The following is a 107,920-nucleotide window of genomic DNA, read 5'->3' as shown; positions in this document are numbered from 1 at the left end:
CATCATGAAGTCATCGGCTCGCCGATAACGTCGTGCCAATGTTCGACGGGGACCTGGCTGGTGACGATGGTGGAGGCGCGACCGTGGCGATCGTCGAGGATCTCCAGAAGGTCGCGCCGTTCGGGCGGATTTAGAACTGACAGGCTCCAATCATCGAGGATCAGGAGTTGAACGCGGCCGATGGTTTTAAGCAGTCGGCCATATCGGCCGTCGCCGCGAGCCAGGGCAAGTGCCTCGAACAGACGCGGGACGCGATGATACTGGACCGAACGATTGTCCCGGCAGGCCTTGTGGCCGAGGGCGCAGGCAATCCAGCTCTTGCCGAGCCCGGTTGCCCCTGTGACGAGCAGGTTCTCGTTTGCGGTCGATCCAGTCGCCGCCGACGAGCCTGGCGAAGACGGCGCGATCGATACCGCGTGGCGTGCGCAAATCGACGTCTTCCACGCATGCGCTCTGGCGCAACGCGGCGAACTTGAGACGGGTCGTGAGACGTTTGGTGTCGCGCTCGGCGGCTTCGCGATCGACCAGCAATCCGACGCGCTCCTCGAACGACAGGGCATCGAGATCCGGTGATCGTCGCTGCTCCTGGAGGGCCTTGGCCATTCCGGTCAAGCCGAGCGCAATCAGCCGTTCATGGGTCGGATGTGTCAGCATTGGGGGGTCTCCCTATCAGTGGAAATAGCCCTGACCGCGGATGTTGCCATGGCGCAGGGGCTGGTGGTCGGACGTCTCGTCGAGAAAAGCGCGATCAAGGCCGCTCTTGAGGATCGAACGGATCGAGGCGACGGAGCGAGCCTTGATCAGGATGCCGCGTCGGCAGGCCGCATCGACACGCGCGTTGTCGTAGCTCCTGGCCAGCGACAGGATACCGAGGCAGGTGCGAAAGCCTTGCTCGGGATGCGGCCGGGCCGCGATGACGGCCTGGAAAAACGCCGCGGCAGAGGGACCGATCTTCTCGCCGGCAGCGATCAATCCTCCCGGCGTCCATTTGCCGTAGCGGCGGTGGGCGCTCGGCATATGATCGGCGATGGTGGTATGGCCACGCCGGTTGGGCGCGCGGGCGTGGCTGGCGATCCTCTGTCCCTTGTGGAAGACCTCGATGGTCTTGTCGGCGATGCGGACATCGACGAGTTCACGGATCAGCCGATAAGGGGTGGAATACCAATGGCCGTCGATCTCGACATGATAGTCGGGCGCGACGCGGCAATGCTTCCAGCGCGCAAAGACGTAGGGCTGGTCCGGCAGTTCTCCCAGCTTGGGACGATCGATCTCGGCGAACAGCTCGGTCCGGCTGGAGCCAAAACCGCTCATCTGGCGGGCGTTGAGTTCGACGACGAGGCCGCGGATGGCCGCATTGAGCTCCGCCAGGGAAAAGAAGCGCTGGTTGCGCAGGCGGGCCAGGATCCAGCGCTGGGCGATCCGGACGGCGACCTCAACCTTGGCCTTGTCCTTTGGCCGCCTCGGCCTCGCCGCCAGGATCGCGGTGCCGTAATAACCGGCCATCTCGGCATAGGTTCGGTTGATCCCGGGATCGTAGCGATCGGGGTTGGTCACGGCGGCCTTGAGATTATCACAGACCACGAACTTCGGCACGCCGCCGAGATACCTGAACAGGTTGGCATGCACGCCGATCCAGTCGGACAGGCTCTCGCTTGGGCAGGCCTCGGCGTAGGTGTAGTTCGAGGCCCCCATCGCCGCGACGAACAGCTTCATGGCGCGCTCTTCGCCGGTGATGGGATCGAAGATGTCGATGGTGTCGCCAGCGAAATCGACGAACACCTTCTCCCCACCGAGGTGGGTCTGACGCATGCTCGGCTGCGCCCGCTGCTTCCAGGCCTCGAAAGTCGTGCAAAACCAGGTATAGCCAAAGCCGTCTGGATTGGCGGCGCGATACTCTTCCCACAACAGCAGGCGTGTCACGCTGCGCCGGCGTAGCTCCTTCTCCACATAAACCCAGTCGGGGGACGGTCGTCGGTCGCTTTGCGAGGCAGCCTTTGGCGCCGGGAACAGCAGCAGCTCCAGGCCCTCGTCATCCATGCCCTCCGGCAGCGGCCAGCTCAGCCCGGCAAGGCGGGCGCGACGCACGTAGCCATGCACGACACCATTGCTCACTCCCAACGTCCGCGCGATGACGCGCTCGGTCAGGCCCTGATGCCTCAAACGTAGAACTTCTCGGATCCGGCGCATCGACAATCTCTGGGTAGGCATCAGGCTTCCTCATTGGTTGAATGAGAAATCCGTAGCCCGGCTAAGTTGTCGGCCGAAGCGTCCGGCACCGCCAAACGGTGCTCACGATCGCCTGAAATCGCTCTCACGATCCTCTGAAATCGTTGCTCACGATGCGGTGAAATCCCTGCTCACGATCCCGCGAAACACGCACCAGGCTCATGGATCTGGCGGAAGATGACCTCCTGCTCCTCGCCGTGGATCGCCCGCCAGGCACGGATACGACGTTCCAGGGTACGATGGATACCGGTGCCGAGATCAGGATGACGTCGGAGCATCTCCTCGAAGACCGCGACCGGGCGTATGCCAGGTGCCGACTTCAGGATCGGGACGATCTCGGTCTCGAACACCTCGCTCAACGGGTCCGGTCGTCGCCGGCCGCGGGGAGCCTTCTTTTGCGACGGAAGTCGGGGATCTCTCTCGATCCGATAAGCGGTCGCCGCACTGAATGATGCCTTGGCCGCCGCCACTGGCGGGTTGTCGGTCTGACGGTTCTTCATGTAGAGCCTCATTTGGTGATCTGTGATGTGTCGGCCGGGCAAGCGAGTGATTCCTCTTGGCGGAAGAACCACTTGCATAACCTGCCGGCCGCGATCACCAGTCGGCGCGGTCCCTAGCGGATCGCGCCGACGCCGGGCTCGTAACTCCGGTCGGGCTACGCCCTCCCTTCGTCACGAGCCCGGCGAAACTCTCTCACCTTGATTGACGCGCTCGTCCATCCTGATCGCCGCGCGACAGACCACCTTCAAAAGTGAGGGTCGCAAGCGTAGTGCGCTGCTTCTTGCCGCCTCGCCTCGGGCTTCGTGTCTTTCCGGTCCAAGCCCTTGAAGACCTCGCCTGCGGCGATGGTGGCGGCCTTGCGACATCTCCTCGTCCGGTCTTTGTTTTCGCTGGCCGCCACGCGCCGCGGCTGTCAAGGGTGGCCGAAGGCCCATCGGGGCGGCTCGGGCGATATCACCACGCGCTTTGGCCGGTGGCCATCGGCCAAAGGCCGCTAAGCTGCTTCAATCGCACAAATGATAGCCGTGCAGATACGAGGGGTACTCAGCGCAAGACCCTCGGCGCGTGGCCCAAATATAATGAGAACGCCGCGCACAGCCCGGCCGAACAAGGAGATGGCACAACGAAAAGCCTTGACGCATCGCCCCGTACAAGTCCTTTGACGCCTTGCAGACGCGCGGTGCCTATTCTGCGATCTGTCTTCAAGCTGCCGGTTGCGGAGCTCCTCCGACACGAAACGCTCCGCCCGCTACCCTGCCTCGTCATTGTCGCCGCGGAATGCTGAACACGACGCGCTGGGATGTTGTATCGATGGCAGCAGTCTGCACCAGCGTGATCATCTTATGAAGCCGCCGATCGGGATCTGCGCGCCAGCCTATGACGCCGCGCGCAGCCGACCGCGCACCGCCGGTCCCTCGCTCGGACAATCTGGTGCGGCACGAGCTCAGAACGGCAGTCTGCCGTGACATCGTCCCCCAGCCCGGTCATGAAAGCCCGCAATCGCTTTTCATGAACGGCCAGATACGTGGCGATCGTGGTGAGTGATCGACCAAATAATGGCGGATCACAGCTACGGCCGGCGACTCTCGTGAGCGGAGCGTGTGGACGAGGCAGTGATCGCTAGCGGAAATCTGCGCCTGTCAGGACAAAGAGCCAATCACGACTGAATGCGTTGGGCGGATCTCTCGGCGCTATCGCCGCGATTTCATTGATGTCAGCTTTGTTCGGATCGAGCGCACCGAACGGCCTCTTCGGGAAGTGCCTCCCGGCAATAATCGGTCAAGACGCGACGCTTGCACTACTCTATGCGACAAAGAGAGGACGGCGAGCGCTCTGGGTCCGTGATCCAGTCATCCTCGCTCGATGTGACGTTATCAGCCGTCGGCAAACCTTCCGCGGGTCGGGGCGCGGTCACTCTCCCCGCTCTGCATCGACAATTCCGACGACAGCGTGGCCGCTCAGACAATGGCAGCGGCTGGGCAGCGATCATCTTGCCGAAACAGGCAATTTCCTTTGGCCTGCGCCACCTGCGGATTCTGTCGGAATACAAGCGCGCTTAATGTCTGAAACCCGCCTTCGACTATGTTCGAAAGCCACATTGCGCAAGGAAAGACGCGAGCGTGCCCCTTCTATCGTGCTGGCCCAAATCCTGCACCGGCTCTCCGGGCCAGGAAGTTTGGCGGCGGCAACAGGATGGGAGTCGTGTTTGGGCATCGATCTGTCAATCGAGAACGCGGTAGCCGCACCGGAGGTCGCGTGTCTGCACCCCGCTGGGAGAACGGAAGACGCTGCCGCTTGCAACCGGCGCGCGCAGCGTCGGTCATGTCATCGAAAACCTGTTTTCAGAAGAGGGCCGGCGCATCCTAACTTGCACGGGGCAACCCTTCGGTGGTGGGCGATGTCCGTGGGATTCGGAGACAAACAACCATGTCCACGTCGATCTAAGCATTCGTCGGACAGTGCCGCACGTCACTGCCGAGGTCGCGGAACGGCCTGCTGGCGCACCGCTACACGCATTGATCCACAATGCCGACATTTCGCCATAGACACGGACCGTACCCGACAGACGTCGTTGACGGCGTCAGTCGAAGCCTGGCTGAGGCTGTTTCGCCTCAATTTGCTCGGCCTGATCCTGCTCCCGCAAGACCTCTTTCCCAATCTCAAGGCGACCTCGGTATCGATCTCGACATGACTTGATCGGCGCGCTGCCGCGCGCACCCGGTTTCCAGCACCGCCAATGCCTCTCGCGTCAAGGCTGACGGTTGCTTTCTCAACTCTGAAGCAAGGCGTCAATAAATGATCGATGAACTGGATTTGCGAACCTTCAAGCCGCATCCGCAACGCAACGCCGTGCTCGGCGAAGTGCACGCGCGCCCTTTCACGCGCCTTGTCTCGCCATTCAGCGTGATCCACTTCGCTGTTCTTGCGCAGGGCGAGGCGGCCGCAATCGATCGCTGCCGTTTTATCGATTTCTGCCTGGAGCGCAATCTGCGGCCGCCTGCGCAATCGGCGAAACACCATCAGATTGTCATCGGGCCCGCTATGCTACGCTGGGAGCAGCATTCGGAATTTACAACATTCACCTGGATCTGGACTAACACAAATGGTCCTGCCGCTCACCAATTCAGGAACATTGATGATACCGTCCGATCGCTGATCCGAGCGTTGCGGCAGACGGGTCAATTGCTGGTCGCCATCAGGTTAGAAGTGGAGCAAGGCGCCGCGCCGACCAAGCGCGCCGAACAGATTTTTGACAAGAATAGCCTGGCCATGGTTGCCACAAAGAGCGGTGCAGGCGTTGTCGCCTCAGACTTCCGCGTGGACGAAAACGGCTTTACGAAAATCCTCGTCTGCGACCTCGGAATGACGTCGCACGATCTTGGAGCGCTGGTGCAACGGCTCTTGGAAATCGAGACCTACCGTCCGTTGGCGCTACTTGGCCTGTCGGCGGCCCTTGAGCTTGCACCCTCTGTTGATCGCATCGACCGCCGTCTTGTTCAAGCGCTCGAAGAAATGCAAAGCGGTGAGGGGCTGCAATTCAACAACCATCTGCTTGCCGAGCTGACGGCGTTGGCCGCCTCCTTCGAAAGAGGTGCGACCGGTGGCCTGTTTCGCTTCGGCGCCAGCAGGGCCTATGACGAGCTGGTCCAATCGCGACTATCCATCATTGAAGGCAATGACATCGCGGGCTATCCGAGCTGGTCGTCGTTTCTGGCGCGCCGCATGGCGCCGGCGATGCGGACCTGCGCGACCGTGGAGGAGCGTCAGACGGCCCTGTCGGTCAAGCTCGCGCGTGCCGCCGATCTGTTGCGAACCCGTGTCGACATCGAAATCGAACAACAGAATCATGACCTGTTGCAGGCTATAAATGAGCGCACGAGGCAGCAACTTCGGCTGCAGTGGACGGTCGAAGGATTGTCGGTCGCGGCGATTGGATATTACGTGGTCAGTCTGTTTAAATATCTTGCCGAGGGCGCGCACGATATCGGATTACAAGTAGATCCCTCGTTCCTAACCGCAGTCTTCGTCCCGATCGCCGTGGGCGTGATCTGGCTGGTGAGTTACAAGATCCGAAAGCGACACTTCAAGCACGACGACGCGCCCTCGGTAGCTCGTAACTAATGCCCCTTGGGGAATCAGCGCGTCCGTCCTACGAAGCTCGCATAGTCGAGGTGCGACGCTGCCGCCAGAGCCTCGGCGGGTTAGCCGGTATATGCGCTTTAATTGATCGGGAGGGGGACGTCTCGCGACGCCACCCTTCCCTCACCACCTGGCATACACGGGTCCGTACCGCGGCGGTTCGACCGAGTGAAGCTGGCCGAGGAACCATATTCGGAGAGACCGCGAGCGTCAAAGAAGTGATTGCGCAGGGCGTGCTGCACCGCTGGTGCCCGGACATTCGCCAAAGCCCCGGCGGCACTCGATGCCGCGAACTTCCCGATGCCGAGGCGGCGAAGCTCGATGCATCCCTTGTGCCGATTCTGCCATTGTCGCCAGAGATACATTCGCTGACTTCAGTGAATCCGGGCTTCCAAGTTTGTGAGCACGCCAGATTCAGGCCCCTGGAATTGTCGCCCTTGGCGCATCTGCCCGCCGGTTGATGCCGGCGTCGCCCGCACGTGGCGGCGGGCGCCTAGCAGGCTGCTGAAATATGTACGCCAAAGATAGACTGCCAATTCCACCTTGGCGAAACGGTTCGATGCGCGGGAGCGACGTGTTCATGGAGCAGCTGTTCACGATGAAGCGGTTGGAGGATTTCGTTCCAAAGCCGCGCCAGTCGCGGTCGCCTTGATGGCGACGCTCGAATGCTACGAGCCTTCGCTCGTCGCTTGGAGCATCCTTTCGCGCACAGCGAATGTTTTGATGACTGTCGACGACGAGGACGCAATCAGCGTGATGAAACGTCTGGCATTTCCGAGGGTTAGCTATCGCTGTAGTTGCAGGCGAAAGTGGTGGTGTTGGCCTCGCAGCCGTACTGCAGGCTGCTTCTGACCCGACCTTGGTGGCAAGATTGGTCTTGGACCCAATTGACGGGTCCTTCTGATCAACACCGAGGGCGCGACATATCCTCTCTTGTACGAACAGCTCGTCATCGCGACGCCAGCGCAAGTGACCGCAAGAATATCAAATGGGCCAAGAACATCGTCGGCCCAATTTCCCGAGCGCGTGCGGCGCGCGGCGCCAAGCTCTCCAGTAACAACGATGCGACAATCGGCGGCGTGACGTATCGGAACGGCCGGCCAGAGTCTTCGACCGGATAACGACGCTGTGGCCCTGTCCGCACTCTTCGAAAAAACCACAAGCCCTCAACGCAACGCCGGTGAACTTACCCAGACAACTAGTCTCCACCAGGCCGTGACCTAACCGCCGGTTCTACACGACCAGTGTTGAATGTCGCTCGCAACCGCGACTAACCTGGAATCTGAACCGGCAGTGCGGAATAACCGTGCACAAAATTAGATTCAACTCGCTCCGGTTCGCCGACCACCTTTACCTCCAGAGATCGTTTCAGCATCTCCTCCCACAGGATTTTCAGCTGCAGCTCTGCGAGATGCCTACCCACGCAACGATGAATCCCAAATCCAAATGAGAGATGCTGTCGTACATTTTCTCGATCAATGATGAAGCTGTTGGGGTTCGCAATGACTTCGTCGTCTCGGTTTCCAGAGATATACCACATCACAACTTTATCGCCTCGCCTGATTTTCTTGTGGCCTATCGTCAAATCGTCCACAGCCGTCCGGCGCATGTGCGCGATAGGGGTCTGGTATCGTATAATCTCGGATACCGCCCCGGGCAGTAGCGAAGCGTCATCTCGGAGTTTTCGCAGTTCGGACGGATTTTGGCTCATGAACAAGACGCCACCGCTGATTGAGTTGCGCGTTGTATCGTTGCCTCCAACAATCAGCAGAATGAGGTTGCCCAGGAACTCGCGCGGCTCCATGTTTCGCGTCGCCGGCGAATGCGCCATCATCGAGATCAGGTCAGCGCGCGGTTCGCAATTGACCCGTTCGCTCCAAAGCCGTGTGAAATAGTCCAGGCACTCCGACAGCACCACCTTTCGCTTTTCCCAGCTGTCGATCTGGTCGCCCATTTGTGGCGTCAAGGCAGCTACGTCCGACCAGTAGGTCAGCAACCGTCGATCCTCAAATGGAAAATCGAACAGCGTGGCCAGCATTTGGGTCGTCAACTCGATCGAGACCCTGTCGACCCAGTTGAAGGTATCATTGCGCGGCAAACCGTCCAAGATCTTCTGAACCCGCGAGCGAATCAAGCCTTCAAGATTTTCCAGATTCTCCGATGCCGCTATCGGACTGATAGTCTCACGCTGCTGAGCATGGACAGGAGGACTCATTTTGATGAAACTGGGGGTCCAATATTCCTCCGGCGGGTCGACAATTGTGACGCTTCGCTCTGATGAGAATATTGTGTGATTTGAGTCCACGGCTATGATGTCGCGGTATTTTGTTATCGACCAATATGGTCCGTATGGGCTGTCTTCGCAATAATGGACAGGATCTTCCCTTCGCAGGCGCTCGAAACAAGGCCAAACGGTATCATCCTTAAAGCGCTTGGGCGCGCTTACATCAAGGCGGCTCAGCGGGATATCAGCACTCTCGCAAGCGTTCTCTGCCGATAGTGCTATCATGGTTGCCTCGCGGACATTGGCCTGCAATTTTGCTTGCTCAGCTGAGTGCGCTCTAGAGTTCGCTGGAAAGCTCGGTCGAAACACAACGAGCTTGGGCGGTGCACTAACAATGTGTGACGCATGTCCATGGCTCGGGTTCGCGAGAGCTCTGAAATCTGAAATCATGTTACGGCGAAGTTGGGTCGACCTTGGCTCGGCCCCTGTCGATTAAGAATAATGGCAAAGCGAGCGAAGCTCTCCTATCAGGCTTGGGAGGTGTAACGAACGTGTGTTTTTGTGGTAGTCAGTTCAGGATGCAAGCACTCGCAGCGCAAGCACTCTCAGCTATGGCACGCAGCCGCTTATCCTCATTCTCTCGGGGAGGCACGCCCTTTGCAGCGAACGTGGCGCCGAGAGCTGGGCGACCCTGGAGTCGATCGTGAACACAGCAAAGCTCCATGAGCTCGACCCGCAGGTCTGCCTGACTGACGTGCTGGAGCGCGTCGCCTCCGAGGGAACCAAGAACCATCAGCTGCACGAGCTGCTCGCGTGGAACTGGAAGGCGGCCCGCCAGCGCGCTGCGCAGCAGGCCGCTGCGTGAGCCCACGTCGCCATAAAGCATCGTCGATGACCGCCGCCGCGATGCCGATTGCGTTGCTCGAACGACGGCTCCGGGCTCGCGTCGATCAGCATCCTGCCGCCACAGGTCTTCCCATGCTCGACGGTCACGTCGCTGCGCTCGTGGCCGGACCGGTGTCATGAGCCCGCTCGACTGGATCTGGCCGCTGCTCCATTGATGCCGATGCTTTCAACCACGGCGGCACCCCGGAGTTTGCCGCGATCTCCGCCGTTGCGCTGCGCCATAACCAGATCAGCCAAATCCTTTCGACCACGCATCGCCTGTTCGAGCCGATGCACCGCCGCAAAGGCAATCGCGACGTCGATTTGCGACCTTGGTGTCAGGAGGTTTATGCCGCGATGCGATTCAGACTATCGGCGTGGGCGCCACTGCTGGACGCCAGCAACGTAAATCACGGCCTGCTCCTGCCTATTCTGCTGCACCGTGCCGACGATCAGGGACAGTTGCTGCTCGGAGCACCACAAAGCGGCCGCGAGACGCGGCGCGCCTACGCCGATATTCCGCCGCCCGTCGAGGCCATCCGCCAGTACTAGTGGTTCTGCACAGTGAGTTTGACCGGTTGCGACCGGCGGTCAGATTAGCTCGGGCAGGAGTTTCGGATCAACGAGAACCTCGATGCTGCGAGGAATCCTTGGCTGCCTTGTGATGAGGCCGGCTCCTTCCAGCGTCAGCAGCATCTGGTGAACTGAGGGTGGGCTGACGCGGAAATATTCCTGCATGTCGGTTTCGGCCCGGGGGTCTGCGGTGCAGCCGCGTATAGCGGTTGATAAGGCGAGGTACTGCCCCTGCTTGGGCGTGAAGGGTTCTGCCGAAGGACTCACGCCGGCCATCCGATTCAGTTGTTTGTGCGTGCCTCGAACACGGAGGCACGCCATGAATGTACGCTATCGGGTCGACCTCGGCCAAATCGAGCGCACGGAACTCAGGGCACTGCTCAACGGCGGCAAGCATGTCTCGCGCATGCTCAAGCGAGCGCAGAGTTTGCTAGCCGCCGATGCCGGCGCCAGCGACGAGGAGATCGCAAGGAGCGTCGGGGTGGGCGGCTCGACCGTGTACCGGACCAACGACGCTTCGTGGAAGGTAATCTGGAGCGCGCGCTGAGCGAAGAGCCGCATCCCGGAGCGGAGCGCAATCTTACGAGCAAGGAAGAAGCCTTGCTGGTGGCGACAGCCTGTACCAGCCCACCCCAGGGCCGCGCCCGCTGGACGCTTGAGCTGCTGGCAGGCGCGATGGTCAAGCTCACCGAGCACAGGAGCCTGACGCACGAGACGTTCGGCGGCGCCTGGCCGAAAATGACCTCAAGCCCTGGCGCAAGGACATGTGGTGCATTCCGAAGGTCGATGGCGAATACATCGCCCGCATGGAAGACGTGCTCGAGCTCTATGCCGAAGCGCCCGATGCCAAGCGGCCATTCGTGTGCTTCGACGAAAGCCCGGTGCAACTCATCGGCGAGGCGCGTCAGTCAGGTGTGCATCTCGCGAGTGATCGACCTGATCTGCGAGCGGCACATTGAGCAGGCGCGCAGCTGCACGCATCTACTAGGCCTCACCTCCTTAGGCGATTCACGCGATCGCGAGCGGCAACCAAGTCATGAGGCTCATCTAGGGTCAGTGGTTGTATTGCTAGCGCCGCGAAGCCGTTGGCTTGTTCGCGCGGAGACTGAAGGCGTTGCCGAGGGAACTAAGAAGGTTCGACATATTCGTCGGACAGAATCTTCAGTCAGCCTGGCCAACGCGTTCTCGAGGATGTGGGCGAATGTTAACCAGACAGACCGCGTCCACGGTGCCCATCTACGGGGCATGCAAGCCAATGTGCCGCGGGTTCGAATTCAATATTCTCCGCCCCGCTCTGGCGAGATTGAGTTGGTTTCCCTATGTTCAAGCAATGCTCGCACCAGTTTTCGTGCTTGCGATTCCGATCTCGAGATCGGTCCGCGGTCATCTGGACCGCGCCGACAGGCAGCTTTGCTGGTTCGGTACGGAAAGATAGTGCCGTATCCGATGCTGACCGCTGTTGTCCACGACCGGACCCTTGGAATTTGTCGGTCAGCGGGCACCATCCGTATTCTCACGCGCCTCCTACTGGTGCAGCGCGGCTCGCTGATGCACATCGCAAGACGATCTTCTGGCGGCACGAAGGTCGCGATGCGTGCCCGAAATCCGACGCCGACGCGGCTTGTCGGGTTACATACATGGGACCTTACTGGGCGTGTGGATGTTTTCAAAGCGTTGTCATGTGCTTAGTGCGCACGGACAGCCTGGCACGGTGATTGCTAAAGGTGAACGGACAAGGTCGCGCAACGAGTAACTTTGAAGAGAATTACATGCAGCAGCTATGCTTGGCGTCCCCCGCTCCTTCGCTCAAAGTCGAGAACTGGCTGCGTGGCGCGCCCCTCACGAACTTCCAGCCAGGGAAAGTGTACATCGTCGAATTTTGGTCAACTTCGTGCGGCCCATGTGTGCGGGCGATCCCTCATCTGATAGAGCTGCAATCAGAATACAAAGACGAAGGGCTTGAGGTCGTCGGAATCGCAGCTAGTGAAGAAGCACCAACGCCGGATCAGGCTCGCACCAAGTTGGACGCCTGGTTGACTGAAAAATTCTCAAATCTGAACTATCGAATCGGGTTCGACAGTACGGGCGAAATGAACAAGCTTTGGATGGATGCCAGCTCTTCTCTCGGGGTTCCGACATTGTTCATCGTCGACCGCGACGGCCACATTGCCTTTATCGGTCATCCGATCGACATCGACGCCGTCTTGCCGAAAATTTTCAACGACACTTGGCGCGGCAGCGATGAGGCTAAAGCCACTGATGCGGAACGGATCGCGGCAGACCAACGCCTAGCGCGCGCACTCCCGATCCTCGAGACGATTCAACCGGCAATGGAAGCAAAGGATTGGCCGGCAGCGCTCTCAGCGGTCGAGAAGGGCATTGCCGCCATGCCGGACACTTTCATCTTCCGGCAGATTCATGCGGATCTGTTGCTTCACAAAATGCGCGACACGGCGACCGGTTTTCAGGTTTTACACCAAATGGTTCGAGACGCGATAAAGAAACAGTCAGAGGCTGAGCGTGGGCTGATTTTCGTCATGGAACAACTGTTTGATCGGGAGAACGATAAGGCCCACCTTCCGCGTGCGGAACGCTTTGCGATCGGCAAGGATGTGTCGGAACATATCCTCAATCCTGGGCAAGCCAGCGGTGGCGTCAACTTCTATTCTCATGGGGCGCTCGCTCAGTATTCCTACGAGAAGGGTGACAAGCAACGCGCGATCGAGCTGATAGAGCGGGAAATGACACGACTAGCCGATCCGAAAGTGCCGGACGCTATGAAGAAGTATTATATGCCGCAGTTGCTCCAAACCTTGGCCACCTACAGGGGCGAGTAGGTTTGTTGCAGCGGGTCTTGTTCGATTTCGCAGGAAGAGTCGGCTGGAGCTCCCAAAGTGCAGCCGCAGGAGCAGACATGAAGGGGGATGTTAAGAAGATGCACGATCGGGGCTATGTAAGCGCCTTCGAAGCGCTCGCGACCAGCAGAATCATTCAGGGCGATTGCGACACGCGGGTCACAAGGAAGACCTAGCCCACAACTAGCGATGCGACGCCCTGCGGCCCGTCTTTGCTGGGTGTCTGGTTACTGCTTGGTCGTCCGTGAGCAAGCTTCTAAGCGACTGAGCGGGAGTCGTTTTTTCGGATGCGGAGGCATTGAGATTGCAGGGATTGGGAGGCTGAGGCCACCAAACCCTGCAATTTTGTTGGTAGATTGAACAAAGCCCCTAGCGCGGCAATTGAGGAAGGATCGCACTAATGCCGCGGCACAGAGGTTTTGACTCTTTGGAAGTGGCGGGATAGGCGCTACCCATTTGGCGCGGGTTGTCTGTTGTGAACATCCATTTGATGCTTGAGCGGGCGGCATTTCGCCCTCGCTCCCAGGCTGTGATTTCGCGGCGCAGTCGTTTGGGATTGTCGATCCTGCGATCCAGGCACTGACCGCGCAGGACGCCGATCTCGATCTCGACCATGTTGAGCCAGCTTGCGTGCTTGGGTGTAGTGGAACTCGAGCCGTAGTCTGATACAGGGCGCCGGCCTAGTGGGTCGATAAATTATCCTGCAGTTGGCGACTCTGGATGACGACGGCTTTGCCACTTGCCACGTGAAGTCCAATAAACAGCGCGGCCACACAATCGGCACTGGGAGCGCCCAAGCTGCGAAGGGTCACAAGGAAACGTAATTCACCGCGGCAAGCTCACGCCTGCGTTCAGTAAGTCCTTATTGAACGCCCTTTCTAGCGGCCAACCAGCCTATCCGCTTGCCGAGGCGGAGCACGGCCCGACGCATGTCATTCGACGTGGGACGTAGTTGCGGGGTACCTCGGGTTTACCAGCCCAGCAAGAGAGGTCGCCGGTAGCTCTGCCGAGATTCAGGAAGTGGTCTCGCGATTTACGTGGAAGACTGATCGCCCCAATGCACGGGTCTTTTTGATCAACACCGAGGGCGCGACATATACTCGTGTACGAACAGCTCGTCAGTGCGACGCCAGCGCAAGTGAGCGCGAAGAATACTAAATCGGCCAAGAACAAGTCAACGGATGGGGCGAGCTCGTGAGCCTTTCGTAAGCCGTCCGATCCGTACGCCCTGGGAGACTGGCCAGGTACAGATGTTTCATCGCCGCGCAGAGGCTGGCCCTGCGCGGCGCAGCGTTCATGTCCCTTCGAGCTGGGCGCGCGGATCAGCTCACTCAGAATAAGGGGTTTGAGATGCGCCGGTGCTCTCCGATTTGGCGGACGGACTCAAATCCGGCATCACCAAATCCATCGCGAGCCAACAGGGTGCCGGCACATCGACGCTCACGCAAATGTCGAAGACGAATCCGGGATACAGCGGCTTGGCGCGCGTTGCCGCCGAGGAGCTAACCGCGATCTCCCCGCTGCACTACGTTTCGCACGATGACTAGCTAAGCCGCGTAATGGCAACTTGAGGCGTGGGCCGATTTCTGCAAAGCCGGCCTTCAAGTACAATGCTGAGCAGGGACTACGGCTCCATATGGGCTGCCTCGGCGCCCCCACCTCAAGCTGGCCCCAGCCCTTTAGCGTACCCAGGTCCACCGCAGCCTCAATGAGACGCATCGCGACCCCAATCGAGCGCTGCTCCGGCACCACGTAGAGTTCGGTGATAATGCCGTAGGTTCCGCCCGCAAAAAGGGCGGCGCTTTCCGACAACATAATGAGGCCGACCGGGCGTCCCTCCATGAATGCCAGAAACCCATAGATGCGCTCTTTCATGGCCAGTAGGTCGACAACAAGCTGGGTATCTAGTCCGCCCTGCTTTTGTCCGCCCTCAAGTTCGGCAAGCAGAGCAGCAACCATGTGGGTCACCGTTGTGGCGTCATCGACAGAGACTTCACGCGTGGTCACCATGTCATAACCTCTTCCAAGTTGAACCAACATACGACCTCGTCCGGCGGCGCATCGGCGCAGGGGCTGCCGTAGCACCCGATTCGAACAGATATGCCGCACGGTTGACGGTCAGATGACGTCTCAGGTCACACTGAGGTGATAGCGTCTTCGTGTCGCTCCCAGCCACAAATATCTCAGAAAATCGAAAGATAACTTGTCGAACATTGTAATAGTCGCACGGAGCGCTCTCGAACTTTGGACCTGCGTATCGCCCCATATCGTGTTCAAACTCGTACATTGCAGCAGTGCGGCTGACCGCTTGCGAACACGGATTTGGACCTACTTTCCCCATTTTACAGCAGCTCGAGCGGCAGGCCGACCAGCGATGTTTCCGGTCCAATTCCGAGCAATGACGTTCAGCGGCCCCATTGCGATGGCTGCGCGCGAGCGTCATGAGCGTCGCTGACCAGCAGCATTGCCCGAAATCAATGCTCTCAGAAACCTGTCCAACGCGCGAGTCCAAGACAAACTGTTTTTCTTATGTTCAGACAATCAGTTTTCTCTAATTTCTCGTCTGACGCGCCATTTGTTGCCGCGACGTAGAACATCTCGGACATCCGATGACGGGTGCAATTTGGTCGTTCAGCTCGCGATTGAGGCCAGCTTCTCTCGTGTTCTTCGAATCGAATATGCCCCCTGACAAAGCCGGGTTCTCGGCGAGCCATCGCATTTCGGTTCAATGCTTTCCGAGAGTATCGTCAGGCCGTATCGTGCGAGATCGTCTCTATCATTCCCTTCGAATCTGCTGTTGGAAGACTGTTCTAATGCTTGCGGACACGGGTTACAGCGTAAGACGGTCTCGGCATTTCAGCAGAAGAAAGCTTAGGTTACCGATGACGCGGCGGGCTACTGCCATTCCAGAACAAGTACTGCTGCACGATGGAGGTGCCGGGCTATGCGCGCCTAGCACTCCTGCCAGCGCGCAAACGGCAAAGAATGAGGCAGACGTCCGAAAATAACCTACTACGTCGGTTTGCGGTTCGTAGCCTTCCACTGACAGAGCGGGCCCGAAACGGCTGAGGCGCGATTCGCCTCCATCACTGCGCCGGCTAGGATGAACGAAGGCTTAGTTCATTCGGGATTACTCCATTCTGCGGCCGCCGTGACATTTCCGTATCAATGCGTATCGGCATTCCTCTGCAGCTGCGCAGTCGGAACGATGTGAACGAAGTGATGGCCTTTGTCGTGCGGCTACCGTAGGAAGGCGGGCATCATCGCGGCGGTATGCCTTTGCGTCGTGAAACAGAATGATGCCCCTCCCCTCAGCGTTGAATCGGCTGATGATGAGCTTCAACTCCCGGCCCGGGGTCATTGCCTCCCAGTCGCTGGCCCACAGGTCCGCTCCAAACACGACAATGCCCCGATCCAGGAAGCAGATCGAGCGTCTTAGGCGTCGAGTCGAAATTGCGGAAGCGGAGGAACGGCGTCGATGGCGCAATTGTCGATATGCCATGGAGCGCCATTTCGTCAGCCGCAATCCTGCGGTCGATGTCCTCTTTAGCCTTCTCGAAGCTGATCTTCGACGCCATCGAATGCGACCATCCGTTGTGCGCGAGGGTGTGGCCTTGCGCGGCCAGCCGCCGCGCGAGTTCGGGAATTGGGCCGACGACTTGCCGACCAGGAAGAATGTGGCCCGGACGCACTCCTGCGCGCGGCGCTGTCAGACTTTTTCCGTGTGCGGCGGCCGGGGCCCATCGTCGAAGGTCAGTACAATTTCGCGCTCCGCCAAGGGGGCGGTCTGAGGAAAAACTCTTTGGTCCGACCCGCGAACGTCTCCCCCTCCGCGGCCAACTCAACCGGACGTGGCCGGATTTGCGCCGCTTGATGCCTGAATCATCTTCACCAGGCCGAGATGAGCTTGCATCTCACTTCAGCAAGGAGGTCGCCTCCCGCCTCTGCGGCGCGTTAGCTCCTACCATCTAATTGTGCGTGGCGTCGTGCTCGATTTAACGGCTCTTCGCAAACATTAACTCGTGCGAACCTGCGATAGGACCGGTCATTATGTGAATTTGCCGCACACTGCTAGGCAACCTTCGTGGAAGGGTGCTTCGTCGTCTTGACGCGCGTTACACTGCATCGACCATCGACGCTGACGGGCGCGTCACCATCGATTGTGGCACGATGGACGACACGATGCTGGTCACCGTAATCGTTGACCGCATAATGCTGCGTTGCGCGGTTATCCCAAATCGCGACATCGCCTTCTTTCCAGCTCCAGCGTACGGTATTCTCGGGCGCCGTGATATGGGACTGGAATAGATCAAACAGCTTCTGGCCGTCGCGTTTTGGGATATCGATAAACCTTTGCACCAGATCGCCGAGTACCAGCGCGCGCTCGCCGGTCTCGGGATGTACACGGACCACCGGATGCTCGGTCTCATAGATCGTTTTGGTAAAGACCTCATCAAAATGTTTCTGGTCGATTTCGCGAACACGGCAGGTACCGGCGTAGTCGAAGGCGTTGCTGTGAACGGTCCAGAGTTCGTCGGCAAGCCGTTGGAGCGGCCTCGGCAGATCCAGATAGGCGGCCACAGCGTTCGACCAAACCGTATCGCCACCGGACGCTGGAATCACAACGGCTCGCAGAACCGCAAGTTTGGGATAGGCCGCGAGAAACGTTCCATCGGCGTGCCATACATCGGCCCGACTACCTCCGCCCGCGGAATCAAGCTCGATGATCGAGGTCGTTCCATTGATGGTACCGAGCGTCGGATGCGGCACCAGCCTTCCCAAACAAGCGGCAAAGCGCTCCTGCTCCGCGTCATCAAGATGCCCCTGATCGCGGAAAAAGATCACCTTGTGTTCGAGCAGCAAGCTGTTGATCGCAGCGACGGTTTGGCTCGGTAAATCTCCCGAGAGCTTGACATTTCCGATTTCAACACCGATGCGCGCTGCGCGCTTGACGACGTCGGTCGGTGGAATGACACTATCAGTCGAAGCCGTTTCTCTCATTGCGAACTTCTCCAAGCGTTGCGGATTCTTCAAACGGACGAGGGCGCATGTCACTCGGTTTCGAAGGCGACCCACATCGCGCTACGGTACTCTCGAGCAAGCACCATGCCAGTCGGAAAACGAAGCTGTGAAGGTCCGTCAGCTAGCTGATCGGATGATAATTCGAAATGCTGCCCCGTCCTCTTTCCAACCCGACCCCGTGAAAAACCGGACGTAAGCATTTGAGGCGAGCCCTGGGTCGGCGGGGAAAAGCATAGGGCGCATAATCGACAGGAATTGTACCGCTCGGCACTCGAAGAGAAGGCCGTACGGTCCTCGTGCAACGTCGGGCAGCCAGCCGTGCGTGCCGTTGTCGTCCAGTATGCGCCTTCCACTCAACTGTTTGCGGCAATCGGCCAAGTCTCGAGCCGCGTCTGCGAACGAGCCATCACCGGCTCCCAAGGTGTCCGGGGCCTGCCCCGGCCGTGATCACAGCCGGAACATCATCCGCTCGAAATGGAAGAGGAATAGATGGTTTTGGAAGAGCTCCAAACGACCGAATTACGGTTTCATCTAGGCGAAAGCCATTGATCCGCGGCACTGGGGTCGCGATGTTCTCGATGCAGCGACGTCCGAGCGCGGTAAGGCAGATGTCCTGCGCGGTCCCGCTGGATTTGTCAAAGAAGCCAAAGATATGTCCACTACCAGCCTTTACGGGTGTTTCAATGTTGTCAAAGTAATTACCCTCGATCAGTGCCTGCACAGATGATCCAGCATCCACCGCATGGAAGAATCCGCCGCTCTGTTGCGCATTCGTGTTGTGGAAGTAGTTGTTAACGAGATGAACAATGGCCTGGGCCCCGTCGATGTGCGGCGCCCGCCCCGAGATCTCATGGAAATAGTTATTTGCGATGGTGATCGTCTGCGGGACACCAAGAAACAGGAGATTCCAATAGTGCTCCCCGTTGCAATAGGAGGAATAGGTATCGCTACCATCGAAGTCGTTCCAGGAAATCGCGATATTCGTCGTAGGGCCAAAGCCGCCGGCAATCATCTGTCGCCCGATATTATGAAATCGGTTGTGATCGATCCAAACCAGGTCGGCTCGTGCAATTGCAATAGCATCGCCCGCAAATATCACGCCTTGATTGACATCACTGATGGTCAGGTTGCGAATGACGACGTTGCTGACCCCATTCAGGCGCAGTCCCTTCCCTTTGATTGTAGCGCTCGGGCCAACGCCGATCACTGTTTTGTTTGAGCCAATTTCCAGCGGGCGCTTGCCGGCCCTGTCGAAGCCGACCAACGTCTTCTCCTTGCCATCGCAATGCGCGTCGTTGCCATCCATAAGGAGAAGGGACTCACGCTTGTAAGGCGCCGAACAAGTGCGGCCGTATTGGCATCCCTGCCCCTCGCCTCGCCCTTCCGTACCGGTAAAGTCTATGGTTCCGATTACCTGGATCTCGCGCGGACTATTGTCATTGCACTGCCCGAAGCTGTACGAACGACATAACTCATGATTCAGAGCTTCGGTTGATCTGACCTGAACTATCTCGCCTCCAAGGCCGCCCGTCGCTGCAGAGCCAAAGCCCTTGAGGGCTTCCGATCGCGCATTGTCCGATCCGAGCACGGAAGAGATGCCGAGGGCGACAGCAAATCCGCCGAGCACGCGCAACGAACGCTTGATGTGCTCCATCGTGTCTTTCATAGACATATGCTCTCTCTGCTACCCGGAAATCCATGCGAGAAACTGAACTATCGAACTGAAATGCTGAAGTGGAGTGGGCCATCAGCATGGGGCGTTAACGCCATCACATCGGCCTCAATAAGGCAGCAACGGAATATTGGAACCGTGCTAAACAACAGCCGAAGTGTGCAGCCGCAGGCTCCGTACCAGCTGCGACGGATCTGGGTAGCCATTGAACCACTCACGGCCGATGAAAGCAGCGGTCGATGCTTCGAGAGCTTGGTCAGAATGAAAGCAAGATGCTATCCCACGGCTGGCCGTAACGGGCACGGCTCGAAGACGACGGCTGGAACAGCTTGCAAGCGCTCTCGTCGATCCCCCTTTGACACATCATCAGTTAGCTGCCCTCAGCGCGAGCGCGCGCGGAGGAATGAAACGACCCAGATTGGCTCTTTCTGTGATCCAGCATGAGGCGCACCCCAGTTCAAATCAGGGGTCGTCCGGCTGTCGGCCGGGCTGCCGGGGAGCTTCGCCCATGTACACGCCGCCTGCCTTCCGAGCTCGACATCGCCGACCTTCATCGGAAAGGGCGCGAGGCGCGGTTCGCCACGGGGTCACCGCCACTCACGAAGGGCGTGTTGGAGCGATGCTGCCCGTAGTACTCGACGAGCAAAGGCTCCATGGGCACCATTTGTGCGCGCCTGGCGCGTTCGAATCTGCAGTGGAAGCTGACGCCGACTGGCGAGGCCATGGCGACTTTCGCTGGGTTCTTCGATGGCACGCGGAAGATGAGCCAGAATTGCAATACGGCGGATCGCGCCGGCGTCATCGAGGACTTATCCAACAGCGACCCTGACGAAGGCGTCGTGCGGCTCACCTCATTCCGAAGGATGACGAACCCGAACGGCTTGTTGTAAACGAACCCGGCGCCACGTGGATTTTCTCGACTTCCTCGACTGCCCTCCGTCTGCACAACGACGTGCTGCGCCGGGGGGTTTCTGCTTGCGTCAAGTGCCTTACGCAGCACAGAAGAGTGCATGATGCCATCGAACGCGCGCCGTCTATCGCGAGCGGCAGCCGTGGCGCCCAGGCTACGAGGCCAACTCCGGAGAAGAAAAACGATGTACCAGTGGCAGCCCATGGGATGGTTTCGCATGCGCATCTCGAACACTGCGTCTGCAGGATTCGTTCTGATTGCGCTTGATGGCTTGCAATTCTCTAGAGGTTTGCAAAGAGCCAGCGAAGCGTCTGGAATCTGACATTGTGGTCGGATTGCAGAGTTTCTGACAGTTCGCGATAATCTGCGGTCGCGCCAACACTCCCGACGGGCAGCATGAAACGCAATGTCTCTGTTATCAACGTCGCGCAGCTTACTTCTGTCAAGATGATCGGAGCTCCCGGAGCCCCCTGCTCGACGACGCACTCGACCTAAGACGCTCCAGTGACTTGTTCCGCCCGATCCACGCCCTCCGGCGCAACGGGCATGCTGAACTGAAAGACGGCTCCGCGAGGATCATTGGCGCCGGCCCACATTCGGCCCCCGTGCGCCTCAATAATAGAATGGCAAATGGCCAGACCCATGCCCATGCTTTCGGATTTCGTGGTGTAAAACGCCTCGAACACGCGGTCCACGCTACTTGGATCGAGTCCTGGACCCGTATCCCGAAAAGAGACCAATACATTATTCGAGCCATCAGTCCGCGTAGCGATCAGTAACTCGCGCTCGCCTTCGTTGATCTCGCTCATTGCCTCGATGGCGTTCGTGATCAGATTGAGAATCACCTGCCGTACCTGAACGCGATCTGCTCGAACGAGCGGCAACGCCTCAGGCCGTCGGGTTCGCACCCACACATCATGTTTTGCGAGTTCCGCGCCAACTAAGGACAGCACCTCTAAGATCACTTCGTCAATTGCAAGAAGCTCCGTTTGTATCGGAGCCTTGTTCATAAGAGCGCGGATCCGGCGGATCACGTCTCCAGCGCGCATGCTGTCACGGACAATTAAACCGAAGGTCTGCCGAATTTCTTCCAGATTTGGCGGTTGAGCAGCGAGCCAATTTAGCCCTGCCCCCGCATTGCTGCTGATCGCCGCAATCGGCTGGTTGACCTCATGGGCGATCGAGGCGGCCAGCTGTCCCATTGTCGTGGTCCGATTGGCGTGTGCGAGGCCCATCAGAGTTTCGCGATAACGTCGTTCGCTTTCACGGGCCTCCGCTTCCACTCTCTTTCGCTCTGTCAGATCGAGGACGAAGCCAACACCGTGGTCCTGTCGCTCATCGAATACGGCGAGGCCAATTAGCACCGGCACGCGGCTGCCATCCTTCCGAATATACTCTTTCTCGAACTGCTGAACAGCTCCGGTCCGTTTTGCTTCTGTCCGAGCATCCATTGTGCGCTCGTGCCATTCTGGAGGCGTCAGGTCGAGACCGTTCACTCGCCCTGCGAGAAGATCCCCTTGGTCGTATCCAACCATCGCGAGGAAGGCTTGATTTGCCTCGATGATCTCGCCCCCTTTGCCGATGATAAAGATTCCGATGACGTTAGCGTCGAGTAAGCGCCGGATTTTCGCCTCCCGTTGCTGCACTTCGCTGTACAACCGGCTGTTTTCCAGCGCTGTTGCAGCTTGGGAGGCAAGCATTTTCAGCACCGAGTTGCGGGCAGCCGAGAATATGCGCGGGGCGAGATTATTCTCCAGATAAAGTACGCCGATCAGCTTGCCTTGCGTGATCAGTGGCAGGCAAAGAATAGAACGCGATTTGCGCTCGCGGATATACGGGTCTTCCGCAAATGAAGGCTGGGCGGCAGCATCTTCGAGAATGACGTTTTCGCGGACACGTAGGACGAAATGCAGCACGGACTCGGGAAGAGCCATCGGAGTCACAGGCTGTTCATCTACCTTTACAAGCAGCGCATCCGCTACCGTTGTGGCTTCCGCCTCGATCCGTGGCTCGCCTTCATCCAGCAGAATCAACAAACCTCGCTCGGCGCCAGCCTGCTCAATGGCAGTCCGCATAAGCGTGTCGATTAGTTTTTGAAGCACAATCTCGCCGGAAATCGCCTGCGACACTTTTGTCACCGTCGCCAGATCAAGATGCTCAACCGGAGCTCCGATCCTCATGCCATTCACGGCAAGAGTGGTCTCCTCATGGTTGAGATGGGGATGTAGCTCGTCGAGTTGACGCACCTTACCATCTGCTCCCCAACGAAGGTAGCCATGCCGGGCGTCCTGCAGGTAAACCCGGGAGATCCTGTCAAAACCGCGCGTTGCATAAAAGCGCGCTGCAAGTTCACCAGCGACCCCCGCGTGATGGGCGAAACCGTTACGCCCTGCGGTCTGGATTGAGCGTTCGTACAGTCGCATTGCGTCTGCATCCCGGCATTCCAGCCTCGCAATTTCAGCCCCGACCAAGGAAGCCCGGTTGTCAAAGTTTTCGGGGCAATTTGTGGCCCATATCTGCAGCTGTCTGTGATGGGCATCAATCATTTTTCGATGTTGCTGTTGTTCGCTTTCACACAGCCCGTCGCAGTAACACGAGTGAGACAGCGCGCCATAGAAGTGAAACTCCGCGATCAAGAACTCTGTCGGGATGGTCCACAATCCGGGCTCTGCCTTCGAGCGAGCACCAATAGCTGCAGGATAATCGCCGGCCAGAAACCGCGCCTGAAGTTTGCGGATCCAGTAGACGGTTTCGCTCGGTGATAGCTCCGGACTGCGTTCAAATGATCGCTCGATGTCCAGCTCGTCAAACTGCTGATCATCGAAGGTACCGAATGAGCGCGTGAGGCCGCGCATGGTTCTAATAATTGCGAGCTGTGCAGTCATGGCATCAGCAGCAAACTTGACCTTTCTGTTCCGTATCGGAGCAAGGCTTTTCTCTATCTCGTTCTGCACCTCTTTCAGGGGATCTCCCGCCATCATCATATTTGAGGTTAGATGAAGCAAGCTGTACGCCTCATAGATGACATCGCCGATGCTGACCGCAGCTTCGAGCGCTCGCCGGATCAAAACTCGTCCGTCCCTTAGGGGCTTCGTCCACGGGATCACGTTGCCTCCGACGGCCAAATAGACCGGAGCCCGAAAGCGAGAGAACTCAACGCGATCAACCAGATCGCACGCAAGACGACCAAACTTATCTGCCGCTTGGTAGTCACCGAAGCGGCCGGCCGAGATTCGGCCCAGCCATGCGTAGTGAGTGCAAGAAGCATCAGTGTTGCCGTATTCGAGGCTGATGCTGACGGCTCTGCAGATGACCAGAGCGGATAAATTCACGTCCGTGAATCCAGCGGCCGGAAGAATCCGCGTCAAGACGGCCAGCGTGGCAAGCGAGGTCTGGTCTGTCATTCCAGGCAAACCAGCAAGATCCTCGATCGCGTCCGGCAGCTGTGACCACATCCGCTGATATTCGACTAGTGTCTCCTCGTCCTTCGGATGCGGCGACCACTCGATCCCGACGTCGTGAAGATATTCGAGACCTATGGCCACTGCCCGGCCGTGCTGACCGAGCGCCAAGTAAAGATCGACCCGCAAACATGCGACCGTTGATCGTTGGGGCGCATTCAAAGCGTGCTTCCACAGCGCGGAGAGGAGGCTCTCTGCAATGTCCAGCCGGCCTACCAAGAATTCACATTCGGCCCGACTGGTTTCCAGTGCGAATGCAAGTTCCTGGCGCCTTTGCCACGAATCCCGCGCGAGCAGCGTAGCACCGACAGTGAAATATGTCAGTGCCGAGGCGTAGGCCGCCGACGCCCTGGCACGCTGCCCTGCGATTAAATTTAACTCCGCGAGCTGCTCTCGCTCCTGACCGGAAGCAATTAGCGCGACACCTCGATTGAGTTGACTGACAACATCGAAGATAGCCTCTTCACGTTTGTGCGCAGGGACATGTGCCGCAAGCATCCGACCGATCCGCAAATGGGCAGGAGCGCGCGAGGATTCCGGCACCAGCAAGTAAGCCGCCTCTTGAACGCGATCGTGTACAAAGCGGTACACTGTTCCCTGGCGCGAGACCAGTTCCTGCCGGATCGCCGGCCATAGCCTCGCATGCACCTGTCCCTGTGACGTTTCGAGCACGATCGCAAGCTCTGCCGTCTCGGCCATGTTGCCGAAACAGGCCAGCTGTTGCAGCGCGTCCTGCGTCTCTTCGGGCAGCCGGATGAGCTTGCCGAGCATCAGATCGACGACGTTCTCGGTGTACGCTTTTGCGTGAATGCGCTTAAGATCCCAACGCCAGCGCGCCGACTCGTGATCGAACGTCAACAGCTGCTCTTCGGCCAGTTCAGACAAAAATTGAATGGCGAAGAACGGATTGCCCATCGTCTTCTGATGCACCAGCTTTGCAAGCGGGGCAGCGCGTTTTGGTCCGCAGCGAAGGGTATCCGCGACCAACTGCGCGACATCGTCTGCAGTGAGCGGCGACAGCGTGATCTTCTCTAGATTTACGTCGGCTCTCCTGATGGACTCGAGCTTGCGTTTGAGTGGATGGCCTGCATCAACTTCGTTGCTGCGGTAAGCTCCAATTAGCAGCAGGTGCAGGTCCGACTGAGTCAGAAGATCCTCGATCAGGTCGAGCGTTGCGGCATCGTGCCACTGCAAATCGTCGAGGAAGAGCACCAATGGATGGGTTCGCCGGGCGAAAGCACCGATAAAGCGGCGAAGCACGAGGTGGAAGCGATTTTGCGCTTGCCGGGCTGGAAGCTCAGCAGGCGCGGGCTGCTCGCCAATGATCAGGCTGAGATCGGGGATCAAGTCGATCATCAGCCGTCCATTCGCGCCGAGCGCCGCCCGGAGCGCCTGCCGCCAAGTCGCGAGTTCGCCCTCACTTTTGCTGAGAAGAGGACGCACAAGACTCTGAAAGGTCTGCACCAGTGTCGCATAGGGAACATCGCGCTTCAGTTGGTCGAATTTGCCTGATGCCAACAGCCCGCGCGAGGGCACGAGTACTTTGTGTAGCTCCTGGACAAGCGAGGACTTACCTATGCCGGAGTAGCCGGCAACCAGCACCAACCTCGGCGCGCCGCTCTTCACCGCGCGATCGAAAGAGCCAAGCAAGGTCTCGATCTCGCGGGCTCTGCCATAGAGCTTCTCGGGGATGAGCAGCCGATCAGGTGTGTCGTCTGCGCCGAGCTCAAATGTGTCGATGCGACCGTGGTTGGCCCATGCTGCCAGACAGTGTTGCAGATCGTGCTCAAGGCCAGCGGCAGTCTGGTAGCGTTCCTCGGCGGTCTTCGCGAGGAGTTTCATCACAATCTGAGAGATTGGCTCCGGGAGGTTTTGCGATTTCTCGACAGGCGGTGTTGCTTTTCTTGCAATATGACAATGGATCCACTCCAAGGGATCTGAGCCGGTGAACGGCAGCGCGCCGGTCAGCATCTGATAGAATGTCACGCCAAGTGAATAGAGATCACTGCGACAGTCGACGGAGCGATTCATGCGTCCGGTCTGTTCGGGCGCCATGTAGGGCAGCGAGCCCGCGATGAACTCGGCAGGCCCAGGCGGCACGCGCTCGCGGGAAAGACGGGAAGCCAGACCAAACCCAGTGACTCGCACCTGTTCGTCAGGACAATTGACCAGAATGTGAGCGGGTTTCAGGTCCTTGTGGACCAAGCCGCTCCGGTGAAGCTTGCCCACGGCCCTCGTGATACCAACAGCGAGGCGCAGGAACGGCTTGGGCTCCATACGGATCCCGAGTAAATTTAGCAGTGGCTCGCCGCATGGATCCTCCAGGACAAGCATAGTCCGACCAGCTTCCCGAATAAGTTCCAACGGCCGCACCGCCCATGCCTCGTCTAGCTCCTCCCTCAGCTCACACTCGTGGGCGAGGCGGTCAAGCGTCGCTGGGTGTTCTGCGGTGGGCCGCACAATAAGCACGACAGCGCTGCTGCCGTGGGTTTGCCGACGGCACGCACGGCAGAACGCCCGATCACCGTCCTCCCATAGGGGCTGGATGTCCTGGATGTCACTGTCGACATTTGAGCCGAACAGAGTTCGGCTGAGGGGGTCTCGCGGCATTTGCCCGCCCAGTCAATAAGGATTGAGCCAAAATCTGACACATATGGGGCGAGCTTGTGAAGGGACTTCGCAAAGGGCGCGAGTACCGATCAAGGCCGCCAAAGACTGGACCGCTGCACACAAGATGCAACTTACACCCCCCAATACCTGGCAGCCCGATCGTGTCAATCCAGCCCAATCCGGCGCGCAGGCCGGGCCTGCACAGCATCGGCGGCGGGCGCTCCCGACTGGCGCGGTGTAGAGGCGAGTTTCCCTTTTTATGGAACGGCTCGTAGCCGTTACCCGACCGCCAGCGGCGCACTGCCCGACCTGCAGCAGGGCCCCAGGTCGCTGCTACCGCTCAAGCAGGCAATGACATGTGAACGCTGACGGTTTTGCCCATGATCGGCGCAACGCGCGAGGCCATTGGACGCCGGCTTCTGACGGCTGCATCGGCCTGAGCGCCGCAACAGCGCTCAGGCTAGAAATCCGCCGACATGCGCGGTGCTGCTTTCGAGATCGACATTCACTCCTGGCTCCGTCGTTGGAAGGCGCCACGCAGTCATCGACTCCGAACCACAGCATCAAGGGCAGATCTGCAAGTCACTGTGAACGAAACCGCGCCAAAACTATCCTCTTCATTCCCGCTCCCATTGCTCGAGCAACTGATCCGCGACAAAGGCACTCCTGATGCTCACAAAGCGTCCGTACAGGCTCTCACCGATCGGAATGCCGCTCGCTTCGGTTCTCAGGAGGGCGATTGCCGGCCAGGCGATTTCGATAGATCTGAGAAAGTTCATGCTGGTTAAACCGCTGTTCAAGCGAGGCGTAAGCTACCCCAAAACCGGTGAAGGAAAAGGCAATTAAATGAAGAACAGCGGAACGTCTTCTTCTCGCCACGCGCACTGTGACAACATTTATCCAAGTCTTTGCCAACCAGAACTGTGCCGGATCGGAGTTTGCCAGTTCGATAGATCTACACCGGCATCGTACAACGTGATGCTACGAACGGTTCAAGCCCTTCCCGACCGGTACGAATTCGCAGGAAGTCACGACCTACTCTACGTTGGTGAGCGAGCCTCAGTTTTGCCACGCTGGTTGCTTCATTGGTGGCAACATCACCACGGATGTACTGGCGATGTGGGGCGAACCCGACGCACTTTCTGCTCGACGGAGTGCGTCGGGCCGCCTTTAATGACCCCGCCTAGCGGATCGATGAGCTGTTGGTAGGTCTGACAATAGCTTCAGGTTGACCGCTCGGGCCGGGTTTTGTCGGTCCTATGTAGGTCAAAGAGCCGATCTCCAGGCTGCCCGACACGGAACTCTGATGTCCGCCAGTTCTTAGGAGAATGATTCTTCGCTGGGATCAGCGGTTGTTTGGCTGATGCAGCAGAGCAAATGCTGCCTTTTGCCGCACTGGTCCACAGCCGGACACCGAATGGAGTGTATCCCGCCTCTCCATTCAGATTACGCCGCCTGATCTTGGGGGCGAGCCTGGTAAAGGAAGCAACGAGACGAACAAACGTGAGCGTCCCTGCAGCAGCTCGAGTTCGAGCATATTTCCTACAAACATGATGACGGAAAGGACTTGAATCGCACCTTGCGTCAGGTTGTACGAAGTCGATGCAAGATGCTTTCCCCGACCTCGCAAAGACGCAACTCACGGGCGCTCTGACGACGGAAAAAAGAGTTCATGTGCTGATGCCGCTGCTGCTCGTTCTGGTTTCCATTTTCCTTAGTGCGGGTGCGATCGTCTACGCCAGTTGCCGATCGCAACGCCGGCGGGATCGGCGCATGCACAGGCACAATCGCGCCAATTCGCTCAGCTCGCGCCCCCACGTTCAACTACCAAAGCGCCGGGCATTCTGATCCTTCAGCCGCAAAATGAGTCGTTCGCTGCAGCGAGCGCTGCAAGTCCTGGATTCGGTGCTTCTCGACCGGCTGTTCATTGATTTGATCGATGCCGCAGGCTGGTCCAACGCGACGGCGGAGAGACGCGAAAGGCAGTTCTCGACCACTCGAGCGGTTTTTGCTAGACTTTCCTGTAATGGGCAACGCTGGTGCGAATGGCTAACCAGTCACGCACCTGGAAAATCTCAAAGATTAGCCTACGCGAAAGGCTGCATGTCTCAATCAAAGGTCGTTGTGACACGATATTTCTACTGTAAATCGTACAAGTGAGGCTCTTATCGTGACCAAGCGCTCTGAACCGCGGAAGGAAGCCGCAAATGTCGAAGGGCCGGAGGTGAGGCCGAGCGTCCTCGTCGTCGACGATGACCTCTCAATGCGGGAATCGCTGGTCAACCTATTTCGTTCGATCGGTCTAGATGTCGTTGCTTACGGATCGGCCCAGGAACTGCTCCAGAGCGAGCTTCCTGATGTTCCTAGCTGCCTCGTGCTTGACATCAGGCTGCCAGGATCGAGCGGGCTTGAGCTCCAGAGTGAGTTAGCCAAACTGAAGATTCACATTCCCATCATTTTCATCACCGCTCATGGCGATATTCCGATGACCGTCAAAGCCATGAAGCGTGGAGCAATCGATTTTCTCAGCAAGCCGTTTCGCGATCAGGAACTGCTCGATGGCGTAGTCGCAGCTATCGAACAGGATCGGAAGAGGCGGGGTGTAGACAAGGTGGTCGGGAGGCTGCAGTCCTTGTTTGAGGCCCTAAGTCCACGAGAGCAGGATGTCTTGAAACTGGTCGCCGCTGGCCTATTGAACAAACAGGTAGCCGCGGAACTCGGGCTCGCCGAGATTACAGTAAAAATCTATCGCGGGCACATGATGAAGAAGATGGGCGCTCGATCGCTAGCCGATTTGATCAGGATGAGTGAGAGGCTGGGAATTGGGACCGACCGTTCCAGGGTACAAACCTAAGTATGATTTTACAATTTCATCGAACACGCGCACCCTTCAGTTGGCCGTCATGCTTCTGCCACCGCCTTCGCCCAACTAGAACGGGTTGTCTTGTCCAGGTATTCAACTGTTTCCGTTGTCGACGACGATCCTTCGATTCGTGCCGCACTGAACAACCTTCTGAAATCGCAGGGCCACATCGTTCATACGTTTGCATCGGCTGAGGACTTCTTGCGGTCGTCTCAATTGAATGACACGTCCTGTGTCATTGCAGACGTGCAGATGCCCACCATGAGCGGCTTTGAACTTTTGGAACAGATGCGGGCCCAGGGTCACGCTGCGCCATTCATCTTGATTACTGCCTTCGCGGATGATCGCACGCGAGCCCGCGCGTTGAGCGTCGGCGTAATTGGCTTTCTCGCCAAACCCTTTGCCGGTCTTGAGTTGATAGCCTGCCTCGATGATGCGCTGCGCGAGCATCGTGGCGGAACGGATGCGTGAAAGATGGGGAGGCAGTCTGGACCACGCCGCGCCCGCGCGGCGCCCAATGTGCCGCTGCCAGTCCTTACCTCGTGCTGGTGGCGACCATCGCCTTTCCGTCTTGCCGCATTCCTGTCGCTGTTGTTGTGCTTTCGGCATCTCATCGAAGCACTCGCAGCGTGGGGCTCCTGACAAAAACGCCTCTGACATGATCGCGTAATCAGACGAGGCGACCTAACAAAGGTGCGCACCAACAGCGATGCTGAGCTTAGGTCGAAAGTACCACAGCAGCGGCTTGCCAGGCAGGACCTCGCCGAAAAGGGTTCACCCGACACTTTTGCGAGTGCTCCAGCGAAGTCCGGCGCCGGAGTGTGGGGGAGCATGACGCGCCGATCACGGCCAATCATGCATCCTTTCAAGACGATCGCCGCAGTCACAAAAGGCTGCAGGCCACGTTGGACTTCCGAACGATCCACAGTTTGCACCGTGAGATCCGTCCGTTGGATCCCAGCGTCCTTCGGCGGGCCGAAGCACCCGAATCTTACGCATCCGTCGCAGCGGCAATACTATTCCAATGCCGCCGGTCATGTGATCTCAAGCCATGCCTTTGCTACCGACGGGCGCGCATCGGACCCTTCTGGGTCACGATGAAATTTATTCCATTCTTTCTCCTTTACAGAATTTGTCGTAACGCAAGCTAACCGCACGGCATGCGCAACTTCTTTGCGCGCGGCTAAGCAAGCCTGTCCGCGAAAGACGACTTTAGCCAGTGGCGTTCGCTAAATGTGGACAACACTACTAGACATAGTAGCTTTGTTCCGCATGGTTCTCAGGTAAATCGCTGGAGCTGATTTTCAGACGCGCTGCGCGCAACAAGGACGTCGAGAGGCGCGGACCGCGCGTTCACCGTTTGCCTATCTTGCAGATGTTGGCCGCGCGCTTATTCGTCGGGCGGATTTTCTTGTCGAGGAGACGACCACATGGTTGGAATACACGGGCAGTGCAGAATGAAGACCGTCGAAACGCTAGAGTCCAACGTGCGGTCGTACTCACGTTGCTTTCCTGCTGTCTTCAGTCGGGCGCGCGGCTCGATTATGTTCACAGAGGGTGGCCGAAAGGTCATTGACTTTCTGTCCGGCGCTGGAGCGCTAAACTATGGCCACAACAATCAGGAGATCAAAGCAGCAATCAGCGAGTACCTGGAGTCGGACGGCGTCGTCCACGGCTTGGACATGGCCACTCCAGCAAAGGTCGAATTCATGGAGACCTTTTGCTCTGTCATCCTTCGTGAACGGAATCTTTCCTACCGCTTTCAATTTACGGGGCCTACGGGAGCTAACGCGGTTGAAGCGGCTCTAAAGCTCTCGCGTAAGATCACAGGACGTCACAACGTCATTTCTTTCACAAATGGATATCACGGCCAAAGCTTGGGAGCCATAGCTGCGAGCGGTAACCGCTTTTACCGCAAAGCCAGCAGCATTCCCTTAACTGGCACAACTTTCATGCCGTATGATGGGTATCTTGGTTCCGCGGCGGATTACCTGCGAAAGGTATTAATGGACGAGAGCAGTGGTATTGATCTTCCAGCCGCCATTCTCGTCGAAACCGTGCAAGGAGAGGGAGGCATCAACGTCGCCGGTAAGGAATGGTTGCAGTCAATTCAGGCTTTGGCAAAAGAGGTCGGAGCTATTTTCATAGTTGACGATATCCAAATGGGCTGTGGTCGTACAGGCGAGTTCTTCAGTTTCGAGTTCGCTGCTTTATCGCCAGACATTGTTGTGATGTCGAAATCGCTGAGCGGGTACGGCTTGCCGTTGTCGATGCTCTTGATCAAAGAAGCGCTCGACGCATGGGAACCAGGCGAGCACACGGGAACCTTTCGAGGAAACAATCTTGCACTCGTTTCTGGCAAAGCGGCCTTGACCCTGTATTGGCGTAACCAAACGTTCTCGCACCAGGTCCAACGCATGGGCGCACTTATGCGGCGTCGACTCGATGCTATCGCGCATCAGCACGGAAACAAGTTTGCTGTTCGTGGACGGGGCATGGTATGCGGCTTCGATTGCAAAACGACAGAGATCGCAGAGGCGACGTCACGTAAAGCGTTTGCGAAGGGCTTGATTATCGAGCGATGCGGACCGACGGATCAGGTTGTGAAGTTCTTGCCCGCACTTACGATCGACCAGGACACGTTGGGACAAGGCCTAGACATATTCGAGGAGTCGTTGACCGAAACGTTGAATTCAGCCCGAGGAAGCTAATTTGTAGGCACACGAGAGAAACTGTTGCACGACAGCATCGCCGCACAAGTCACTGGCGCGAGTCCCTTCTTGCCGCCGAAACGTTCAGGAATTCTGAAGCCGTGATTATGGAGGTGACGCTCAAGGCCAATGCTGTCTGTGATCCGCCGAGTCGGCTGATGCGCGAAGAACGGCTGCTGTCCTTCTTGGTCCACAACACTGAGTGGGAGCAGCATCTCTTTGACCATAAAACCTCGCTATCGCGAGCGACTCTGGTCGAGCTGGTTCGCTATCAATCATCCTGCGAGTACGATCCAACTAAGGCCTTTGCGGATGCACGCCAAGCCACAAGCTGCACTAAGAGATGGCGCGACGAAAGTCGTCAAGGCACGCGTGGTTGACGGCGTCAGTTACACGAAACCGAACAAGCCTCCCAATCAGAAAGGTCGGTCCTCGGCTTTTGCTCCAGAACTGCAGAGCACCGCTATCGGCGTGCGCCCGTAGCACGCTGCCAAAACGCCAATGTTGGGGGTGCTCGCGTCTCAGCTATCAGAAGCCCCTATTGGCGTGAACACCTCGACGTCAAGCGAAAGTGACGGACAAAGTGTCAACTATGCTGGGCCAACCGACAAAGCCCGACGCATCTGCCGGGTCTGAGATGCGTCGGGCCGAGTGGGAGACTGAGCGTGACAGTCTTCCTCCCACAAACGCGTCTGCAAGTAGTATGCCGCGCCCGCGCCGCTACAGCCGTGTCTCAAACTGGATATCGTGTCTTTGCCCACAAAGATCCCCGAGGCATTCAGACATGCGCGGCCCACAGCTAGTTCTTGGAAGGCCTAATAAGCTGAGCCTATTCCTCTTCCAAAAACTCCCGCCATCGCCTTTCGTTTGGATCAAAAATGAGGCAGAAGTAGCGGACAACGGGCCGCCGGCTCGTCAACAACAGATATCTAGATGTTTGATAGATTGCGACCCGTGACTGGAACGAACGTCCCCAGTTCGCGCAGGACAGAGGCATACGATCGAGATCTCAGTTTAGATTTCGCGAAAGGTGCACTCATTGTTTTGGTGATTGTTGGGCACCTGATCCAGTATGTCATCTACCGAGACGACGCGTTTTGGTATTCGCCGTACTACAAATCGATCTATATGTTTCACATGCCACTTTTTATGGCGATAAGCGGATATCTTTCTGCTCGTTCGCTGCTTCAAAAGCCGTTCACTCGAGCCGCCAGCGACCGTGCGAAGCAGCTCTTGCTGCCGATGCTATTTTGGTGGGTGATAATGGAGACAGCTAAGTTAGCGGCGTTGGGGCGCACGACCAGCCTAACGAGCGGACTTTTGGAATTTGTAGACGATCTCGCCGGCACCTATTGGTTCATCTGGGCCACGTTTATTTCCTACCTTCTCATCAAGATTTCTACCAGGCTCACCCGCCGATCGTGGGTCATAACTGGCTCAGCCATACTGGTCGCGCTCGCGCCCCTGACATTCTCCATATCACCGCTGATCAGATTCACTTACCCGTTCTTCTGCTTCGGCTTCTTGCTTGCTCAATCGAGAGAACGATGGACGAGTGCATTGCGACATCACAAGCCGGTCCTGATCGTATTTCTTTCAATAGTGACCTGCGTATGCTTTCTAGCTTGGGGCAAGAGCACCTATATCTACAATAATCTTGGGGTAATTCACGACTTTCGGTCAACTAAAAACGTGCTTCTGATGTTTGTTGGCTCTGCAGCTGCGTCAGCAGTCGCTATCGAACTCCTGCTCCAATGCTGGCGCTTTGGCCATTTAAACCGAATGGCCCGCTTTATCGCTGTGGAATTGGGCCAGGCCACGCTGCTGCTCTACCTGGTCCAGGGTACCGTGTTCCGTCTCATGGATTTCATACAATTCGGAGAACTTTGGGATCTCACGACCCGGGTGATCATCGCGGGTCTGCTCGGGGCCGCGATCATTGCGATCGCCCTAACGATCCGCTCGATCGTTCGAGGCGTTCCATATCTGTCTCAGCTCGTCCTTGGAATGCCACCACGCTCAGGTCTCCCGCAAGCCAAACCTGCAATGAACTAGCTGTATCCATTTGATCGTTCGAGTACGGCAGGGTGCCGATAGCATCGAGTTGCCCGCGTGCCGCCGTCGAGGCGATGATCGGCATAAGAGCAACCCCATCGAGCCTGTATTGCGCTTGGATTGTATGGCACCGGCGAACTCAGCCCATTGCCGTCCATCCTATACGGTCGAGTGTCGTGAGATTAGCGTCGCGGTACCAGTCGTCTAGCCGCCGTTTTCGACGCAGATCGAACGCAATCCATTCACACTCAGCAAGATGGTTCTTCGACTGCCGTACTGAACCCGAGACCTCCCAGTCTTTCGAATCTCCGTCTAGACCCGCAGCTGCCCGAAGTAACAGGCCTTCGGCAACCAACAAGCGGTTCTTGATGAGGCGATCCGATTGCCCATCGCGAGCCTGTCGGCTTCTCACCATCTCGAAACGTGACGATCTCGATCGGAAGTTAGATTCACGACCATGCGGCGCACGACCGCGCGTTGTTGGACCCTTTAGTCCAATGCATGCGACAATGGCTGCACGATAGAACAGCCTGCATACGTACTTTGCAAGGCCGCGAAAATGCAAGCGTGCAGAGGCTTGGCGGGTTCGCCGGTTCGACGAGGTCTCAAATAAAGCCGCACAGTCTCCCGGGATCTGGCGCAGAGACGAATCCGACCCGCTTGGCGGCACAGCCTCTCACCGTTTGGGAAGTCACGAGACTATCTGCCGAGATCCTTATTTGGTCTCAACTGGGGCGGGTGCGCGGAAGGCGCTCACTAACGATGATAACGGACGTTGTCGAGCTTTCGGCCAGGGCGAGATGACGATCGTGCGGCGCAACCTATCGTCGCAGCGGGCCCCGCCTCGCTATCGGACCGGCGCTCCTCTGCAGGGGCGCTACGCAGTTCCCCGACCGTACTTGCTCGTTCGCATGTTGGACATTGCACTAGCTTGTCTTGGAGGGCGTCCAGTTTACGATCGCCCCGCGCAAGCCGTCCAGAATCCGATATGACTCCTGCGCCGCAGGGAATTCTCCGCTACGGACATCAGCGGCCCAGCGCGAGAGGCCCTCCTGCAGCAGCTGAACGCCCTCTACATAGACACGCACGAATTTTGGATAACGGCTTCCTGAGAGCCCCAACACGTCGTGGAACACTAGAACTTGGCCTGAGCAACTTGGACCCGCTCCGATCCCAATTGTTGGTATGGTCAGAGATTCAGTCGCTCGTGCAGCGAGCTCAGCCGGAATACCTTCGAGGACAACAGCAAAGCATCCCGCCTGCTGTAGCTGGTAGCATCATCAAGCAGACGTAGGGCATCGTCCGCGTTCCGACCTTGTACCTTGAAGCCACCCATTGCGTTGACGCTTTGTGGCGTGAGACCAAGATGGCCCATCACGGGAATTTCGCAATTCACCAAGGCTCGGATCATCTCGACACGTTTACCCCCTCCCTCAAGCTTGACGGCGTCGGCGCCACGCTGCAGGAAGCCTCCAGCGTTGCGTATCGTGTCGTCGGTACTGAGATGAAAGCTAAGAAACGGCATGTCAGCTACAAGCATGGCCCGAGGCTTTGTCCGCGCGACCGCCTCCAGGTGGTGATTCATCATCGCCATGCTGACCGGTAAAGTGTCATCAAACCCAAGGCATACGTTGCCGACGCTATCGCCAACAAGAATGACGTCGACCACAGGATCGGCGATACGTGCCGTGACCGCATCATAAGCTGTGGTCATGACGATGGCGCGCCTTTCCTCTTTGAACCGTTGCAGAACTGGAATCGTGACGCGCTCAACTGACAGCTGCGAAATGTGACTCATGTTCGATCTGACCCGGCCGCGCATGTCTCTGGAAATGGCCTTTCCCTTGGAAGAGCAAATGGTCTCTGTCAATAGGGAGGCCGAAAAGGCGCGTCACTGAGAAGTTGGAAAGCACAAAGTTTCCAATGATTCATCAGCAGACAAACTCTTTCAAGATGTTCCTCTGCGACGTGGTTCTGGGGCTCCACCATCCAAACATTCTGCGACTCAAAACGGCAGCCTGGAGACGATGCACGCAAGCGGCGATACAGTGAATGTCCTTATGAGGCTCCGATCTACGTGTCAAAGCCCACGTTAAGGCGGCATGTCCATTCCGTATGGCTGTTGATTGGCTTATGGCGCTCAAAGCCGCGGCTTCGGCGGACTGCAGGCACATTCCGAAGCGACCGTGATCCAGGCGAGCGAGATAGGAAAGATGCACCGGCGCTCGCACGGTTGGCCGCACACTCCAGAATGCGGATGACGTGTCCACCATCTTCGCGTGCCTCGCCTCTTGATAAGACCCGCCGTCCAGGCCGCTCTCCTCAAATCAAATTGACGAAGGAACTTCCGCAACAAGCCGGCACCAATGGGTGCATACCTTCATCACCTCGTGGCGATTTCGCGCAGGCATCCATACTGATCGAAGGGTACCCAATCGCAATGACGCGATCGGATTGAAAACGAACGCACGGTCACACTCTGGACCGGCCGGCGAAGCCCGCGCTCTCCCGGCCGGCCGCACCTTTTATGGCAAGGCTCTCTCATAAGAATATTGCGGTGCGGCCTTAGCCCGTCATGCCTCATCGGCAATGAACAGAATGTCCGACGCCTCGCAGATGCGCTTCATCTCTCTTAGCTTCAAAGCTGGGTACATCAACATTCCGCCTGCCTCTGATACCAGAGCCTCGACGATAAAGCCGCGGGATTTTCGTTTCGACATGCTGACTCAAGCGCATCAAGTGTCGCCTGCTCACGACAGCTCGCAGGGAACGGGATTGAGGTCTCGTCGAACAGGAAAGGGCCGTACGCTGCGTTGAAGATACCGCGGGCCCCAACTGACATCGCCCGAAGGTGTCGCCCTGATAGGAGTGTTGCATGACAACGATGCGTGTTCGCTGTTCGCCTATATGGTGCCGATAGCCGAGTGCCATCTTCACGGCGACTTCCACGCTGGCTGACCTACTATCCGGGTAGAAACGATGTTCGACGCCTCGGGGTGCGAGGTTCAAAAGGAGCCGAGCGAGCTCTTCAGCCGGATCGTGCGTGTAGCCGGCGAAAATGATTTGGTTCAGCTTGCAGGCACCGGTTCTTCTGAATCGCGCTCACGATTTGCGGCTGGCAAGGGGCCGTGAGTGACGACCCACCAGGATGAGATTTCATTTTTGATTCGATGGGCGCAGTGTAGAGATAAGCATCGTCGCCACGCACAACTTTGGTCCTCGTTGTCAAGAGCATGCTGCGTGAATGGATGCCAAATTGGCCACCTCTTGTCTGGCATCAAGGCTTGAAATCGCCGGGGATAAACGAGCCCTTGAAGGCAGCCTGCAGGCTGTCTGCCGTCAGAGGAGAAATCCAGGGCAGCCGTCCTAACCAGCGCACCCGCGTGATGTCACAAATTGCGCTCTCAGTTTCAGAATTTCTTTCCCCGATGAATGCGATCCCAAGAAGTTCGATCTGGCGCTTTCGCAAGGCCTCTATCGACAGCAGAGAGTGATTGATGGTACCGAGTTGCGTGCGGGCGCAAAGCACGACGGGAAGCCGCCACCGTTCGAAGACGTCGATGTAAAGTTCGCTGGAATTCAGCGGCACCATCAGTCCGCCGACGCCTTCGATGACGAGCAGCCGCTCCCCGGTATCCGGCACCACGAGCGAATCGGGATCGATGCGAATTGCGTCTATTTCGGCGGAATGATGCGGGGAAGCGGGCGTTGTAAGGCGGTAACGCTCCGGAATGATCCGATCGGCCGACAGACCGCCCAGTCGTGCGACCAGCTGGCTATCGCTCTCTCCTTCAAGACCAGTCTGAATTGGTTTCCAATAATTCGCGCCGAGGAGATGGGCAAGGCCTGCCGAAAAGACAGTTTTGCCTATCCCCGTATCTGTGCCGGTCACCACGATCCGCTGACTCATCAAGATCCGTCCCTCGTCTCCTCGGCGAGCGCATCGAGCATCGCACGTACCTCTTCCTCTCCGACGTTCAGCGTCAGCGAAATTCGTAAACGGGCCGTGCCGGCCGGCACCGTTGGCGGTCTGAGTCCTCGGATGTCAAATCCTCGAGCCTGTAGCGCGGGGGCTCGCCTCAGGGCGCGGGCATTCTCGCCAACGATATAGGGCAGGATCAGCGAGTTTGAAGGACGTCTCTCGCCTCGCGCAACGATCTCCCAATGGGTGAGCGCGACAAGCTTCGCCAGCCGCCGTTGGCGCTCCGGCTCCTCCTGCAGAATCGACAGAGTCTCCCATGCTGCCACCGCCATTAACGGCGAAGGAGCGGTCGCGAAGAACAAGCAGGCGACAGCGATTGATTATGAAGTCGCGCAGCACGCCAGAGGCGGTGACAAGCGACCCGGCAGCTCCCAGCGCTTTGCCGCAGGTATGTACAACGAGGAGAGTTTCGCGTCCTTCATAGGGCGCTGTGAGACCTCGTCCTTGCTCGCCACAAACACCGGTGGCATCCGCCTCCTCCCCGACCAAGAACACATCGTGCCGGCCCACAATCGCGAGCAGATCTTCAAGCGGTGCGAAATCGCCATCCATGCTGTAGAGGCTCTCGACTACGATCCAGACCTGCCCCGCTCCGCCCGCGGCACGCCAGTGGCGAATTTCGCTCTCGATAGCCTGCGGGTCCTTATGGGCGCAGATTCTGAAAGCGGCTCGGCCAGCCGCGCCCCTTCATGAGTATTGGCGTGAACCAGAGACTCAAGGACAAGCAGGTTGTGCCGTTGCGGCAGCCTTGTCAGCACCGGAAAACTTGCAAAATAGCCACAGCCGAAGAAGAGCGCGGTCTGCGCCCCGAAGAACCGCGCGGCGTCTGCCTCGAGGCATTCGTGCTCCTCGTAGTTGCCGCGCAGAAGCCGTGATCCGCCGGCTCCGATCGGAGTACCGGCTTCCAGCGCGAGAATGGCCTTTTTCATGCGCGGCGCGCTCGCCTGGGCCAGATAACCGCTTGATGAAAAGTCGGACCCGATGCGCGGCGTGATACCGCGCAGGCGATCGTCTTCTTGAAGCGCATCCAAGCCTGCCACATAGCTGGCCGATTTAGCGGCAATGACGGAACTCATTCTTCACTCGCTGAGCAACGATGGACGCCGCAAAACTCCAACTGGCGGCGAAGAACAGGGCCTTCCCGCGTTGGCTGTTTTGACTTCAAACCGGCAGGATGCGATTGTCTCGATCAACCAGCACAATTCGCGGCCTGAAGAGTCTTGCATCCTCCTCGTCAAATGACGCGTATGCGACGATACTTATCTTATCTCCGGGCATCGCCAGTCGGGCCGCCGCACCGTTCACGTCTACGGTGCCGGATCCTTGTGGCGCTTCTGTCACAAACGTTGCAAAGCGTGCCCCCGTCTCAAGATTGTAGAGTTCGACGCGTTCGTTGATCAGGATACCGGCCGCGTCCAGGAGCCCGCGATCAATCGAGATCGAGCCTTCATAGTGGAGGTCGGCTTCGGTTACCGAGGCGCAATGGATCGTTCCCTTCATCAAGACAATCTGCATTTTTCACCTACGCTGATCGCTTGCGCGCAGCACCTTTATTGGTTTGACAACCTAAGCGAAGTCGACGTTGTGATTGTAAAAGTCGAGGCCGGCGTCGGCGAGTCGTGCGGCTTGCTTTGGCGTGAGCATGCCGAGCGTTACGCACGCCTCCATGACAACACGTTTAATAGCGGCAATCGTGTCGCAGACCTGATCGAGATCGCGGTCCTTTGGATTGCGCCAGGCCGCGGCCATGCAGAAGCGCGTCGCCCCGGCGGCCTTGGCGTGCTGCGCGGCGGCGACCACGTCCGCGCGATCCATCAAGCGGGTCGCCTTCAGGCCAGTGTCGTAATGCACGCCCTGTGCGCAGTAGGCGCAGTCTTCAGGACAACCGCCGGTCTTGACGCTGAGCAAACTTGCGGTTTCGACGTGGTTTGGATCGAAATTGTCGTGATGAACGGTCTGACCGTGAAATAGGAGGTCGGCAAATGGCAGCGCGTAAAGCTCTCCCGCCTCGGCACGTTCCCAGTCGCCGCGGACCGGCGCGCCGTTGCGGCCGCTATTGCCTTCGACTTCCACAGCCCCCCAAGACTTTCGCTCAATCATATAGACGACACCATCGTGCGTAGTTCCGCAAAGCAACACTCTTGCCCGGTATTAAGCGAGAATTATCGGTGAGTTGCGAGTGGATGGCGCTCATATCAGGCTCATAGCCGCCTCTCACGCAGGATTTCCTCGCAGCATCGAGGAACGCGCAACAACACTCCTCGGCGCCGCTCACTCAGGCAACTAGTGGTTCATCACAGCGATGTTGACTCCTTGGCGGTGACTGGATAGGCGCGGCCGAGTTTGGCGCGGGCTTTGTCGGTTGTGAACATCCATTTGATGCGAGCTCGGATTGGTTTCGCCGCCGTTGCCATGCGGCGATCTGGTTTCGGAGCCTTTTGGGGTCGTCGATGCGGCGACCGAGACACTGGCGCTGAAGCCCGGAGATCTCGCACTCGAGCATGTTGAGCCAACTGGCGTGCTTCGGGGTGAAGTGGAATTCGAGGCGGCGCAGGATACGTCGGGCCTCTGCGGGCGCGAAGGCCTCATACAGCGCCCCAGGCTTGTGGATCGACAAATTGTCCTGCACGACACGGATACAGGTGGCGCCGGGATAATGGACGTCGACGAGTTCACGCATGCAGTGGGCATAGTCCACGGCGGCGCGGCGGTCGGTGACCCTGACGTTGCGCCAACCTCGATATGGATCGAAGGTGACGAAGAGATTGGGGTGCCGTTGCGGCGATACTCGTAATCGTACCGCTCGCGTCGTCCCGGTTGGGCCGGGACCGGCTGGCGCACCTCCCCGATCAGCTGGATGGGAGTCTCGTCGAAGCAGACCAGGGGCCGCTCAGGATCAGGCGCTTCAGCATAGTGATCGAGCACATCTTCCATGCGACGCGACATATTCGCCATCGATATGGGGAATGCACCACATGTCCCTGCGCCACGGCTTGACGTCATTTTCGGCCAGCCGGCGACGCACGGTCTCGCCCGACAGACTGTCGTGATCGGCGAGCTCGACCATCGTGTCGACCAAAAGCGTCAGCGTCCAGCGTTTGCGGCTGACGGGCGCTTGGTGCATGCGGTCGCCACCAGCAGGGCCTCCTCCTTGCCGGTCAGCTTGCGCTCGGTGCCCGGACGCGGCTCCTCGCTCAAGGCCCGCTCCAGATTGCCTTCCACGAAGCGGCGCTTGGTCCGGCCGGCGGTAGAAAGGCTGACCCGGACGGTTCGGACGATCTCCGCGTCGCAGCGGCCCCCGTCGGCCACCAGCAAAATCTGCGCCCGCTCGAGCTTGCGGGCGGCGTGCTTGCCGCCGCCGAGCATCGCCGTCAGTTCATCGCGCTCGGCTTGGCTCAATTCGACACGATAACGTACATTCATGCTTTGCCTCCTTGTTGGAGGCTGGGACGAATCCAACGATGAGTCCAAAATCAGGCGCGCGCTTCACCGAGAAGCAGGGGCACTCCCTCGCTTTTATCCATATCTATTCATACATGTTCGGACAGCCGCCCGCCGAAGCTGACATCCAGCGCCATTTCCGCGTCAGCCCGCCTTCGGTCCGCCAGATGATCGTCACCCTCGAACGAAATGGCTTCATCCGACGTCAACCGGGCGTCCCCAGAAGCATCGAAATCCTCGTGCCGCTGGAAGGCTAGCCGATCCTCGAATGGTTCGGTATCAAAACGTCAAAATCACTGTGACGAACCACCGGTTGCTTTGTGTGCCATCGATCGTCCGGGCGGTCGCGCTTCAACCCAAGCCTCTGTCGTGATCGCATTCCCGCCCGATCACTCTGTTCTGTCAGAAAGCAAACGAGGCTCTTGCGCGGAACGCGACGGGTTTGTTTTGAGCATGACATAGTGCCAAAGAAAATCGTCAAGAATCTTCTGCTTGGGAGTGGCCCAAGCCTTGCTCAAGATGCGGTCAGACCACCGAGGAGCACCCGATGCCACCCGACAAGCGGCTTCCAATTGTGTTTGACCATCTGAGACTCTGCGTATCGTTTTATTGCAACCTTCATTGCAAGCATTGTTATGTTCCCCAACAGTATCGAGACGAGTACAAGAGACGTTTAGAGCCGTCGCAGTTGTCGGTCGATGAGATGACAAACTTTATCGATCTGCTTATCGACCGGTATGGCCTGACAAAGGTCTCAGTGACGGGTGGTGAGCCGCTTCTCAGAGTCGTGTTTCCGCGAACGGAAGCCGTGCTCGCGCATGGACAAAAACGGGGGATGCAAGTCCAATTAAATACAGCGGGGCTTGGCCAAGTTCCAATTTCTGATGTGGTCTCCATCTTCGATGATCCTGGGAAGCTCACCCTTCAATTTAGCTTCGACGGCGCAAAGCGGGACACTGTGGACCGCTTCCGCGGAAAGCCGGGTGTTTACGATTCCGCACTCCGTCAGATGTCCGAAGCAGCCAATTGCGGGGTCTTGGTGCAGGCCAGGATGACGGCCAATCGACAGAACATCGCTGAAGCGCTGGACGCGTATCGACTGCTGTCCTCGATTGGCGTTGGTTCCTTCAGAATTAAGCCGATGTTCGCCTCAGGTGTCGCTCTGGACAACGAGGAAGCGCTCCTAGGGTCGGCTGATGAGATCAGAGAGTTGCAGCAGGCTCTGATCGCAACGGCTGCAAAGACCGCGGCCCGCCTTGAGCTGCCACCTCCGATTTTTGTTGATACAAGCCAGCCGCGGCCGAACGTTAAATTCTCCAAATGTGACTGCGGCATCACCTCTGTCTACCTCTCGGCAAATGGCGATCTCTACCCCTGTCCCTACGTCGTTGGGGATCCGGACAGCGAGGCGTTCCTTGTCGGCAACATCCGATCCCCTGAATTCGATCTCGATACGGCTTGGCGAACCTCTCCGGCGCTGAAGCACTACCGGGCGGACAGCGGCTGCTCCCACTGCCCCTCGCAGGTGGCCCTTCTGAAGAATATCGAAAATCGCGCGCTTGCCTGCGGATGACCGACGAGCCTTGGATCGGAACGGTCGGCTCTGCAAGGAGTGCCAGTTCGGTTGCGGTCGGATCGACCCAAACTCTGACTGGTTCGCGCCCGAAGCTTTGATCGGGGCGGAGGACGAGAGGAGATCAGAAGACATGAAGGATCTTGTACTCGTCGGGCTCGGTCCTCACGCCATGGCTAAGTATATTCCTCTGATCGAGAGCGCCGTCGCCAGCAGGCGAGCCTCGGGATTCCATGTGATTGAGCTCGCGAGCACGAAAAATGCTGTGCATGCCTTTTTCAAGACGCGCGCGTGCAAGCCGATGAGTATCTCTTGGGTACCCGATCTCCGACCACAGGGCATCTGGTACTCCGGCGAGGGGGAGGACGCTCTCAGAGCGTTGGCAAGTCCAAGCTCTAAAGTCATTGTCTCGACCGAACCGAAGGCCCATCTGGACTACCTTCGCGCGGCACTTGGACTTGGTCTTGATTGTCTGGTCGACAAGCCGGTTGTGCTTCCAATGGGGTCGAATGGGCGCCCTGCAGTGGACCGAGTTGTTGGGGAGGCGGCGGAACTCAAGGCGATCTCCAACCGGAGTGGCGGGCGCTGCGTCGTGATGGCCCCGCGACGATACAACGCAGTCTACGACCTGATTGGACGTTATGCGCGCCACGCCTCCCGTAAGCTCGGCACGCCCATCACCTATATTGGCATCGAGCATCACGAGGGAGTCTGGAACACGGAAGAGGAGATTCTCTCCCGCCAAGATCATCCATATCGGTATGGCTATGGAATGCTTTGTCATTCCGGCTATCATCACGTCGATATCCTTTCCAGCCTTCTGGGTACTAATGAAGACAACTTCGGGCCTCTGGCGATAGAGCTGGATGTCCACCGGGCCACCGCCGCCGATCAAGTCGGACAGGTCGCCCCTGATTTGGTCCAGAGGCTAAGAGGGCCCGCCCCACTCGCCCCCTCGTTTCCCGCTCCGCGGTTCTGGGGCGAGACGGACCTCGTCTCATGTGGAGCCGCACGCCATTGCGAAAGCGGCATTACCATCTGCCTCTTCCGGCTCGACCTACTGCAAACGAGCGTCTCGCTGCGCAATTGGCGGCAACTGCCAACCAACATCTACAACAAAAACGGCCGGTACGCGTCAGAGACCATTCGCTTGAATATCGGTCCTTTTGCTGCGATCGAGGCCAGGATCGTGAAGCGCCCGCACTTTGGCACAGAAGATCATCCGCAATTTGCGAAAGAGGCTCGCATCACTCTTTGGCGAAATGGCAGCTTCCTAGGCCGGGCAGCTTTCCGGGAGAAACTCTACCCAACGCGGGACACACTTATCCAAAATGCGGATCTAGGGGCTGCCCGGAGGAAGCTCTTCGACGATTGGTTGGCGGGACACAGCGGCAGAAGCACCCTCGATTCGCACACACGAACGATCTCGCTCTTCGCTCGCTATCTCACTGCTGTCACAAGCGATCGCAGAGAACCTTTAGGATCTGCCGCTGTCGAAAAAGCTGGAGCATAACCAAGCCCCGTTACCTCTGGCTCGCCCGGATTGCGGACGTCGAAGTGATGGCTGCGGTCTGCCTCTCCCGTCCTTGTGATTGAACCCATCAGTAAATCTATCAGCGTGCTTGGCGCCTCGCTCGCGCTATGGGTGAGTGGTATCGATCGGGAACCGGCGTTGCGCCCAACGCGGCCGAGCACGAAGAGCGGCAGGAGCCGCGATAGAAAGCGTGTAGATCGGCGCTGAAGCCAATCCAGACGATGAAGTCGTCCCTTCGAGGACAGAGCCCGAAGCAAAATACGAGATAACACTGGCGGCAACGAAACGAAAGAGAGAGCACATGGAACGAACGTGATTTGAATTGCAGTCTCTTCCCCAGAAGGCGAAGAGTGCCAAAGAGGTGTGAGACGACCCGCGGAGAAATCGGCGCTGATGCGAACGGAACGAGTTTCGTTCGCGGGCCCGGATGCGTCGGGCCCTCATCTGAGCGATCCTATCGGGGCCATAGGAACGGCCAGTCGAAGAGCAGAGCCGCAGATACTGGAAGCGAGGGCGTAAACGTCAATTGTCGCGATTGTTGCATGTGGTGCTGTCGCATTGACAACGCATGTCGCGATGGCCTGACCGCCAGATCATGGGTCGCGCAACCCGCTGCTGTCGGAGATGAGATCGGATTGTAACGGAGTGGTTCCGGTAGAGTTGACGCCGGCACCGCTCGTGTCGTGCGACTGATATATCGAGGGGCTGCCACCCCGGCATCGGCAGCCCAAATACTCCTGATCATCTGCACCGAACTTATCTGGATGAAGAACATCGGTTCTGTCCGGAATTGTCCACCGGAGAGTTCTGTTGTGGTTGGCCTTTCGACTACGATTTTCGCTTGAAGTTTCTCGTCATGCGTGACTTCGTTGCGAACTTGCCTCGTGCAGACGATCCGCGCAGACATCTACGATGGTTTGGCTACGGAAGCCCGCTAGCAGGAGCTTTTGCTCGCCGCCTCGCCTTAATAAGCCGCGACGTTATGGCGTTGAGCTATCCGTGTTTGGTCCAAGATGCCAGAGCTCGACTGAAACGCCTCACGGCCAAATTTGGCGGCGGAAGCCAATTCGCGTGGCGTGATCCGGCGAACCGGCTACTTTGTCACCCAAAGACACGTCGACGGCTTCAGCAGACGATGCAAATTGACGCCAATGCTTCGCCAGTTCGTCGCGTGAGAGGCTTGTAATTTCGCCCTTGCGACGGTCTGACGGTGGGCTTTCATCTCATTCCTTCTCATGTCCAGCGGTTAGCCGGCTTGCCGCCTGAGACACCGTCAATGCGAAATCTGTGTGGCGGACCACAACTCACATAATCGATTCACGGGCAGCGGCTCGGACGCGCGGACCGCATTCATTGAGCAGCCTCGCTCATTGGCGTTACCGTATGAGGGCGTTTTCGCTAGAGCCGTCCAACGGAGAGGCTTCCGCGCTGCGATCACGACGCCTTACCTTCGATGCAACCGTGCGTTCCGGCGGCGATCAGAACTGCCCGTCAACCTCATTTCTCTGCCGCTTCTCCGCCAGGCGAGCCAGCTTATCATATTCCTTAGCGACCTTGAGGAGCCTGTGTCTGGATGGGTTGTCCTTGAGCGACTCCGCTTTTACTCGCGTCGCTTCCGCACGGCCTCGCCAATGTTTGGCGTCGGGCAATGGCTTCTTCTGCTTCATGCAAAAGACGATGCAGTTTTTAGATCAAGAAAATGCGACACATGCCCTACGTAAAATCCCGTAGGCGGGCTTTCGCAAAAGCACTTCATTTGCCGTCAATGCCGCCCGCTCTGTCAATGTCTGAGATGCGACAAACCAATCGCAACAAACGCAAGCGCGTCGAGTAAGCTTCACTGCATTCTTCTCGGTTGAGAACGCCCGCTTGGAAACACCACGCCAACGCAAAATGATAGTGGAGATTGGACTCATTGGTGGTTCCCGTCAGATCCCGCGCCAAATGCGCGACTCTCGACATAAGTGCTTGAATCGAACGTAGCGTCAGGTTGTAAGGTCTTCAATGCAGCTGGCGACCGCGCCTGGCCGTACAACAGCATCCGGGCCGACCAATTGGGAGTGTGTCATTTGGAGCTCAGATTGCAGAAGGCCCGCGATGCCTCGAAACGCCTCAGTGAGGTAGCCTCAGCGATTCATTGCAAGATCTTGCGATTAAACGGCGAGTGCAGGAGAACCGGATGCGAAGATCGGAGCAGCGTCGCCGCGTGGCGATTGCCCGATTTGAGATTTGCTCATGTCGGAGGTTGCCTTTTTCGCTGCTCAGAGTGGAATGGAAGTTGGAGGCCATACAGGTGGTCGTGATCCACCTACCGCGAACCTGCAAATAGTTTGCTCGCGCCGAAACGGAGCAGCTGTAGGCATACACGTTGGCACAATGTTTGGTACGCATCCTCCTATCGCGACGTCTTCGTCATGCCCGGCTGCAATGATTTAAGCTGGTCGGATTATGAGCTGGCTCACAGCTTGCTGAGCAATCTCAGGAGGGTTCAGGCCTTGGAGATTATCAACGCCTCCTCGATATACGCATCGACAGCTCAAGGAGCCCGATTGCATGCCTGCCTTATTCGCAGCCCAACGATCGGCCCTTTCGAGCAGGTCGCATGTCCGAGGCGGCCATCCTATGGCCTGGCTCGCCGCGCGAGTTGAGCAAGCAAAGACAGTGGAACGGCTTCTCGGTCCCGGCGGGTCGCTCACCACTTGTCCGCGCCGTAATTCCACTGGTCGCACCCAAGCAATGGAGCGACGGCCGAGGAAGGCGAACGAAACCCGCCGGATTGCAAACTTTCGTATAGTCCTTCAAAACCGTTTCGATGTGGAACGTTTACCTCCGTACAGTTGAGCGATCGATGCAATGTCTATACACGTCCACATTCGGTGCTTCGAGAGCGTGACGCTTCCGGATCGGAGGCCGACGCGACTAAAGGTCGTCGATCGCGGGACGACATTAACATGCGCAGAGAGACGATTTGTCAAACCAAGCAAGCAAACGGCGGGTCGCTCTCATCACCGGCGTGACTGGACAGGACGGTGCCTATCTTGCCGAACATCTGCTGTCGCTCGGCTATATCGTGCACGGCATCAAGCGGCGCTCATCCTCGTTCAACACCGCACGCGTCGACCATCTCTACCAGGATCCGCATGTCGGCGACGTGCCGTTCCTGATGCATTACGGTGACATGACGGATTCGACCAATCTGATCCGCCTGGTGCAGCAGATCCGTCCGACCGAGATCTACAATCTCGCCGCCCAAAGCCACGTCGCCGTCAGCTTCGAAAGCCCCGAATACACCGCCAACGCCGACGCCATCGGCGTGCTGCGCCTCCTGGAAGCGATCCGCATCCTCGGCATGGAGAAGGAGACGCGGTTCTACCAGGCCTCGACCTCCGAGCTTTACGGCCTGGTGCAGGAGATTCCGCAGAAGGAGACGACGCCGTTCTATCCGCGCTCGCCTTACGGCGTCGCAAAGCTCTACGGCTACTGGATCACGGTGAACTACCGCGAAGCCTACGGCATGTTTGCCTCGAACGGAATCCTGTTCAATCATGAGAGCCCGATCCGCGGCGAGACCTTCGTCACGCGCAAGATCACGCGCGGCGTGGCGCGCATCGAAGTCGGACTCGAGGAGACGCTCTATCTCGGCAATCTCGAGGCCAAGCGCGACTGGGGTCACGCCAGGGATTACATCGAGGGCATGCATATGATCCTGCAGGCCGACAAGCCCGACGATTTCGTGCTCGCCACCGGCGAGACGCGCTCGGTGCGCGAGATGGTCGAGCTGTCCTTTGCGCAGGTCGGCCGTCGTGTCGAATGGCGCGGCGCAGGCGTCGACGAGACCGGCATCGATGCCAGGAGCGGCAAGACGATGGTGAAGATCGATCCGACCTATTTTCGCCCCACCGAGGTCGATCTACTCGTCGGCGATGCCACCAAGGCACGCGAGGTGCTCGGCTGGACACCGAAGCGGAGTTTTGCGGAACTCGTCGCCGAGATGGTGGGGAGCGATCTGGCGGAGGCAAAACGGGATGCGGCCAATGGCAAACGCTTCGTTTGAGCTCAACGGCAAGAGCGTCTACGTCGCCGGCCATCGCGGCATGGTCGGCAGCGCGCTCATGCGCCGGCTGGCGCGCGAGGATGTCAAGCTTGTCACGGTGGACCGGCGCGAGGTCGATCTCTGCAACCAGGCCGCGGTGTTCGACTGGTTCGCGAAGGCGCGGCCCCAGGTGATCTTCCTTGCCGCGGCAAAAGTCGGCGGCATCGTCGCCAACGCCACGCTGCGCGCCGAATTCATCTACGACAACATCGCGATCGCCGCGAACGTGATCCAGGCCGCGCATGTGAACCGCGCCGAGAAGCTGATGTTCCTCGGCTCGTCCTGCATCTATCCGAAGCTCGCACCGCAGCCCTTGCGCGAGGACACCGTGCTGAGCGGCCCGCTGGAGCCGACCAACGAGCCTTATGCGATTGCCAAGATTGCCGGCATCAAGATGGCGGAGGCCTATCGCAGCCAGTATGGTTCTGACTTCATCAGCGTGATGCCGACCAATCTCTACGGTCCCGGTGACAATTATCATCCCGATTATAGCCACGTGGTCGCGGCCCTTATCCGGCGCTTCCATGAGGCAAAGGTTTCGGGCGCAAGAAGCGTCGTAGTCTGGGGCACTGGCACGCCGCGGCGCGAGTTCCTCTATGTCGACGACATGGCCGATGCCTGCGTGCATTTGATGAAGACCTATTCGAGCGCGGAGCTGATCAATATCGGCACTGGCGAGGACATCACCATTGCCGAGTTTGCCCGCATCGTCGCCGAAGTCGTCGGCTATATCGGCGAGATCAGTTTCGATAGCTCCCGGCCCGACGGCACGCCGCGCAAGCTGCTCGACGTCAGCCGTCTCGCGAGCCTCGGCTGGCGCGCGAGGACATGGCTCACACATGGAATGCGGCAGGCCTACCAGGCCTTCTTGGTGGCATCGGCTACATCGGACAAAAGGACAGAACCATGCAGCTGCTAGCCGCCGATGGCGCTCATTGTTCGGTTCCCAGAAAGTTGCTTTAGGATCGTCCGGCGAATTCGACAAGCCTCCACGTGTTGCTTGGAGCTCGCGCACCGCCGGGTGACGCGTGCCCCGATCGAGGGCAGGCCCGGGCTAGACTGGCCCATTGCTAGAGCGAGCGAATTGGTCAGGCGCGCCTTGCGGCACGCTCTGTTATGAACTTGAGGTAAATTGATTAGCATGTGCGGGATTGTCGGCATCCTGGGGCGCGGTCCGGTCGCGGATCGACTCATCGATTCACTTAAGCGACTGGAATATCGCGGCTACGATTCAGCAGGCATCGGAACGCTCAAAGGAAATTATATCGAGCTTCGGCGGGCCGAGGGCAAGCTGAGGAACCTTGAGACACGCGTTCGCCGCCATCCGGTCTCAGGCCATGCCGGGATTGGGCACACGCGCTGGGCGACCCATGGCAAGCCGACCGAGCATAATGCTCATCCCCACGCAACGGACAATGTTGCAGTCGTCCATAACGGCATTATCGAGAATTTCCGCGAGCTGCGCGCGGAGCTGAAGCAGCATGGCGCCTATTTCGCCTCTGAAACAGACACCGAGGTGGTGGCGCATCTTATCGACTCATATCTGAAAAATGGCTGCTCGCCGCAGGACGCAGTAAAAGCGTCGCTGCCGCGGCTAGTGGGCGCGTTTGCGCTTGCAATCCTGTTCAAGGGGCACCACGAGCTCATGATCGGCGCGCGGAAGGGCTCACCGCTTGCGATCGGCCATGGCGAAGGCGAAATGTATCTCGGATCGGATGCTATCGCGCTCGCGCACCTTACCGACTTGATCACCTATCTTGAGGACGGCGATTGGGCTGTGCTCAACCGCAACGTCGCCGTGATTTACGACGCACAAGGCACAGTCGCCCGCCGGGAGGTGGTGAAATCTGCCACGTCGTCGGTTCTCGTCGACAAAGCAAACTACCGCCACTTCATGGCGAAGGAAATCCACGAACAGCCAGAGGTGATCGGGCAGACGCTGGCGCACTACGTCGATATCGCCAACGAGAGCGTCGCACTGCCGCAGGAGCTTCCGTTCGATTTCAATGCGATCGGACATATCTCGATCACCGCTTGCGGTACGGCAGGATATGCCGGCCATATCGCCAAATACTGGTTCGAGCGGCTGGCTCGTATTCCGGTCGAGCTCGATGTCGCCTCCGAGTTTCGCTATCGTGAGGCACCGATGCGCAGGGGAGATCTTGCTATCTTCATCTCGCAGTCCGGCGAGACGGCCGATACGCTGGCCGCCCTGCGCTACGCCAAGTCTCAAGGCCTGCATACACTCTCGATCGTGAACGTTCTAGGCTCGACCATTGCGCGCGAAAGCGGGATAGTGTTGCAGACACTCGCCGGACCTGAAATCGGCGTTGCCTCGACCAAGGCGTTCACATGCCAGCTTGTCGTCCTGGCGGCGCTTGCGGTCGCGGCGGGCAAGGCGCGGGGTGAATTGTCGGAGAGCGACGAGGTCGATCTCGTGCGAGTGCTGATCGAAATTCCCCGGCTAGTTACACGGGCGCTTGCCAGCGAGCCGCAGATCGAGAAGCTCGCACGCGACATCGCCAAATCGCGTGACGTGCTATATCTTGGTCGCGGCACGTCGTTTCCACTGGCCCTGGAAGGGGCCCTGAAGCTGAAGGAAATCTCCTATATTCACGCCGCAGGCTATGCGGCCGGAGAGCTCAAGCACGGCCCCATCGCCTTGGTCGACGAGAGCGTTCCCGTAATCGTCATCGCTCCTTGCGACCGGCTCTTCGAAAAGACCATCTCGAACATGCACGAGGTCGCCGCCCGCGGCGGCAAGATTATCTTGATAACGGACGCTAGCGGAGCCGCGGAGGTGTCCATGGATACACTCGCGACGGTCGTGCTGCCGGAGATGGGGACGACATTTACGCCCATTGTCTATGCGATTCCGGTGCAGCTCCTGGCCTATCACACGGCCAACTTGATGGGCACGGACGTCGACCAACCGCGAAATCTTGCGAAATCGGTTACCGTCGAATAAGCTAAGGTGACGCTACCTGGAATCGGCGTCGGTCAGATACCGAAGGCGCGCAAAGCTCCGGCAGATCTGATCTTCGGTGTGTTCTGGCTCGGTGCCTTGATGCGATCTGTTGGCGCGATCGTGCTCGGAGCCTATATTGACCAGATTGGCCGTCGGCAAGGCCGATCATTACGCTTTCGATCATGGCGGTATCGGGACGAGCTGGCCATGATGTTGACCGGGAATATTATCAGCTAACCTCGATACCGTCCTGTGGTCGAACCGCGATGATAATGCCCGCACGTTGCAGTCACGTGAAATGCGGCGGATTGCGCGCGAGGGATAGATCCCCCGCGCGAGCTCCACGCGGTGAATTCAGCGGGCGCTCTCTGCCACTCCACACAAACTGAACGGGCGCGTCTTCAGGTTCCATGAATTCTCCAGTGAATTGGTGTGTCGCAGGTCGCCAAACGTTAGCGTAACGAGACGTCTGGTAGATTGATCCGATACCTGCCTCTCGGCGCTCAGATACGCAAGTTGAATGCTCACCCTTCTTATCGTATTTGGCGAGGAACGGCCGACAAGATCGATGCAGCCTGGTGCAACCGAGCGACGGGCCCATGCATGACCACGATCCGGCCATCGCCGGCTCCGCTCGATCAGCCGCGACTTCACGCACCGCGAGCTTGCGCAGATGAGGTACCGCGCGCGAGCTGTGCGAGCTCCGTTTCGAGCATAGGGTTGCGATTGAACATGGCGTCGATCAATGCTTGCGCCGGCTGCTCGGCCGCCTCCACCCACGTCGCCTTCTCCGCTCGTGGGGAGGGCGCGAAAACACGTTTGACGACGGTCGGCGACCCCCTCAGACCGCATTTGGCCATGTCATCCACGCCGGCATTTTGGGCGCTCCATTTTACGATTGTGGCACGTGCGGCACGCAACGCATCTATCATTGCACCGCGGCGAATTTGATTGGTTGCCTCTAACATGCTGACGAGACACGGCAGCTTGGAACGCAGCACCTGGACGCCGCCTTCGCAGCGCCGTTCCGCCTCGATCGTGCGTACTTTGAAGTTCAGCGCTTTGATTGCGGAAACATAAGTAAGCTGCTGGACCCCGAGCCTCTTTGCAATGCCAGGTCCCACCTGCGCCGTATCGCCGTCGATCGTCTGCTTGCCAGTGAATATGACATCCGGCGGGCCATATTCCCTCCCGATATTGCGAATCGCGCACGCCAGCGCGTAACTCGTCGCCAGCGTATCGGATCCCGCGAAGCTACGATCGGTCAGCAGGACAGCTCGATCGGCACCAAATGTCAGTGCCTTTCGGAGAGAGTCTTCGGCCGATGGCGGCCCCATTGTGAGGACGGTAATTTCGCCGCCGAACCTGTCTCGTAGCTCGAGCCCAGCTTCCAGCGCGAAGAGATCATATGGGTTGATGATGGTCGGCACGCCCTGGCGCATGATCGTATTCGTAACTGGGTGCACGCGGATTTGAGCGGAGTCGGGGACCTGTTTGATGCAAACGATGCTGTGCATGTACTTCTCCTAAGATGCTGAGCCGGCTCCCGACGAGCAGCAAATGTCATACCACCCCGGGCATTTCGCCGATGAGGAAGGCATGCAAAGACTGACGGCGAGTCTGTTGGCGCAATTGCGACGGCTTGAGCTTGGGCGTGATCTTAGGCTGATCCGAGTTACGGGAGCAACGGAGCCGCGGCAATCACGCGCCGGTTCCACGCCAAGCCAGTTTTCAGCGCGAATACGTGCAAACAGACGATGACAAGACCAGCCGGCGCGAAGACGCCCTATACTTCACCGGCGAGTGTATCCCAAGCAAGGCATAACGCTAGCATCCGCAGTATGCATCAGAGCCGGCAATCGCCTCCTGCCACGCGCTCCTATCCCAGTCGGCCGAGCGCGAGAGAGGAGCGAGCCCGACGCTTTGCTCAGAAGCGCTTGATCTCGATACTGTGTTTTCGCAAGGCATAGCCAATCTGGCGCGGGGTTAGTCCAAGCAGGCGCGCCGCCTTCGCCTGTACCCACCCGGATCTCTCCATGGCTGCGATGACGCGCTCGCGATCGGCGAGTTTCCCAGCACCCACTGCGGGTTGCCCGGGGGGCCCTAGCGGTGTCAGCTCGCTACTGACCGGCGGAACGGCTGTTATAGCTTCTGGCGGCGGCATGCTCAGCCTCGCGGGCAATGAGAAATTCGGGCTCGGCTGTCGCGCCATTTCCTCCGGTCCACACCTCCATAGCTTGGCCGACAGGCATTGCCCTTGGCAGCATGCAAAATCATGTCTTACGATCGACGATCCTTGCGCGAGGGTCGCGGTCCGCTGCACGCAGTTCTCGAGCTCGCGGACATTACCGGGAAATTCGCAGCTCATGAGGACCTCAATCGCACTTGAATCGAACACCAGAGCACGGCCGTTTTCATTGTTGAAGTTCTTCAAGAAGCGAGCGGCGAGAAGCGGAATATCACTGCGTCTTTCGCGCAGCGGGGGCAGTAGCAGAGGAACCACGCTGATGCGGTAATAGAGATCCGCACGAAACTCTTTCCTTGCCACGGCCTCTTCAAGATTCCTGTTCGTGGCTGCAATCACGCGGACGTCGACTTTGACCGTCTGATTGCCGCCCACTCGCTCGAATTCCTGCTCCTGAAGAACGCGCAGGAGCTTCGCCTGGAACGACGCCGAGATCTCACCGATCTCATCTAGAAACAACGTTCCCTTGTCGGCGAGCTCGAAGCGACCCTTGCGCATATTGAAGGCGCCCGTAAACGCTCCCTTCTCGTGACCGAACAATTCGGATTCTAGCACTGTCTCAGTCAGGGCTGCGCAATTCAGCTTGATAAAGGAACGTTTGCCGCGCGCTGAATGCTCGTGAATAGCCTTCGCGACCAGCTCTTTTCCGGTACCCGATTCGCCACGCAGCAGAACAGTGCTGTTGGATTTTGCGATCACCTCGACGTTATCAAGTAACGCGCGGAGCGCCGGGCTGTCGCCAAGAATTCCGTCGACTTGAACCTTCTTACGCTCCCGCCCATGAGGCTTGGGTTCGGACAGCTGCTTCTGCAGCCGGAACTCCTCGTCCATAAGGCGCCCGCGATCGCGCTCAAAAGTGTAATGCAGCTTCGCCGTCCGGCCCAGGAGGCTAGCGACCATGGTCAGCAGGTGGAGGTCGTCATCGAGCTGCGCGCGCATCCCGTTGTCCGCAATGCGGTCAATGCTCAGCGTACCCGCAACTTTCTCGTCAATGTCTATGGGAACGCCGATGAACGCAACACGCGTATTACCGGCGGCATCTAGCATCTCGACGTCCGAAGAACTGAAGGCCGAATGCAGCGCTACGTTTTCGACGATGAGCGGCTGCCCCGACGCTACGATTTGATCAATTGCTCCTTGCGGCAAGCGCACCCCGCAGCGGGAATCGCGGCCTTCGTTCCGACCGTCGCCTACGATGATCTGGGGCACGCCGTCATGACCGAAGAGACACACGATGCCGCGGCGCATCTGCACGAGCGATTGCAGACGCTCGATGACGCTCTCCAGCTTGGCTTCGAGCCGGGATAGGCCGGTCAGCGTGTGCGCTATTTCAAAGATCGTGCTTAGCGATTTCTCTTGCGACGGCACAATAAAACCGGAACGGTCCGCGTCGGAGGTTAAGTTTAGTTTTTCGCGCAGGGAAACGCTGTCCAGCATAACGACTTCTCCGTTTCTTTCTTGATCCTCCCATGACCTTGATCGGACCTGTTGGACCCGTGTTGCATGCCCCCTCGATCTGACATCCGGTTCTCAGGGCGGGGCGAGAGATGACGCCTCTTCATGGCACGTCGGCAGCATCTACAGTGACTAGATTTGCTGCGTTATTCTTCCAACTCCCCTCGCGGATTCGCCCCGGCCAAAATGAGTTCTATCCATGAGGCTCAGATTAACCGGGCTTCGCCAGGGCGAATTCATCACAAGTGTTGTCCGCCATCGATCGGGACTTCGGCGCCAGTGACATAACTTGCCGCATCTGAACATAGGAAGAAAATGACCTTGGCGACCTCTTCGGGTGTACCCACTCGGCGAAGTGGGATCTTTGGCACAAGATGTGCTTCCGTGGCAGGCGACAAAATGTCCGTCTTGATTTCTCCGGGCGGGACCCCATTTGCGCGAATGCCATGTGAGGCGTAATCGTGCGCCATTTCGCGTGAGATAAGCGAGCGCAGCTTTCGAAGTCGCATATGCCGTGCGTGCAAATGGATGCACCCGCGAGCCGGCGATCGAAGTCACATTGACAATCGCGCCTGAAGCCGCTTTCAGCTCATCGAACAGACCTTGAGCGAGCAGGATCGGCGCCACTAGATTGAGGTGAACACGCTCATCCAAGTATCGACTGAGGTCGCCAGCGACGTCAGCCGGGCACCGTTCGGCGTTTTTGGTGAGTTTCCGGCATTGTTTACCAGTCCATGCAACGGTGCGCCGGCAAGGCACTCCTTGATCTCGGCAATCACGCGCGGCAGCGTCCGATGGTCGCTCAGGTCGACTTTGATATAGCTGCCGCCCTCTGAGTCCCATGGGCAGCGTGCCGCGTCGAATGGTTGGCGCGCGCAAGAAATGACGAGCCAACCGGCTTCCGAAAACAATTTTCCGGTGGCGCGACCGATACCGCGCGATGCCCCGTCAATACCAGCGTCTTCGGGTCACGCAGCGGGCGGCCCGCTCGACCGGCGCGAGCGTGAACTGGACTGTCAGGGTCCGTTTCCGGCGATTGAGCTGCGACCGCTTTGTCATCTGCTAGACCTAGATTCACACGCCGCTCCCGTCCGCTTCCCTCGGATGTGCACCTGCTGCAGGATCCGGGCCAAAGCGATGCAGGGCACAAGCGGCGAACCGTTGCGACCCAAATGGCAGGTTCCGAACATCTGGCCTGTTTGCTTTTCGACAGCAGCAACGCCGCAGCAATGCTTGTCGTCGAGCTCCCCGGGCGAGCCGCCCAATGCGCGCGCTACGTCTTCGAGCCGAGACCCTGGTGATTCCAGGCGAGCTGACTGCGTCGCACTCCACGGGTGGTCTGTGGCTCATTTGGGGTTGGCGGAGATAGATCAACTGTCCTTGGCGGAGATCAGGACCAATGGCCAGTTCGTCCGAGATTTTCATCCCTTGTATCGCGAGCGCAGATCCGAATCAGTTCCGCTGTCGATGGCCTGCGATCGTGCTGTTCATCAGCTACAGCCGAAAGGACTCGAAAACCGCAGGTTGAACACGGCCGTCGTCAAGAAAACGCACTGACCGCAAAAGGATAGTCCACAGGGGCGACCCATCTAGCGGACGTACCTCCTTGGTGCTGGTACATTCTGATGTGACCGTCTGCTACGTTAGATTTCCCAGGCGGCCGAGAGCGGCGTTGCCGTGCTTACCAAGGTCTGGCAGCGATGGCGCTTTGGGCCCGGTGATGACGAGCCATAACCTTCCGCGCGACACCTGACGGCCCGAAGCATTGCGGGGCAGGCCGCCGGCGCTTGCCGGCATTGGCCTACGCTGCGCCGGCATTCGCCTGACCAGCCGCACCGCATCCGTAATAGTGCGCCGGTCACCAATCGCTTGCGGACGGAAGCCGTCATACACCGTTTCTGCGACAGGTTACGAAACTCGATGGTGTCGACACCAGCAGTATCAGGCAGATGATCTAGCCCACCATTGCCCGGGCTCGAGCAGACTCGCGGCACTTCATGAAGCCGCGAAATGCTCGTATGGGTTATCGATCATGGTCAGATGCTCCGGATTGCTCAGATCGAATTCAATAATGCGTGGCACGAGCAGTCGGGCGTAGCGCGTGAAGGCGCTGGTTGGGGGAAAGCGGATCACGGTAGCGCATCGCGCAAGAAGATACATGTCGACGAGAGCGGAAGCTCCACCTTCAATTCCCATTTCCGCACTATGCAACGGCCCTGCCCGATCGGCCTGGAAACGTTTTGGTATGGCGAAGACATCGGGAAACATAACCGATACGTGTTCGAGCACCTGTGCACTGTCCGTGCACAGGAAGACCTTTACAGGCTTTGGATATGGCAAAGCCTTGGCTTTGCGGATTGCCGTGCAGACCTGACGAAGGGCGAGCTCCGAATCGGCCCAGTACGGCGCATGCTCCATGATATCTTCGCCATTGCCGTGCCGAACATGAACGCCGATGATGCTATGGCCGCTAAAGTGTTCCTCATAGAGCGCGTCGATCCGTGCTCGAATCTCAGGCCTGAGTTTGATGTTCCGAAAGATCAGTCGTTCGGCTTCCTCGCTGCAACGCCACATCAGGCAAGCGTCACAGACAATGGTGTTGGCTTCGTTATCTTCTCTTGACTGGAACAGCTCGGTCAGTTCGTCCCGTTCTCGGAAGATCTGCTCATCCGGGCGATTGATGCAGTCGATCGATGGCCTATTCCACCACCGCGGGAAGAACGGTCCGGGAAACGAGAGCTGGTTGACCCGGTCATCGCAAATCACCGGCACTCCAGCGATGTCCTCAACCGGCTCGAAGAACACCGGAAAGGCGTTGCTGAACGGTTGCTCGACGTAACAGGAACCGCGCCAGTCAATGACGAGCGTCCGCCCGGTCCGCTGCGCGTATGACCAGGCTGACGCCAGCGACCAGAGGCAATCACCAAAGCCGGTACGCCTCCGAGAAATAACAAAGCGTTCCTTTGTCAAATTATCAAACCCTTCTCGTTGCGCAAGATCAGTTTTGTGTGGCGTACCTACTCTTCTGCGATTCCGGTCCCCGCCAATCGACCGCTGGTCACCAGAACACAAGGCGATCAACCCGCAAGCCTATCCTCCACGGCACCGCGATTGGCAGGTGATGCAAGAGCCTTCCACGGAGCCCTCTTCCGCATTGCTCACCTTTTACGACCGCGCAGGATGCAGCCGAATACGGCGCTGATCCCAGAGCCCGCGCAGTTCGTGCACGAGAGCTTCGCGCCTAGTCCTGTCAGAGGTGACCCTTGCGAGAAGATCGGCAAGAACGGCTTCCTTCTCAATTTGCATCAGCATGTCGAACAGGTCATGCGAGACGCGCACGCTGTCATGGCTGGAGTGACCCATGCGGATCTCGCAGACTGTCTCCTGACGTTCTCGGCCCGCATGAGCGCGAACCCGGTAAAGAGATACATGGGGCGGCAGTGATACAGCGAGTGCGGTCCAGCTTTCGAGCGTTGTTGCCCGCTTCTTGACGAGGAAGGACCCGACCACAAGACCATCCAGCTCGGTGGACAAAAACGCGGTAATCGCATCGGCAACGGAATCTACGATCGGTTCGGCATTGTTGTTGAATGAAGTGTTAAGCAGAATCGGAACGCCAGTCCGGCTCTTGAATGCACTGATGAGTTCCCAATAGGCGGCATTGTTCGTGCGGGAAACCGTTTGCAGCCGAGCCGTACCATCGATATGCGTGATCGCCCCCAGCAAAGCACGCTTGGATTCGCGCACGCGAACGACGAAATTCATGAAGGGATATTCTGCGCGACCATCCGGCAACTCAAAGAACGCGCCTGCATCCTCCTCCAGAACCGATGGCGCAAATGGTCGATAACTCTCGCGCTTCTTGACCATCGCGTTAATCCGCTCCTTGTTTGCGGCGGGCCTCGGATCCGCAAGAATACTGCGGTTGCCGAGCGCACGAGGGCCGAACTCGGACCGGCCCTGTACCCACCCGATCACGGCACCATCAGCGATCCACTCGGCTGCTCTGGTTGCGACGTCAGCCGTCCGTTCCATCTCCAGGTGTCCGGCCCATCGCTTCAGTTCCTGTTCGATGCTGTCGTCGCTGCCGACATCTGGCCCCCAATAAACCGCCTGGAGTCGCTCGCGGGGCGCAGGCTGCCCGGCCTCGTTCGATACCATCAGTGCCGCACCCAATGCGCATCCGGCATCATGCGCAGCCGGCTGCACGAAGATATCTTCGAAAAGGCCTGAATACAGGAGCTTTCCGTTGAGAGTGCAGTTGTGGGCTACCCCGCCAGCCAGGCACAACCGTTTCATTCCGGTCGACTCACGGTAATGCCGAAGAATGTGAAACACGATCCGCTCCAGCGCCTCCTGCAACGATGCGCTCACATCTTGATGCTGTTGCGTGAACGGCATTCCCTTTCGCCGGACCTCGATATTGCGCAGCAATGCCGGCCCGATCCGGTCGAGGTGAACGCGGTAGCCACCGTTTGCGGAGAGCTCGTAGAATTGGGCAAAGAGCTCGCGATAGCGGGCGGGATCTCCGTAAGGAGCCAGTCCCATCACCTTATACTCGTCGAACAAGCCGTAACCAAGATATCGGATCGTCTCCAGATAGAACAGTCCGAGAGAGTTATTCTCTGGAAACGTCATAAGCTCGGTCATTTCGGTACCCGACCCGACGGCCAAGAGACCCGAGAGGAAGTCGCCACAACCGTCGATCGCGAGGACCAGGCTTTCTTCAAAACCCGACATCGCCAGAGCGCTCACGGCATGGGCCTGATGGTGGCCTACGAATGACACCCGCGCGGGATCAATTTCGGTGCCGAACTCCGCCGCCAGAAGGTGCCGTAATAGCAAATTGGCATCTAGCGGAATTGAGATCTCAGGTTGAGAGATGAACAGCCGTTCGAGCATCGCGTTGCAATAGGGTTCGGTGGCGTAGAACGCAATACGATCGACGTCGCGAAGCTCCACACCCCCAGCTGCAAGACAGTATTCGATCGCACCGCTCGGGAGCTTATTCGAGTGCTTGATCCGGTTGAGGCGCTCCTCTTCGACGGCAGCGATTACGCGCCCGTCCTTGACAAGTACTGCGGCGCCGTCGTGCAGAAACGTGTTCGGTAGTTCAAGCGGGTTTTCATAGACCCTGTCGAGCCCGCCACTCAGTCCTAGACACAGCATGTTGTTCTCCATTCATCCTGAGAGGCCTGTTGGCCTATTTCCTATCGCGTGCTTGGCGAGTAAGCCGCACGTCGCCGCGGGGCGACCAGGCCTCGCTGGCGTACCGAGGCTCACATAAGCGTCGCACGCGAATCGGAAGTCCGTTACCCCGATATCTGATCTCGCGCATGCGATGCTTCCCTTAGGTCTTGTTCCACTCACCGCATCAGGCGTTGCCGAAGCAGCGCGGCCGCGATGAGGAAGGGAAGCGCTGCGTAGATGAAGAGTGCGCCCACATGTAAGCCGACGCTCTCGATCGGCCGACCGAGCATTGCCGGACGAATAAGATCGACCGAATGAGTCAGCGGCAACAAGGCCGCTATGCGTTGAAATGAACCTGGCAACTGGCTCATTGGGAAGATCGTCCCGCTCAAATACATCATGGGCGTGAGAATGAGTGACTGGTAGAAGATGAAATAGTCGTGGCTCGGTGCAAGGGCTGAAACGACCATTGCGAGGCTCGCGAACGTAACGCCGGTGAGGGCGATGGCGGGTAGCGCGTAGGGAATGGATGACCACTCCGCATAACCCAGCCCGGCGGCAACAATCGTGATCGCCGTCCCGGCAAGCAAGGCCTTGCTCGCTGCCCATGCCACTTCACCGAGAACAATGTCGCCGAGCGTAAGGGGCGTACAGAGTACTGCGTCCCACGTGCAGTTTGTCTGCATGCGCGCGTAAGCCGCGTAGATCGTTTCGAAGGTTGCGGAGACCATCGCGCTTGCGGCGACCATGCCAGCCGCCAGAAACGAGATGTATGAGGTCCCCTCAACGCCACCTATGATCATTCCAAGGCCAAAACCGAGACCGAACAGAGAGCTCATCGGCTCGGCCAGATTTCCAAGAATCGAAGCCAGAGCGACTTTCCGCCAGACCAGAAAATTGCGGCGCCATACCGATATCCAGTTCCATGGATTGGCAGGGAGGGCCGGCGCAAAACGTTGCCACATCGTTCAGTCCTTCATCTCTCGCCCGGTTAGCCGTAAGAAGACATCCTCCAGATTTGGAGGACGCTGCAGAAGGCGGAGATCCGTTCGGTCGGCAAGCCGGACGCGCACCTGTTCTGGATCCGTGACATAACAGAACAGCGTCTCCCCGCTCACCTCAGCGCGCTGCACTTGGGGTCTGACCAGCGGCAGCAGTTCATGCGGATTACCACCGTAAATCTCGATGACTTGGCAGCCGATCTGCTGCTCGATCAGCGCGTGAGGCCGGCCTTCGGCGATCTTACGGCCGTGCTCAAGCACGCACAGGCGATCGCACAACCGTTCCGCCTCTTCCATGAAATGGGTGGTGAGAAGAATCGTTTTGCCGCGCGCTAATAGCGCGCGCAAGCGTTCCCAGATCAGGTGACGGCCGTGCGGATCAAGGCCGGTCGTCGGTTCATCAAGCACCAAGAGCTGCGGGTCATTAATGAGGGCACGAGCCAGCGTCAGGCGCCGCTTCATGCCACCGGACAGTTGGCCCACCCGGGCATCCGCCTTGTTCTCCAGGCGGGCGAATTCGAGCAATGACGGCGTGACCGCTTTGACCTCGGCCGCGCTCATCGCGAAATAGCGACCGAAAACGAGCAAATTCTCGCGCACCGTGAGCTGAAGATCAAGGTTGTCAAATTGTGGGACAACCCCGATACCCCGGCGCGCCAAGCGCGCATGTGTCGGCACCGGCTCGCCAAGCACGCATATCTTACCTGCGTCGGGCGACGCAACACCCAGGATCAAACGCGCAAGCGTGCTTTTACCCGCGCCGTTTGGTCCCAGCAGACCGAAACACTCTCCCGGCGAGACCGTAAACGAAAGAGCGTCCACGACGACCCTGTCGTTGTAGGACTTGCTCACCTCGAAAAGGTCGACTGCCGCGGTTGACATTCGCTACGCCATCGCGACGGACGTTGTTCGCGCCGCTTCCTGGGTCGCGCGCCTTTTTGTCCAAAGCAGGCCGTCACACCATACGTGATCGACGCGTCCCCACTCGCACGCGGCGGCAGCATCCGGGAAGAAGCCGCGTCCATGCAGATTGGCGCTGGTATTGCAAAGCAGCGGAATGGCTGTGAGCTTCTCGTACTCGATGAGAAGCTCGGTCACTTTATGTGGAGAGGTTCTCGAAACCGTCTGTAGGCGGGCAGATCCATCGAGATGCACGACGGCCGGAATTTTGTCCCGCCATTCCGGTCGCGTCTGGTGATCGAACAGCATGTACGGATCGGGTACTCCGGGGCTAAAAATCTCCGCCGCGCGATCCTCCAGGCATATCGGCGCTACCGGCCTGAAATGCTCGCGAAGTTTGATGTCGTTGAGATGATCTTTCATTCCTTCCCAGGTCGCAGCTGCGAGTATGCTTCTGCCGCCCAAAGCTCGTGGTCCGAGCTCGGCGCGCCCAGTAAGGAAGACGACGGGCTTGTCGCCCGCAAGAATTGCCGCAAGTTCGCCCATTGTGCAGGGCGCGCTCTCCCATTCGGGCGGGACTTCGCTGGGACGAACGGCCGGTCCACTGTAGACCGACCATTCCAGAGCTTTAAAGCCTTGCTGTGCCGCCAGTGCAGAGCAAGCAGCACCGATGGCTGAGCCGCTGTCGTTCGGAAAGGGCGGCACCCACACGACATCGAACAGGCCGGTCCCACGAAATGCACTATTCCACTTAATATTCAAGCCACAGCCGCCGGCTATGCAGAGGTTACGCGCCCCCGCAAGATCCGAATGCCGCTGCACAACACCGGAAATTGTGCGAACCAGCAGACGCTCTAGAAAGACGTGAAATGACGCAAGGACGTCTTCGGCTTGCTTGGCCGTCAATCGCAGTGCGCACGCATCGAAGAAGTCGTGCAGAGCTTCAAGTGGCGATCTTGAGCTGTTGGTTTCTGCAAGCTCACGGCAAGCGCCGTCAGCTTGCGTGGCAAAGTGCGCCTCATAGAGTTCCTGAAACGTCTCGATGATATCTCCGTCGGGCGATCCCAGCGCGATATAGGCCATCAGCTTGCCGGCTATACCGAGATCCCAGCTGGTCCGGTCCGCCCGCCTGTAAGGTCCAAAGTGATGTCCTGCCGTCGCATAGGCGTGACCTATCATCGGAAACAGGCATTCGATGAAACGGATGCCGTGAGGCTCGACATAGTAGAGGCGTGGAAACATGCAGCCGTCCCACACCAAGCAGAAAGCAGATTGTGCAGATTTGGCAAACGAGCTGGCGCAGTATGCGGATGCTACGTGCCCGGTGACATGGGGATAGCTTTGATAAGGATACAGCTTCCCGTCAAGCAAGAGGCCGATGCGATCGCGGGACGTCAGGGGGCTATCGCCTTGCGGTTCGACATACGGCGCGCCCTTGAGCTTGATGGTCGTCGGCCCACTAAGGACTTCAAACTGCGATTCGAACTCTCCATCCCAGCCATCAATGACGAACTGATCAACATCGCTCGGATCCAGCCCGTGCTTCGCCAAGGCGCTGACAACGGCATCCAGGTTGTCAATGGTTTGATAGCGCGGATTGTTGTTCAGCTTCTCCTGTTCGACACAAAACACCAGCCGGCCGTCCTCGATCAGAGCGACTGCCCCGTCATGCGTCAACTTGATACCGCAGATACGCATAGTGGCTCCTTTCAAGCTCGACCGTTGGGACGGACCGAAGAGTGCTCCGGATTGCGAAAGCGGACCAACAAGCAGTCTTCATCGGCTGACTGCCCCTGGCACTGCGCGCGTTCGACCTCAACGAGCGCTTCAGTCAACATCGCGATGACCGTCTCGGCGCCAGCGACATGCCCCCATCGCCTGCAGGTGGCATCACGTGCGGATCCGAAGATCAGGTGCCCACCTGGAGCAAGCATCTTCACCATCTTGTCGATTGCGGTACGCATCCGTGTCACGTCTTCGAGATAGTAAAGAACTTCGGCGACCACGATCAGATCGAACAACTCTGCGGTCGAGAACTGCAGAATATCGGTCGCCGCCCAGCTGATATGCGACCACCTCTTGGTCCGCTGGACCGCTCGACCGATCGCTCGCGGCATAACATCGATGACCGTGAGTCGTTTGCAGTGAGGAGCAAGCTTCTCTGTGAATGCACCGGCGGCGCACCCGATCTCGAGGCCGTTTGAGACGGCGCCGTTCGACAGCGATAGCCGCAGCAATTGGGTGTGACGCTTACGTTCGAACGGATTGTCGTCAAGCCGCCACGGGTCGTCGTTGGCCAGCTCCCGTTCTAACGATTGATATGTGTTATCTACACCCACGAGTTAATCCCCCTACAAAACTGCTTAGTCAGTCTCAGCCGCAACGTCATCCGACGCGATCAGCCGCTGGGAGGCGCGCAAGCGACCTGCCCTACGAATTGAGCCAGGCGTTCCCGATCCTGGGTTAAGGCTTGGTCCAGTTGTCTCCTCTTCGATCGAGGCCTTCGATTCATCAACGTCTGATTTCGCTACTTTGCGCGAGAGCCAGTCGCTGTTGCTCAAGGTACAGAGCGCGTAGGCCTTCATTGGGAGCAGGAGGAAGATGTTGATCGGGGTGTGCAGCGCGAATCCGAGAAATCGAAGCTCGCCGGCGCGAAGGGCCGCCACGCTGCATCGAACCATGGTCATCGCGACGATAGTCAGACCGGTCCACCAGGGCACGCTGTCCGTGAGCGCGAGCTGAGCGATCGCGGCAATCGACGAGATGGCGAGCAGCAGCGGCCCGAGGTTCTGTCCGAGCACATCGAGCGTGAGGTACCGATCGAGGCCGGGGAGCAGGTGCAAACCGAGCAGCGTGTCGCGGTAAGTGCTCCGCGCCCAGCGGAGCTGTTGCCGCAGATACGGCAAGAGCTTGTCCGGGACCACCGTGGCGGCGATGGCGTCCGGAACGTACTCGGTTCGAAATCCTGCCTTGAGCATGAGGATCGTCAGATGGCGGTCCTCACCGAAGTCGCTCGGCTTTCCCCGGAAAAACTGCGTCTCGTACTGGTCGAGCAGCAACATGAGCGCGGAACGGCGGTACATGGCACACGGCCCACAGCAGCACATGACCGCACCAAAGCGCGTCTGAGCCGCGCGCTCCTCGTTGCAAGCCAACCAGTATTCCATGTCGATCAATCCGGTCAGCCAGCTGTCGTTGCGGTTGCTGGCCGTCAATTGGCCCATGGCGGCGCCGACGGCTGGATCCTGCATCTTGCGTACGAGCTTGCTGACAACATCGCTGGCGATTTCCGTGTCGGAATCGACGTTGAGCACGAGATCGCCAAATGACCGGCGTATCGCGGCAATCTGCGCCTTGCGCTTTCCAACGTTGCTTTGCAGCAGAATGACGCGGACCCTTGGGTCATGTGCGTAGCTTGCGTGCACGGGTGCCACTGCACCGACATTTGCGGAGCCGTCATCGACCACATAGACCTGCAATCGCCCTGGGTAGTCCTGGCCTGCAATAGACTTCAGGCAGGCCGCCAGCGTGCGCGGGTCCTCGTTGAAGCAGGGCACGATGACATCCACGCTGGGCAGAGCACCGGTGTTGACCGGGTCGTACGGCGGCAGTGAGGCGTCGGTTCGCAGCGCATAAATCGCCTGCGCGCTCTTATGGACGCTGGAGAGCAACGCGTAGGAGGCAACAGCAACGGTGCTGATGGTGGCAAGCAAGGTCATGGGCATTGATCGATTCGGTTAGGTTGAGGAAGCGACCGGATTGCAAATCCACGGTCATGCAGTGCTGGAATGAGCTGGGCGAGCGCCATTACGGTCTGGTCGCGCCGACCAGCATGAGGGCGGCGTCCCAACTCGTCGGGAGGGCATCCGTCGTGCAGGAGCACGATTGCCCCCGGCTGGAGCGAGGCCAGCACTGCGGCAACAATTGCCTCGACGCCGGGACGAGACCAGTCTTGCGGATCGACTGACCAGTGCAGGGCCGCCAGATTGGCCTTCGCCGACGCGGCGAGGGCCTCCTTGGACCATATTCCGTAGGGCGCACGCATGTGCCGCACAGAGGCTTGGGGGCAGGCCATTCCAATGACCTTGTTCGTCGTGAGGATCTCGTATTCCACCTCATCCGGCATGCATTTGGACAATTCCGGGTGCGTCATTGTGTGGTTTGCGATTTCGTGCCCTTCGGCAATGATGCGCTGGATCAGCTCCGGCTGGCCCGCTGCATATGCACCGATCACGCAGAAGGTGGCGGGTGCCCGATGCTGGGCCAGCACGTCCAGAATAGCCGGCGTGCAATGCGGGTTTGGACCATCATCAAAGGTCAGATAGACGCAGTGCTCTCCGCCGGCCTCGGCGTAGTCGCTCCGCGCTTCAGTTACGTCGTTTGTTGACGTCACAGCTCTGGCCCGTTCCGTTCAATCATCTCACCGGCCGGCCATTCGCTCATTGGCCTGGCAATCGGCAGAACGAGGCCGACCACGTCCTCCACGCGCGTCGGAGGCACAGTGAGATAGATGTCCGGACGAGCAGACCGAACGCGGAGCCCTGGTAGAACAGTCGCCAAGCCCTGTCGCCCGAGCAGTCTGGTAATATGTTTCTGCAGGGCAGATCGGACCGTGCCAAAGCCGAATGGCACGCCAAGATCTCGCAATACGGGATACATCACGCGGATGGAGTGGCTTATTCCGAGCCCCTCGAGATCCGGGCGTACCCCGTACAATCCGAGCTCAGCCACGAGCAGATCGACCTCACCAACTTTTATGAAGCGGCGCAATGCGCCGATGTGAATCGCGACGCCACGATCATCGTAGCCAATCGCCCGAATCTCAGGCCTTGCGCCGGCCCAGCTTCGATGACCTTCAAAGGGCTTTGCATTGAATTCCCCGGTCGGACCATAGGTCTTGCGGAAGAAGTCGGACAATTCAATATGGTCAGCAATTTGAAGCTCATTCTCCCAGCACAGCCTCCAACGAACTGGAGGGCGCGCCGAAACACCTCGTGTGGACCCGGGCGCGATCATGTTCATGGAGAGTAATTCCTATTCGTTATCTGGCTCTTGATGCAGGCCAGCAGTTCACCACGTTCGAAAGGCTTGCTCAGGAACTGGAGCCCATCTTGTAGGACTCGGCTCACGTGGTCTCCGGGGCGGTCTGTGAGCAGAACGGTGGGAATCGCGCATCCGGATGCGACCAGATGACGGAAAAGCTCAAGACCACTCATCACGCTCGCCTGCATGTCCGCGATCAAGCACGACGTGATCAAACGGCGGCCCGATTTCAAGAACCCGTCTGCGCTCTCAAAGGCTTCGGGCACGTAGCCTGCGGAAAACACCACATCCGTGAGAGCTTCACGCACTGACCGATCTGTATTCACGATGCAGACGACGTCGAGCGTGTGCGCAACTCGCATCAGATTCGCAAAGGACGCCTTCGCTTGCATGTTCCGCACGATTTCACCCCAGCAAGGACGCAATCCAATCGACTGCGACCACAACACATTCGGCACCCGCAACCGGAAGGGTCCGACTGGGTGGAAATCTACGGCCAAGCTGAGCGTTCGCTCAATTCTACGACGGTACACGGCCGATATAGAATGGGTTGGCAAAGCCAAACGATGGTTTGTTCGTCGTATACGCCAACGCAAGTTTGCGGATCCGCACCGTCCGAACTCGGCGAGATATGGCTTGCGCAACATGCGCGAACCTGCGACCGCACGGTCCAGACGTCTTGATCGATCCCTTGCGCTGGGCTGAGACGCGCAACGATTTGTAACCATTCTGGTCGATCTGACTTCTCGCTATACAATCGTTTGCTATCCTCATTCGGTACAAATGGTAAAATCGATTGTATCGATAGAACACATTCACACCGTGGATCACTCAGGATCATGCGTTTCAAGGGCCTCGATCTGAATCTCCTCGTCGCGTTCGACGCCCTGGTGACGCAAGGCAACCTCACCTCGGCGGCAAGAAGCATCAACCTCAGTCAACCCGCCATGAGTGCCGCCGTCGCGCGGCTTCGCACTTACTTTCGCGATGAGCTATTCACGATGAGGGGCCGAAAACTGGTTCCAACGCCGCGAGCTGAAGCGCTTGCAGCCCCGATTCGCGAGGCTCTCGCTCACATTCAGCTCTCCATCATTTCTCCGGACGACTTCAATCCGTCCCAATCCAATCGGCGATTCAGGATCATCCTGTCCGACTTCATGACTGTCGTATTTTTTCGAAAAATCGTGGACCGCGTTGTGCGGGAGGCTCCTAGAATCTGCTTCGAATTGCTGCCACCTTCAGAGGAACCCGATGAGCTTCTCCGGCGCGGTGAAGTTGATTTTCTGATGTATCCGGAGATGTTCATGTCGAGTGCGCATCCAAAGGCCGCACTGTTCGAGGACACTTTCGTTTGCGTGGGCTGCCCCTTGAACAAGCAGCTAGCGTCGCGACTCACGTTCGAGAACTACATGTCAATTGGGCACGTGGAAGCTCAATTTGGACGTTTCTTGAGGCCCTCTTTCCGCGAATGGCTCTTGCTCGAGCATGGTTTCAAAATACGCACCGAGGTCGCTGTGCAGGGTTTTGGTATGATTCCGCCTATGCTATTGGGCACCAACCGTATAGCGAGCATGCCCTCAAGACTCGTCAGCCATTTCGCCAATACGATGCCCCTGCGGGTTGTCGAACCTCCGTTGCGACTTCTCACATTCACCGAAGCCGTCCAATGGCCCGCCATTCATAATACTGACCCCGCAAGCATTTGGATGCGAAACATATTCTTCCAAGAGGCATCCACGATGGTCTCTCCGCCCGAGACCAGCCAGTGTCACAGCCCGTTGTAGGATTGTTCGGGCCGCTTGCGACCTGCTCTCGGTTAACCACATCTACGCCGGGCTCGACGCTTCGGTCCTCTGGCTGACGTTGGGCAAGGTCGAAATTGGCGCGCTTGAGCGCGGTTTGATCGGGTCGTTGGCGCCATTTATCTCGCGCCATGACGATCTTGCGCCTCATACAGCTCGCTCGGCGGCGCTCCGCAATGATTTTCCGCTGATCCGGACCGGCTGCATCGCATCGTTCCACGTGAGCTGAGTTCAGAGCTCGCGAAAATGACCCGACCCGGTGAACGATATCTGGCCTCAGCACTATAATCCCTTAAATCGCACACCGCGTCAGGTTCTAGACCAACACCTGCGATCGAGGCTGCAACGTGGATGCTGATAGCGCACCCGCACCGCTCTTCGCCTGACAGTGGGCATTCTCCTTACCAGCAACTGTCCCGGCGACCGAAGTAATGCCGAAGGTCGCCAGGTGGCGGGCGGCCTACACGGACGATGCCCACTCGTTCGCGTCGAGCCAGCTTGGTCTGCCGAACGCAGGGAGACCGGAACCTGCAAGTGAGAGGCGTTGCGCAAGGCTGGAGATTGGGACACGTCATCCCAACGGCGCTTATCTTACTCTTTTTGTACTCGTTCCCGCATGATCGAGCGCAACCGCAAAGTCGCTCGCCGCAGGATCAACCTGGATCTACCGGCCATGAGCTCGCGGCATTGTCCCGCTCCGCGTGTTTCGGTGATAAGTGGTTTATTATGAGAGGACGGCAACTGTACCGATGTCCGCGCACGGGATGGCTCGCCGCTCTCTTTCGCCAAGCCCTGCTCCACCTCCAGCTTTGACCATCTCTGGCGACATGTTCAATCCAGCCAAATCGGATCGTGGGTGCTGGGTCATCCTTTCGGATCTCGCGACAGTCGTGTTCTTTTCGAAAGTGTCGTGGCGCGTTTCACACGCGATGCCGCCGCCGCCAGCCTCCAGTTAGGGCCCCCTCACCGCTGCGCCCGAAGAACAACTTCGGTGCGGTAACATGACTCGTCTATCTTACCCAAATCCTCTATGTGCAGCGCGTGCACACCAAAGCGATACTGTTCGAGAATGCAATCGGGTGACTGAGCTTCCGGACGAGCAAGCCATTACCTCGACAACCGAACTGCGCTCCGCAACACTGATCCGGCATGCGTCTGGATATGCGAGTTATCGCTGTAGGAACCATGGCACGTCGTCGTTTCCCCGGGGTGTGACCGCGCGGCGCCGGGGACGCTCGTTGGCCCGTTTTGAGCGCCTCCACGGTCCAACGGATACCGGAGCGATCCTTCGAGGCTCGGTCCTCAACCGCGAGCAAAGTGTGGCCAGCCGCGCGAGATGCGCTTGCGTTGAGATACATGCCGGGAATGGTTTTGAGGCCCGCCTTGCCGCATTTCTCGCCGACGCTCTGCGGCCGCGGACTTGCACCGTTTAAGAGCAACCATCCTCTTGTGGCATCCCAAAACCCGATGTGGCCATGCGCGAGCAACGCCTTCGCGCCCACAAAGCCATCTCAACAGGACTAGCAGACTGTCACAAAAGCTGCTAGGCGCCGAGCCAGCGGCCGCGCCACGATGTTCATAGACCAATCAACGCCCGGCTCGACGATAGACATCACAGCAAGGATTGCGACCGAAAGAAGGGCCCATCGGATCAGATCAGTACTGTGCCTGGGTCCGCCGTTTCGTGAAGCCGTGTCTCAAGATCACGGGGCTGCCAGCTCCTGCTTTCGCTTCTCATGCCAATCGGGCAGCAGATGGCCAACGCTGCGCCAGCATCCAGGAGAACTTGCACCGTTTCAGTTAGCGCGGTCTTGGAGATCAAGCAAACGCCGTGTTGCACAACGGCATCACGCGAGCCATCTTGTCGCATTCTTTCGCGCACGTCGCCGCTTCGTCTCCTTTTTGCCCCATCACAGCCAAACGGCTTCGCCACGTGCGGCGCGAGTGCGACAATGAAAGGAGCCTGCTCTTGGACAAGTCGAGTGGAGTCTACGATCCGGAGGATCTCGCGAAATTAGGAAATCTTTTCGATCAAGCAATCGCATCCTTACCGACCTGCATGCGAACCAGCGAGAATCGCGTGGCGATCGCCAGACTTGTTATGCAACGCGCAGCGAGGGATGAATTGGCACCGCTAGCGAACTTGATGCTTGCACTCGTTTCGGCCGCTTGATCAACAGCATGCTCTCAGTCCTTCTGCGGTTCGCAGCGAGAGACGCATCATCTAGACCATTGAAATAGCTTGATTCTCACGTGGCGTCAGGTTGTAGGTTGCAAATTGAGGACCATGACAAACGCCACACCACGACGGCGCCGATGGCGCATTGGAGAACTTGCAGAGGCGACCGGCGTAACGGTACGCACTCTGCATCACTACGAACACACCGGGTTGTTGACGGTCTCGGAACGCACCGATGGCGGTCACCGCATGTACGATCGTGAAAGCATACAACGCGTCTCTCAGATTCGCGCGCTACGTGAGCTCGGCTTCTCACTTCCTGAGATCCGCAAAGCAATCGAGGGGCGGACGTCTCTCACGGACCTATTGCGCAACCATCTGGAACGAATTGAACTTCAAGTCGCGCGGACGACATTATTAAGGGACCGATTGCGCAATATGACGACGCAAGGTGAGACACAAGTCAGTGTCGACGAACTGCCGGCCACGTTAGATGCAATGTCACGGATTGAGAAGCGTACCCCGTCGGCCATCTGCACATGCGCCTCTAACGCTAGCCGCGAAGATCGTTGGCGGAAGATTCGCGACGAGCTACGAAGCTGCATGGATCAGGGCGAGCCTCCGTGCAGTGAGCGGGCAATTGCGGTCGCGCGTCAGGCCCGTTCGCTCCTGACCGAGATCGCAGGAGTTGATTCGACTGTCTCAATGATACTCAAGGTGCTGACGCGATTGACGGAACCACACAACCTCGCCGGCTGGGATGCCAGCCTCATGCGATACCTCGATCTCGCCCTCGCCGCGCTAGAAAATCAGCTGGGACAGAATTGACGCACCCTGCTGCGCACGATCTCGGTTGTCGGAATGTCTCTAAACCCAATGAGTTGATGGCGACCCTTCAATTCTTTGTCGGCACTCATTGGGTCTTCCGCTCTGTATATTTTGGAAATCAACCTCGACAAAGCATCGAAGTACTTGATTCGCACGTAGCGTCAAATTGTACCATCTAACGCACCGTCGCAGCGACGGGGCGGACAGAGCGTCGGCTAGACCGAGAGAGACTCCAATGATCGGCCATCACTTCTGGAACTTGCTGGTGAGAGCCCTCGACGAGAACAAGCCGGTGGTTGATCGTCCGGGCCTTCCAAGCGCCTCGTCGGCACACATCGGTCGAGCACAGGAGATAGGCGAGTGTACCGAATACCGGCAGGATGTTCGATATGAGTACTGTCAACGCTTAGAGGACGCTCTCCTGACCAGTCCCGTAAACGTCCATTCGTCCGTGCCCGCCCGATAACCTGGCAACAACTTGAGCCTGTTCGTACCAGCCTGAGTTCGATTCAAGCATCATTGCGCCGGACTGCTGGTGGCCGCGTCGTACCAACGGCGACTCTGACCAAGACGTAGCGCGATATAGGGAGCTTCACATGTCGATTCTTCGCGCTCATAGGCTTGTAACTGCCGCGCTCCTTTCCTTGATCCTGAGCTCGATCGCCTGGGCAAAAGCTGTTTACGTTGCGTTAGCGGGCCGAGTGACGGGAAGCACTGCGGCGCTGGGCGTGCAGATACGCGACGGAGCGGCTGCGGCTGTGGATTCGATAAATGCATCGGGTCTGCTGCCAGGCACAAGGCTCATATTGAGGATTGATGCCGACGACGCATGCGATCCCAAGCAGGCCGCCGCTGTTGCCAATCGCTTGACAACCGGCGGGCTCAAGCTTGTCGCTGGGCACTTCTGTTCATCCTCGTCGAAACCGGCTTCAGATATATACGCCGAAGCGGAGGTGATTCAGATCTCACTTGCCTCGACGAATCCCAGCCTGACAGAGCGTGGCGAAACCACGCTGTTTCGGGTTGGCGGCCGCGATGACCAACAAGGTAGGGTTGCAGCAGAATACATCGTGCGGCACCACCAAGGCGCAAAGCTCGCGGTCCTCGATGACAAGAGTACAGCTGGCAAAGGCATCCCCGATATCGTTGAATCGCAGCTTCGTGCAGCCGGCGAGCACACTCTTCGACAGGGCTATGTTGCCGGCGAGAAGGATTACACCGCTCTGGTTTCGAGACTGAAGAGAGAGGGAATCCAGATCGTCTATATCGGCGGCTATTACAACGAGATCGGCCTCATCGTGCGTCAAGCTGCGGAGGCGGTCGCACGCCTGACCGTGATCGCCAACGATCCGCTGACGACAAGCGACTTTTTGGCCATTACCGGCGACGCCGCAAACGGCACGCTCTTCACCTTTATGCCGGACCCGACGAAGAATGCCGCAGGGGCAGCCACTGTCGCCAAGGTCAAGGGTTCGAGCATACCTGCCGCAGGTTACACGCTCTACGCTTATGCCGCGGTTCAAGCATGAGCAGACTCGGTCAAACGGGCCGGCAGCTTCGACGCGACGCGGGTCGCTGCTGCCCTACGCTCAAAGTCAATCGAAACGGCCATTGGCACGGTTCGAGTCGACTCCAAGGGAGACAATGCCGCTCCTGGCTTCATCGTTTACCGCTGGCGCGACAATACCGTGGAAGCGGTCGAGCAGAACTGATCGCCCGCCCCAACACCGCACGGAGCGTTCGAATGATGAACCATCTTCGACATAGCGATTACGCGCTGCTCACGTGCATCGCAGTCGCCGCAGTCGCAGCATTTCTAGTCCTCGCGGCAATGCTATCACAGCTGTCATGCGCGCCCGTACGGCCGTCCGAAGAGTACGTTCCGATTCGCCTGGTGCCACTGCAGTGAGCACCACTTTCGCATTCGTAAGACCGACGAACATCGGTACCTTCTTCAAGCTAGGCACACTGATGCGCGCCTCGCTCTCGGCAGTGAGCTGTCAGCGCTTCTTCAGAAGGAACGTAGCTAGTGGCAAGATGTCAGTCGCGCGCAGTTTGTCTGCGGATTGCGCGAGTTCAAGCCAAGGGTTATCAGCGCTGTTCGGCCGAGTGGATGTGGCGTTCCATCCCCTCCTGGAAACAGGTATTCGCTGGGATAACGCCGTGCGACGCCTGATCCGTGCTGATCGCTACCGGACTTTGAGACGGACTCTGATCCGGTGCGGCGCTTAGATCTAAGCCCGCCTATTGAACCCCCAACATTCACATTCATGCGCGCCTTGGGCTTCCCGGCTCACAATATAGCACCCGCCACGTAGGCTCGATGATCGCCGTCAACTGCTCGCGTCGACAAAAAGGAGAACACCAAATTGGATGCCAAACTGCAAGCTATGCTTTCCTCGCTCTCGCCGGTCGCTCGCGAATTGGATGCTCTGCCGTCCGGGCGGCCCACCCCGGACAATGGTTGCGTGAAACTGAACACGAATGAGAACCCATTTCCTTTGCCGGGCATAGTGATGCGAAGCGCAATTGCAGCTCTTGAGCTGCAATACCTCTATCCGGAAGACGACAATGTCAGCTTGAGACAAGCGGCCGCAGCTGCTTATGGCATTGCAACTGATTGCGTGATGGCTGGCAATGGATCGTCCGAACTCCTCAGTCTCATTTACAGAGCCTTTCTTGCCCCGGGGGACGGCGTTGCAATGATGTCGCCCGGCTTCTCATTCAATCGCAAGCTTGCCATGTTGCAAGGGGCCCGCTTCATTGAAATTCCCTGGTCTGAACCTGACTGCTTGCCGATGGACGAGCTGCTTTTCGGTGCGGCTAAACATGCCAAATTCATTCTGCTGGCCAATCCGAACAATCCGACCGGAACCTTTGTTCCGCTTGCTGAGATCGAACGCCTCCTTATACGATCTGACCGATTGATCGTTTTGGACGAAGCTTATGTCGATTTCGCACCTGAGGACGGCCTACGCCTTGTTGAGCGCCATTCGAATCTTCTGGTCCTGCGCACGTTTTCCAAGAGTTATTCCGCCGCTGGCATTCGCGTCGGCTTCGGTTTCGGCCATCCCGAGCTAATTGGGCGGCTTCGCAACATCCAGAATGTTTTCAACATGAATGTGGTCGCTCATGCGGTGGGCATGAGCGTCCTTGCGCATCGCGACGCCTACGAGGAGAACCATCGCCACGTCAGGCTTGAGCGGCAGCGCGTAGCGGCCGCCCTTTCAGAATTTGGGTTCTCTGTCACGCCTTCCCACGCGAATTTCCTCCTCGCTCGTGTGCCCGTAGGCCAGGGTGGCAGATGGTGGCAGGCGGCGTTGGAAGACCACAAAGTCCTTGTTGCCTTCTTTCCGGATGCCGGCCTGGAAGAGTGCATTCGGGTTAGCATCGGTACAAAGCGCCAGATGGATGCTTTTCTTCCGGCTGTCGGCAGCATTCTTAAGAAAGTGGGATGCCGTGGCTAGTGGCGCGTTCCACTCATGTCACGGATCCCCGTTCGTGATCGATCCGGACGACGTCTGATGCAGCTTCGCGACGCAGCCGGAGTCAGTTCTCATCCAGTCAGCGCATTACGAGCTGTTGAGAACGGCTTCGCAGCCTATGCAGCGCATTGCCAGCGAGCGCCGCTTGCACCTCCCGAAACCCGGCGATTCCGGTCCTCTCTACCTAGGAGATAACTGAGTGAGAAATGTTCTTCCCTCAAACCTGACCTGCGGCATCTTTGATCATCTTGACGAGGACGGCCGCGATATCGCCCGGCAATACGCGGACCGCCTCGCGCTGGCGGAGGCCTACGACCGGCTCGGTTTCTATGCCTATCATCTGGCGGAGCATCATTGCACTCCGCATGGAAGGGGCCCCTCGCCGAACTTGTTTCTGTCGAGTGTCATACAACGCACACGGCGACTTCGCGTTGGTCCATTGGTTATGCTGCTCAACCTCTATCACCCGCTGCGTGCATTCGAGGAGATCTGCATGTTGGATCACCTGAGCAGCGGCAGGGTTGAGGTCGGACTTGGTCGCGGCTCCCTACCGATCGAGCTGAGCTATTTTGGGGTTGGAGCCGACGTTGCCTCGAGCCGTTACGAGGAGGCTTCCCAAATCTTCGTTAGCGCGATGAATGGCGGCCCGCTTTCATACCAAGGGCAACATTTTGCGCTGAGCGACGTTCCCTTGACGCTTTCACCTCACCAGCGTCCTTGTCCCCCGACATGGATTGCTACAAATCGAACAGAGTCCGCTCATTGGGCGGCGGCAAATGGCGCAAATCTGGCGTGCATGGGGCCTTCTTCTGCCGTTCGCAAGGTCACCGATCGCTATCACGCTCATCGAAACGCGGAGCGTAACGCCAGCGGTTCAGCACCATTTCTCGCATTGCTCCGCATGGTCGTAATTGCCAGCTCTGAAGCAGCCGCCCGTTCCCTCGCCACGCCAGCCTACGAAACATGGCTCAAAAGCTTTAAGTTCCTGTACGAGCTCAATGACATCCCGACTCCACCCAACCTGCCCCTAACCTTAGATGCCGCAATCGACAGTGAACTGTGCGTTGTCGGAACGGGCGCTTCGGTGCGCCAAACTCTTCTCGATCATCTGGAAGAGGCAGGGGCCAACTATCTTCTTTGCCAGCTCGCCTTCGGATCTCTGACACTGCATGCCTGCCTCAACACCGCAACTGCGATTCACTCCGAGCTCATAGCGGCAGAGCGCTGACGGTGGCCCAACAGCGTTTCCAATAAGTTCGCCCTTGACCCGGCAATCAATGGCCACACCGAGGCCAATGAGTGCCGCAGCCGAATGCATATCCATCAGGCGTCCCTCATGGTTCAATTGGCTTTTAGGCGCATGGTACCCATTCGACTACATCACCGAACAGGAGGCTCAATGGAAATAAATGACCTGCCTCTCATTTTGCGCGGGTTTACACTGCCCGAGCAGTGGTTTGCTTGGGCAGGTAAGTCGGCTCACGCTCGTTCCGCTTTGGCGCGCTGGTTCGTCGATCCCATTCTACACGAATCCGAGGTGTGGCTTATCGCCCGAGCGGGCCTGTCGTGACGCGGTCCCGGCAGCGCTCCGCTCAGACCGAAGAGATCGCGCGTAAGCTCGAGATCGTACTGGCGGAATTGGCTTCGCTGCGCATTCTGCTGGCCGCGCACGGCATTAGCACCCCGCGACCTCTCGATGAGGACTACCTCACTGTTCAGCGGTTCGCAGTGATGAACCACATAAGCCCCGAGGCCGTGCTCTCTCGGATCCGCCGCGGCAAGTTACGCGCGGAGAAACGCGGTGGCCGGTGGTGGGTGAAATGCACGGTTTGCACAGCATAGCCGTGCAGGGACGAGGACAGTATGAGAGACGGAGTGAATCAATCCGAGATACGGACTCCGGCACGAGAAATGATATGTGCGTTTAAGTTAGCATCTCTTCTGAGCTCGACCAGACGGCCGATGGAGACTCAAGAGATCGATCGAGGTCAACGTAGCGCACGCCAACACGCCGTCGCCAGATCGGGAGGCTCAATCTCGATGTACCCATGCAATCACAAAACGCGTGGGCGCCCCGAGCAATGGGTATCTGATGACCACCGTTGCGTGACCGGGGATCACTCAGTCAATTCCGCCTGGTTAACAGAGCGATCCCAGTGAACAAGCGGAAAGGCATTGGACGCCTGGCAGGAGAAGTCCAACTCCGGTGCCGCTGGCGGTTTGTGGCAAAAAGAACCACCCTCCATGTCGGTTTTTCGACGTGAGCCACCACACGCGCCCGGGTTACGGCCTGGAGAACAGGAAAGATAAATGCCTTGCTCGCAAATCGCACGCTTTGCGAGCTTCCCCGAGCAACCTGCGTCTCACGCCCCTGGCAGAGAAATTGCACCCCAGTCATTCCACTGTTTCAGGGGCGCCGCGCGCGCCGGTGTCAAACGGGAACAGATCTGATTTCGCTGTATGGTCGCCAGGCTCTGGCTGGAGAAGGAGATGGCAATGATGTCACCAAGACTGATGTCAGTCCTCGGTTCTATGGTAGCCGTCGAGCGTATGTTTTGGAAACTTCGAGAATTGATCGATGGAGACGGCTCAATCTCACCTGACGTTCGAGAGACGCTTCATGTAATGTTAGATGCAAAGCTTGTTTCCGCAAAAGACAAGATTATGAGCGACGCGCGCGCTGCGATCGACGCGACTCCCGATTTGCCGCAGGCGGTCCGGGACCGAGCGTTCAGGTCGCTCGATTTCGCAACGAAAATGTTGATCACCAGCGAGCCGCGCCGCACTCAGGATCCGCTTAGCCGAGTCGGTATCTGCAGCGCTAATCGCAAGATGCATTGATCCATGCGCCGTTCCACCCATTGCCTGCCGCAACACTTGGCTGTGCACTGTTGATGTTAGCCGAAGCGCTTCGATTGAGCTCCTGAGGAGCCTTGAAGCTCCTGGAATGGAGCGACATCACCTCGGAGTTGATGAATCTGCGATGATCCGCAAAGAGGGCTCACGGAGAGGTAGAACCATGGTTGGAACGAGCAAGCGCAAGCCTCGTCATATCTTTCGCCAACGGCGTCATCAAGGACAAAGCCGCCGTCAGCGCAGCGATTACGACGTCCTGGTCCAACGGGCAGACCGAAGGCCAGATCACCAAACTCGAACTGGTTAAGCGCCAAATGTGCGGGCGCGCCAAGCTCGACTTGCGGCAGGCTCGGGTAATCGGCTCCACATGACCGGTGCTGCACCAAAATAGCGTCAGAGCCTAATTTAGGCCCTCGGTTTCAGAGGATGACTCCGGTACGCCTTGCACCACAATGCGGCCGCCTGCCCGCTGCCCGACGCGAATAGCCCAGGCGTCTTAACAGCACGCCGGTCCTGCGTAGCGAGATGGCTAGCCTCGTCCACGTTTCAGCTGCCGCCGAACGTCTTCTTCGTCCCGCCCAGGGCGGGTGGGGCAAGCGGCCGAGAGAAGCGCAACACTCTGACCAAACCACGGGTATCAGCCCATAACGAATCTCGTTTCCTGCAACGATCACGGCGTGGGCCGCTCAGGGCATCTGCAGACTACGCCTGGCTCGCGCCCACTGCTGCTGCAGGCCACCTCGAGTTAGAATAGATTTTGGCTGGGAGTAGCCGAAGGGACTTGAATCGTACGTAGCGTCACGTTGTAGGAACGAGGCATCCGCCGCCTCGCGCCGACCAACTAGTTAGCCACCGATGGCGGGAGTGTGACGTAACACATCAAGCAATCCTCCGGTTTAGACATCCAGATGACCACAGCACTCTTTTTTCTCACTATGATCTTTTTTGGCGGCTTTGGACTGGGCTACGGTGTGCGCAGCTGGCGTTCCCGCAAGCGACGTGAGCGCGCCCGGCGCTATGGTGCTCTCTTTCATTCCGGCACTTCTGCTCCGCCGCCGCTCCGAGTTCCCGCACGCCGTGGTTCCTAACGTTGCATTCGGCCTTGCTCAAAGAAGGAAATTGCGGTCCGCCCCGCGAGGGAGAACGCCCTTCACCGCCAGTTCGTCGAGCAAAGAATTGCAAGGCGGAGTGGAGGCCACGCGCGTGCTCACCTTAAGTCGGTCCCAACAGCACGGTGTAACGTGTGACTGATCGCCGATCTGACCCGAGATGCTGAGCCATGAAGACCGCGGGTCGGCCGTTCACGGATCATCAGGTCGGCGGTGGTGGATTTGCAAACGCCCCCGGCCTGACAACGTCCATCTGTGCGATCTTAGCATGTGCGAAAGCAATTGCCAGACCGACCTCTAATCAGCGCTGGTGCGAACCTCGGAGAAGATATGTCTGGCATGCGAGCTAGCGCTTGAACTGAATGCGACGGCGAGCACGGCGGCAGCGTCGACAAGCTAGTGGATCTACAGCGCTTCGATGCCCGCCCCGTTCTGCACCGGGCGAAAGGAGAGATCCAGAGCCCTCGCAACGACTCCGATGTTCATCTCGCGTCAAGATCAAGGCCGCGCTGACCGGGACCAATGCGTCCTGGCGAGTTCGATTCGTTTAACTCGCCTACCTAAACGGAGAGGTTTCGTAGGTGAGGCTTCCTTCGTAGAACTCGATCCCGATAGTCAGAACAGCGGATGCATCATGAAGCCTGACGAGCGCCTCGCCGAACTCGTTGAGAATAGCGCGCGTTTTGATGACGAGGCATGGAAAGCATGGGCACAGTGCCTCTCACCCACTGAGCGGCTGGCGTATATTCGCAAACATCGCTCTCACTTCCGGTTCACTGATTATGACGAAGTGATAGCTGTTGTACGGGGTCGGCGCTTCACCGGTTGCTCATCGCAGCTCCTTCGATGGCGCGACAGGATAAGAGCAAGGACGTTGCAAAGCGCTCTGCTCTTCTTGGTTGCGGTGTGGCTGGGTATCATCTGGCTTGCGGTGCGCTTAATCCGCTGAGATCAGCAGCCCGCTTTTCGTCAACACCTAAGCGACCCGTGTTCGCACGCGACCGAACACTGCGACGCGGTTGGAGATGATCTGCAATGCCGCAACCTGACGCAGCGTTCGGTTCGAACATTCCTTTGGGCGCGAATGTTGCGATGCAGTTACAGCAATTCGCGCGGACGTTGTTAAGACGCACGAGTGGCTCGGAGGCACTCAAGACATGAGAGTAGAAATGAAGAACTTGTTGCTCGCGACTGTGAGCATTGTGGCGCTTGACGCGGTGGCGCCCGCATTTGGCGCGGATCTGGCTGCGCAGCCCGTCCAACCTCTCTACACCATAGCTCCGCAGCCTGTCGCGGCTGCAATCTACGACTGGAGCGGCTACTATCTCGGTATGAACGGTGGCTTGGGCTCTAGCTCGAATTGCTGGGATTTCAATGGCGGCACGTCCGAGGGCTGTCATGACGCGACCGGCGTGACCATTGGTGGCCAGATCGGCTATCGATGGCAGATAGGCCAGATCGTGCTTGGTGTTGAAGGCCAGGGAAATTGGGCTGATTTGACCGGCTCGAATGTCAGCGTCGCGTTTTCGGATGCCAACCAGACCAAGATTGATGCGTTTGGCCTGGTGACAGGGCAGATTGGCTATGCCTTCGACAACGTACTGCTTTACGCCAAAGGCGGCGCGGCAGTCACGAGCAACACCTATCAGATCAGCTCGACCCTCACGGGCGCGCAGCTTGGGAACAGCGAGCACGTTCGTTGGGGCGGCGCTTTGGGAGCCGGCATCGAGTACGGGTTCGCACCGAACTGGTCGGTTGGCTTCGAGTACGATCACCTATTCATGCAGCCCGCCACGGTGACTGTCGCCGCGCCCGCTGGTGGGACCGAGCGCATCCGCCAGGATTTCAATCTTCTGACTGCACGGCTCAACTATAAGTTCGGCGGTCCGATTCTTCTCAAATATTAATCTGTCGTTCAAACGGCGGATCGAAAGCCCCGGCCGTAGGCCGGGGTTTTTGGACCTGTTGGTCTGCTTTACAGAAGCCATACTCGACCTAATGCTTTCTCGGGAGGGCGCGCTTGCTGCATCAAGCAAAACCCTTCTCCTGGGCTAGCGCGCTGCACAGTGATTGTGACAGGTTGCGTCCGGCGATGGCAATGTGCGCGTCTAGCTTGGATGGCATGCAAACCCTGGCTCTATTGGGCCGACGAGCCGCCTTTGCGTGGCACGCGGCGCGCCGAAGTCACCGTCTTGCCGAGCATCCTCGCGAAAGTGCCTGCGGTCCTTCGGCGCGGAGCTCGTGCTGGCGCATTGCAGGCCGCGCGTCTGGCCGGCACGACGATCGGCGCGATTGCCGAATCGTCCTGGGGTGCGCGAATCTCGGCCAACAACGCTACCGGATCGAGCGAACGATACTGAGCGCGCAGCCGTTTCCGACGGCTGCAGTCACCTTGGGATGCGACAACGGTCGCTCATAGGCGTCGATGGGGGAATAGCGCTTGATTACTTTAGCCCTTCGCGTCGATTCTCCTTCAGCTTGAACGACGGCTGATAGACGTTGACGTACAGCCCTGCCGCCGCATAGAGGCGGCCCATCACGTGCGCCGTCTCGACGCCATCGAAGCGGGGATACTCCATCAGGCGACGCACAAGAGCAGCATTCTTCTGCTCGACGAATGCTTGACCGTTCTTCTTGTACGCGCGCGAGCGCGTGACTTCGAGCTTTTGTTCGCGACACCATGGCACTGACGGGAAGCCGGTAGATGCCATCTATGATGTCCGGCGGGATCTGTGCGGCAAAGGGTTTGAGGAGCTCGCGCTCGCGCGCATCCGCGGGCCGGGCATAGGGCCCACAGGTCGGAGCCTGCAAAATAGCCGGCGACGCGCGAAGCGTGCTGAAGCCGACGGTCATCACCAAGGACAATTACCAGCCGTTCGACCAGCCGCTCGATGGCGTAACCGGGGAAGGTGCGTAAGGTGGGTTAGCGAGGATCTCGCTACGGAACGCTGCGCACCTGGGCCGAACAGCTCGGAATGGCGGACGCGGCGAGGCTGCTTCAGGCGACGCTGGACGAGGAGGAGGCTGAGCCGCTTCGCCAGTTCGTCGATTGCAGCTTCGACCGTCCGGCAAGCCGCGACGAGCCGCAACGTGAGGCGCGCCTAGTTCTCGTCCACGGCAACAGCGCCCTGCTCCCCCTTGTGGATCGAAGACGGCACCACACCGAAATATTTCCGGAACACGGGGCTTCCTATGTTGAAGGCGGCATGCGTGCAGGCCTCGCGGCGGTGAAGTGTGGGGCGAGCGAAAACGACACGACATAGTTCATGAAGGCACTATGATTGTCGAAGTCTACGCCGCGCAAAAGCCAAGGGAACAGGCTCTGTGCGCGGTTGATCGCCTCGACGACCAGCTAACCTTCCCGCGTCACCAATGACAGGTACTCCGCCCAGCCCGTGGCGACATCGACCATCGTCAGGGTCTGGATGAGCGAGCCAGCCACCGACGTGCCGCCATGGGCGACCATGTCGACCTCACAGAGGGCGGGCGGCGGGCTCTTCCAATCATGAACGCGCGGACGCGACTTCGCGCCGGATTGCCGAAATGAATCCGGCGCGGAGCCCGGCTGCCGCCGCTCGCCGCGAGCTTCACGTCGACGAGCAGGCGGTCACTGCTAGCAGCACTGATCGCCAGAGCAAAGTCGCGGTCCACCTGCCCAAGCTGCAGTCGGCCATGTGGCTCGAGGGCCGTCAGCAAGGTCGGGATCATCACCTTGAGCCGCTTGCCGCAGACCCGATCCGACGCCTCCCATAACGCCGTTTTCGGGTCCTTTATCGTAGCGCCATGTCTACGCTTGCGCTCTCCGGGGGCTTCGACCTTCCCCGGTTTAACCTTTGCGCGCCGCCCAAGTGCGCCCGCCGCATCTTTGCGATGCCAGCCCACCGTCGCGCATAGCGCATCGAGGATGCGCCCCTTCTCCGCTCGTTTGGCCGACCTGTAACGCTCCGTTAGGCCGACACCACCTCCCGCCGCGCGCCCATGCTGACCTTTCCCGCCATAGACGCCCCCGAACCAATTCGATGGCACCGACCCAATCATCGGCGAGAAGTTGTCCAGTAACATTCTGGATGAGGCAGTGCGCCCCTTGTCAAATGCAGCAAGCCGATTCAGGCTTATCGTCGACGTTCAGTCGGTTCGAGCCTGAAGCGGAGTTTTTCAAGGAAAACTAACCACGGCAGCCAGTGGACGGAGCACTGACGTGGAAGAATGAAGGTACCGCGACGTTCTTCTCTCCCAACGACGATCTTACGCTCTGCCGCATCCTTAGCAATCTTCTCCGCGAAAGGTATGGAATCTCCTTTGTCGCGTGTGTGACGGGCCAAACCACAGCGCAACCACGCTGACAAGGCAACTTCGCACATACCTGCATGGGCCCACCAAGATAGTCCACGATCAGACGTAGACATCATCGGCCTGCCGGCCCGTGAGACTCATCATATCCGTAGCCACGGAGCGGAACTTGGGGCTCTGAGCACGATCCAATCAGGATCTGACCACGACCGCACCACCGCAAAACTAAACATTGGAATCAGATACTCGCGGATGATGATCGTGACGTGAGGCTCGTTGGCCTCATCTTCGGTTAGCTCCTTGGTCTTCGCGATGTCCGCAAGAGCAGTCTTCTGGTTCAATTCTGTCTGTCCGAATACGAACCTCACGTCGTTGAAAAGGAGAAGGCCTCGGGGCTTCAAGAGCCGTACTGCTGCGATGGCAGCCGCTAGATCGACATAGATCGAATGGTTGCCATCGAGATAGATGATGTCAAACGCCTCCCCATGCCTCATCAACCTGATCAGGTTGAACAGGTATGTGCCTACAACGTTTCCCAGAAACCGGATGTTTCGGTTAGCGATGCTAGCGGCAGCTAAGTCGATCCGATGTTTGGCGCAAATATGTTTGAAGTCCAAGCCCACATATTCAATGCGAAGCTCATCGATGGACTTGAACTGCTCCTGCCTCAGGATCGGTCCTACGCCAATCTCAAGAAATCGGCAGCCCGGATTCTCTCGAAGGATGTGGAGTAGGCGTGTCTGAACCGACTGCCGATACGCGCAGTAGTTGCTAAGCCGAGGATGATTGACATCAAATAGAACATCAGGGCCGCCAACGCTCATCGATCTTCTCCAGTCGCGCGAGAAACCATTCGCACTGCATCGGCGACCTGCGCGATCGCCGCCGTCACGCCGCTTCCGGCGAGAATAGCCCAGACACGTTCTGAAGCTCGGCTGTAGGCGCCACGCAGATACCGTTGCACGGATCACCGACATCGCAACCACGTTGACTCGCGACGTGGTAAACAATCGGGGTGAGAATGATGCGCAGCCATAATCAAGCAGAGCTGATTTTATGATCGTCTCCTTCCTGGAAATCGTCCGCTTATGTGCTGGCGGTGAGGCCGCCATCGATCTAGAGGATTTGACCGGTTACGAACCTAGAGAGGGATGACGCAAAGAAGTGCACGGCCCCCGCTACATCCTCGGGTGTAGCTAATCGCCCAAGCGGAATGTCAGCAGTAGCTCTTTGAAATGAGGCTGGATCGTCGAGAGCCTTCTCGTTCTTGTGAGAGCGGACCTCCCCGGAGCGACGCCAATGACGGTGATGCGGTGCGGCGCCAATTCGGTCGCATGCTGTTTCAAAAGAGCAGCCAACCCACCCTTTGCAGCGCAGAAGGCGCTGTAGCCGCGGTCTCGGAAGGCAAATGATGAGCCGACCGAGAGGAGATGAATGTGGCTGCCGCCCCTTCCGACGGCAACTTGATGTGCCGCTACTGCCCTATGCGTCAAGCCCAAACACTAGTTCTACAACGATCGCCGACGACACAGTATGTCGGTTGCTATATGCCGCTGCGCGTCGATGCGCACACCGCTGCTGACAGTTATCGGACACGAATTGGCAAGGACCGTGCCAGCGTGGAGTGGAATGGAGTGGAGTGGAGTGGAAAAAAAATGCGCGTTGATAACTGGATGGCTGCGCTCGGCGCACGGCGCCCACTATGCGCACCTCATGCGCGCAGCCTCCGCTCCGATATCTAATCTGGTTACTGTCCGCCCGATTTGCGTCAAAACCAGATAGCGATTTCAATGCTGGGGTCTAAGGTCCTTCGTTTCGGCCGCACAGCGGGTCGTAAGCGACACATTGCATGGATGCGGAGAAGCGCCGATAGCTTTTATGTCACACCACGCCTATCGTAGGGGCAGATGGTTCAAGCGACACGCAAAGAGATAACCTGGATCACGTTTTTGGTATGTTTTCGCACATCTATGTCTAATTGAGGCCCGCAATGTCGGAAGTTCAACAAGAGCGGCCCGGTATGCGTACTTCTCCAGCAATACACGCCTCCTCGACGAGGGCAAGCATTGCAGCATTCGTGTTGTCCCTCTCCAAGAAATTCAAGAAGGGGCCGATGACGCCCGCCAGATCCATCGTGATGATTGCGCCGACACTGCTGCGCTTGGAAGGACACGCCGCGGGTCTCTTACTGACCTGCAGGACGATTCGGCGACCGACACGAACGGCATCAATAATGCAGACTCGTTACGTTGACTCGAGCCAAACAACGGATTTGTCCATATTGAGATAGCAACGGTGACCGATTCTGATGGCCACTAGGGGCCTGGTGTCAGCCCATGTGAGTGTGCTGCGCCTTGTCTGAGTGCCCATCTAACGCAGCCGAAGCCGCATGGCGTTGGCGATCCATGCCTACGCGATCAGCTCGTGAAGACTGCAGCGCCGGCTCCCGTGTCTTCGCTCATCTGTGACGCCTCCGCGAATCGGCGTCACAGACAGAATCACAGACGATTCAACAGATGCAAATCCTAAGTACGAGATGTGGGAAATTGAAAGCCTAACCGGATGCTTACCTCTCAACCGACGAGGGACGAATAATACTCCCGGCCCTGGTAGGTGCATGTACCTTTGCTCCTCGGTAATGTGCCACTAGCCGAGCAGGCACATCAATCGCAAACACGCCGCGTGAAACGCCGCGTCTCCTAAAAACGTGACCGGGGGTCATTTCATTATGACAGTCAAAGTAATGAAGTTCGGTGGCTCTTCATTCCGGCGGGCGGATTGCTACCGGTCTGTTTTGACCTGCTCCCCTGAAACGCCCCCGGTTTTGAGTTAGGGTTCTGTTCTCCACCGAGGAGACGGACGATGCGCAAAAGCAGGTTCACGGAAGAGCAGATCATCAAGGTCTTGAAGGAGCACGCTGCCGGAATGTCGGCGAGCGATCTGTGCCGCAAGCACGGCATCAGCGATGCGACGTTTTACAAGTGGCGCTCGCGCTATGGCGGGATGGAGATCTCCGACGCCCGCAAGCTGAAGGCCCTGGAGGAGGAGAACCGCAAGCTTAAGAAGCTGCTGGCGGAATCGATGCTGGATGCGTCGACGCTGAAGGAGATGCTCGGAAAAAACTTCTGACGCCCAGCTTGCGGAGACGTGCTGTGACCTGGGCGGTGGATGAGAAGGGCTACTCGCAGCGGCGGGCCTGCAGGCTGGTTGGCCTGCAGCCGAAGACCTATCGCTATGCCTCGACACGGCCGGACGATGGTCCGTTGCGAGCCCGGCTGAAGGAATTGGCGTCGCAACGTCGCCGCTTCGGCTACCGTCGCCTGGGGCTGCTATTGGCTCGGCAAGGGGTCCGGATCAATCGGAAGAAGCTGTACCGGCTCTACAAGGAGGAGCGGCTGACCGTGCGCAAACGTGGTGGCCGCAAACGGGCATTGGGCACTCGGGCGCCGATGGCGATCCCGCAGGATCAGAACCTGCGCTGGTCGCTCGACTTCGTGATGGATACGCTCTCCAGCGGCCGGCGCTTCCGCGTCCTGACTCTGGTCGACGACTTCACCCGGGAATGTCTGGGCCTGGTCGTCGACACCTCACTCACCGCGTTGCGTGTAGTGCGTGAGCTTGATCAGATCATTGAGACACGCGGCTGTCCGCGCATGATCGTCAGCGACAACGGCACCGAGTTCACTTCGAATGCGATCCTGGCCTGGCAGGAGGAGCTCGGGATCGAATGGCATTACATCGCACCCGGCAAGCCGATGCAGAACGGCTTTGTCGAAAGCTTCAACGGCCGTCTGCGCGACGAGTGTCTCAACGAGCACCTGTTCGCCAATCTCAACGAGGCTCGTCAGATCATCGAAGAATGGAGGATCGACTACAACACTAACCGACCGCACACGAGCCTCAACGGGCTCACACCGACCGAGTTTGCAACCCGCCCCAACAGGGGCCAAACCCAGAACAGACTCTCCTTATAAACGGGGGCAAATTGGGGAGCAGGTCAGTTTCTACCCACATAGCGAACAGACTCGCTACTGATGCAGATAGAGTCGTTGTCGTTGTTAGTGCAATGTTCGGGGTAACTGAGTCCCTGAAGGCACTGGCGTTCTCAGTAAACGATCTATGCAACAGTCGCGCATTGGACACCGTTTTAACGACGGGTGAGATTGCGTCCGTCGGCTTACTCGAGGCAGCGTTGGAGAGGCATTTGAACCGCCCCGGGTTTGCCGGAGGCCATTTGGTTTAAGTTATGCCGCCATGGCCGGTTGTTCCAGCATGGCGTAGTAGCGTTGCTCGGCTTCGGCCGGCGGTATGTTGCCGATGGGCTCCAGGAGCCGCCGGTTGTTGAACCAGTCCACCCATTCCAGCGTCGCGAACTCGACGGCCTCGAAGCTGCGCCATGGTCCGCGCCGATGGATCACCTCGGCCTTGTAGAGACCGTTGATGGTTTCGGCGAGAGCGTTGTCATAGGAATCTCCGACGCTGCCGACAGAAGGCTCGACGCCAGCTTCAGCCAGGCGCTCGGTGTATTTGATAGAGACGTATTGGCTGCCTCTGTCGCTGTGGTGCACGAGCCCGCTGCGATGGACCGGCCGGCGATCGTGCAGGGCCTGCTCCAGCGCATCGAGCACGAAGCCTGCGTGCGCCGTGCGGGAGGCCCGCCAGCCCACGATCCTGCGGGCATAGGCGTCGATCACAAAGGCGATGTAGACGAAGCCGGTCCAGGTCGCGACATAGGTGAAGTCGGAGAGCCAGAGGACGTTCGGCCTTGGTGCCTTGAACTGGCGATTGACGTGATCCAGCGGGCATGGCGCGGCCTTGTCGCTGATCGTGGTCTTGACGGATTTGCCGCGGATGACCCCTTGCAAACCCATGTCCTGCATCAGTCGCGACACTGTGCAACGGGCAACATCGAAGCCTTCGCGCTTGAGCTGCCGCCAGACCTTGCGCACGCCGTAGACGGTGAAGTTTTGATCGAAGACGCGCCGAACCTCGATCTTCAGCGCGGCGTCCTGCCTGGCGCGCGCCGACAGCTTGGCGGGATCGCGCCGCTTGGCCACATGGGCGTGGTAGGTCGAGGGGGCGATCGGCAAGACCTTGCAGATCGGCTCGACCCCATGCGCCCCACGATGATCGTCGATGAAGGCGATCATGGTTTGGACCGGCGGTCGAGCTCCGCCATCGCAAAATAGGCGCTTGCCTTGCGCAGGATCTCGTTGGCCTGCCGAAGCTCGCGGTTCTCCCGTTCGAGCGCCTTCAGCTTCTCGGCCGTGTCGGTCGGAACGCCGGCCCGCTGCCCGCTATCGACCTCGGCCTTCTTGACCCAGTCATGCAGCGTCTGCGGCGTGCAGCCGATCTTGGCCGCGATTGACGTCACGGCCGCCCCAGCGCGACGGGTGCTCGCTGGCGTGATCCAGAACCATCCGAACCGCTCGAGTCCGGACCTCAGGTGAAAACTTGTTCGTCGTCTTGCTCGTCATGGCTCCATCCTCTCAGGAGTTGGAGCCTCCGGCAAACCCGGGGCGGTTCAATTCGATTCCGGCATCATCTCTGTTCGGTTATTCGTCGGGGATCCAAACGTCGTCTGACTTCAATCGCGCATACATCGAAGATATAGACAAGGCGCCGCTTCTTAGCGCCCTGCAGGTAAGCAAAGTGGTCATAGTTGCCGGCGCCCAGGGCTTAGATAAGAGCGGGCGCATCTCAATGCTTGGACGTAATAGTTCTGATTTAACCGCTGTGCTGGCGGCTGACATTGTGGGAAGCAGTTCGTGTGAAATTTATTCGGACGTATGCGGTATTTACACGTCCGATCCGCATTTAGTGAACGAGGCGAAGTTGGTGCAAGACATCTCTTATGCCACTGTCAGTCGCATGGGGCGCTGCGGCGCCAAAGTTCTTCACCACGGAGCCGTCGAGTACGCTTCTACTCGTGGAATCGTAATTTCTTGTAAATCTTTGGTGCCGGAGATCGTCGGAACGCAGGTCGGCAGCGTGGGCGAGGTTGCGACCGTTGTAATTAATCGCTCAGCAAAACGAGTAACGTTCGGCAGCTCCTGCGAGCAGCAGGTAGCGTTAGCTCTCCTGAGCGCACTGAACATCACGTGGATCACTGTCGATGGAGATGTAGGACATTCGATCTATCTAAGTCATGATGTAGAGTTTGCTGTCACCAAGTTTGCGCAACGAGGGATAAAGCCGCTCGATATATCGACAAGAATACTAGTTACTGAGATCAATACGGGTAAGCAAAAAGCACGCGAATTCCAGGATCTGGATGCTGCGGTTTCTTACGCTAGAAGAGTCCACGCCGCTCTTCACCCTGAAGAGCCGGGATTGGCCGCGACGCTGTGAGATACTAGGTGCGCTATCGTCGTACCTAGCATACCTCGCGGACAAAATAACATCCTCGACTCCTCACCACAGCAAAGCGATCCCGAAATGGCCGCCGCATGGATTGAGAGACAGCATCCGACGGAGTCGCTCTCACAGCATTAGCGAGCTATAGCGCGTGATCGCGCCACAACACCCACTCGATCGTCACCTTGCAGTCGCGCTGACGGCGTGAGCGCCTCTGCGCTGACCGAGAGGTTGGAACGCATTCCATGAGCAATGCGAATGACCCATCCACCATCTTCGCGCCTCACGTCCCGCCTTGCGCAACTAGATCATTTCAACGACCCGCGCCGCTGAGTAGGCGCGGAGCCACGGAACCTCGCTTGGCGGCGGTGGTTTTGGGGTTCTCTCGCTTGGTGCCTTGAACTCCGAGTGCGATGTTAAGGATAGCGGCATAGCGGCGCTCTCGCTTTCCAAGAACCACGGCTCCCGTGTGCGCTTCTTTCCGCGCCCCTCGACCCTCGCGTTCTCCGCTGGATTGATCGGCAGCCAGCCGCTTTTCACGCCCCATCCGAACACGGCTTGCAGTGCCGCGAAGTTGGTGTCGTTGATGGTCTTAGGCGCACTACCGCCAGCGCTCCGCTCATCACCCCACCGCTGCACGTCTGCCGGTGCGATGCGGCCAAGGTTATCATGGCCGAGCCAATCCTTGAACCGCAGTACGATTGGCTTCCACCGCTTGGCGGTACGCTTTCGCGTTCCGCGGGCCAATGAGGCGGTGTGCCAAGCGTCGGCAAGTGCGGCTAACGATTCGCCGGTTAAGACGCTGAGGTGCAGAGCAGTCGGCAGCGGAAGGCGTTTGACGTAGGTGTCAGGCGTGAAATCGCCGTCCGCGTTCCTCGCGAGCTTCTTTACGCCTTCGGTCAGGTCGCGGGTGACCGCCTCTGTGATCTGCCACCGGCTGTCGTCAGTGGTGAACACGGACTGGCGTGTCAGCGTAGCATCAACGATGGCGCCAAACCTGTTCTCCAAGTCCGCGTGACGGCGTTCATCCTCATCCTTGAAGATGCCAAGGCGAGCGCCAAGGCTGTACTCGCCGCGCTGAGCGGCCTTGTTCGCCTCAGCGACACTCAACCACTGTTGCGATGTCGGGCCGGGATTGTCCTCCAGCCCTTCCGCAAATGCCCGGTAGACAATACCGGACCAGCGCCGCAACCTGCTAAGGCGTGAGCGGCTTGGGACCTTCACGTAGCGCCTTGAATTGGCGCTCAACGTCAGAGGCAATGTCCAGCTGGCTCGTCCTCGCAAGATTCTTATCAGCGGTGCCCGTCGAGATCAGGATGATGCCGGTCTTATACCAGCAGCATGGCCAACGTTCCTTGGGCAGCTTCGCCAGAATGGGTTGAACGTCAGCAGGTATTCTCTTGCGGAAGTACCAGTTCCCCGAACGGTTCCTCTTGACGAGCCGCGCCATTCTCAGAACCATCTGTGTAACAGGAGCGGCTCGAAAACCATAACCGCATCAGCACGGTGTTGAATTTTTAAGGAAGCGGTGGTGCTGCCAGACAGGATTGAACTGTACGACTTTGCTGGGGGCATTCGTGAGCGACGGTGTTGGCTACCGGAGGGGCCGAGCTGAGCTCGCACATCACTTGAGCTGCGCGTGTAGTGAGTCATGGTCGAGTTCGCCTTCCCACCAGGATACAAACACCGCGGCAATACCGTTCCCGATAATGTTCGTAAGCGCGCGCACTTCGCTCATGAACTTGTCAATCGAGAATACGATCGCAATGCCCGGCACAAGCTCAGGACTGACCACCGTCAACGTTGCGGCCAGGGTAACGAAGCCAGCACCGGTAACACCGCTTGCGCCCTTCGAGGTGAGCATTGCCACAACGAGTATCGTGAGCTGCTGGCCAAAGCTGAGATCGACCCCGAGCGCCTGCGCGATGAACAACGTCGCCAACGTCATGTAAATGTTAGTCCCATCCAAATTGAAAGAGTATCCCGTCGGCACCACTAGGCCCACGACCGGCTTGGAACAGCCCAGCCGTTCGAGTTTTTCCATCAACTGCGGCAGCGCGCTTTCGGACGACGACGTTCCGAGCACGATCAGCAGCTCATCCTTGATGTAGACGATGAACTTTAGGATGGAAAAGCCGACCAAGCGCGCGATCAGGCCAAGCACAATGATCACGAAGAGCCCGGCTGTCACATAGAACAGCGCAACTAATCCGATGAGTTTACCGAGCGCGGAGGGTCCGAATTCACCGATGGTGTAGGCCATGGCGCCGAACGCTCCGATCGGCGCGGCCTTCATCACGATTCTAATGACACCAAACACCGCGTGCGCAGCATCGTCAACCAGACCGCGCATCCGCTCACCACGCTCGCCAAGCGCCATCAGCGAGAACCCGAATAGGATGGCAAACAGCAGCACCTGTAGCACGTCGCCTCGCGCAAGGGCGCCAACCACGCTATCAGGAATGATATTGAGGAGAAAATCGACCGCCTTCTGCCCTTCCGCCGTCTTGACATAGTTAGCTACCGCCGCGGCATCAGCCCTGGGAGCGAGCCCATGACCGGCCTGAACGAGATTGCCCATCACGAGACCCAGGACGAGCGCGAAGGTTGATACGATCTCGAAGTAAAGCAGTGCCTTGACGCCGACTCGGCCGACCTTTCGTGCATCCTGAACATGCGCAATTCCAGACACAACAGTGCAGAAGATGATCGGTGCGATCACCATCTTGATCAGCTTGATGAAACCGTCGCCAAGCGCTTTGACCCAGCTGCTCGTCCCCACAGCAGGCCACAACCAGCCAACGAGAATCCCAATCAGGATCGCGATGAGTACCTGGATGTAGAGAACTTTGTACCACGGGCCAGATGGCCGGAACAGGGCGGCGGCTTTGACAGAGCGGCGCTGGCGGTGAGTGTACATCATGCTCGAGCCGGCGCCGTGGTACCAAAGAGGGGTGACAATGAAGGTACCGCCTCGCTCAGTGTTCCTTCGGTGTGGGGCGCAGGGGACTCTGACCGCTCCAGATGGCCCCGTCCATTGCCGCGGATTCCCGAATCGGCTTGCCATCTAAGCGAAACGAGGTTCTGAATCGCTTCTGAGAGCAGCGATAGAATTTTGAGAAAGCATCCTTGAGAGCTGGAGAGCATCAGCGTCACCACCCATTTCTATCTTTTTTGGTTGTTCGAAGATGCCATCCGGCAGCTTCTATGACGCCAACCTTAGCAGCCGGCGACCATTCTTCACTTCGGCAGGCACTCTCGCAGCTATCGCGCCGGAGCGCGACACGATGCCCACCACCTCAACTCCATTGTTCCTGTATTTGTCTTGCAGGATCACAAAATGCGCCATCGAGGCGATACATGGTCCGGACCACGTCGCCCAAAAGTCGACGATGTATACTTTCCCAGGCTCGAACTTTATAACCGGCTGGCCACGTAGCCAGTCCTCAACTTTGATCAAGGGGGCCCGCGAACCGACGCTCAGCACATCTGCCGCACCGACTTGACTTGCGCTCTCAGTCAGACTGGTCATTGCTCAAACTCATTTCACCTGGCTGTTCCGAGAAAGATAGCAAGTCGCATGCCAGCCCGCGCTCCCTGATATTGCGCATTTTTCGTATTATTCCTGTCGACCTCGCGACGTATGTCGCATATCCGACCAGTTATTTGGAGCTTCTCAGGCGATCAGCCGGCCGGACGTTCTTGACGCACCTGTAGACCGACGAGGCCGAAAGCCAGGCAGCGCAAGGCCGAGTTCACCACTCCACATCCCGATCGGTTTCCAGGATGACCAATCCGGCGCTCGGGATCACGACGTGAACTCACCTGCTTTGGTCCGTCGACTTGCGCTTGAGGGCGATCTGAGATTTCCAGTTCAACTCTTTGATCCGAGGGGCGATGAACCAAACCAGGGCGGCCAGCTGCAGCAGCACATTGATACTGAACGCCGTCTGATACGCGATTGAGGGGCAGTGTCCGTCCTTTGCCGACCATCGCTCGAGAATTAACCCCGTCACGTACTGGACCAGGAAAGCCCACCCGAAATGCAGAACGTTGAGCACGGCGTTTGCGCGGGCGTCAATTCGGCCGGAAAGTAATCTCCGATGATCGCGTAGCTGAGGGGGATTGCTGACCCCACCGCCACCACAATGATCCATGAGGTAGCGACAGGAAAGGTGGATGCAAGATCAGCGCGAGTTCGGCTGCAATGAACACAGCAGCTATGATCGCGCGCAACGTTTTCAATGTTCTTGCCAGGCGGGCGCAACGAATCGGCGACCGCACCGAGCAGCAATGCGCCAATGCTTAGGGCTGTCGCCATGATGAGCAATTGTGTGGTAAGGCTTGTTCGATCCAACCCTCCCACATCGCTGAGACAAGACGCTACCGACAAGGACTGCAGGACCCTTGCGGATCCGACACCTTGAAGAATTCGGCGCAATTCTCCAGAGCCGCCCATCCGTATCGACGGTCTTCTGACCGACTGTCCGTAGAGCGGATCTTTGTACTTACCTTCTGCTTTAGAACCAAAGAATAGATTACAGCGGCCGCGGTGGCGCTGGATGCGGCAAGCAACTCGAATGGACCAGTTAAGCAATGCCTCGGCTGGTGCGGTTGCCGTCACTGCGCCCAGTGCACCCAGAATGATCCATCTTCTTGTAGGCCTAATGGCCTCGGCTCCGATGATATCACTAGTCAGGTCAACCCGCGACCTCGATCGTTCTTGACGGAAGGTGCCGGAGCGCTCGTCTGAGCTCAGCGAACTGGTGGACCAAGACAAACAGTGCAATCATTCCGGCGCCCAACTCAGCGATTGCCTGACTGGCCAGCAGTCCGTTGAAACCCGATACGACGGGAAATAGCAGTACGGCAGGTATGAAGAGATAGCCTTGCCTCGCCAAGGAGACAACCGCACTGAGGCGTGCTCTCCCGAACGACTGAAGCATCGTCGTCACGAAACTCTGAACACCAAAAAGTCCAAAAAACAGATGAAAGACGATGCAGGTCGATACGGCGAGTTCTGTGACCTTATCGCTATCGCTGAACAGCCTGACCAAAGGCCGGGCAAAAACCACAACGGCTGCAGAATACGTAACGGAAAGAGCGACAGTCATCAAGAGCATGAACTTCGCGGTCTTCAGTATACGAGCAAAGTCACGTGCGCCCCAACCGAAACCCAGGACAGCTTGAGCGCCTATACAGAAGCCGGTGATAGGCAGTGCGCCGATCGTCAAGATGCGCGCAGCTATTCCCACGGCCGCGATGGACTCGTCTCCGAACGGCGCGGCAGCTCCGTACAAGAGCATAACGGCAATCGCAGATAAAACACTGGTCATGGTCGCCGGTGCCCCTACCAACGCGAGCTGTCTGATGCGACCTGCTCCCAACGAGATGTGAGATATCCTGACGAGGACTATCCCGCCAGGCTTCGTAAAATAAGCGATATAGAGGCAAATAGCAGCGATCTGAGATACCAGTGTCGCCAGGGCTGCGCCTCGCACACCGAAGTCCATCGAAAATATGAAGATCGGATCGAGGACGGCATTTAGGACGAATGCGGCAATCATCGTCCACATGCTGAATCGAGTGTTGCCTTCAGCTCTGACGATGAAGCCGCTGACGATGTTCAGAAGCATCACAGTGTACCCGAACAAAAGTATCACCGCGTAGTCGAGCGCCACGGGCATGATGGTTGGAGTTGCCCCGAGCGTTACGAAGATCACTCGTAGGCTTGGAAGCAGAGCGGCCGTAACGACAAGACCGATCGGAGCGGCGAGCGCGAGTGCAGTACTTGCGCCTCGACTCGCCTCCAGGTACTCACTAGCGCCCAGATGACGAGATATGAACGACGCCGTCCCAACGCCGATCCCCTCTCCGACCGCCGCTAGCAGGAGCACGATCGGCAAGGTCATACTGACAGCTGCGATCGCCTGCACGCCAAGCGCGCCAACAAAGATCGCGTTAACGGCCTGATGTAACGCGACGATCGACAGGCCAACAACAGCCGGAATGGCGAGCCGGAGGATAAGGCTCGAGAGATTGGGGTCCGATAAATCGATCTTCTGCTTCTTCTTGGGCATCATATTGCAATCGCTCTCGACAACGAATTCCGTATCCGTGTCATTCATGGATCGAAGTGTCGCACAACTCGGATTCGTTTTCGATCGCGTCGCGAACGAATCGACGCATAACGCGTAACTCCGTCTGCATGTCATAGATTGTGTGCAGGGCCGGATCCTCATGATCTCGGTGAACGTTGATATCGTCCGGCATCACTGCGACGCCCTCTTTAGCGGCCGAAAACGCCGTCGACGAATCCTGCGCCTTCAGCGCCGGTCCAAGTGTGTCCCAGAATGCTTGCATCGGGGCTTTCTCGCGGAGTTCAGAGTCTGCTTCAGCGATTCGCTCAGCATCCGCTGCTTTGGCTTCATCGCTCGTGCGCCAGGTGCCATTTACGAGTTGTGGAAACACGTCATGCAGTTGCATCGTGCGAAAGGTGACGTGACCGTCACGGTCGATGACGAATGAGGTGGTGATAGTGCTAGAAAAACTGGGCGCCATCCAACACGTCTTCATTGTTCCCGCGAAATCGAACGCGATCCAAAAGTTCAGCTTGGAGCCTTTCTTGGTCAACCACGCGTCCAATTTTGTTCGCGCCTCCTCGGCCGTTAGCCTCGCTCGGAAGCTGCAACTACAATGACCTCAACTGCGTTATCGTCGTATTTCTCTTGCAGCTGCGCGAGAGGGGAAATCTCCGCCCCACATCCGCCGCACCAAGTCGGCCAAAACGCGACGCTATACAGCAGCGTACCCAGCTTAACATTGGTGTGGGGCTCGCCACGCACCCAGCTTTCCACCCTGATCGGGGAGCTGGCGAATCCATACGAACAATCATGTTGTTCTCCAAAGCTATTCCCACACCTTCGCGCGATTGTTTGCGCAAGCGCGAGTGTCCCTATGAAACGCGGCACGAGTTCAATGAACGAGAGAGCATGTCTGCATGTACTCCGCCTGAGACTGCGTTGCTGTGTGACTAGCAACGACCGTGCCAGCAGTACCAACGCACATTCACACCCGATTCGACCTAAGCTAGCCTCGTCGGTTCAACATGGCGGGCTCTTTGGAGCTAACCGTCTCGTTCGATGTCAGACATCGGACGCGGGTCGTGCGCTTCGGGCCGCGGGCGTTGTGCCCCGCCCATCATGACGATGGTCGCTACCGCAACCGCCGGCGTGCGGAACCGGCTAATAGCTATTGGTATGAGCCTCGCTCGTTCCGCCGTCTGAATGCGCCTCCTACTCGGTGTCCCTGCTTCCTAATCAAAGCGCGGCGATCCGACGGTTGCGGTTTTGTTGAGCGTTAGGTTGCAAATCGCGACAACGTCGTTGCATCGGAGTCTCCCGATAGGCCCCCTTTATTTCGTGACCGGCCTTCCATCGCGTAATGCGCCGCTCCAGCGCCTCGAGTTGAACGGAAGACCGCTCACAGATACCCAATGGTTCCGAAATACGTTCGGGGGGTCAGGAAGCGCGACTGGCTGTTGATGATGGCGCTGCATATTGCACCGACCGTGCAGCCCTATCTGCGCAAGATGCATGAGCACGGCGATACTGTTACAGCGAGCATGCAACGCCTTCAACTACCAAGCCGGCTGAGCTGCAGCAAGCTGCAAGCCATTCCGCGACGCGTCAAGCGCCAAGGTTGGTAGTTTGTCTGGGTGACACATCGTGGGACTTTGTCTCCTTAGCCATGGTGCGAATGAGTTCACTATGACGCGAGCGGTCTGTAGGTGCGCGCTCAATACGACTCCAGTTCTCAAATACGCCTCTGACCTCCTGATCTCCCCGGCTTCAGTTCATAGAAAGGTCAAAACGATGGACGCAGCATCCCAAGCTTTTCTAGGCGTCATTTCTGGCGAACGACGGCGCAGCCATCCCGATGTCGCTGATCGCGCCAGGCGCATTGCTGGCGGTCTCCATCGGCTCGGCGTGCGCCAGGGCGGCCGTGTCTGCATGTTGATGCGGAATGACATTGCGTTCATCGAGGTGGCACATGCCGCTATCCAGCTCGGCGCCTATGCCGTACCTGTAAACTGGCATTTCAGGCCGGGGGAGATCGAATATATTCTGAGGGACTCCGCCGCATCGGTCTTGATCGGCCATGCTGACCTTTTACATCGATTGGATGGTGCCATCCCGAACAGCGTCAAGGTCTTGAGCGTATCGCCTCCTCCAGAAGTTATCTTCGCCTACCAGGTAGATCCTGAGCATCAGGGAAAACCCGATTTCGCAACAGATTTCGAAAAGTGGCTTGCAGAGCAACCGCACTATTCGGGAGCCGCCGTACTGGAGCCGATGAGCATGATCTACACGTCCGGCACAACAGGCCATCCCAAAGGGGTACGTCGTGCCGCACCGAACCTCGAGCAGAATGCGGCCTTGGAGCGTCGTCGCGCGATGATCTATGGGCATGGCACGCGGTCACTCCTGCCAGGGCCACTCTATCACTCGGCGCCCAACTTCTTCGGGATTCGCTCGAGCCGCATCGGTGGCGTTCTGGTGCTAATGCCACGCTTTGAGTCTGAGGAGTGTTTGCGCCTCATTCAGGCAGAGAGGATCGATACGATCTTGATGGTACCGACGATGTTCGTACGCCTGTTGAAGCTGCCCGACACTGTACGCAACAGATATGACTTGTCCTCGCTGCGTCACGTGATCAGTGCGGCCGCGCCTTGTCCAACTGACGTGAAGCGCGCGATGATCGAATGGTGGGGGCCAGTCATCTATGAGTTTTACGGCTCTACCGAGTCTGGCGCGGTCACCTTTGCAACCTCGCAGGACGCCCTAGACAAGCCGGGAACAGTCGGCAAAGTCTTGCCCGACGTCGAGCTGCGTGTCGTAGGCGTGGATGGACACATGTTGCCGACAGGACAAATCGGGGAGATCTATTCCCGCGCCACGTCATATCCTGAATTTACATACCACAACAGGGTGGAGAAGCGCCGCGAGATCGAGCACGACGGCTTCATCACCTCCGGTGATATCGGGTACGTTGACGCCAGCGGGTATGTCTTCCTGTGTGACCGAAAGCAAGATGTCGTGATTTCCGGTGGGGTCAACATATATCCTGCCGAGATCGAGGCGGCACTGTTCCAGGTACCCGGTGTCCACGACTGCGCTGTGTTCGGCATTCCCGACGCGGAATTTGGCGAGGCGGTGATGGCATTGGTCGAGCCGCAGCCTGGGGCAAAGCTCGACGTCATGGATATACGCTCGACTCTGAAGAGATCATTGGCAGACTACAAGGTCCCCAGCCGTATCGAGCTCCACACCTGTCTGCCGCGCGAAGACTCCGGCAAGATCTTCAAGCGGCGGCTGCGTGATCCGTTTTGGGAAAAAACTGGACGTAAAATTTGACGAGGATCGAAAGCAAGGCAAAACTCGTTGTACCTTCGTAACAAGCCATTCGCGTAGCACTAACAGGAATATGCGGCTGTTCCAGACGGATCCAGCCAGTTATGCGGACTTCAAATCGGTTATGAAGCGTAAGAGGTTCTGACAGGCCGGCGCGGCCTACCGTTCAGTGAGAGCCAGCGTATGATGTTTTGTGGCCTCTGGGCGCTGCAAGGACTCAGCATGGCCACAGCGGAAGATTCAATGAACACGGCGAGCTGGTCGTATACTCGCACGTGCGTCGACTGGCGGGACGCGATCGAGTGGGCCTAGCGGCTAGGTGCGTACCAGACCTACTGGAAACTCGATGGCCAGGGATCGCAGCTCGACTTTTTGGAAGGTCCCACTCATTTACGCTGTGGGCTGGTCAACCCCCAGCGAACATCTGGGGACAACGTGTGGACATCGACCGCAACACGCATGCTGTTCGACCCCTCACTGCGAGCGGGCCTCCTTTGTGACCCCGACTACAAGCGTCGCATATCGTCAACTCTCGTATCCCCTCGATCGAGTCGGCGCTTTTGCTGATTTCCACAAGAGGCACGCGACCGAACGTTGCGTAGGAGGTGTTGACGGCCGGCTGTTGGACATAAAGACGGTCTGGGAGCGAGCTCCCACAATTTCACGCATGCGCGACCAGCGTTGACATCGTTGGCGGCTGCACTTGCGATAAAGGGGCGCCCAAACAGGCACTCGTGTCTCGTCTCTCCGTGCGCTCAACGCGCTACAGCGGTCGAGCAGACGTTTTGCTGCAGTGGAAGTAACGGACGGGCGGTGAACGGAATCGGGAGGTATAGCGCGCGCTTGTCCTGATTGTGCATTACAGACGGGCTCCAATCTTTGCAGCCTCTGTTGCGAGCGGCTTCGCTGCACCATTGCGAACCATCGCGTAACAACCGTGGTGCTGACGCACGAATCGTGTCTATTCGCGAAAATGAGCAGTGGCCTGACGAGATCCGAAAAGCACACGGCCGCTTGTGCGGATATGATCGTGCATTGCTCGATCAGCAACATCGCCGTCACCGCGTATAATCGTAGACGCACCGGAATCAATTCCGGTTGTGATCCAGCTTGCAATTTCCCTACGGCGGTCAAGCTTGGGCACGACTTCTGCGTCTGCGTCCATAGCGTCTCTCAAGTGTATGTATTCCTTCATCGTTGTAGGATAGCGTTTTCTGAGCCGAACCAAGTAGCATTTGGCCCTCAAAGTCATGAAGAATGACGCAGCATTGAGAGTGCTGACGCAACCAGCGCAAAGGCATCTGGACCGCACGCTCGTCTAGAAAGTTCATTGTGTCGAGGATTTGAAGAGTTGTTGAGCTCGGCAATTCCGCTTTATTCCTCGCAGATTGGGGAGGCGAGACCAAACCCGTCCTTTGCCAAGACGAAGTGTATCCGCGCCTGCGTGCGCTCGGAATAATGTGCCCTCGGCAGGCAGCCGCGTCAGTCAGAGCGCCGAATTTCCGACCGGCTCTGGGCGCTGGCATTTGACGGGCACAGGGTTTCCGACAATGCAGCCAGGTCGGACGCGCTTCGCTGTAGACGGCATTCGCCGCGGAAAAATGTCTGACCAGAGAGAGTCGCTTTAATGGCGACGGAAAACGGTACGAATCCTTGTTGCCCAAGGCGCATCCCGCCGGAGTCCTGGCGCACAGCTTGCACCGCGGGCCTTTCCTTCTGTGCTCCGCGATCAAGCTCCGGCCCATAAGCCAACGGCCTCGAGAGCCATTCATCCTCAGTTGCAGGCGGGGTCTGCATCTGACCGCGGCTCGAAGGCCCGCGGTTAGTTTCTCAGCTTTCCTCCAGAAGGCATCATCCGCGACGGGCACGAGCTACGGTTTGTTGGCTTTCGAACATTCGCCACTGCGACCAGACATGGCGGGACAAGATGAAGAAGGAGGAGCCGCGACTGAGAGGCCCCTGCACTCTTGGAACATCCTTTTGTTTGCCATGAGACACACGCGTGTATCTATGGATGACCTGGAGCGTCCATTCCTGAGAACAATCCAATGTTCCAGCCGAGCAGATTATCGCATTTTGAACGTGCTTACTTTTCCCAGGCCCGAGCTGGCACACTCTTTGCTCAAGGTGTGGCGAAGAGAGCTGCGTCATTCTCTTTGTGATTCGTGCCAACGATTCTGTGCGGTTGACCTTGCCCCCCGAGGTACTGATCGATTTGGACGATCTTAGGGTAGAGGGCGAACGAGAAGAAGCCGGTCAACTGGGCCGAGCTCGCGGTCCCGTGTTGCGACCGTGAATTCCGTGCAGGTGCGTTTTGCCGGTACGGTGTCAGGTCGATGGTGTGGGGCAGGACCGGTCAGTGTTGTGCAGGAAGAATGACTAACAATTGCGAAGGAGCGTCACCGTGTCAACCATTGCTCACGAACTATCACCACCAGCATCCTGTCGGAAGCAACTCTACGAAGTCGGTGAGATTCCGCCGCTTGGGCACGTCCCCGACCGCATGTACGCGTGGACGATACGTCGCGAGCGCCACGGGCCGCCAGAGGCTTCGCTTCTCGTTGAGGTCGTGCCTACCTGGCCGATGGCCGAAGACGAGGTACTCGTTTTCGTGGCGGCCGCCGGCGTCAACTATAACGGAATCTGGGCCGGGTTAGGCACACCAGTCTCACCCTTCGACATGCACAAATTCCATTATCATATTGCCGGGTCGGACGCGGCCGGGGTTGTGTGGGCGGTAGGAGCAAAGGTGCGGCGCTGGAAGGTCGGTGACGAGATCATCGTTCACTGCAACCAGGACGACGGCGATGACGAGGATTGCAACGGGGGCGAACCGCTCCTCTCGCCATCCCAGCGGATCTGGGGATATGAGACCCCGGACGGCTCGTTCGCACAGTTCTGCCGTGTGCAATCACGACAGTTGATGCCAAAACCAGAGCACCTGACCTGGGAGGAGGCGGCCTGTTACACACTAACCCTCGCAACTGCCTACCGGATGCTGTTCGGGCACGTGCCCCACGTCCTCAAGGCAGGCGACTACGTGCTGGTGTGGGGCGCGTCGGGCGGACTCGGAGTGTTCGGGGTCCAACTCGCCGTCGCATCCGGTGCTAACGCGATTGGCATAATTTCCGAAGCCAGTAAAGCCGAATACGTTCTGGCACTGGGCGCCAAGGGTGTCATTAACCGCAAAGAATTCAACTGCTGGGGTACAATGCCCACGATAGATTCGCCCCAATATAAAACCTGGATCCAAGAGGTTCGGCGGTTTGGTAGAGCAATCTGGGATATCACGGGGAAGCGCGACGTCGACATCGTGTTCGAGCATCCAGGCGAGCAGACATTTCCAGTCTCAACCATTATCGTTAAGCGCGGTGGCATGGTTGTGTTCTGCGGCGGTACCACAGGGCTCAATATTACATTCGACGCGCGCTACGTCTGGATGCGCCAGAAACGAATCCAAGGATCGCATTTTGCCAATCTCAAACAGGCCAGTGCGGCGAACCGCCTTGTAGTCGATCGTCGCATCGCCCCCTGCATGAGCGAGGTCTTCCCGTGGGAGGAGATCGCCCGAGCCCACACAAGGATGTGGAAGAACCAGCACAAGCCAGGAAATATGGCCGTCTTGATCAACGCGCCGCGGACCGGCCTACGAAATTTCAAGGATATCCTCAAGGCGGCGGGCGCTTGACCCGCAGCCCCGTTGGTTGGACCTGGGACTCGAGGATCTTGAATCCGACTTCACAATATGAGAGTCGCGATGGCTCGCTTCGCTCTGGCAGCGCTCGGTCGAGGAATGGTAGTACTTGGGATGAGTGCGCTCTCTGTGTAGCGAGATCGCCTACGTCGCCAGCGAGGCTCACCTGGGACCGCAAAGCCGATCGCCAGTTGGCTCTTGCCCGGGCGGGTTGTGCATCTTGCTTTCGGCCGCACCGCTGTCGGTACCTGCCCGGTGAATACCGGTGAATGTCATTTCGATTCGCGCATCGAAAGAGTTGCGCCTGATACTGGATTTCGATCTGCCGGTTGACAATCGGAAGGCGCACCGAGGCAGATACCGAGAAGGCCACGTGCTGTGACAGCCCTCACGTTGGTGCCCTTGGGTCGATGGGTGTGTTTTCCCGCACGCCCGAAATATCCTCCAGCATTTTGGCGGCAGCCAGTAGCTGGCCCTCAGCGCGAGGCGCGGCGACCATCTGCAACCCGACCGGCAGGCCAGAGCTAGTGAAGCCGCAGGGCAGAGATAGTGCTGGACAACACGCCAGAGCGATTGCAGAGGCGATCGCGACCCAATCCACATAGTGCTTGAACCTGTGACATAACGGTCTTGCACCGCGAACGGCTCGACGATGGTTGCGGGTGACAAGAGCAGGTCGTATTCCTTAAAAAAGTTCACAGCGCGCGCCGCCATCGCTACGCACTGCGCCTCGGCGCGCTCGATCTGCTCGACCGCAAGTTTCAGCCCTTCCTCGATGTTCCAAACAACGTCGGGTTTCAGGAGATCGCGATACTGCGAAACAGAGCCGCTTTACTAACCGCGAAATCGAATGCGCGGAGCACCTGGAAGTACTCATGAGTTTCTGGAAAATCGGGATGAGCCTCCTCTACGATTGCGCCCACTTCTGCAACCGGGCGGCCGCCATGCGCGTGATCGCCGCAACATGCGGGTCCACGGGCTTGATGACGAAATCGGGGGAATAGGCAACTCGCTTTGGATTGTTGCCAGAGCGCGCGGTCGAAAGGAAGGACTTAGCCCGCTTAGGAAGTGATAACGGGTCGCCTGGATGCTCGCCGCTCATTGCATCCAACATCAGGGCAACATCTTCGACGTTGCGTGCCATCGGCCCAGCATACCAAGATTGCGGTCGATCTTGAATTTCGGTGTATGTGCTATCCGCCCAATGCTGGGCCGCAGCCCCACGACGCTGCAGAAGCTTGCCGGATTCGTAGCGAGCCCCCCATATCCGAGCCATACGCAAGCCAGGCCATTCCTGTGGCGAGGGCGACCGCAGCTCCACCGGACGATCCGGCGGCAGAGCGCAACGGGTTCCAGGGGTTGAGCTTTGGCCCGAATATCTCGTTGACAGTGTTGGCGCCGGCCCCGAACTCTGGCGTATTCGACCTAGCAGATGACTGGGCCATTCTCTTCGAGGCGGACGACGAGGATATCTGACAGAGAGAGGACGTTATCTGCGAAAATTCGCGAGCCGTAGGTGTTGCGCACACCGACCACGTCCATCAGATCTTTGATGGGCACTGGCATACCGGCCAAGAGACCGCGCTCGCTGGCAGGCGCCTCATCAGCGCCTGAGCGTTCTTGCGCGCGCGATCGAAATACAAGATTGGTAGCGCGTTGAGCTTGTCGTCGACCTCTGCAAACGTGCTTCCAGCACATTCAACAGATCTAGTGGTGTTACCTCACGGTTCCTCAGCTTCTCGACAACGGCGCAAGCAGTATCTCGGATCAGCTCCTGCACATCAAAACTGCAGTTTATTCCGCCGTCCGTCGACTGATGGACGCCCCAGTTGCGAGAGAGGGCGCAGAAATACTGGCGAGCGGCTCGGCCAGCGGGACAATCCCGGCTGGACACCGAAACGGAGCCTCGCTCGCGCGGTTCCGGTTGATCGCGTCCGGTCTTGAAGGACAAAAGCGCTTTGCCCGCATAGCCAGTACACTCGCCTTCAAACTATTTGCGCGAAAGCTGTGCCTACCACGACCCGCTCGAGGGCAGCTGGGAGATTGCCATCTCGTGAAGCACCACATCCGCGAAGTACCGGCCGGCGCGCGCATACAGGGTAATTCTAAGGATTTGGCGCAGAACATCACCTCCAGTCCGACGCCGGCGAAATTTAGCTTACTTGTGATTTGCGTTGGCGATCACTGGCAAGTGCACGCCGGATCGCGAATTTAGGCGGCATTGTCCTCTACGTCTCTCATCGAATCGGCCTCGAGCCAGCCGGAATGCCCTCCAGGCAAATGCATCTGAATATCGTGATCCAGACTATGCACAAACGCTGACCAGCTGCGAGACCTGCCGGTCATGACTTCGAATTTTTCGCTTGTCGGGCTTAGAGTGCGAGGATTCCGCACCATCGCTCCGCTCTACAATTCTCTTGTCGAGAGCGATCGTAGCCGCTTCACACCTAGGGTCTGTTTGGATTCAGGATTCTCATCCCGGCTTGATTGTGATTCAAGCTTGGGATGGATCGATTCGTTCTGACTGACGCCCAGTGGGCAAAAATGGAGCCGCTCTGTCTTGGCAAGCCGGGCGATCCCGGCCGTAGCGGCCATGACAACCGTCTGTTTGTCGAGGCAGTGTTGTGGATCGCGCGCACGGGCAGTCCATGGCGCGATCTGCCGCGCGCTTTCGGCCACTGGAACACCGTGTACACGCGGTTTCGCGACTGGGCGAGGGCGGGCGTGTAGAAGCGCCTGTTCGAGGCGGTCTCGGACGAGCCGGACATGGAATACGCCATGGTCGACGCCACCATCGTCAAGGTCCACCGTCACGGACAGGGCGCAAAAGGGGGACTCAAAATCAGGCCATCGGCCGCTCGAAAGGCGGTATGACCACTGAAATCCTGGCGCTGACCGATGCGCTCGGCAATCTCGTGCGTTTCGTGCTGCTGCCCGGACAGCGCTTTGACACGGTTGGCGTTCCCCCGCTCATCGAAGGAGTGAGCTTTGACACGCTGATCGCCGACAAGGCGTTCGACAGCAACGCCATCATCGCCGAACTCGACAAACGCGGCGCCAAGGCCGTCATCTCCCAGCATCCGCGCCGAGCCAGGCCTCTCGAGATCGACAAGGAAATCTACAAATGGCGCCATCTGATCGAAAACTTCTTCTGCAAGCTCAAGGAATTCAAACGCATCGCGATGCGTGCCGACAAAACCGATCAGAGCTTCGAAGCCATGATCAATCTAGCCGCAGCCGTGATAAACTCACGCTGAATCCAAACAGTCCCTAAAGCAAGCATTGATAACCGTCGACTGCCGAAGGAGGATGCTGCAGCCAACGTGGCGGTGACCGCCACCGCGCTCCTGGGCCGGATCGAGGCGCAACCGACTGGTATTGTCGGTTGCGGTCCCCACTCGAGTCCGCAGAAACAGCCGCAGGGGTCGTGTGTGCTCTCGGGGATTTGTCAAGCACGATATGCGCTCTACTCCTCACGGCTACATGCCAGACGAGGGCCCGTCGAAAAGCGTCTTGTTCAAGTCGAGAGCTCAAACCGCTGTAGCGGCGCGCCGCACGGCGGCCCGTCGGTGGCAAACAGCGTAAGCCGCTGCAGATCCAAAATGACCGCCGCTAGAGTGCTGTTTGGCCAAGACCCCTCAGCAGGATGACAGCAAATCGAGGCCGGATAGGAAAAGTGGTCTTTTAGACCTGCCAAAATGTGGTCTACATCGATGGCCCCGAGCTTTGAGCGGAGGTGGCGGGCGAACCTGCGGGATCGAAACGGGCTATCGGGTACAAAGCGCTCCCATTCTGAAGCGATAATTCCTCCAGGCTCGAAGTGATTTGCGTGGGTGATTATTCCGTGCTCAGGATAAAGATACCGTTTGGCGTTAGGAGAGGTTTCAATGCTGATTATCTCACCCTGGGCATGACCGATCAGATAATTCATAGAGATGATAGGGTCCGTGTTGATAATGACGCTTATGGCACGGTCGAATGTTCGTGCTTCGAGAATGGAGCGGGATCTCAGCTTATACGGTGCGGTCATCCGGCCCCTGCCATCGATGGCGGTGAGGAGGCTATTGCAGACCAACCCAATACCTACTTCATTTAGACCGGCGGTAGGACCCACGGAGCCGGCTTCAAAAATTCCGAGCCAGGACACCGTATTGCCTCTCGGCATCTTTCCAACAAACAAAGTGCCACAAATAGCCGCCTGCCCATCGATTGTTTGCGCGAGCATTGCCGCGCCTTCCCCCGTCGCGTCAGGCATCAATCCAGCAGAGGTGCAGC

Annotated in this window: 64 protein-coding genes, 16 pseudogenes and 1 other annotated feature (1 of these 81 running past the window's edge); of the genes and pseudogenes, 31 read left to right on the top strand and 49 right to left on the bottom strand. The window is 58.3% G+C overall.

Going from position 1 to position 107,920, the window contains the following annotated elements; genetic code table 11:
- Window positions 1–14 precede the first annotated feature (14 nt).
- The 3 genes and pseudogenes from istB to FXB40_RS25630 all read right to left on the bottom strand — a co-directional run.
- Window positions 15–654, bottom strand: a pseudogene (gene istB / locus FXB40_RS25640) (IS21-like element helper ATPase IstB); the annotation flags it as partial.
- A 15-nt stretch (window positions 655–669) separates the two neighbouring features.
- Complete coding sequence (gene istA, locus FXB40_RS25635) at window positions 670–2,208, bottom strand: IS21 family transposase (protein ID WP_148774915.1); 1,539 nt, start codon at window positions 2,206–2,208, stop codon at window positions 670–672.
- A 170-nt stretch (window positions 2,209–2,378) separates the two neighbouring features.
- Window positions 2,379–2,768: pseudogene (locus tag FXB40_RS25630) on the bottom strand (IS21 family transposase); the annotation flags it as partial.
- 2,254 nt (window positions 2,769–5,022) lie between these two features.
- Between FXB40_RS25630 and FXB40_RS25625 the strand changes: the two are divergent.
- The gene (locus tag FXB40_RS25625) at window positions 5,023–6,348 is read left to right on the top strand and encodes a DUF3422 family protein (protein WP_148774914.1); all 1,326 of its coding nucleotides are present in this window, start codon (window positions 5,023–5,025) and stop codon (window positions 6,346–6,348) included.
- A 1,288-nt stretch (window positions 6,349–7,636) separates the two neighbouring features.
- Here FXB40_RS25625 and FXB40_RS25620 read toward each other — a convergent pair.
- The gene (locus FXB40_RS25620) at window positions 7,637–8,875 is read right to left on the bottom strand and encodes a cytochrome P450 (RefSeq protein WP_148774913.1); all 1,239 of its coding nucleotides are present in this window, start codon (window positions 8,873–8,875) and stop codon (window positions 7,637–7,639) included.
- Between the two features lie 418 nt (window positions 8,876–9,293).
- Here FXB40_RS25620 and FXB40_RS25615 point away from each other — a divergent pair, with 418 nt between their 5' ends.
- Entirely contained in the window at window positions 9,294–9,455 is a 162-nt protein-coding gene (locus FXB40_RS25615) for a transposase domain-containing protein (protein ID WP_246207936.1), read from the top strand.
- A gap of 377 nt (window positions 9,456–9,832) precedes the next feature.
- A complete protein-coding gene (locus FXB40_RS49345; protein WP_148774912.1) occupies window positions 9,833–10,027 on the top strand; it encodes a hypothetical protein in 195 nt (64 codons plus the stop codon).
- A gap of 39 nt (window positions 10,028–10,066) precedes the next feature.
- Here the strand turns inward: FXB40_RS49345 and FXB40_RS50165 are convergent, their stop codons facing one another.
- Window positions 10,067–10,213 (bottom strand): hypothetical protein, encoded by a 147-nt coding sequence (locus FXB40_RS50165; RefSeq protein ID WP_347339780.1) that lies wholly within the window; start codon window positions 10,211–10,213, stop codon window positions 10,067–10,069.
- Window positions 10,214–10,367: 154 nt separating this feature from the next.
- On the opposite strand from FXB40_RS50165, the pseudogene FXB40_RS25595 reads away from it, so the two are divergent.
- Together FXB40_RS25595 and FXB40_RS25590 are read left to right on the top strand one after the other, a co-directional pair.
- A pseudogene (locus FXB40_RS25595) lies at window positions 10,368–10,956 on the top strand (IS630 family transposase); the annotation flags it as partial.
- 861 nt (window positions 10,957–11,817) lie between these two features.
- The gene (locus tag FXB40_RS25590; protein WP_246207934.1) at window positions 11,818–12,885 is read left to right on the top strand and encodes a TlpA disulfide reductase family protein; all 1,068 of its coding nucleotides are present in this window, start codon (window positions 11,818–11,820) and stop codon (window positions 12,883–12,885) included.
- 387 nt (window positions 12,886–13,272) lie between these two features.
- On the opposite strand, the pseudogene FXB40_RS25585 reads toward FXB40_RS25590, so the two are convergent.
- From FXB40_RS25585 to FXB40_RS25555, 6 genes and pseudogenes are all read right to left on the bottom strand, one after another.
- Window positions 13,273–13,588: pseudogene (locus FXB40_RS25585) on the bottom strand (transposase); the annotation flags it as partial.
- Between the two features lie 755 nt (window positions 13,589–14,343).
- Window positions 14,344–14,913, bottom strand: coding sequence for a GNAT family N-acetyltransferase (locus FXB40_RS25580; protein WP_148774910.1), 570 nt, complete (start codon window positions 14,911–14,913; stop codon window positions 14,344–14,346).
- 1,301 nt (window positions 14,914–16,214) lie between these two features.
- A complete protein-coding gene (locus FXB40_RS48110; RefSeq protein ID WP_187437132.1) occupies window positions 16,215–16,481 on the bottom strand; it encodes a hypothetical protein in 267 nt (88 codons plus the stop codon).
- Between the two features lie 493 nt (window positions 16,482–16,974).
- Window positions 16,975–17,904 (bottom strand): TauD/TfdA dioxygenase family protein, encoded by a 930-nt coding sequence (locus FXB40_RS25570; protein WP_148774909.1) that lies wholly within the window; start codon window positions 17,902–17,904, stop codon window positions 16,975–16,977.
- 427 nt (window positions 17,905–18,331) lie between these two features.
- Window positions 18,332–19,591 carry a pectate lyase family protein gene (locus FXB40_RS25565; protein ID WP_210352185.1) on the bottom strand — a complete coding sequence of 420 codons (1,260 nt, stop codon included), beginning with the start codon at window positions 19,589–19,591 and terminating at the stop codon, window positions 18,332–18,334.
- A 1,407-nt stretch (window positions 19,592–20,998) separates the two neighbouring features.
- Window positions 20,999–26,578 carry a trifunctional serine/threonine-protein kinase/ATP-binding protein/sensor histidine kinase gene (locus tag FXB40_RS25555; RefSeq protein WP_148774908.1) on the bottom strand — a complete coding sequence of 1,860 codons (5,580 nt, stop codon included), beginning with the start codon at window positions 26,576–26,578 and terminating at the stop codon, window positions 20,999–21,001.
- Between the two features lie 2,170 nt (window positions 26,579–28,748).
- On the opposite strand from FXB40_RS25555, the gene FXB40_RS25550 reads away from it, so the two are divergent.
- The 4 genes from FXB40_RS25550 (at window position 28,749) to nolL (ending at window position 34,207) form a co-directional block, all read left to right on the top strand.
- Window positions 28,749–29,432 (top strand): response regulator transcription factor, encoded by a 684-nt coding sequence (locus FXB40_RS25550; protein WP_148774907.1) that lies wholly within the window; start codon window positions 28,749–28,751, stop codon window positions 29,430–29,432.
- Between the two features lie 90 nt (window positions 29,433–29,522).
- Window positions 29,523–29,912: a response regulator transcription factor gene (locus FXB40_RS25545; RefSeq protein ID WP_148774906.1), complete on the top strand. Its 390-nt coding sequence runs from the start codon at window positions 29,523–29,525 to the stop codon at window positions 29,910–29,912.
- A gap of 986 nt (window positions 29,913–30,898) precedes the next feature.
- Window positions 30,899–32,152 carry a diaminobutyrate--2-oxoglutarate transaminase gene (ectB, locus tag FXB40_RS25540; protein WP_148774905.1) on the top strand — a complete coding sequence of 418 codons (1,254 nt, stop codon included), beginning with the start codon at window positions 30,899–30,901 and terminating at the stop codon, window positions 32,150–32,152.
- A 933-nt stretch (window positions 32,153–33,085) separates the two neighbouring features.
- A complete protein-coding gene (gene nolL, locus FXB40_RS25535) occupies window positions 33,086–34,207 on the top strand; it encodes a nodulation factor fucose acetyltransferase NolL (protein ID WP_148774904.1) in 1,122 nt (373 codons plus the stop codon).
- A gap of 926 nt (window positions 34,208–35,133) precedes the next feature.
- Here the strand turns inward: nolL and panB are convergent.
- The 9 genes and pseudogenes from panB to FXB40_RS50465 all read right to left on the bottom strand — a co-directional run bounded on the left by panB (window position 35,134) and on the right by FXB40_RS50465 (window position 41,612).
- Window positions 35,134–36,005: pseudogene (gene panB, locus FXB40_RS25530) on the bottom strand (3-methyl-2-oxobutanoate hydroxymethyltransferase).
- Between the two features lie 775 nt (window positions 36,006–36,780).
- Complete coding sequence (locus tag FXB40_RS50480) at window positions 36,781–36,927, bottom strand: hypothetical protein (RefSeq protein WP_430648052.1); 147 nt, start codon at window positions 36,925–36,927, stop codon at window positions 36,781–36,783.
- Between the two features lie 181 nt (window positions 36,928–37,108).
- Window positions 37,109–37,267 (bottom strand): annotated as a pseudogene (locus FXB40_RS50475) (adenosylmethionine--8-amino-7-oxononanoate transaminase); the annotation flags it as partial.
- Between the two features lie 217 nt (window positions 37,268–37,484).
- A complete protein-coding gene (gene bioD, locus FXB40_RS25520; RefSeq protein ID WP_148774903.1) occupies window positions 37,485–38,117 on the bottom strand; it encodes a dethiobiotin synthase in 633 nt (210 codons plus the stop codon).
- Window positions 38,117–39,265, bottom strand: a pseudogene (locus tag FXB40_RS25515) (8-amino-7-oxononanoate synthase). The gene bioD and the pseudogene FXB40_RS25515 overlap by 1 nt, the downstream one beginning before the upstream one ends.
- A gap of 85 nt (window positions 39,266–39,350) precedes the next feature.
- Complete coding sequence (panD, locus tag FXB40_RS25510) at window positions 39,351–39,704, bottom strand: aspartate 1-decarboxylase (protein ID WP_148774902.1); 354 nt, start codon at window positions 39,702–39,704, stop codon at window positions 39,351–39,353.
- A 60-nt stretch (window positions 39,705–39,764) separates the two neighbouring features.
- Window positions 39,765–40,289, bottom strand: a pseudogene (locus FXB40_RS25505) (radical SAM protein); the annotation flags it as partial.
- A gap of 175 nt (window positions 40,290–40,464) precedes the next feature.
- Window positions 40,465–41,067 (bottom strand): transposase, encoded by a 603-nt coding sequence (locus FXB40_RS50470; RefSeq protein ID WP_430648062.1) that lies wholly within the window; start codon window positions 41,065–41,067, stop codon window positions 40,465–40,467.
- Between the two features lie 206 nt (window positions 41,068–41,273).
- Complete coding sequence (locus FXB40_RS50465; RefSeq protein WP_430648050.1) at window positions 41,274–41,612, bottom strand: helix-turn-helix domain-containing protein; 339 nt, start codon at window positions 41,610–41,612, stop codon at window positions 41,274–41,276.
- Between the two features lie 38 nt (window positions 41,613–41,650).
- Here FXB40_RS50465 and FXB40_RS25495 point away from each other — a divergent pair, with 38 nt between their 5' ends.
- From FXB40_RS25495 to FXB40_RS25485, 3 genes are all read left to right on the top strand, one after another.
- Window positions 41,651–41,887, top strand: coding sequence for a LexA family protein (locus FXB40_RS25495; protein WP_148774901.1), 237 nt, complete (start codon window positions 41,651–41,653; stop codon window positions 41,885–41,887).
- Between the two features lie 290 nt (window positions 41,888–42,177).
- Complete coding sequence (locus tag FXB40_RS25490) at window positions 42,178–43,203, top strand: radical SAM protein (protein WP_148774900.1); 1,026 nt, start codon at window positions 42,178–42,180, stop codon at window positions 43,201–43,203.
- Between the two features lie 133 nt (window positions 43,204–43,336).
- On the top strand, window positions 43,337–44,716 hold the full coding sequence (locus tag FXB40_RS25485; RefSeq protein WP_148774899.1) for a Gfo/Idh/MocA family oxidoreductase: 1,380 nt from the start codon (window positions 43,337–43,339) through the stop codon (window positions 44,714–44,716).
- 1,499 nt (window positions 44,717–46,215) lie between these two features.
- Here the strand turns inward: FXB40_RS25485 and FXB40_RS25480 are convergent.
- Entirely contained in the window at window positions 46,216–46,404 is a 189-nt protein-coding gene (locus FXB40_RS25480; protein ID WP_148774898.1) for a hypothetical protein, read from the bottom strand.
- 1,301 nt (window positions 46,405–47,705) lie between these two features.
- On the opposite strand from FXB40_RS25480, the gene gmd reads away from it, so the two are divergent.
- The 3 genes from gmd to glmS all read left to right on the top strand — a co-directional run bounded on the left by gmd (window position 47,706) and on the right by glmS (window position 51,798).
- Window positions 47,706–48,791: a GDP-mannose 4,6-dehydratase gene (gene gmd / locus FXB40_RS25475; protein ID WP_148774897.1), complete on the top strand. Its 1,086-nt coding sequence runs from the start codon at window positions 47,706–47,708 to the stop codon at window positions 48,789–48,791.
- The gene (gene fcl / locus FXB40_RS25470) at window positions 48,772–49,749 is read left to right on the top strand and encodes a GDP-L-fucose synthase (protein ID WP_148774896.1); all 978 of its coding nucleotides are present in this window, start codon (window positions 48,772–48,774) and stop codon (window positions 49,747–49,749) included. The genes gmd and fcl overlap by 20 nt, the downstream gene beginning before the upstream one ends.
- A gap of 222 nt (window positions 49,750–49,971) precedes the next feature.
- Window positions 49,972–51,798 (top strand): glutamine--fructose-6-phosphate transaminase (isomerizing), encoded by a 1,827-nt coding sequence (gene glmS, locus FXB40_RS25465; protein WP_148774895.1) that lies wholly within the window; start codon window positions 49,972–49,974, stop codon window positions 51,796–51,798.
- A 650-nt stretch (window positions 51,799–52,448) separates the two neighbouring features.
- Here the strand turns inward: glmS and FXB40_RS25455 are convergent.
- The 13 genes and pseudogenes from FXB40_RS25455 to FXB40_RS25395 form a co-directional block, all read right to left on the bottom strand.
- Window positions 52,449–53,315 carry an electron transfer flavoprotein subunit beta/FixA family protein gene (locus FXB40_RS25455; RefSeq protein WP_148774893.1) on the bottom strand — a complete coding sequence of 289 codons (867 nt, stop codon included), beginning with the start codon at window positions 53,313–53,315 and terminating at the stop codon, window positions 52,449–52,451.
- A 410-nt stretch (window positions 53,316–53,725) separates the two neighbouring features.
- Window positions 53,726–55,480 (bottom strand): nif-specific transcriptional activator NifA, encoded by a 1,755-nt coding sequence (nifA, locus tag FXB40_RS25450; RefSeq protein ID WP_148774892.1) that lies wholly within the window; start codon window positions 55,478–55,480, stop codon window positions 53,726–53,728.
- Between the two features lie 257 nt (window positions 55,481–55,737).
- Window positions 55,738–56,576: pseudogene (locus FXB40_RS25445) on the bottom strand (SDR family NAD(P)-dependent oxidoreductase).
- Between the two features lie 917 nt (window positions 56,577–57,493).
- A complete protein-coding gene (locus tag FXB40_RS25440; RefSeq protein WP_148774891.1) occupies window positions 57,494–58,468 on the bottom strand; it encodes a nodulation protein NodZ in 975 nt (324 codons plus the stop codon).
- 195 nt (window positions 58,469–58,663) lie between these two features.
- Window positions 58,664–60,667: a carbamoyltransferase family protein gene (locus tag FXB40_RS25435; protein WP_148774933.1), complete on the bottom strand. Its 2,004-nt coding sequence runs from the start codon at window positions 60,665–60,667 to the stop codon at window positions 58,664–58,666.
- A 197-nt stretch (window positions 60,668–60,864) separates the two neighbouring features.
- The gene (locus FXB40_RS25430; RefSeq protein ID WP_148774890.1) at window positions 60,865–61,653 is read right to left on the bottom strand and encodes an ABC transporter permease; all 789 of its coding nucleotides are present in this window, start codon (window positions 61,651–61,653) and stop codon (window positions 60,865–60,867) included.
- Window positions 61,654–61,656: 3 nt separating this feature from the next.
- Window positions 61,657–62,571: a nodulation factor ABC transporter ATP-binding protein NodI gene (gene nodI / locus FXB40_RS25425; RefSeq protein ID WP_148774889.1), complete on the bottom strand. Its 915-nt coding sequence runs from the start codon at window positions 62,569–62,571 to the stop codon at window positions 61,657–61,659.
- A 3-nt stretch (window positions 62,572–62,574) separates the two neighbouring features.
- The gene (gene nodU / locus FXB40_RS25420) at window positions 62,575–64,287 is read right to left on the bottom strand and encodes a nodulation protein NodU (RefSeq protein WP_148774888.1); all 1,713 of its coding nucleotides are present in this window, start codon (window positions 64,285–64,287) and stop codon (window positions 62,575–62,577) included.
- Window positions 64,288–64,298: 11 nt separating this feature from the next.
- A complete protein-coding gene (gene nodS / locus FXB40_RS25415) occupies window positions 64,299–64,928 on the bottom strand; it encodes a nodulation methyltransferase NodS (protein ID WP_148774887.1) in 630 nt (209 codons plus the stop codon).
- Between the two features lie 24 nt (window positions 64,929–64,952).
- On the bottom strand, window positions 64,953–66,308 hold the full coding sequence (gene nodC, locus FXB40_RS25410) for a chitooligosaccharide synthase NodC (RefSeq protein WP_148774886.1): 1,356 nt from the start codon (window positions 66,306–66,308) through the stop codon (window positions 64,953–64,955).
- Window positions 66,305–66,982 (bottom strand): chitooligosaccharide deacetylase NodB, encoded by a 678-nt coding sequence (gene nodB, locus FXB40_RS25405; protein WP_148774885.1) that lies wholly within the window; start codon window positions 66,980–66,982, stop codon window positions 66,305–66,307. The genes nodC and nodB overlap by 4 nt, the downstream gene beginning before the upstream one ends.
- Window positions 66,979–67,611, bottom strand: coding sequence for a NodA family N-acyltransferase (locus tag FXB40_RS25400; RefSeq protein ID WP_085399767.1), 633 nt, complete (start codon window positions 67,609–67,611; stop codon window positions 66,979–66,981). The genes nodB and FXB40_RS25400 overlap by 4 nt, the downstream gene beginning before the upstream one ends.
- Entirely contained in the window at window positions 67,608–68,024 is a 417-nt protein-coding gene (locus FXB40_RS25395) for a response regulator transcription factor (RefSeq protein WP_148774884.1), read from the bottom strand. The genes FXB40_RS25400 and FXB40_RS25395 overlap by 4 nt, the downstream gene beginning before the upstream one ends.
- Before the next feature lie 447 nt (window positions 68,025–68,471).
- On the opposite strand from FXB40_RS25395, the gene FXB40_RS25390 reads away from it, so the two are divergent.
- From FXB40_RS25390 to FXB40_RS49335, 7 genes and pseudogenes are all read left to right on the top strand, one after another.
- Entirely contained in the window at window positions 68,472–69,416 is a 945-nt protein-coding gene (locus FXB40_RS25390; protein ID WP_148774883.1) for a LysR family transcriptional regulator, read from the top strand.
- 2,305 nt (window positions 69,417–71,721) lie between these two features.
- The gene (locus FXB40_RS25380; RefSeq protein WP_187437131.1) at window positions 71,722–72,441 is read left to right on the top strand and encodes a MerR family transcriptional regulator; all 720 of its coding nucleotides are present in this window, start codon (window positions 71,722–71,724) and stop codon (window positions 72,439–72,441) included.
- A 596-nt stretch (window positions 72,442–73,037) separates the two neighbouring features.
- Window positions 73,038–73,970 (top strand): branched-chain amino acid ABC transporter substrate-binding protein, encoded by a 933-nt coding sequence (locus FXB40_RS25375; RefSeq protein WP_246207932.1) that lies wholly within the window; start codon window positions 73,038–73,040, stop codon window positions 73,968–73,970.
- A gap of 861 nt (window positions 73,971–74,831) precedes the next feature.
- On the top strand, window positions 74,832–75,908 hold the full coding sequence (hisC, locus tag FXB40_RS25370; RefSeq protein ID WP_187437135.1) for a histidinol-phosphate transaminase: 1,077 nt from the start codon (window positions 74,832–74,834) through the stop codon (window positions 75,906–75,908).
- 217 nt (window positions 75,909–76,125) lie between these two features.
- Window positions 76,126–77,154: an LLM class flavin-dependent oxidoreductase gene (locus FXB40_RS25365; RefSeq protein ID WP_148774880.1), complete on the top strand. Its 1,029-nt coding sequence runs from the start codon at window positions 76,126–76,128 to the stop codon at window positions 77,152–77,154.
- Between the two features lie 1,262 nt (window positions 77,155–78,416).
- Window positions 78,417–78,767, top strand: a complete 351-nt coding sequence (locus FXB40_RS25355; RefSeq protein ID WP_246207930.1) for a hypothetical protein — start codon at window positions 78,417–78,419, stop codon at window positions 78,765–78,767.
- Window positions 78,768–78,931: 164 nt separating this feature from the next.
- Window positions 78,932–79,153, top strand: a pseudogene (locus FXB40_RS49335) (ISL3 family transposase); the annotation flags it as partial.
- A 525-nt stretch (window positions 79,154–79,678) separates the two neighbouring features.
- Here the strand turns inward: FXB40_RS49335 and FXB40_RS48105 are convergent.
- A complete protein-coding gene (locus FXB40_RS48105; protein ID WP_187437130.1) occupies window positions 79,679–79,816 on the bottom strand; it encodes a hypothetical protein in 138 nt (45 codons plus the stop codon).
- A gap of 709 nt (window positions 79,817–80,525) precedes the next feature.
- On the opposite strand from FXB40_RS48105, the gene FXB40_RS25345 reads away from it, so the two are divergent.
- Both FXB40_RS25345 and FXB40_RS25340 read left to right on the top strand, forming a co-directional pair.
- Window positions 80,526–80,840 carry a hypothetical protein gene (locus FXB40_RS25345; protein WP_148774878.1) on the top strand — a complete coding sequence of 105 codons (315 nt, stop codon included), beginning with the start codon at window positions 80,526–80,528 and terminating at the stop codon, window positions 80,838–80,840.
- Window positions 80,841–81,060: 220 nt separating this feature from the next.
- Complete coding sequence (locus FXB40_RS25340) at window positions 81,061–81,798, top strand: outer membrane protein (RefSeq protein WP_187437129.1); 738 nt, start codon at window positions 81,061–81,063, stop codon at window positions 81,796–81,798.
- A 537-nt stretch (window positions 81,799–82,335) separates the two neighbouring features.
- On the opposite strand, the gene FXB40_RS25335 is transcribed toward FXB40_RS25340, so the two are convergent.
- Together FXB40_RS25335 and FXB40_RS50460 are read right to left on the bottom strand one after the other, a co-directional pair.
- Complete coding sequence (locus FXB40_RS25335; protein ID WP_148774876.1) at window positions 82,336–82,602, bottom strand: hypothetical protein; 267 nt, start codon at window positions 82,600–82,602, stop codon at window positions 82,336–82,338.
- Window positions 82,520–82,721, bottom strand: a pseudogene (locus tag FXB40_RS50460) (ABC transporter substrate-binding protein); the annotation flags it as partial. The pseudogene FXB40_RS50460 and the gene FXB40_RS25335, both read right to left, overlap by 83 nt.
- A gap of 103 nt (window positions 82,722–82,824) precedes the next feature.
- On the opposite strand from FXB40_RS50460, the pseudogene FXB40_RS25330 reads away from it, so the two are divergent.
- Window positions 82,825–82,917 (top strand): annotated as a pseudogene (locus FXB40_RS25330) (DUF892 family protein); the annotation flags it as partial.
- A 1,407-nt stretch (window positions 82,918–84,324) separates the two neighbouring features.
- On the opposite strand, the gene FXB40_RS25325 reads toward FXB40_RS25330, so the two are convergent.
- Window positions 84,325–85,005: a class I SAM-dependent methyltransferase gene (locus tag FXB40_RS25325; protein ID WP_148774875.1), complete on the bottom strand. Its 681-nt coding sequence runs from the start codon at window positions 85,003–85,005 to the stop codon at window positions 84,325–84,327.
- 292 nt (window positions 85,006–85,297) lie between these two features.
- Window positions 85,298–85,674, bottom strand: a pseudogene (locus tag FXB40_RS25320) (SDR family NAD(P)-dependent oxidoreductase).
- Between the two features lie 1,369 nt (window positions 85,675–87,043).
- Here FXB40_RS25320 and FXB40_RS25315 point away from each other — a divergent pair.
- A protein-coding gene (locus tag FXB40_RS25315; RefSeq protein WP_148774874.1) for an IS3 family transposase occupies window positions 87,044–88,155 on the top strand; the annotation gives its coding sequence in 2 pieces (ribosomal slippage) (window positions 87,044–87,299 and window positions 87,299–88,155; 1,113 coding nt in all).
- Between the two features lie 270 nt (window positions 88,156–88,425).
- On the opposite strand, the pseudogene FXB40_RS25310 reads toward FXB40_RS25315, so the two are convergent.
- Window positions 88,426–89,658, bottom strand: a pseudogene (locus FXB40_RS25310) (IS3 family transposase).
- Window positions 89,257–89,373 (bottom strand) — a sequence feature (AL1L pseudoknot). It overlaps the preceding pseudogene by 117 nt.
- Here FXB40_RS25310 and FXB40_RS25305 point away from each other — a divergent pair.
- Window positions 89,636–90,532 carry an amino acid kinase family protein gene (locus FXB40_RS25305; RefSeq protein ID WP_148774873.1) on the top strand — a complete coding sequence of 299 codons (897 nt, stop codon included), beginning with the start codon at window positions 89,636–89,638 and terminating at the stop codon, window positions 90,530–90,532. The pseudogene FXB40_RS25310 and the gene FXB40_RS25305 overlap by 23 nt on opposite strands.
- Window positions 90,533–90,841: 309 nt before the next feature.
- Here FXB40_RS25305 and FXB40_RS25300 read toward each other — a convergent pair whose 3' ends face one another.
- The 7 genes from FXB40_RS25300 to FXB40_RS25270 all read right to left on the bottom strand — a co-directional run bounded on the left by FXB40_RS25300 (window position 90,842) and on the right by FXB40_RS25270 (window position 97,171).
- The gene (locus FXB40_RS25300) at window positions 90,842–91,729 is read right to left on the bottom strand and encodes a hypothetical protein (protein ID WP_148774872.1); all 888 of its coding nucleotides are present in this window, start codon (window positions 91,727–91,729) and stop codon (window positions 90,842–90,844) included.
- Between the two features lie 4 nt (window positions 91,730–91,733).
- On the bottom strand, window positions 91,734–91,988 hold the full coding sequence (locus FXB40_RS25295; RefSeq protein WP_148774871.1) for a DUF6538 domain-containing protein: 255 nt from the start codon (window positions 91,986–91,988) through the stop codon (window positions 91,734–91,736).
- Window positions 91,989–92,162: 174 nt separating this feature from the next.
- A complete protein-coding gene (dctA, locus tag FXB40_RS25290; protein ID WP_187437134.1) occupies window positions 92,163–93,458 on the bottom strand; it encodes a C4-dicarboxylate transporter DctA in 1,296 nt (431 codons plus the stop codon).
- A 285-nt stretch (window positions 93,459–93,743) separates the two neighbouring features.
- Window positions 93,744–94,070 (bottom strand): TlpA disulfide reductase family protein, encoded by a 327-nt coding sequence (locus FXB40_RS25285; protein ID WP_246207928.1) that lies wholly within the window; start codon window positions 94,068–94,070, stop codon window positions 93,744–93,746.
- A 289-nt stretch (window positions 94,071–94,359) separates the two neighbouring features.
- Entirely contained in the window at window positions 94,360–94,599 is a 240-nt protein-coding gene (locus FXB40_RS25280; RefSeq protein WP_148774870.1) for a hypothetical protein, read from the bottom strand.
- Window positions 94,600–95,238: 639 nt separating this feature from the next.
- A complete protein-coding gene (locus FXB40_RS25275) occupies window positions 95,239–96,666 on the bottom strand; it encodes an MATE family efflux transporter (protein WP_148774869.1) in 1,428 nt (475 codons plus the stop codon).
- A complete protein-coding gene (locus FXB40_RS25270) occupies window positions 96,659–97,171 on the bottom strand; it encodes a hypothetical protein (protein WP_148774868.1) in 513 nt (170 codons plus the stop codon). Before FXB40_RS25270 ends, FXB40_RS25275 begins: the two co-directional genes overlap by 8 nt.
- A gap of 862 nt (window positions 97,172–98,033) precedes the next feature.
- Between FXB40_RS25270 and FXB40_RS25260 the strand changes: the two genes are divergently transcribed.
- The 3 genes from FXB40_RS25260 to ccrA all read left to right on the top strand — a co-directional run bounded on the left by FXB40_RS25260 (window position 98,034) and on the right by ccrA (window position 103,639).
- Window positions 98,034–98,246, top strand: coding sequence for a hypothetical protein (locus FXB40_RS25260; protein WP_148774867.1), 213 nt, complete (start codon window positions 98,034–98,036; stop codon window positions 98,244–98,246).
- Window positions 98,247–98,412: 166 nt separating this feature from the next.
- On the top strand, window positions 98,413–99,954 hold the full coding sequence (locus FXB40_RS25255; protein ID WP_148774866.1) for an acyl-CoA synthetase: 1,542 nt from the start codon (window positions 98,413–98,415) through the stop codon (window positions 99,952–99,954).
- A 2,410-nt stretch (window positions 99,955–102,364) separates the two neighbouring features.
- Entirely contained in the window at window positions 102,365–103,639 is a 1,275-nt protein-coding gene (gene ccrA, locus FXB40_RS25250) for a crotonyl-CoA carboxylase/reductase (RefSeq protein ID WP_246207945.1), read from the top strand.
- A 394-nt stretch (window positions 103,640–104,033) separates the two neighbouring features.
- Here the strand turns inward: ccrA and FXB40_RS49930 are convergent.
- Window positions 104,034–105,425 (bottom strand): annotated as a pseudogene (locus FXB40_RS49930) (amidase).
- A gap of 725 nt (window positions 105,426–106,150) precedes the next feature.
- Between FXB40_RS49930 and FXB40_RS25240 the strand changes: the two are divergent.
- A pseudogene (locus tag FXB40_RS25240) lies at window positions 106,151–106,902 on the top strand (IS5 family transposase).
- Between the two features lie 260 nt (window positions 106,903–107,162).
- On the opposite strand, the gene FXB40_RS25235 reads toward FXB40_RS25240, so the two are convergent.
- A protein-coding gene (locus FXB40_RS25235; protein WP_148774865.1) for a C45 family autoproteolytic acyltransferase/hydrolase crosses the window boundary here: on the bottom strand, window positions 107,163–107,920 show its 3' portion. The gene runs 334 nt beyond the window's last position; 758 of the gene's 1,092 nt are visible here — the last part of the coding sequence; its start codon lies beyond the right edge, outside the window; its stop codon occupies window positions 107,163–107,165.

This window comes from Bradyrhizobium rifense, assembly GCF_008123425.1.
In the GTDB taxonomy this organism is placed as follows: Bacteria; Pseudomonadota; Alphaproteobacteria; order Rhizobiales; family Xanthobacteraceae; genus Bradyrhizobium; species Bradyrhizobium rifense.
This window is presented reverse-complemented; position numbering and strand designations above follow the sequence as displayed.

What these genes read in the sequence shown, in the direction of transcription:
- FXB40_RS25275 (WP_148774869.1), bottom strand. Translation starts at nt 96,666, where the DNA reads ATGAATGACACGGATACGGAATTCGTTGTCGAGAGCGATTGCAATATG.
- FXB40_RS25435 (WP_148774933.1), bottom strand. Translation starts at nt 60,667, where the DNA reads ATGCTGTGTCTAGGACTGAGTGGCGGGCTCGACAGGGTCTATGAAAAC.
- panD (WP_148774902.1), bottom strand. Translation starts at nt 39,704, where the DNA reads ATGCAGATTGTCTTGATGAAGGGAACGATCCATTGCGCCTCGGTAACC.
- FXB40_RS25355 (WP_246207930.1), top strand. Translation starts at nt 78,417, where the DNA reads ATGGCAATGATGTCACCAAGACTGATGTCAGTCCTCGGTTCTATGGTA.
- FXB40_RS25620 (WP_148774913.1), bottom strand. Translation starts at nt 8,875, where the DNA reads ATGATAGCACTATCGGCAGAGAACGCTTGCGAGAGTGCTGATATCCCG.
- FXB40_RS48105 (WP_187437130.1), bottom strand. Translation starts at nt 79,816, where the DNA reads ATGAAAGAGAGCACCATAGCGCCGGGCGCGCTCACGTCGCTTGCGGGA.
- nifA (WP_148774892.1), bottom strand. Translation starts at nt 55,480, where the DNA reads ATGCTGGACAGCGTTTCCCTGCGCGAAAAACTAAACTTAACCTCCGAC.
- FXB40_RS25260 (WP_148774867.1), top strand. Translation starts at nt 98,034, where the DNA reads ATGGTTCCGAAATACGTTCGGGGGGTCAGGAAGCGCGACTGGCTGTTG.
- bioD (WP_148774903.1), bottom strand. Translation starts at nt 38,117, where the DNA reads ATGAGTCAGCGGATCGTGGTGACCGGCACAGATACGGGGATAGGCAAA.
- nodI (WP_148774889.1), bottom strand. Translation starts at nt 62,571, where the DNA reads ATGTCAACCGCGGCAGTCGACCTTTTCGAGGTGAGCAAGTCCTACAAC.
- nolL (WP_148774904.1), top strand. Translation starts at nt 33,086, where the DNA reads ATGTTTGATAGATTGCGACCCGTGACTGGAACGAACGTCCCCAGTTCG.
- FXB40_RS25285 (WP_246207928.1), bottom strand. Translation starts at nt 94,070, where the DNA reads ATGACCAGTCTGACTGAGAGCGCAAGTCAAGTCGGTGCGGCAGATGTG.
- FXB40_RS48110 (WP_187437132.1), bottom strand. Translation starts at nt 16,481, where the DNA reads ATGGCGTCGAAGATCAGCTTCGAGAAGGCTAAAGAGGACATCGACCGC.
- fcl (WP_148774896.1), top strand. Translation starts at nt 48,772, where the DNA reads ATGGCAAACGCTTCGTTTGAGCTCAACGGCAAGAGCGTCTACGTCGCC.
- FXB40_RS25495 (WP_148774901.1), top strand. Translation starts at nt 41,651, where the DNA reads ATGAGTCCAAAATCAGGCGCGCGCTTCACCGAGAAGCAGGGGCACTCC.
- FXB40_RS25580 (WP_148774910.1), bottom strand. Translation starts at nt 14,913, where the DNA reads ATGGTGACCACGCGTGAAGTCTCTGTCGATGACGCCACAACGGTGACC.
- nodC (WP_148774886.1), bottom strand. Translation starts at nt 66,308, where the DNA reads ATGACCTTGCTTGCCACCATCAGCACCGTTGCTGTTGCCTCCTACGCG.
- FXB40_RS25380 (WP_187437131.1), top strand. Translation starts at nt 71,722, where the DNA reads ATGACAAACGCCACACCACGACGGCGCCGATGGCGCATTGGAGAACTT.
- nodU (WP_148774888.1), bottom strand. Translation starts at nt 64,287, where the DNA reads ATGCGTATCTGCGGTATCAAGTTGACGCATGACGGGGCAGTCGCTCTG.
- FXB40_RS25570 (WP_148774909.1), bottom strand. Translation starts at nt 17,904, where the DNA reads ATGAGAGAAACGGCTTCGACTGATAGTGTCATTCCACCGACCGACGTC.
- glmS (WP_148774895.1), top strand. Translation starts at nt 49,972, where the DNA reads ATGTGCGGGATTGTCGGCATCCTGGGGCGCGGTCCGGTCGCGGATCGA.
- FXB40_RS25345 (WP_148774878.1), top strand. Translation starts at nt 80,526, where the DNA reads ATGAAGCCTGACGAGCGCCTCGCCGAACTCGTTGAGAATAGCGCGCGT.
- hisC (WP_187437135.1), top strand. Translation starts at nt 74,832, where the DNA reads ATGCTTTCCTCGCTCTCGCCGGTCGCTCGCGAATTGGATGCTCTGCCG.
- FXB40_RS50165 (WP_347339780.1), bottom strand. Translation starts at nt 10,213, where the DNA reads ATGCAGGAATATTTCCGCGTCAGCCCACCCTCAGTTCACCAGATGCTG.
- FXB40_RS25590 (WP_246207934.1), top strand. Translation starts at nt 11,818, where the DNA reads ATGCAGCAGCTATGCTTGGCGTCCCCCGCTCCTTCGCTCAAAGTCGAG.
- FXB40_RS25485 (WP_148774899.1), top strand. Translation starts at nt 43,337, where the DNA reads ATGAAGGATCTTGTACTCGTCGGGCTCGGTCCTCACGCCATGGCTAAG.
- FXB40_RS25430 (WP_148774890.1), bottom strand. Translation starts at nt 61,653, where the DNA reads ATGTGGCAACGTTTTGCGCCGGCCCTCCCTGCCAATCCATGGAACTGG.
- FXB40_RS25480 (WP_148774898.1), bottom strand. Translation starts at nt 46,404, where the DNA reads ATGAAGCAGAAGAAGCCATTGCCCGACGCCAAACATTGGCGAGGCCGT.
- ectB (WP_148774905.1), top strand. Translation starts at nt 30,899, where the DNA reads ATGAAGACCGTCGAAACGCTAGAGTCCAACGTGCGGTCGTACTCACGT.
- dctA (WP_187437134.1), bottom strand. Translation starts at nt 93,458, where the DNA reads ATGTACACTCACCGCCAGCGCCGCTCTGTCAAAGCCGCCGCCCTGTTC.
- FXB40_RS25255 (WP_148774866.1), top strand. Translation starts at nt 98,413, where the DNA reads ATGGACGCAGCATCCCAAGCTTTTCTAGGCGTCATTTCTGGCGAACGA.
- FXB40_RS25295 (WP_148774871.1), bottom strand. Translation starts at nt 91,988, where the DNA reads ATGGCGCGGCTCGTCAAGAGGAACCGTTCGGGGAACTGGTACTTCCGC.
- FXB40_RS25335 (WP_148774876.1), bottom strand. Translation starts at nt 82,602, where the DNA reads ATGGCATCTACCGGCTTCCCGTCAGTGCCATGGTGTCGCGAACAAAAG.
- FXB40_RS50465 (WP_430648050.1), bottom strand. Translation starts at nt 41,612, where the DNA reads ATGAATGTACGTTATCGTGTCGAATTGAGCCAAGCCGAGCGCGATGAA.
- FXB40_RS25390 (WP_148774883.1), top strand. Translation starts at nt 68,472, where the DNA reads ATGCGTTTCAAGGGCCTCGATCTGAATCTCCTCGTCGCGTTCGACGCC.
- FXB40_RS49345 (WP_148774912.1), top strand. Translation starts at nt 9,833, where the DNA reads ATGCGATTCAGACTATCGGCGTGGGCGCCACTGCTGGACGCCAGCAAC.
- FXB40_RS25490 (WP_148774900.1), top strand. Translation starts at nt 42,178, where the DNA reads ATGCCACCCGACAAGCGGCTTCCAATTGTGTTTGACCATCTGAGACTC.
- FXB40_RS25325 (WP_148774875.1), bottom strand. Translation starts at nt 85,005, where the DNA reads ATGAGCGTTGGCGGCCCTGATGTTCTATTTGATGTCAATCATCCTCGG.
- FXB40_RS25625 (WP_148774914.1), top strand. Translation starts at nt 5,023, where the DNA reads ATGATCGATGAACTGGATTTGCGAACCTTCAAGCCGCATCCGCAACGC.
- FXB40_RS25400 (WP_085399767.1), bottom strand. Translation starts at nt 67,611, where the DNA reads ATGAACATGATCGCGCCCGGGTCCACACGAGGTGTTTCGGCGCGCCCT.
- FXB40_RS25395 (WP_148774884.1), bottom strand. Translation starts at nt 68,024, where the DNA reads ATGCAAGCGAAGGCGTCCTTTGCGAATCTGATGCGAGTTGCGCACACG.
- FXB40_RS25375 (WP_246207932.1), top strand. Translation starts at nt 73,038, where the DNA reads ATGTCGATTCTTCGCGCTCATAGGCTTGTAACTGCCGCGCTCCTTTCC.
- FXB40_RS25565 (WP_210352185.1), bottom strand. Translation starts at nt 19,591, where the DNA reads ATGAAAGACACGATGGAGCACATCAAGCGTTCGTTGCGCGTGCTCGGC.
- istA (WP_148774915.1), bottom strand. Translation starts at nt 2,208, where the DNA reads ATGCCTACCCAGAGATTGTCGATGCGCCGGATCCGAGAAGTTCTACGT.
- FXB40_RS50480 (WP_430648052.1), bottom strand. Translation starts at nt 36,927, where the DNA reads ATGTCGAAACGAAAATCCCGCGGCTTTATCGTCGAGGCTCTGGTATCA.
- FXB40_RS25555 (WP_148774908.1), bottom strand. Translation starts at nt 26,578, where the DNA reads ATGCCGCGAGACCCCCTCAGCCGAACTCTGTTCGGCTCAAATGTCGAC.
- FXB40_RS25340 (WP_187437129.1), top strand. Translation starts at nt 81,061, where the DNA reads ATGAAGAACTTGTTGCTCGCGACTGTGAGCATTGTGGCGCTTGACGCG.
- FXB40_RS25455 (WP_148774893.1), bottom strand. Translation starts at nt 53,315, where the DNA reads ATGCACAGCATCGTTTGCATCAAACAGGTCCCCGACTCCGCTCAAATC.